The following is a 115,343-nucleotide window of genomic DNA, read 5'->3' as shown; positions in this document are numbered from 1 at the left end:
TGCTGTACTTTGAGAATGGTGGCAAGCCGCACCCAGTGTTGGCCCAAATCGCAGAAGAAGCTGAAAGCATTACCCGCAAATACACCGGCAACACTTTACAGGAGCCGCAGCGCATCAGCTATAGCCAGCTAAAGAACCTGGTTGATGCGGTGTTCATTGCGTTACATGGTCGTCCTGGCGAAGATGGTGCTTTGCAGGCGGAACTGGAAAAACTATACATTCCGTATAATGGTTCTGGTATCCGCTCGTCGCAAATAACAATCAACAAGTACGAAACCAACGAAATACTTGGCAAACATGGGGTGCCGGTAGCCAAGCACCGCATGGCCTGGAAAGAAGACTGGCAGAAAGACAAAGAAGCATTCTTCCAAACTATAGAAGCTGAATTTCCTTACCCTTTCATTGCTAAGCCAGCCGATGATGGTTGCAGCTCTGCTGTGAAAAAGATAAAGAACCGCGCCGAACTGGAAGCCTTTACCACCCTGATCTTCCGCGAAATGGAAGAACTGGACACGGATTGTGCGCGTACGCTTTCGCTCGGTTTTAAAGAAGAATTCCCAAACAAGCATGGCTTTTTAGTTGAAACGCTGATCTCCAGAAATGGCGCGAAGCACTTCCTGGAAATAACCGGCGGCTTACTGACTACCCATGCACCGGATGGCAGCGTGAACTACGAAGTGTTTGAAGCATCAGAAGCACTGGCGGAAGGTGAGGTACTATCTCTGGAAGAAAAATTCCTGGCTGGTGAAGGACAGAACATCACACCTGCGCGTTATGCCACTGACCCGGAGCGCCGTCAGAAAATATCAGACCAGGTAAAAGAAGACCTGAAGCGTGTGGCCCAGATTTTGAACATTGAAGGCTATGCCCGTATCGATGCTTTTGTGCGTGTGCTGGAAAACGATGAAGTAGAAACGATCATTATAGAAGTAAACTCGCTGCCAGGCATGACACCGGCAACCTGTATCTTCCACCAGACCGCCATTAACGGCTACAAACCATACGACTTCATCGACCGCATCCTGACCTACGGTGTGGAGCGCACCAAAATGAAAGCGACAGTATAGTTTGGGAGTTTAAGAGTTAGAAAGTTTAGGAGTCCTTGTAGTTAGAAAGTTAGAAAAGTATAAGTTAGAAAGTTGATTTATAGTTGATTATTGTAGAGATGCAATATTTTCGTCTTTGACTATAGTAGACCCAACAATTTAACAATCAACAATACAGCAATTAAAAAATGTTAAAAGCGAATTCGTTTGCCGATGTACTAAAGCATCTGGCTGTTATGGCGGTTATAGTTGGGGTGCTGGTGATCGGCTTCTTCTATGTTTACCTGCCTTCGTCTACCAACCATGGCGAGAGCGTGCCGGTGCCTAAAGTTACAGGTATGCTGCTGCCCGATGCCGAAGCTTTTCTGGAAGAGCAGAACCTGCGATTTTTCATCAACGACTCGAGCTACAACTCAGATCGCAAGCCCTTCGAGATCCTGACCCAGGATCCGGCTCCGGGTGCGCATGTAAAGGAAGGTCGCAAGATCTACATCTCGGTGAACATGAAAAATCCGCCGATGATCAAAATGCCGAAGCTGATTGACGGCTCTGTGAAGAATGCTGAGCTGATCCTGAAAAGCTACGACCTGAAAGTAGGTAAGATCACACCAGTGCCGGACCTGCAGAAAAATGCCGTGCTAAAGCAGTTTGTAAATGGCAAAGAAGTAGCTCCCGGCGAAAGTATAGCGAAAGGCTCTGTAGTAGACCTGCACGTTGGAGATGGTCTGGGTAACACCGAGTTTGAAGTACCGGATGTAGTGGGAATGCCTGTAGATGAAGCCTCGGTGCTGCTGGCAGGGCAGGGGCTGCAGATCGGTAACATTCTATATATGCAGGGTAGTGGCGAGCCAAATGGTACGGTACTAAAGCAGCGTCCGTTTGCCGAAGTTGGTGCCAAAATCCGTGTCGGAGAACTGGTAGACCTGTGGGTGGCTGGTTCAGAGCCCATCGAAACGATAGAATAAAGTAAGAGCACATATAGCAACGCCCGCCAGAAATGACGGGCGTTGCTGTTTTAAGCCGATTTATAGTTACCTGTTTTCTAATTTTGCGTACACCAAGTGCTGTGCAGCAAACCGTCAGCAGCCCATGCCAGATTCAGCAAAACCGCGTATAAATAAACAGGTAAAATTACACTCGTTTGGAAGCCGGAATTCGCCGCTCGTTATTGATGCTGAGACCATCAGCTTTAAAGGCAAACAATTAAGAATAAAGGAGATAAATGGCATTTTGTATTGGGTTAGTCCGGTGGTGTTTTACCATTACATGATCGGAAGGCGCTACCATATCGGTTTCAGAACACCCGACGATCAGCTAGACATTGTTTTCAGGAGCTTTTTTGGCTTTTCGAAAAAGTACTTTAAAAAGCTTTGCAACAAGATACTAGATGCTGTCTGGGAGCCGGTAACCGACAACATTCTGCAACAGGGTATAGATGCATTACGTGCCGGCAAAGCAGCAGATTTTGAACAGTGTCAGGTAAGTGCCGAAGGCGTATACCTCTGCAGAAAGCAACTCCTGATTACTTGGGAGGACCTAGTATACGAGAAAATGTACAACCGCCTGGTGCTCAACAGTAAATCCGATCATGCAGTTTTTACGAACCTCGAGTTAAGCAAATGCTGGAATGTGGATGTACTAATTACGCTACTAGACTGGCTAACCGAGCAGGGCGGCCTGAAAGAAATACAGCAAACAGGTGCTAAACCTGGTACCGCAACGTTGTAAACTTGGCATTTAACCGATAAATTTCTAACTTCTTAGCTTTACACACTGCCCATTCCTATGAAGAAAATTCTGCTGCTCGTTTTTATACTTTGCAACTATAGCTTTGCGGCATTGTCGCAGGCTGTTTTAGTGCCATTAACAACAGAACAGCGGCAGCAGAAAACTATAGTTACGCAGCGCAGCGCAGCCTCTGAAGCAGCAGTTAGCTTACCCTTCTTCGATGATTTTGCAACTGTTACCGGTACTCCCGACCCAGGCCGCTGGATTAATGGTGGCGTATTTGTGAACAACCGTTATGCGGTAGCACCGGTTACTAAAAATGTAGCAACCTTCGACGGGCTGAATGCGGCTGGTCAGCCTTACATGGCTGGCGCAACCACACCCGGCCCTTCTGATACGCTTACTTCACAGCCCATCCGCCTGGGAGCACTGGCACCCTCAGATTCGGTTTACCTGAGTTTTTACTGGCAGGCCGGTGGAGCAGGCGATGTGCCCGATCGAACTGCAGAAAATTCTTTTAACATGGTGCTGGAGTTTAAAGACAACAGCGGTAACTGGCAGCAGGTGTGGCGGCAAAACGCAACTGGCCAGGCCACTGATTTTGCGCAGGTGTTTATAGGAGTTAAAGAGACAAGGTATTTTCACGATGGATTTCAGTTCCGCTTCCGGAATAACGGCTTGCGCAGCGGCCTGCTTGATATCTGGAACCTGGATTATGTAGAGCTGAACAGAAACCGACGCAAAGGCCAGAACACGACCGGAGATATCGGCATAAGCAGAACTGTTTCGCCATTGTTACGCAACTATACCGCCATGCCGGTGCACCAGTTTCTGGAGAACCCGGAAGCTGCCCTGGCCGATACGGTTTCGGCAACGCTGAACAACCTGGGCAATGTACCGGCCGCCATTAGCTGGAGTGGTTTTGTGAAACGCGATGGAACGGCTACAGTAGACACTTTTTTGATCGGGCAGGCTCTTGTTCCGCCTAATGCCAGGCAATACGAAATCGTAGGTACGCCTCGCGTCAGTAACCTGTCACTACCCTCAACCGGTTTTACTTTACTGCACGGCATCCGGCTGAATACCGAAGAACAAAACCCCTTACAGGCAGCCAACGATACCACTTTCCGACGCACTACCTTCGCCGATTATTATGCTTATGACGACGGTACCGCCGAAGCAGGTTTTGCTTTTCTGGCCAATGGAAATGTGACACAGGTAGCCATGCGTTTCGAACTGAATCGTGCCGATCAGGTTCGTGGTTTTAAGATTTACTTCCCAAGAATTCTGCCACTACACGAAGGCAGAACAATTTCTGTGCGTATCTGGGAAGATAATGCAGGGCTGCCAGGGCGCGTGCTGCACCAGCAGACCTTTGAGGTTCAGTATACTGCCAATGAGAATGAATTTTACGAAGTAGCCCTAAACCAGCCGGTACCGGTTGATGGCATCTTTTACCTGGGCTGGAGTCAGCCTGCGAACCAGTTCATTAACTTCGGTTTTGACCGGAACAGTAATGCACCCGGTACCCGCTTTTTGTGGACCAGCCAGACCAACTGGCAAGCCGATACCTATCTGGAAGGCGCAGTTATGATGCGTCCGCTAATGACCGGCCAGGCACTTGGAATAGAAGACGAAGACCCGGCCGCTGCAACTATAATCCTTTACCCGAATCCAGCCAATGGTAGGGTGCAGGTAGATGGTCTATACAAAACTATAACTGTATTTGATGTAACTGGCAGGCAGGTGCATACACAACAGCGAAATGCTCAGCTAAATAGTGTAGATTTGCGTCATCTGCCATCTGGTATGTATACCTTCCGGATCGACACAGGCAAAACTATCATTACCCGAAAAATAATACTAACACTATGATCACCACAGACATCACCGCTGAAGAATTAAAAACACGCCTTAACAATGGCGAAACTCCTATAATTATTGATGTGCGCGAAGACTGGGAATACCAGGAGAGCAATATTGCCGGCGCACAGAACATTCCGCTTGGTACGTTGCCACAGCGCATCGAAGACCTGGAAGACCTGAAAGAGCAGGAAGTAATTGTGCATTGCAAATCTGGTGCACGCTCTACGTCGGCGAAGGCTTTTTTACAGCAGCAGGGCTTTACCAATGTGCGTAACCTGCTGGGCGGTATACAGGGGTACCAGGCTTAAGTTCAGGGGTACCAGGCTTAAGTTAGCGATACCCAAACTATAGAAAGCCGGTGCTACTCTTGGTAAGTAGCACCGGCTTTTGTTTTTTATTCTATAACGAATGGTGTAGGCGTAAAGCAGAGAATGAAGATGATGAATGCGATAATGCCCAACACCTTCCGCAAAGGCGTGAGCGGTCTCTCGTTAGGGCAGGACGGGTGAAAAATCCCCATGATCCTGGAGAGCACCAGTCCAAACAGTAACCAGCCACTATAGCCATCTGCTTCCGGAAACAGGAACGAGATCAGGAACTGAACTATAAGGAGTACAGCGGCCGCATACAACGCAAATCGGAGCTTCGGAACTGCAGGCTGCAACACAAATACCAGGTACAGGGCGTAAGTCGGCCAGATCCAGAAATAGCCGGCCCAGTCGGGTAAAACAGTGGCAAGGGTGTACTGCAGCATCAGCATGAGCAATGCGCCAAACAGGCTTTTTCGTCTGTCAGCAATCAGCTTTCGGAAGGCCCAGTAGGTGAACGGCACAAAGAAAATCATCAGCTCATCGGACCACAGCGGCGTGCTGTGCGGCGATACGACTCCCAGGCCGGCGTATAGTATAAACAGGGCAAAAAATATAGGGGAGAGCCTGTTAAAGCGTTTATAACCCAGCAAACCATACAGTATATGTCCGCCATCCAGCTGCCCGATCGGGAGCAGGTTTAGCGCCGTGAAAAACAGTGCCAGGTAGCCAGCAAACAGCAGCGGGTAATGAATGATCTCGTAAGCATTTGGCACCAGGGCTGGGTCTGTTGCTACGTATTGCTCAAAGAATACGAACAGCAGGTTTTTACCCAGCGAGAAATTGCCCAGGTTCTGATCATACACATACCTGGCATAATCGAGACCGTATTGCTGGAACTCCGGATGGATGGTAAAGATATGCTCGGGGGCAGGCAAATGCGTAAACCCATACCATAAAAGCGGAATCGCAACTATAAACCCAGCTAACGGGCCGGCAATCCCAATATCAAAAAACTCCTGGCGCGAGTAAATGCGGCTCTTGATGCGGATAAATGCCCCCATGGTGCCAATGGCAGCCGTTATGCCAAACCAGAGCGGTATGTAGTAGGGCAGCGTGACACGCGTTTTATAGTACCTGGCCGTAAAATAATGCCCAAACTCATGCACGGTAAGCACACCCAGGAAAGGCACCGAAAAGTAGAGCCCGGCCAGCAGTTCAGCCCAAGTAAGGCTACCGGTCCAGGTAAAGCTCTCCGGCCCCAGGAAAAACAGCTTGCCCGTCATCCATTCTGCGCCGGCTATAGTTGTGGTAATTAAGGTAACTATAAACAGGAGCAAATGCAGGCCATACTGCCGCTGCTGTTTAGTTAACCTCATCCTTGAAGAACTGGTTTATAGTTAGCGGTGGCTGCAGATGCAGTGTATGCAGGCCTACTTTACGCGCGCTTTCAATATGCTGTATGCTGTCGTCAATAAACAAGGTTTCAGCTTTGTTCAGGCCGTTCTGTTCCAGTATCAGCTCAAAAATAGCGGCATCGGGTTTGCGCTTCCCTACCAGATGCGAGTAGTAGCTTTGCTCAAACAGCGAGTCCAGGTTCGGGATGGTGAAGCTTTCTGCTACTATCTCGTTAAACTTTTTGAGGTGAATGGCATTGGTGTTGCTCAGCAGGAAAAGCCGGTACTTTTTGCCCAGTTCCTGCAGCAGCTCAATGCGCTCCTTTGGGATGTCGAGCAGCATGGCGTTCCAGGCGGCATCAATTTCTTCGTCGGTAGCTGTCAGGTTGTATTCCTGGCGCAAGCTGTCGCGGAACTGCTGGCAAGTGCTCTCGCCGGTCTCATACAAATCAAACAGGCGAGACTGTGCTTTCTGGGTAAACTCCATGGCTGTACCGGTCTTGCTATAGTTCAGCAGCTCATGTAAACTCTTTTGGTAATCTATGTTAATGATCACTCCGCCCAGATCGAAGATGATGTTTTTGATATTTTGTAATTCCACAGAAAAATTTTTGGGTTGCATTTGAAAATCTCGATACAAATATGTAGAATTGCACTCCCAAATCAAAGGAAGCGCTTTTAAAGGGTTTCTGATAACAGGGAACGGGCCTATAGCTCATTCGGTTAGAGCAACTGACTCATAATCAGTAGGTGGCTGGTTCGATTCCAGCTGGGCCCACTTAAGATCAAGCACTTACATCGTTTATTCGTAGTAAGTGCTTTTTTATTTGCCTGCAATTTGCATACAAACCGCATAGCAGCAGCCCCATAGGCCTAACCTTAGCTTTGTTCGGTTACGATGTTTTGGGTATTGAATGTGATATAACTCCAGATTTCCCGCATGCTACTTCAGCCGCTCCCTGTACTCAAGATGACGAAGGGGGGATACAGATGCTTTTACTTTACACATTGCTATTTTTCGGTTTATCTTGATAAGCCCGGGCCATAATGCGTTTGCAGCGAGCTGCCAATCTGTTATAGGCGTTCATACCCAATTGCTCGTTCAGCACTTTTAAAACAGTTGTTATTTCGCGCGTGCCTGAGTGCCATAAGCTTTCCAGCGGAAGAAGAAGTTAACTGTCGTTTGGGCAGGGGTAGAGGCATGTCTTGCTTTCATGTTTGGCTATCGTGTTCAGTTGTAGTGTATTAAAATTTAGCGATATTTATACACCCTTTCTAAGGTATGCTCTAACCACAACAGGTTTTGCTTTAGGGAGATATGGCACTTTTGCAGTCTTATTAACTATAGCAATCAAACTATAACCCCTCATGAAAACAAAACTACTCTTGCTGCTTGCCTTGCTGTTCGTGTTTGGCGGCTGTTCTAAAGATGAACCGGCTCCGGAGAGAACCTACCTACTGCGTTACAAAAAATCTCAGACCACCTTACCCGATGGCGGCTACCTGAACATAGATTTAACCTATATATACAATGAAAAGGATCAGATTGTGTCGATTGATGGTGCTACCGTTAGAAAAGGGACAGATGAAATAGGAACTACAACTATAGACTATGACTCGCAGGGTAGGTTAACGTATGCTGCGAATAGCTCAGGCACAACCTGGACCATTACCTACAATGCCAAAGGCCAAATAGATAAAATTGTAAAAAGGAATTTATGGTCAGATACTTCAATTCAGGAGTTTTTTTACGATAATACTGGCCAGTTGATACAACTAAGCACATACCGGCAAAGAGGAAGAATCATATCACAGATAAGCACACATGTGTATACCTTATGCAGCTAATAACACGGTGAAAATAAAGAAGGTAGATTCTTCAGGAACTGAAAACAAGGAGTATTCTATCACTACCGATACTTTTAAAGGAAGCTTGCCTTTTCTGCAACACCAGATCTCAATGGAATTTTACGCATACGAAGTAGTGCCCGAACCTCTCCTGACCCCGCATAATATTCTGAGCAACGAAGTAAAAGATGTTATCCTCAACCAGAAAATGGGTGAAAGCTATACGTCTACCTTTATTTACAATGAAGGTGGGTACCCAATAACAGCAGTCAGAACTTTTGAAGATAGCTCAGTAGAAAATATCCAGTATATCTATACCAGCAGGTAGCAGTTCATTACTTGAAACAAAAAAAGCCGCTCCATTTTAGGTGGAGCGGCTTTTTTAAATGGCTGTTGTCGTTTCAGAACCTGACGCCACTGCTATAGTGCGGTTTTACTTCAGCAACTTATGTGCAGAGACTAACCTGTGTGTAGGAGAGCTTTCAACAGCCTGCTGAATAGTAGCTAAATGCCCAGCCCCATAAATGACCAGAATGCGGTCGTCAGGGCTTTCGGTGATGCGCTGGATGTTGCGGAAAATGCGCAGGTTGCGGCTGAACCAGCTGGCATTGTACCAATCTACACCTGTATAGTCGTATGGTTGCTCTTCATACTGAAAGGCGTCCCGGAAATAGTTCTCGTGCTTGCGACGGATGTTTTCGGGATTGTTGTACTTCAGAAGTACTTCGTAGAGGGTGCCTTTCTGGTTATAAATGGCATCGTCAATTTTGCCACGCTCTTTCGTTTTGGCCTGCATGTAGGTCCAGAACTTTTCTAAGCGCTCTTTCTTATCGTCACGCACATCAAAATTTTTGGCTCCGGGCTTCACAAAGGTATCCAGGTCGCCCCAGGCGTTGATGCAGTACACGCGTTTATGCCCCAGTTGCTTTGCCAGCCGGAACGCCAGTTGATCGATCTCATCTGCCTTCAGCTCGTAGCGGCCCTCCAGGTAAGCCTGGTACAGCGAGTCTACTTTTGCCTGCTCTTCCGGGAAGGTTTCGATAGCAATTTTGGTAGGCTTGAACTTTGCCAGTTTGCCCGTAATTTTCTGTATATCCTGCTGACTTTCGGGTGTCATCACGTCCATCTGATCCTCCTTTTCAGTTTTGATGACATCGAGGTTGCGGTGCGAGAAGTGGAAGGTGCCCAGCAGCATAACCTGTGCCTGTTTTTCTTTCTGAGCTTGTTTTTGAGCTTCGGCAGGTGTAACGTAACTTCCTGCCAGCAGTAAAGCGGCGAGTACTAATTTTTTCATAGTGGTTAGATTCGTTTTGATAATAGATGAAAACAGGTGGACGTTGGTTGCCTCAGTCAGCAAAGCGAACTATAGTTTTTCTGCTGTTGTCCGATTTGCAGCCTGTGCAATGCAGCGCGTGCGTGTTTTATTGCGGTACAAAGTTGTGGCGCTGGTGACTACCGTGAAATAGACAAACCGGCGCTTCTCCTGCACAATTGTGCATGCTGGCCCGAAAGGCTTTTACCGGAGAGAAAATCTGTAAATCTTTGGTAAAACAATGTAAAAGCCTGGCGAGTGGGAAGCGCTACTTTTGCCGTACAAACTAAAACTATGGAGACGACAAAGATCTACATCAAAAACATGGTATGCGACCGCTGCCGGCGTGTGGTAGAAGAAGAACTGTCAAAGCTGGGCTATACGGTGCAGCAGGTGGAGTTAGGCGAAGCAGAAATTACCGGCGAAATCACCGACCTGGAAACTATAAGAAAAGTGCTGGCAGAAAATGGGTTTGAGTTGCTGGACGACCGCAAGGCGCGCCTGATAGAGCAAATAAAACTGGCCGTGATTGAGCTTATACATAAGCAGGGCGAAGCAGGCATGCACCTGAACATGTCGGAGTACCTGGCCCGGAAGTTGGGGGTGGATTACAGCACACTAAGCACCCTGTTTTCGGCTACGGAAGGCGTTACGATAGAGAAGTACGTGATCCTGCAGCGCATTGAGAAGGTAAAAGAACTGCTGGTTTACAACGAGCTAAGCCTTAAAGAGATTGCCTATGAGCTGGGCTATAGTAGTGTGGCGCATTTGTCGAACCAGTTTAAAAAGGTAATAGGTCTTACCGCCAGCCATTTTAAAGAGATAAAAACCAGTAAACGCAAGACCATAGATAAGGTGATATAACACAAAAAGCCAGGCGATTACCTGGCTTTTTTTCATGTATAAACTATAGCTTAAGCCGGCACAGCAGTGGTAGCTTCCGCCTGCTTTGCTTTCTGGTTAATGGCTTTGTTGATGTAATACATAGTGCCCATGGTGATGAGCGTCGAAAGTACGACCAGGTAACCGATCAGGTCGTAGTGTTGCAGGGTGCCATCTGATGTTTGTACCACAATCAGGCCGGCTAACACGGATGCTACCCCTCCTGACACCTGCTGCACCGACGACTGCACACTCATGTAAGCGCCACGGTCGGCTGGCTCTGGAATGGCACTCATCAAAGCAGAAGCAGACACCATGCGCGACGTTGCCCCGATAAAGATAAGCACGTTCATGAGCAGCACCAGCCAAAGCGGCGAAACACCCATAGTGCAGTAAATTCCGGTTACTATCATGGTAATAACAGAGCCCCAGGCAAAGATCTTGTACTTGCCCAACTGGTCGCTGAGTTTACCGGCGAGCGGTCCGGCGATCATAGCGCACACACCGGTCACCATATAGATCATCGGCAGGTCTTCTAACGAGATGCCCAGGTTATACACGGTAAAGGCACTGGCAAACGGCATCAGCATAAAACCACCTGTAGCCAATAACACAATAGCAGCAAACCCTTTTAAATAATGCCTGTCGGATAACACATGCACCAGGTGCCCAAAGGCTTTGCGCTCGGTTTGTAGTTGCAGGTGGGCCGTGATCGGTTTCATGTAAACAACTATAGCTACAGCTGTTACAATACTGATACCTACCAGCGCCAGGAACGGCGCATGCCAGCCCCAGGCATTGGCAATGTATAAGCTCAGCGGAATACCCATTACCTGGCTCACGGCAAATGCCATCTGTACAAAGCCCATCACACGGCCGCGCAGCTGCATCGGGAACAGGTCGGTGATGATGGCAAAAGAGATGGAACCGATAACGCCGCCAAACAAACCGGTCACAATTCGGGCAACCAGCAGCGACACGTAATCGGGAGACAGGCCGCACATAAGCGTGCCGACGATAAAGCCTGCATAAAATATGAGGAGCAGCTTTTTGCGGTCGAACTTATCGGCGAAGCCTGCCGCCAGTAAACCCGATGCACCGGCACTGAAAGCATAGGCCGATACCACCCAGCCAAACTGTTTGGGCGTGATGGAAAGCTCTTTGATAAGTTGTGCCCCCAGCGGCGAGAGCACCATAAAATCTAAAATGATAGTGAACTGCAGGATGGCAAGGATCGCCACAACAAATACCTGGTATTTGGTAAATGCCTGCGGAGTACTGGTAGCCGGATCAGCGGCTTCGGCCGGAGCCTGGTTGGAATCTTTCATAGTTTTTTGAGAAAATGCGTGCTGGCTGGCAACATAAAGCAGCTGCCAACTATAGTTTAAACCTGATTTTTTCAGGGGAAGGTGCAAAAGTACCAATCTTCCGAAAAATTTCCAGTGTTCTGAGAAACTCTGTAACAGATAGCCTGAATTGTATAAGTGAGCCGGCGAGCAGATCAGCTTCCTTTGCAACTATAAACTATAGCACAGATAAAACTATGAAGATCATTTTAGTAGGTGCCACCGGCACCATTGGCCGCCACCTGCAGCAAACACTCGCCCCAAGTCACGAGCTATTAACTGCCAGCAGAAGCAGCTCTGTTAAAGTAGACATCACGCAGCCCGACAGCATCTGGGAAATGTTTGAAACGGTAGGCAAGTTTGATGCACTGGTTTCGGCCACGGGGCATGGGGTTTTTGCCAGCTTACCAGACCTGCGCACCGACGACTTTTACGAAGGCATTCGCAGCAAACTGATGGGGCAGATAAACCTGGTACTAATAGGCCAGCACTACATAAATCCCGGCGGCTCCTTTACCTTAACTTCCGGTATACTAGCCGAGGAACCCATACGTGGCGGCACTTCGCTGAGCATGATCAACAGCGCCCTGCACGGCTTTACTATGGCCGCCGCCACCGAACTGGAAAACGGCGTGCGCCTAAACACCGTCAGCCCCGGCCTGGTAGAAGACTCTGTGGCAACTATAGGTGCCAGTTTCCCGGGGCACAACCCTGTACCCATGCATCGGGTGGTGAATGCTTATGTAAAAAGCTTAGAAAGTGCGCTGACGGGGCAGGTGCTAAAGGTGTATGGGTAAACTATAGTTTTCTTTTCACCACTTAAAAACTAACCAATTGCTACAATCAGACTTGTGACCAATTGTAAGAAGGCAACAGGCGCCCAGATGCGCTCGATCTTACTTGGGGTGATGGTATTCATAACCGTACCCAACACAAAAAAAGCAACAACAACCCAGATACCTATCGTTGCAACTGTTTTTAATTGTGGTAGCAATACATCTGCTTTAGATAAAACGATAGCAGCAATAAAACCCAGAACCAGCATGTTGATCATAGCAACCACCCGCATTTTTGATGGGTACTTTCCGGGATATTTTCCGCCCATAGAAGCCGCTCCCCATGGTGCTCCCGCTGCCAGACACGCCTGAAAAATGATGACAATTCCGGTTAGCACCGCGAAGACTATAGCTGATACAGATTCGATCATAGTTGGAGGGTTGATAGTTGAAGTTTTATAAGTTCACTTTCATTAAAGTAGGCACATTTGAATGTCTCTTCAAAGTTGAGGTTTCTAAAAGTTAAAATTTTAGAAAGTGCGTTGAATGGAAGGTAATCAAGGTATATGGATATGGGCTATAGTTGTTGAAAATGAAACCCGCCACGCAGGGTTTGGACTTCGTGGCGGGTTTGTATAGTTCAAATATGAAATTATTAGAGCAGAGACTGACTCTATCAAGTAGCTATTCGTTATTCTTTACCTTATTACTTAAGGTCTTGATGACTTCAAGTAAACTTTCAGAGAATTTTGGATCATAGGATTGACTCTCTATACCAGAGAAGGATGAAGGCTTATCAATATTCCAATGTTGGAACACCTCCTTGACATCATTATGAGAATCTACTTTGTCTCCGTAAGCCTTAAGATAAAATTCGCCAAAGGATATAGCATGTATTCTGTCTGCATTTCTAAGTGCTTCATGCATAAATGATTTTCCAAGTGTAAAAGTGTATTTAGAACCTGCTATTAATAAACCAATTATTATTGTACTTTTTAAAATTGAAAGAATATATATGCCCCAAACTTGATTAGGGTACTCTTCCAGCAAACTTTGTATGTCAGTAATTGCTTTGAATCCTTGGATCCCGACTTGAATTCCCCATATTAATGTTATAAATCCAATGATGTAACATAAATAAGCTATCCACCGGTTGTGAAGTTCTCGTTTATTCAAGGCGTTCGTTGCATCTTTTATATAATCACCTGCCTTTATTTCAATTTGTTGTCTCTCTTGATTCTCATTTTCCTTTTCTGCTTCTTTCTTTCCTAAGAAGCTCGATATCGAATTATCAATTTTGTCAATAGCTTGGGAAAAGTTGATAGGATCTAATCTAATACAGTATAAGTCTTCAATAAAGCTAGGTATTGGAATAGCTCCGTATATAACAGGTATTATGAATTTCTTATTTGAGCTTTCTGCTACATAAGCTCTTGCCGTTCCAATCTCACTCACTACATATTTAGATTCTAAGCTTTTTTCTGTAATAAGCACCAACACTCCATCTGCTTCTTTCAAAGATTGTAGTAGAGCTTTTCGCCAATCTTGTCCAACTTTTAATACACTATCATCCATAAGAATCTCATGACCTCTTTGCCTCAATTCTTCGGTTATACTTCTAACTATTTGGACGTCTGTATGCTGATAGGATATATAAAGTTTTGCCATCGGTAGCAGTTACAAATAAGTTTTATCTATTTAAATTTAATTAGTTATATGTAAGCAAATATAGGTATATCTATATATATAATATAGGAGAATGAAAATGAATATTATTCTGGTAAATTTTCTGTCGGTTTTGCGGTAAAAATCATCACGCTAAATCCTGCAACTCTCCCCCAAAATTCTGTAACATCCCTGGCCTGCACACCCGCTACCTTTGACATGTTCAACAAAATAAAACTACAAGAACATGAAAGAGCTACAATTCAAAACCAACATCAACTGCGGCGGCTGTGTGTCTAAGGTAACGCCGGTGCTGAATGCCACCGAAGGCGTTTGCGAGTGGAACGTGGACACCGCTAACCCAGGCAAAGTACTCACCATCAAAACCGATTCGCTTTCAGAGCAGGAAGTGATTGCAACTATAGCAAAGGCCGGCTTCAAGGCAGAAGCGCTCGGCGAATAAGTGTCCGGTTAAACTATAGTTACAACCCGCCCCAGCCTGCAGAATTGTGCAGTAAAACAGTCACTTTGTGCATTGAGCCACGGGTCACAACTATAGACCTTTGCACCGCTGAAACAAAGACCGGTCTCTTCGCACAGCGCACCTGGTAGGTCCCGAAACAAAGGGCCACTGCCGTCAAAATAAAGTCAACCAGAACGATAAACCTTAAACTATAGCTGCCCCTGAGAAGGCGGCCAGCTGCCTTATTCCCAATGTTTTACAGACAGAACTATGAGAAAAGTACTACAAACCACCCTTGCAGCAGCAGCTTTTAGCACGCTGCTTCTCCAACAGGCCCATGCCCAGATTGACCTGAGCTTTCCGGCCACGCCAAAACCGGATACCACGCAGGCGGGTAAGCCCTATTTCCGGTCGAGTATAAACGGCATTATCACGGCATCTGGCTTTGTGCAGGATGGCACCTTTGGTATGGGCGATGGCGCTATTACCATGTGGGCCAACCCGAAACAACCTGCCCAGGACGAGCACCAGTTTGGCGGCGATCTGCGCAAGACCTGGCTCATTTTTAAAGGCACAGCCTACAACCTGCCGCACGGCATTACCGCCACTGGTCGCGCCGAAATAGACTTTTTAGGTGGCACCGCAGGCGCAGGTGGTTTTGCCGACGAGAACCTGTTGCCGCGCGTGCGCCTGGCCTACGTGGAAGTTCAGAAAGGGCAGACCAGGTTAAGGTTAGGCCAGAACTGGACCCCGATGGTAGCGCACTTCCCGAACTCGATTACACACTTTGCCATGGGCTACGGCTCGGCAGGTGGCATTGGCTTCCGTAACCCCGGTCTTTTCCTGTACCAGGGCCTGAGCAGTCCAACCTCTGCCACCAAAATACGATTGGACCTGGCCGTGTTCCGTGGCTCCTGGACCGGCCCGAAAGCCGAAGCCGATGGACGCGATGAAGGAGAGATAGGTGTGCCGCAAACCGAGGTGGGCCTGAACATCAGTAACCAGACCCAAATCCTGAAATGGGAAGTAAACCTGGCCACACACTACGACCGCAAACGCCTAGTGCTGGGCGACGAACGCCAGAACTTAGCAGGAAAAGCCGTGCAGGCAGGCACAAAGCTCGTGTACGGCGGCGCAACCTTACAGGGCAATGCGTACTGGGGCCGCGCCATCGGCCAGAGCTGGGGCCAGCTGCTGCAGTTCGGTGACATAGAAGGCTATGGCGCCTGGGGACAGGCAGGGTATAAATTCGGCAAACATTTCAGTGCCTGGCTGATGTATGGACAGGACAACCCGAATAACACTGACGTGTTAGCCGAAGTGCCCGGCAACGCCCGCCTGAAAAATGAGATCATTGTGCCAATGCTTCGCTATGATGTTGGTCCGCTGGGCATTGCCCTGGAGTGGTACCGCGCCAACACCGACTGGCGCCTGCTGGAGAACGGGCAGGAAGTGTACAAAACCACTTCTGCTAACCAACTGGCACTGGGCGCACAGTTTGTATTCTAACCGTGAAAATTTTTATAGTGGATTCAGCTTAAAACTATTCAAAATTCATTCAATCACTCATTCAAAACTAAATCTATAAAACCATGAAAAATTCAACTGTAAACACCTTTGTACTTGTCTCCCGCATCCTGATCGGGATTACATTTCTGATAGCCGGACTGCATAAAGCGCTGTTCTGGGATGGCCCGGCCATGTGGATGGCATCAAAAGGGCTGCCCTTTGTGCCCCTGTTGTTAGGTACAGCTATGGTTACAGAACTAGTAGGTGCCTTGCTGCTGTTTGCCGGCATCAAAGTAAAACAAACCGCTATAGTGCTTATTCTGCTGATCCTGCCTATGACGCTGCTGATGCACACCTTTTGGAACATGGAAGGCATGATGCAGCAAACGGCCATCATGGACTTTATTCAGAACATCGCCATTGTGGGTGGGCTGGTAGCGCTGGCTGCAGTAGCACATCTTTCATCCAAACAATCCATTTAAATAGAACACCTCAAAAGCAAAGGCCGCTACTGTTTGGTAGCGGCCTTTGCTTTTGAATATACCGGAGATTTAGCTTTAGCGTAACTTGTGTGATAGCATGGCACCTTTTTAGCTTTTGTTCTGTGCGAGCAGAAAACTATGGTTTTGCTGAAGTCTATGGCTGGGAAAATCTACAGTTGTGTTTTTAACTATGGCGCGAGCGTCCTCGCTCGTGTCGAACTATAGTTAGGCCTCTGGCCCAGTTGGATCACAGATCCAACTTTATAAGTAAGTCACGGATCAGAGATCCGCGCCAGCTTGGAACTATAGCTTAGGTACTTTTCTATAGTTGTGGCTATAGTTTTCTTTGCTTTTCCAAAGCAAAGCCAGCTACAAAATGGCTGCCATGCAAAACCACAAGTTATGCTATCACTAAACTTGCGGTATTAAAACTTATCCCTCAAAAATTCTCAGGTAGCGCTCCACCGATCTTCTGAATGCCTCTTTTGCCCCAGTCTGTATCAGTTGCCCGTCGAAAGCGCCGTGGATGGTATCGAACGTCAGTGGTTCTATACGGCTGCTAATCTGTTTGATAGCTTTTTGGGGTAGCGGCACCAGGTTGGGGTAACTATACATCATCGATACATGCCGGCGGTCGCGGGCAACGTACAGGGTATCGCCGGTGAGCAGGGTGCCTTCGCCGTGGTGGGGCAGGTACATAACGGTACTTCCATCAAAATGTCCGCCTGTGTGCACCACTTTCATTCCATCCCATAGTTGTAGTTCGTTGCCTTCCCATAGTTGTAGGTGCTTGCTTTTGTCCTGTATCCATTGTTTGTCAAGTTGGTGCAGGTAAAGGGGGCAGTTAAAGGCGGCGGCCCATTCGGCCATTAAACTATAGTAGTGAGGATGCGAAATGGCAATGGCTTTTATGCCACCCAGCGCCTTGATGTAGGTTATAGTTTGCTCATCGAGGTAAGGAATGCAGTCCCACAACACGTTGCCGCTTTTGGATACTACCAGGTGGGCTTTCTGTCCGATGGCAAAATCGGGTGTGATCTTCAGCTCATACAGGTTCTCCTGTAACTTTGCAATTTTTATGCTGTGGCCTTTTGCTAAGTTATTGTAGCTGGTCCAGGTCTGGCCGCCGTCGCCTACATACTGGCGCTCGTCGGTGCAGATAGGGCAGGTGTCGGTAGCTGTTTTGGAAGTGGCGTAGCGGGTGCCGCAGGTGGCACAGATGTTCTTCTGTTGCGGATCTCGGACAGTGAGTTTTACAGGCTTAGCACTACTACCTGAAAAGAAGTGGTGTGCAGGGCCGGGCAGGAGTAAAAGCGAAGAGCCCAGCAGCGAGTTTTTCAGAAATGATTTACGATTCATCATATGCTGTTTTACGAGATAACACATTGTTTAACAGCACAAATGTCTATAGTTAAGCGGCCGCCTTCAATGGACAAAGCCCCGCTTGTTCTGCACAATCAGGAACTTAGCTAACAGGTTCCAGCTCTTTGCTCCGGAAGGCCAGGGGAGAAGCGCCGCTGTTTTTCGTGAAGAAGCGGGTGAAGTAGGCGGCATCTTCAAAACCCAGCTGTGCCGCTATTTCTTTTACCGATAACTGGCCGTGGTGCAGCAGGCGCTTTGCCTCCAGCATCAGTCGTTCCTTTATCAGTTGGCTTACGTTTTTGCCGGCATATTTATGGGTGATCTCGTTCAGGGTGCGGGGTGACAGCGAAAGGGCATCGGCATAGTCCTGTACGGCGTGTTGTTGCTGGTAGCGTTCTTCTAACAGCTGCTTAAAAGTTCGGTAGGTTAGGTAGCGCGGCTCGGGGGCAGGTTGTGCTATCGTTTGCGTGTGTACGTCCTTCAGCTTATACACCTGCAGCAAAAAAATCTTCAGGTAAGAGGCAATGATCACTTCTGACAGGTCGGTTGGCTGTTTGTACTCCTGAAGCATTTTCTTCATCAGGTCGTCGAGCAGGGCTACCGCGGTAGCATCCAGGTGCAGTACGGGTTGCACGTTTATGTTATCGAAAATGCCATACTTCAACAGCAGGTTCTCGGCACCCGCTTCCACGGCAAACACCGACTCATTGAACTTGAGCACAAAGCCTTTAGTAGGACCATCTTTCCGGATCTGGTGAATGTGGCTGGGCTGCAGCAAAAACAGGCAAGGCCCTTTAAATTCATATGGCTGAAAATCGATGGTATGCAAGCCGCTTCCTTCGGTTATCCAGATGATCTCATAATAGGTATGGCGGTGGGGCGCTACACGTCGAAGTCCTGCATCGGGCGCATCCTGGTACGACGCAATGTAAAAATCGCGGAACTTGCTTTTGGTAAAGCTCTCTGCTTCGGTGAAAACAGGAATGGGAATGCTTGCCTTTGCCATAGTTTTATGTGTTGTCGCGGAAGTGATAAAGATAAAGAAGCTATCGTTAAATCTATAGTTTGTTGGCGTTGCTGAGCACAGGCTATAGTTTGGTTTTAACCCTCCAGCACTTCGGAGTTGGCAATGTTTGTGGGTGTGCCGTTGGCAAAAGCCACCACATTCTCAAACGCTTTCCGGAAGTATAGTTCGTAACTGTTCTGCTCCACGTAGCCCAGGTGCGGCGTACAGATCACATTGGGCAGTTGTAGCAGCGGGTAATTTTTGTCGAAGATCGGTTCAGTTTCATACACATCCAGTGCCGCAAAGCCGGGTCTGCCTTGCTTCAGGGCGTGCAGCAGCGCACCTTCTTCAATCAACTCGGCTCGGCTTGTGTTGACCAGCACTGCATCTGGTTTCATTAAACTTAGATCTGCAGCCGTAACTATAGCTTTGGTGCTTTCCGTCAGACGCAGATGCAGGGTTACCATATCCGCCTGCGCAAAAAAGGCTGCTTTGCTTTCAGCTGCCAGATACCCGTCCTGCACGGCCTGTGCTCTGGAGTTTTCGCTGCCCCACACGATAACTTTTGCCCCGAAGGCTTTCGCATAACCAGCTATCAGTTTCCCGATTTTTCCATAGCCCCAGATCCCGATCAGTTTTCCGTTTACTGTACTGCCAATGTTGGTTTGCCATCTGCCTTCTTTCATGGCTGCTATCGCCTGCGGTACTTGCCGGAGTGCGTTCATGATCAGCAGCCAGGTTAGTTCGGCAGGCGCAACCGGCGAGCCAATGCCTTCGGCTACGGCAATGCTATAGTTGGTGCAGGCCTGCAAGTCCAGGTGGTTGGATATTTTACCAGTCTGGCTAACGAGCTTTAGGTTGGGCAGTTGTGAGACCAGTTCTTCAATTATGGCAGTGCGCTCGCGCGTAAGTACCAGCACATCGGCCTCTTTAAAGCGCGAAACCAGGGTTGGTATATCCTTAACGGTATCGTTATAAACTGTAACCTGGTGGCCTTCCAGCAACTGAAAACAGGACAGCGAACGGACAACGTTCTGGTAATCGTCGGGGATAATGATGTGCATGGCGGTTGTGCATTTGTGCAAACAAAAATCAGCTTTATAAGCTTAAAGCACAACGGACAAAACAGTGCTTTACCTGGACAAAACTGCAGATCGTAAGTCAGCGATCAGAGCAAACTATAAACAGTTTAAACCCCTAACGATAGTATAGGAGCGAAACTTCAGCATCGATAACTTCTGAATTCCATTTATAGCTTTTCAGTAGAAAAGCGGGCTGCAGCTATAGTTGGGATGACTAACCTTTTCTATACTTTTTCAGCCATTCCACCGCGGGTTGTTCTTCAGTGAACATGCGGGTAGGGGTTAGCGGCTTGTTTACGTTTATGTAAAAATTAGCCATCATTTTAAGCACTGCCGAATGCACAATAATGGCATTTGCAGTAATTCCTTCACTACCATACACAGCTAAAAAGTCGCGGGCTTCTTTTGTGAGGTGTTTGATCTGCACAACATCAACCAGGCAAGGGTAAGACTGATGGTTGGTGAATTCCTTTCGGTCATTCACACAAATTTCAGCTACTTCCTGGTCAAAGTTTTCAAGCGTTTTATAATAAACATGAAGAATGCCATCTTGGATGAACATCTTCATATAAGGCGTTTCCTTTATGTTCTGATTAGAGTTCAAAACAGTATGATTAATAAATGAATCTGATGCCAGCATTAGGCTGGCATAAACAAGTATACTAAAATTAAATGATTCACATCAAAATCTGCATGTGCCTGAAATGATATTATACGCTCAAGGTGCTATAGTTTGTTAACAATACTCTGATATATAGAGAATTAAGAAAAGCCCCATCCGATTTTTTTAAAATTAAATTATTCAGGGAATTTCCGGGTTTGCCTATTAGTAGCGTTATTTGTATACCGTTCTCAAACCAACACCACGTGGAAGCACTTAATAAAAGATTAGACGACATCATGACCCTGATTGCCGAAATGGCAAACGGGAACTATGATTACACCCTTGACGTGTCGGAAAATGAGAATGAACTGGATGCGCTGATACAGGGGATTACCATGTTGGGGCAGGAGCTTAAAAACTCAACCGTTTCCCGCGACTTTATGCAGAGCATATACCAGGGTGTGGTAGATATGCTGCTTGTACTGAATACTGATTACACCATCCGGAATGTGAATGCGGCGCTTGAAGAAGCCATAGGAATGCCGGAAACCGAACTGGTTGGGCAACACATTTCTGTGCTTTTCAGCGACACTGAGAATCTGAAGCTACTGGAAGTTTTCTTCGAACTCGAAAACCAGGGCAAATGCACTAACCGGGAGTTTATATTACAGGCAACCGACAGGCAGATTCCTGCCTCATGTTCCTTTTCTTATTTAGTCGATAAGCATCATCAGACCGATGGCATCCTGATTATTGCCAAAGACATTACTGAACTGAAATTAAAAGAGCGCGAATTGCAGGAGGCCAAAGAGAAAGCAGAAGCTGCCAGCCAGTCTAAAAGTTTCTTTCTGTCCAGCATGAGCCACGAGATACGCACGCCACTAAATGGCATCGTAGGCTTTGCTGATCTGCTGGCCGATACCCCGCTAAATCAGACCCAACAGCAATACGTTAGCCTGATTCGCACCTCAGGTTCCACCCTTACCCGCCTCCTGAACGACATCCTGAACCTGCACCGTATTGAGCAGGATAAAGTAGAGCTGGAAGCCATTCCGTTCGACATACGTGCCACGACGGCATCGCACCTGGAGCCTTACCGGTACCTGGCCAACGAGAAGGGCCTAACCATGGACTATAGTTTTGCAGCAGATGTGCCGCAGGTAGTAGTCGGAGACCCTACCCGAACAATACAGATACTGGTAAACCTGGTAAGTAACGCCCTTAAGTTTACTGAAACAGGTAGCATACAGGTACGATGCAGTGCTGATAACCAAAATGAAAGTACAAGGCAAGTTACACTGCGGTTTACCGTTACAGATACAGGCATAGGCATACCGCCCGAAAAACAGGCCTATATTTTTGACGCCTTCACACAATCTGATCAGTCTACTACACGCCGTTATGGCGGATTTGGACTGGGGCTTACAATCTGTAAAAGGCTGGTAACCCTGATGCATGGCGAAATGGGCGTAATCAGCATGCAGGAAGGGCAGGAGGGCACTACTTTCTGGTTTACACTGCCCCTAACATTCGTACCGGATGCAGATATACCGGCTCCGGATTCTGCAGAAGATACAACCTTTGAAATGCCTTACAAAGCTGATATACTGGTAGTAGATGATAACCCGATAAATGTGCTGCTGATACAGGACGTGCTGGAACAGATGGGAGCTATAGTTACAACTGCTGTGGGCGGTGAAGAAGCCCTGCAAGTGGCAATAGGTAAACCGTTCGACCTGATATTTATGGATATTCAGATGCCAGGTATGGATGGCCTGGAAGCAACTGTAAAACTACGCCGTTTGGGTTACGAGAAACCTATAGTTGCCTTTTCGGCAAATGCCTATAAAGATGACATTGCTAAAAGCCTGAGTTCCGGCATGAACGATCACCTCTGCAAACCATTTACCCGCAAAGAACTGACCGAAGTACTTCGCAAGTGGCTATAGTCTGGAGGAGCTATAGTTTATAGTTGCTTTTTCAATCAGCAAGCCAAACAAAAATCCCCGCCTGAACCAGGCGGGGATTTTTGTTTTATACCGAGAGTGGTAATGTTCTGTTATTGCATTCCGTTTCCGTCGCCTTGCTTGGCATCGTCGTTACGGATAGACTTTTTACGCTTAGGCGGACGCTGCTGCTCCATTTTACCAAAGCTATAGTTGAAAGCGACACGCACACCGCGGTTATAGTTGTTGATGCGCACATGTTGCTCGTAGCTTGCAGGATTTACAGGTGTCGGCGTTGCAATTACATCATTCTTCATCTTCATGCTTTTGCGGAACGGATTGTCTAATCCAACGCTTATGCCGCCCTTCTTGTCAAAAAGATCCTTCTTGATAGCTAAGCTGTGATAAGAGAAAGCTGCAAATCTGCCCAGTAACTGTATACGCTCAGAGTTAAAACCACCATTAAATTGTGCACTTATGCCTTTACCGAAGGTGTAAGACGAGTTAGCATTGACATTATACATCCAGCCACTATTGCTGTTGTACTTACTATTCAGGTCTACGAAGTAAATATTTGAGCTACCGCCTATCATCCAGTTATTGGTTGGCTTGGTATTACCAAATAAACTAACGCCGTATGTCTTGTTTTTAGCAATGTTCTGGAACGTAAGCAGAGTTGCCGGCTCACCATCTTCATTCTGATAAGGAGATGCAACCGTCTCAATCGCATTATCGGTCTGGCGCATATACGCCGTCACGTTTATAGATGTAGTTTTAAAGTAAGTGCTATAGCCTAATTCAAACAAGTCGGTAAGTTCTGCATCGATCTTCGGGTTACCCTGTACATAAGTATTGGATGTTTGTTTCTGCAGGTACGGGTTCAAGTAGAACATAGACGGACGCTGAATACGCTGAGTAAAGTTAGCCTTCAGGGTATGTGTCTTCTTGAAGGTATAAGACAATGCTACACTTGGGATAAAGTTGTCATAATCTGTAGTATAGTCATTATCAATTCCGGCAAGGTCTGCTGCTACATCTGTAAATTCGTAACGGCCTCCCAGTTTTACATTCAATGCTTTTTTGAGGGTAAAGCCATACGTCAGGTAAGTTGCATAAACATCCTGCTCATAGAAGAAATCGTCGTTTGGTCTTGGCAGAACAGGTGCAGGCGTTTCGTTATATGTTGCCTTACTTTCCACATCACGGAGAATATTCTTAGCCCCAATTTCAAGTACTGTTTTATTAGCAAACGGGTGCGTATAGTCTACCTGTAAGGTAAGCTCTTTATTAAGGTTATTATTGTTGTTGCGAATCAGTTTGTAAGGTGCTTCCCCCTGGTTAAAATAGTCCTGATTCACATCATTTTCAGCATCCGTAATAGAGTACAGCGAAAGAATAGCTAATTCCTGTTGCGGTTTCTTGAAATAATGTGTGAAGTCAAGGTTGTAGTCGGTGCCTATACGTTGATTCTCATTTCGGATTTTGTTGTTAAATTCGTCTTCTTTGATGCTGGTTCTAGAGTAAACAGACTGATCGTTACTCATTTTGAATAAACCGCCATTGGATCGGAAACCACCAGAAATATTGTTACGCTGGTTGATGTCATAATCAAATCCAAGCTGGCCGTTCATGAATGCACCATTTACTTTGGTATTTCCACTCTGGAAACTATAGGACCCTTCATCAAATGGTGTGGTCTTATCATCATAAAAGATCATAGTGTTTGACATGTCCCCTTTGTTGTAGAACATGTTACCACCAAACGTACCATTGATACCCAACTTACCACGGCGCACATTCAGACTTGCGTTTGCATTGCTGCCACGCGTACCCACACCCATGGCCACAGTACCTGTTACACCCTGTAAGCCACCATCTTTCTTTGTGATAATGTTTATGATACCGGCAGTACCTTCGGCATCGTACTTAGCTGATGGCGAAGTGATCACCTCCACAGACTTGATCTGATCGGCCGGAATCTGTTTAAGTGCATCAGCAATATTACCTGCCATAATAGCAGAAGGTTTGTTGTTGATCAGAACACGTACGTTAGAGCTACCACGCAGCTGCACGTTCCCATCATTATCCAGCGATAGTGATGGCACTTTCTGTAACACATCGGCAGCGTTGCCACCAGTGTTTGTGATATCTTTTTCAGCGTTATAAACGGTGCGGTCTATTTTCTCTTCTACCAGCGGTTTCTCTCCGGTAATTACCACTTCGTTCAGGCGGTGCGCATTAGATTCCAGGGTAACTGTACCCAGGTTTATGTCCTCGTTATCAGCTTTAACTGTAAACTCATTCAGGGTTTTCTGCTGATACCCAATAAATGAAACCAGCAATTTATACTTGCCTACGCCAACCTTCTGTATTGTGAAGCGGCCTTTGTCGTCGGCCATCGTTCCATCAATTGGCTTGCCGGTAGCTACATTGATAAGCGCCACAGTAGCATACTCTACCGGGTTTTTAGTTTCGGAATCAACTACCACACCACTAATGCGTGCATTGCCTTTCGCCACTGTAGCACTTGGTACGCCTGCTGACTGTTGCTGCGCCGGACGGGCCTGAGGCGTAGCCTGCTGACCTTGCGCAAATGCGCCCATCGACGTAAGGCCGAGGGCTAATAGAAATACATGTTTCTTCATAGTTCTTTTAAAGAAGACTTCTTTTCATTCCTTCCACACGAGTTACCATAATCTCGCAATACAAAGAAACAACGCAATTTCGGACTGCTAAAACAGAATATACCAATACACCGCATTTCTATATAAATAGGCATAAGAAACCGATAAGATTTTGGTCGATGTTTTTGGTGTCGTTTATAGTTGTCCAGTGCTTGTTGATCGCTATTAAACTGAAGCGACAAAAGATATGGCCATTCCGCTATAAAACTATTGTTAAACAGGACAGCGTATCCTGTTATTTAATACATAAAGTTGAGTTTGCGAACAGCGATTAACGAACAACGGACAACGAATTTTGACCGGAAGGGCAGAGTTTATACTTTCGTGTAAAATTATACTACATGGAAATTAACCTAACTCGCCTGGATCAGGATTATCATTTTGCAGCAACCGGAGCTTCGGGAGTGGCTGTGCACATGGATGCAAACCCTGAAATTGGCGGACACAACATGGGCGCCCGCCCCATGGAGATGCTGCTGATGGGCTTAGGTGGTTGCAGCGCCATCGATGTGATCATGATCCTGAAAAAGCAGCGCCTGGAAGCTACCACCTTTGATATTAAAGTTACAGCCGACCGCGAACCGGTTAACGAACATACAGAGTTCCGTAACATTAACCTGCATTTTGTGCTTGGCGGCAACCTGCCCGAAGACAAAGTACGCCGTGCCATTGAACTGTCGCTGGAAAAATACTGCTCTGTAGCCATGGTGTTGTACAAAACATCCACCATAAACTATACACTGGAGCTGCTATAGTCAAGCGCTCAGTTTTGCTACATATTTTACCAGCGACCGCTTGGCAATAGGCAGTAAACTATGCTCCAGCGGCACCGGTACTTTAGAGACCACTACAAATGTAGCAGGATTGGGCAGCTCTTTATGCTCTTTCAGTAGCTGCACTTTCAGGTTTTCGTGGGTAAGGGCCAGGCCGCGGCGCACGGTTTGCACATGCTGGGTATTAATGCCCCGGTACTTTTCGTAAGTGTTCTGGAAAACCGTGATGCGGTATAGGTACACCTGCGTCTCTTTGCCCGGAAAAGCATCTAAAAACAGGTAGCCTTCGTCGTGGTACATGGGCGTAATGCCTACCGGACTTATCTCGAGATTACTCTCCACAAACTCGTATAGTTCCTTGCCTTCTTCCAGGGTTTGGGTAAACAGCGGCGTGGCATACTGAATGATCTCCTCGATCTGCTGCATGGTTTCATCGTCTTCCACGATTTTCTGGTACACCAGCTCCAGCTTTTCAAAGTCGGCCCGGCTGATGCGCTGCGGAAACTGCTCGTAAACCAGCTGTTTGTGCTCTTTAACCTGCTTCAGGTTGCGGTAATGCATAATCAGGTCGGAGAATACCGGGTAAAGGCGTTGTTGGCCAAACTCGGTTTTTGCTGCCTGCAGGTAAGCCAGTAGCAGGTACTTTTTATATTCAAAGTCGATGAGTCCTTCGGTAAGCCAGTTGATGGGTAGGGTGTTCATAGCCTTCAACTTTAATGGTTAATACTTGCCTATTAAACGAAAGTAGGGGCAAGGAAGGTTGAATATAATAATGTTATGGTTTCAAAAGAATATAGTATATTCGTAATGAGTTATTCGTTGACATGCTAAAACTAACCATTCTCTTTCAGAGATTTAAAGTATAAAAGCCTTTTTCTTGACAAGGGTGCACTGTTCTAGTTGTGATTTGATTTCAGAGATTTAAAGTATAAAAGTCGCTGTTGCAGATATCCTGCAGCGTGGCAGTTGTGACTTGATTTCAGAGATTTAAAGTATAAAAGGCCGGGACAGTGAGAAAAGCTTCTTTTATGTGTTGTGACTTGATTTCAGAGATTTAAAGTATAAAAGGTTTGAGAATCTAAAGGACTCCGGTTCAAGTTGTGACTTGATTTCAGAGATTTAAAGTATAAAAGTGACAGCGTAGGTTCGCCAGATACCCGCCTGTTGTGACTTGATTTCAGAGATTTAAAGTATAAAAGTTATTGCCGCTCAGGATCTCCTTCTCCCAGGTTGTGACTTGATTTCAGAGATTTAAAGTATAAAAGTAGTCAAGTTTAACTAAGGAATTCTGAAAAGTTGTGACTTGATTTCAGAGATTTAAAGTATAAAAGGCAGGTGTGGGTCAGCGCTGTGGCTTCCTAGTTGTGACTTGATTTCAGAGATTTAAAGTATAAAAGAGTTAATGCTTTAAAATGTTGTATGCTAATGCCTTACAAGGTGTTTTGCTTGCTAGAAAAGCTTCTCACGCTTGTTTGCGATTACATGTTTTATGTTTTTTAATACAGAAGCCCCGCCAGAACTGACACTTTGGCGGGGCTTTTTGTTTTAGAACATTTCGAGTTGTTTTGGGGCAGGAGTTACTGCCTTCCGACCATTGCCCCAGAAGTTGATGATACGACTATATTGCTTGTCAGTGAATTGGGCTATAGTTACCAAGCCCTTTGGAGGCAGCATTTGCTTTACACGACTAACATGCACATCGGCACTTTCGCGGCTGGCGCAGTGGCGAGTGTATACAGAGTACTGCATCATGCTAAACCCGTCTTTCTGCAGCCGCTTCCGGAAGGTGGTATATTCCTTTTTATCTTGTTTGGTTTCAGTAGGTAGATCGAAAAATACGAATAGCCACATGCTGCGATAGGCGTTTAGTCTGTTTTGCATAGTTCAGGGTAACTTATTTCGTCTCGCTCCCCGGCAAAGCAGCCTACCAGCGAAGTAGTAGTTTTGTTCAGTGCCACTAATAGCGGACTTACTTCGCCATTCACCCGCACATCATGCGTCAGTACCTGCAGCAATGTCGCTTTCATTGGTTTGGTAAGTATGCTGCAGTCAGCATGGTCACTGATAAGTTGCTTCACGGCGCTATCTACCACTGGGCGGTAAGGCTCCATAATATCATCAGCAAGGCAGTAGGCGTTGTAACGATTATGGTGATGTATGCCTATAGTTGGCAATAGACCAGAACTAACAAGCGCCCGCGCTACCGCAGCCCGAAGTATGGCATAACCATAGTTGAGCAGATTGTTAGGTGCATCGCCGAAGCGGTCGCGACGGAAGGGTAGGGGCGAGAACAGGTACTGCCAGTAGTGCCGGGCTGCCCGTGCTTCCAGATTCGTACTGTCTCCGCTGCGCACATCTTTCCAGAAGCGTAGCAGCGGCTCGTGGGGCAAGTCGTGGTAACGAAGCAGCAATGCCTGGTTTCGTATTTTGGCTTGTACCGTTTGCTGCCAGAGCTGTTTCTGCAAAGGCTTTTTGGCTGACAGCTGCTGCCGGAACCGTTCGTTCTGCACCGAGTGGCCACATAATGGCAGGAGCAATCCGGTAGGGTGGTGTTTCTCGTCGCAGTAAATAACGGCTGTGTTATTATCCAGTAGCTTCTGCATCACGGCTTGTGAGTAGATTAATTCCGGATGATCCAGCACCAATACGCCTACATCTTCAACTGGCACCTTATTCAATTCTCCGGTTTCGCGGTTCACGAGCACCAGCTGCTCCAGTCGGATGTTCATATCCAGCGGAGAGCCTAAGTATATCGTCCGTTTCAGCATAGATTATAGCTTCTTTAGCTGACCGGTTGGTGTGATTTGCACCTTGATGGGATTCTGCTGTTCCCAAGCTTTCATACTACGAATTCTTATTTCCTCAGCCGAATGTTCAATTGTGGATGCTATATGTAATCTAAAAGAATAATCACCAGAAGATAGCTTTTGCACTCGATATAAGTAGGGGTTCAGCAGCCTGTGCAGGTTAGGGCCATGCCAATTGATGTCTTCTTCCGTAAGCCCGAGCAGGAACATGTCATTTATCTGAAGTGTCTGCGCCAATGTATAACCCTCAACAGTGGTAGGTTGTACTACTGGAATGCCCTGTTTTTTTCGTTCAACTGCCTCATAGAAAGTAACAACCCGCTCATGCAGTTTCCCCTGTTCATCCTGGTAAATTGCTACGTGGTGGTTGCTGCCCGGCTCTACCCACTGGTTAATATCCTGTTTTAGCTTCACCATTCCGGAAGAATTCTCCCGAATGCGCACCTTTTTAATTTGGTTTTGCCTGCCGCTTTTGCCTTTAATGTTTGGCATATACAGCGGCTCATTAAAGGCTGTTTTCGGTATTTCAAACTTCTTTGAATCTGGGTCCACTCCGAAGGCACGCAGCCTGTCTTTTACAATCTCGCGTACAACTGGGTCCACTATTTTGCCGATCATGGCAGGCGTAAGTGTTTCCAGACTCTTACGAACTGCATAAAATTCTTTGCCTTGCAGGTCTTGCCGTTTGCCGTACACAGTTTCCTTATGCAACTGCCCCCTTGCTGCTACCTGCCGTTGCGTGGTTGTTTTACCATCTTTGTCCTTCACTTTCCTGTTCCAGGATGTAACAGTCTTGCCGTTCTTTTTCTGCGATACTAATATGTTTTCTATAGCTGTTCTGGCGTCACGGTAAAAGGTATCCCATGGCATTTCGAAGTTATGCATCTGTGGAGAGCGGTCCAGTTTGTTCCAGTTGCTCAATTCGCGGAGTATACCAGGGGTAGTTAGGGCAACTACAAGGGCATCTACAGCATGGTGGCGATGATCGTCGCGGGTTTTCTTGTTTCTCCCTTCGTTCAAGATAGAGTTCAGGCCCCAGAAGTGGCGCAATGGTGCTGTTGCTGTACCGGTAGTCACATCTACACGGTCACAAATACTTTTCAGGTAGGCTCGTGCTTCTTTACTGATGTAGCGTGTGTCGTTTAGCTGCTTCTGCGCAAAATCTTCATCAAGTTTCTCCTGTTTAAACCTAGCAAGTTTGCGCGGCATGTGTTTCTGTACGCGCTCCAGTACCAGCATATAGTTGGCTTGGTCGCCGCTCAAGCACTCGTGCGGCGTCTGGTTTCCTTTTTTGATGTTAAAGCCTTTCTCGCAAAGTGTCTTATTGGCTATGCTGTCATCAAGTGTTCGGCTATAGGGCAGGATGTGTTCAATGTCGAAGCGACCGTGCAAGAACAAGTCGTTAAAGCTGATCGCTTGCCCAGTATAAGGACAGGTCTTCTTGCATTCTTCCCAAAGCAGGTATTTGTCTATATCGTTCTTGCTTGGCCGCTGAACACCCTGCTGCACCAATTCCTGGTAATACCGGTCGTTACGAGCTCTGTTCTTGAACTGTTCTATGCGAATGTCAGCACGTTTGGTAGCCGAAACTTTCAGATCACGGGCCAGCTCAACACGGATAATATCAAATTTGCCGTACTGCTGTATAAGTTGGTTTACAAGTGTTCGCAGCTCATAGAGCGCCTGCTGTACAATCGGGTTGCGCAGGTTTTTGGGTGTTTCCAGCTTTTCCAGGCCAGTTTTATACTCACTAATCTGGCTGTGATGATAGCCTGCCTGTAGCGCGGCTTTATCATATTTAATTCCCTGGCGCAGTAAAGGGAGCATTTTGCGAATAGCATTGAGACTTAGGCTGCCATAGCCTTCTTTCAAGTGCGTTTTCGACAGTTTAGATAGTTGCTCATCTGTAAAGCCCCACTTCTCTGCTGCATATTTTTGCAGCCAGTCCTGGTCCTGGGCAAAGTAAAGCGTATGCCATACATCTAACTTGCTTATACTTTTCTCTTCCGTCTTGGAAGTACGCAGGGTTTTGTCTTCGTCGGGCAGGGCATCCCAGGCAGCTTTTCCGAACAATTTGGAAAGCTTTATACTTGTCTCGTTGCCGGTAAATTGTTCTTTCTCTTCGTAGTTAAAAGTATAATCTTCCGTCAGTTTCAGCTTTTTGCGTATGTCGCTGATCTTGATCTTGTCTCTTGTATAAAACAGCTCTACCAGCTTCGTCTTTTCTTCATCGTCGAGCAGTTCGTTAAACCTGCCCGGTCCGGCTACCTGCAGGTTATTGATGATCTGCCACATCCTGAACTCTTCAAAATCAGGGTGGCATACCGGCACACGCGGTTTCTGGGGCTCCAGGGTACATTTGCCTACCAGGTGCTTCTGCGACTTGAGCGGGCGCTGGTAAAACACGATTCCAAAATCAGGGCAAGCAAGTTGCTTCTTCAGCTCTGGGGTGAGTTTATCCGGATGATACCGTTGTTGTACCTGCCAGATCTCTTCCAACTCCCGCTCATACCAGCTACGCAAAGTATAGCGGTTACGCAGGCGTTGCAGGTGCGGATCCAGTGAAGCCAGGTATTCCCCAAATGTTCTAAAATCACCATTTTGCCAATCGGCCAATGTGTCGTCTATGCCTGTTTTACCGTTTCCACCTTTGTACAGAGCGCCTTCTTCGTTACTACCAGATTTACGATTACTTTTAAAGCCACGGCGCTGATTTAGATGAAAGATAACACGACCTATTTCATGTGCTGTGAGTGGCTCAGATAATGCTTTCTTTCGAAGTTGATATGGACAGCCTTGCCAGTAGGCATCATTCTCTTCAAGGGAAGCGGGCATTAATGAAGCTTGTTTCAGTGCTTTTTGTAGCAGGTTGTTTCTAAACTTCCTGCGAAACAGCTGTCGACGTTTTTGACGGTACTCGCGTCGTTTAGCATTCTTGGGTGTTTCCGCTTTGCTTTTGGCATCAATGTTTACACCTTCCTGAAATATATGGGAGCCAGCGCCGAGTATTACTTTTTGTGAGGCATCCACAACTGACCAGCCAATAGAATTGGTGCCCAGATCAAGTCCTAAAGTTTTCATAGCAAATAATTTGTTATTGTAATATCAATATATATATTTGTATTAACAATGACAAAATAATCTCTGAAATCTTGTCACAATAAGGGTGAAACACACCCGTAGACGAAAGTCTTGGGCGTTGCTTAGGTAGCGCCCATTTTTGTTTATAACACCGGATAATCAAAAAAGCCTTCCTGCTATAGTTGCAGAAAGGCTTTTTCTATAATTGGTAAGGTATTTTACCCGAATATCTCGTTTAGCAAACCTGCCAGACGGATACCACCTTTCAACAGCTGTGTGTTCAAGGTTTCCAGGTTATCGTAGTTGTAGCGGTAGCTAAGTTTTTGCTCCGGTTCTATTTCGCTGTAAATCTTATTGCTGATCAGGTAAGAGTCGTACAGCCACTGGCTTATTGGTTGCTTCATCCACTGTTTGCGCTGGGCTTTGGTAGTGTGGTTCAGGTGTGTGCTGTACTCGGTGTAGCTTAGCGCTTGTGATTCGATCAGGTCGCTGTCCCAGAGGCGGTGCAGGTTGGTTGGCTCTCCGAACCAGAACAGTTTTACACGGTTGCCACCTAAATCCTCCGGCCTGCCCGTGTGCATTGGCTGATGTAGATCGCCTACCATGTGGATCACCAGGCGCAGGTACATCTTCTTTTTCTCCATCGGCAGGTCTTTCTTTTTCAGCTCTGCAACCAGCATATTCAGCTTGGTGTTGATGTTTACTGAAGTGTCCTGGGCAAGGGCAGTCATAAACTCGTCCTTGTTCAGGCCAGACTTAAAGTTGATGTAATGCCAGGTATCCAGGTACTTGTAGCTCGGTTCCGATTTTACAAAGTCGGCCCAGTTGCTGGCCATCGCGATCGACTCCGATCCCAGGATTTTCTTTACCTGTTTTTTTGCTTTGCAGCTCAGGTTACGTTCTGCAATTTCGCCTACTACGCGGTGCCCCAGCATGCCCCAGGCCATCGACTGAAGCGGCATATACAGGAACAAACCTGCCAATATTAATTTTTTAAGCGCCTTAAATGCCATTGATGTAAGAAACTATAGGTTAAATGAATTCGGCTGCAAAGGTCCGAAAATTCTGCAGAAACCCGATGCCTATAGTTGAGATTTGTTTGCAGCATCAGCCAATGTAATAGTTGTGTGACTATAGTTGTTCTGGCTTTCGATGAGCGTAACTATAGCTTCGGCAAGTTTCTGCTTTTGCGCAACAGTAACATTCACCAGCCTGAACTTCGCTTCGCCTTTCAGCATGCGTGTGCGCCAGTCCCATTGGTCTATAGTTTGATGTTGCCCGTTATCCATCCACCAGGCCGTGTAGAGAGTATCTTTCCCTTTTTGCAGTTCGCCCACATACACGTTATAGTTGCTCACCTGTCGCTGCTGCACATGCCGGAACTTATAGCCGCTTCCTTCCCAGCAGATTAACGGGTGATGTTCCGTAGAGTAAAATGCTTGCACCGGTTTCAGGTAAATCAATACTTCTTCATTACTATACTTTGTTACGCCGTTTTCCATAGTTGCTGCTTCGAAACCGGTTAGCTCCGGCGTTGTAAAGTCAGAAACTATAGTTGGTTTCTCACCTCTGATCTTAAAGCCTGTTCCTGTCAGCATCAGCAGTAAAATATAGTTCAGAAGCAAAGCGCCCCTTAAACTGATGCGTGACCTGCGTGATGGTTTTTTTGAACCGACAACCACGAATTGCTGCAGCCACCTGGAGACAAAATAAAAGGGAATGAGGGCGTAAACTAGCAAGCAGAGCAAGCCAATCACATCATGGAGCGGGTTTCCGGGCAGTATCTCAAACCAGACCAGCAACAGGATGCGTAGTAGGTTCGATACCAGGTTAAGCAGCAGCATAAGGCCTAACATCAACCCAATAAACCATAGCGGCAGCATTTTCTGGTTGGTCCGTTGCAGGTGGGCAAGTATAAAAACAGCCAGAATCAGGGCCAGCGACAGCATCGATAACCCGGCACACGCCGGGTCTACGGCGAACTCCTTCCCTTCAACAAGAATAATATTGCCAGCTGCTTCGGCCTGCTTTTCTATCGTATTCAGTATGGTAACAGCCCAGTTGGTAAGCTGCATCCGGAGCGGGAAACTTATAATGTTGGCGATGTACTTAAATATTGGCGAAGCTACTACCAGCAGCAACAGCGGGTAGATGGAGATTTTGCCAACTATAAGCTGCGCACCACACCACAGCGCTACCACAAAAGCGAAGAAGTATAAAGTGCTGTTTTGCAGGGTAGCAGCAAGTATGGCCAGCACTATAGTTGTGATCAGTAAAACAGAAGAGAGCGATTTACGAGGCTGCACCTGTGCAACAAAAGGTACAAGAACTATAGCCAGTAACCATTGGCTGTCCCAAAGCAGGTATTTGCTTAGAAAAAAGGCTCCCAATACCAGGTACAAGCCAAGAACCAGCAAAGGAATCAGCAGTTGCTCGGTAGGGCGCAGTGTGTTTAGCTTCATCTCAGAAAGTAAGGTTTTAAGGTGATAAATCCGATGATCAGCACTGCCAGGATGATAAGTGCCCACTCTTCCGGCTCCGGTACAGCACCTGAACCGTTCATACTGGCATTTCCCAGGCTGTCTTTGCTTTTCTGGATGTCGAACCGCTCGTAATCTGCCTGCGTTTCCAGCACGATCAGGCTGGATACCGGGCTTACAATATTGGCCTGCGTGGCTTCTGCAATCAGTTCGTCTTCTATAAATTCCTTACTGAAATACCGTGCCCCGATCTGCATCAACACATGGTTATAGGTGAATAAACGCAGTACATGATCTGGCGCTGTGCCTCCCGCTATAGTTGCATTTGTCTTAGCTATAGCCAGCCCTGATTCTCCCAGGCGAACGGTGTTATGATCTATAGTTGTGTTAATGAATTGCTTATTCTGCAGTAGTGTAGCCAGTTGTTTGGTGTCGCCGTGCATAGGAGCAATTACCCGTAACTCTTTCAGACTCTTAAAGTAGGGAGATAACTTTTCGCCAAGCGAGAACACGCTTATAGTTGCATGTTGCGGCAGCACTTCCGCCATCTGTTCTGCAAATGGGGTATCTTTCAGGTCGCTGAGGTTAGGAGATACGCCGTTACTTTTACTGATAACCAGTGCCTGTTCCGGGTTTTTGATCTTATGAAGCGGGAACAATGAGTAGCGTTGCTGTTGCAGCAGGCCAAATAGTTCTGCCCTGTTCTGTTCGTTCAGTTGCACCATTTTCCCATCCCATACATACACCGGCTTTTGTTTTGCCGTTTCCCACACCTGCTCAAATTCATTCTCCGACCAACTGGCGTTTATATCGAGGTAAAGTTGCTGTGGCTCAAATGGTACAAACTGTTGCGGCAGTTCAGTTAAACTATAGTTGTTGCCGGCAAAACTGAAACTGCTGTTCGCTAAAACAGGTGTGTTAAACCGCAGGCTCCAGTCCTGGCTATAGTTTCCCTGGCGTTTATATGTATTGCTGCGCGTAAGTTTATAGTTTGCTGGTAACTCGAGGCCGCTTACCTGTTCATCCAAATAAACCATAGATGTCTCGGTAGCGCCTTGTGTGCTTGGACCGGTAAAGTAAATGTTCTGGTAAACAAGCGCTTCGCCCTGCTGCTGAAGGGGAGAGGTAACCCCGATCTTAAACTGGCGGTCTTCTTCCGGCGTGCACGGAAAAACTCTTACCGATACCCTGTTGCCTTCCTGCCAGTGCACTACCGATGGGTCGCGGGCTTCGACGCCAACTATAGTTTTGTAAGCTGTCTGGGCTTTGCTTTTGGTAGTGAGGTAACCTTTCTCTTCGCGACCGTTTATCCAGAGCGAAAGTGATGTAACTACGCTGCCTTCGGGCAGGAAAAAGGTGTAGATTGCTTCCTGTTGATTATTGCTGTGTGCCATGTTGTTGTGCACGCGTAGCACCTTCTCGGTGTAGGCAAGTCTATAGTTCGGGTAAATGCGCACCTGCGACACTACATTGGCTGTTTTCAGGTTATTGCCCGACCAAAGCCGCTCCTCGGCCTGATGCCGTGCGTCGTACATGCTTTCCAGTATCTTGATCTTTTCTTTCCGGTCCAGATTCGGCTCACCCAGCAACAGTACCGATAAGATCACAAGTGGGTCGTGGCGTTTCACTTCCTCAAAATTCTCCCTGGGCATATCCCACATGCTAAACTCCCCGATAGGCACCTGGTAAACAAGGTCGGTCTTTAGTATGCGTTCGGTCAGGTAGTCGGCAGGTAATTGCTGGCTTAATTTTACCCAGCGTGGCAGCGTTTCATCTTCCTGAATTACGTATTCGTTACCGCTGAAGGCAAGCTGCTCATTACGGTCTTGCCATTGCCAGATATAGAAAACGCTAAACAGGATAGGGAATGCGGCTCCGGCTATAAAACTGCGCAGGTACTGCCTGTCCTCAGCCGCGGCTTTATACACCCCAACCCCCAAACAAATTACTACCCAGAGCGGAACATAAGTATGTAGTGACATGCCCAGTGCCAGTATCCCAAAAAGACTGATGATATAAAGTGGCAACAGGTAAATAGCATAGTATAGCCACAGCACAGATCCGGCACCAAGTACAAAGAGCAGCACCTGGTTCAATTTTTTCGGTAACAGCTCCCGGAAACTATAGCCCATCAGGGTTATGCAGAAAAGCGTGATGAAAGCTTCGAGCCAGGGAACAGAATCCTGGAAAATGCTCATCTGGCGGTTAAGCGCGTAGCAACTGATGATAAAAAGTACGAGGTAGAGGTAAAGGTATTCTAAGTGTCGTAAAGGCCGCTTAAAGGAAAATACTCCCTTGGATAGCATTACGACAAAGTAAACGGCAGTCAGACTATAGTTCATCCAGAAGAGACCGAACGAAGCCTCATCAGTTGCCCCGACGCCCCACTCCGGAAGCATAAACAACAGGAAGGAAACTACAATCAGCCCTACACCAGTAAGCTTCAGGTTGAGCTCGGTTTTAACAGGCGTTTTTATCAGTGTTTTCATTTTTTTCAGACATAGTTCCGGCACCCCACCACGTGAGTGCCGGGTAGATTGATACCTTATTTAGGAAGTTGAGATAAGAGGTATTGGGTACCGATGCCTACTTAAACCCGAACAGCACCGGGAACAGGAACACCACGATCACCACCCAGATAAAATAAACCGGCAGGTAAGCGGCAATGGCTCTTCCCAGACTGGCAACATCAGCCTTTTTGGTAATTGCCCTGAAAAGCGAGCCGGTAACCAGGAGCAGGTTGAACAAAATGAGAATGTTGCTGCCTAAAACGGCCAGCCTGTTTGGTGTAATGCCCCATTCGGCTATCCGGAACATTATGGCTGATAAGGCAATGCTGTTTACCACAATGGTAACTATAGCCAGCAGCAACAGGATCCAGGTACTGGTGGCGTCCTGCTCTTTCCGGGAGTTATCAGCGATAGAGAAAAAGATAAGCGCCATTACCCCGACCAGCAGGATGTTAAATAGGATCAGGAAATCGCGGTCGTTGTAAGGGTCTTTGCCGGAAAAGGGGATTGCGATCAGGTAAATGGTAAGCATGATGAGCACCAGCGGGCTGAATATTTTAGCGATAACCGGAGACACCTTGTTTACCAGTTGCGGGTTAGTTTGGGTAAGGTGAGTGGCAACTATAGGAATGGCCGCCGCCCCGAAAATACCAATGTACTCCGCATAAAACTGTTCTATCTGCAGCCCGATAATAGCGAACAAACCGATCGTAATACCTGTCATGATCACGCCGGCAATTACCAGCAGGGCAGTCATCACGAGCAGGTCACCGTTAAAGCGGAGGTACCCGAGCCGCCTGCTATAGTTGTTGAAATTGTTGCCGGTGTAAGCCGCGCCCAGTACAGCCCAGAGCAGCAAAGGCAGGTGCAGGCAGGCCAGTACCAGGGTGTCGGTTGTGGTAGTGCCGGGCAATAGGTTGATGTACACCAGCGAAACAAGCATGATGGCACCGAGCAGCGCGGTTTTATAGGCCTGCAACTTGTTCTTCCAGGCAAAATAGGCTGTTAGCAATGGGAAAACGATGAAGCCAATGTTGCGTGGATAGAAGAACTCTTCCGCTACGGGCAGATAAGCCGGTATTTTAGCAATAAACCCTGCCACCAGCGATGCCAATACTACCAGCAGCAGATCCCGGCTGGTTCCCCACGAAATGTCGTCGCTTTCGTAGCGCAGGCGTTCGTTCCAGAACTCTGCCAACGGGTTACCTTTCAGGTCGGGATAAATGGCTCGGAACTCCTGCGTAAAAGGTGCCCGGTTATGTCGGTATAGCTTTTCGAGCTGGCCCGGGTTGTTGAGGTGCGTTAGTATTTCTTCTTTCATGGCTGCTGTTTTTTTGCCGGATTAAGCTATAGTTGCTACGTCAGAATTACAGCTTGTCAATCATGTCGCCGAGGTCGCTTACACCTAACGTGAACATGATCAGCACCACGCCCAGCACAATCTTGACAAGTAACGGAAAGGAGAAGCCAAATTTCCTCCTGAACCAGGCGTTGGAAGGCGGAAGAAATACCAGCGAAATAAGCAGGTATGCAACACCCGGAACCGGGTGCACCAGGAATAGATTCAGTACCCCGATCAGTATTACCAGAATACCGAATACCCATGCACCTATAGTCCAGATGGTTGGCTTGTTTGGCATTGTTGTTTTGTTTTCCATCACTGATTCGCTTAAGTTTCAATTATCCTCTCTTGCTATAGTTCAGCTGCTTAACTACCGGCAAACGGCGACCCGAAAATGCCAACTGCCAGCTCAGCCCAGATCAGGAAAAGTATCAAAAGTGCTAAAGCAATTAAGCCAATACGATAATCCATATTCCTTACTTTTCTTATCACCAGTTCAATCACTAGCCCCGTGCCAAGGAGCAGCACGCCCATGATCACAAAATCGAACAGCTTCCAGTCTACTTCATTTGTAAACTGCATGGCGATTAAGGGAATAGAAAGGATAAGCGCTACTCCGAGCACAATACCGATAAGTCTTTTGTTTTGCGTTATCATAATATTTAGTTTTTGAGTTAATTGTTTTTATTATGTTATAGTTATAGTTTGCTAAAAGCTTTTTGTCATCATTTCGATCTTGTCGAACAATTCGCCTACGCCCATGGCTGCCCAGATAATGAAGATGCCCAGTATGATCTTTAATAGTCTGAATTGAGGAAGCCGGTAGCCCGTTATTTTATGGAAGATCTCGTTTGCAGGAAGAAAATAGACCAGTGAGAGTAGCACTATAAAAATTCCGAAGCCAGTATCGCCTCCCCAGAACGTGTTCACGATGCCAATTGCAAAGAAGGCCAGCCCGAAAATCCAGCTGATGATGGTGAGGGCCATAGAACCGTCGTTTTTGGCCACTTCGCCCTGGTAGTTGTTTCTTTCAGTCATGTTGCTATAGTTTATAGTTTCAGATTTTATTCTCAATTGGCTGTTCAGGTATCTTAATCCCACATAGTACCGGCCAGGCCTAAAACAGTACCCAGCCACAGCACAACTATGAACACCAGCAGGCTCAGCACATTTGCAAGTCCGGTTCTCCAGCCGCCCTGGCTGCGCAGGTGATCCATATTATAAAAGAACAGCCCCCCCAGTGCACCAGCTGCCGGTACCACCAGCAATGGCCTGATCCACCAGTAAGTGGGCCATTCAGGCGCCTTTGTTGCCCCGATCAGGAAGAAGGAGATAAGCAGCAAACCTATTCCTGCCCCCAGCAGCATCCGTTTCCCTACCGGAGCCGGATGAACAGGCTGATTGTGTATTTCGCTTTGATGTGTCATCGTTTATAGATTTATAGTTTTTTTTGCTTTAAAGTACTTTGAGTTTCAAAGTTGATGAATAAAAAAATTTAAATGCCGTTCCGGTTATTCAAAATTAACTGCTCCAGTGCGTCCAGGTGGCTCTTAAAAGCTTCGCGGCCTGCATCGGTAGCCTGGTAAGTAGTGTTTGGTTTACGGCCTACAAACTGCTTTTCTACGTGCAGGTAGTTCGCCTCTTCGAGTGCACGCAGGTGACTGGCCAGGTTACCGTCTGTTAGCTGCAGCGTCTCTTTCAGGGTGTTAAAATCTGTTTTCTCTTCCACCATCAGTACCGACATAATGCCTAACCGCGCCCTGCTTTCGAAGGCTTTATTTATATTTTCAAGGTAATCTTTCACGTGCCTGCTAGCGTTCGTATTTAAAATACACCAGTGTACCGTACACAATGTGCAGCACTCCAAACCCCAACGTCCAGGCTAATAAACCATACCCCACAAAAAAGCTGGCGACCAGCCCCAGTGCAATCTCAATAATGCCCAGGTACCGGATATCGCTCAGGGTATACTTGCTGGCATTTAGTAAGGCACAGCCATAAAAAATAAGCATGACTGGTGCTACTAAATAAAACAGGCTATGATACATCAGTATAGCGCAAAAGATACCGCCAGCTGCCAACGGTATAAACAGGTTGATCAGCATACGTTCTGTTTTGCTGTCCCAGACACGATGGCTTTTTTTCTTGGCATTGCGTGCCGTAAAATAGGTAGCCGAAGACAGGGCGAGTATAAATACCAATGCTGCAACCGATAGTATAAAGATGATGGCCTCTCTGGTTAGCGTAAGGCCATAAATCTCATTGTAAACGATATTGTTTGATACCAGGTACCATTTTACGACCGCTGCACCTATAAGCGCCGATACGCCTGCCGCCACTCCCGAAAGTCCGCTAAGCGAAATAAACCGGGAAGAACGATCCATGATATTCCGGATCTCGTGCAGGGTAGCTAACTGGTCTTGCTGTTGGTTCATAATAAAGTACTTTGAGTTTCAAAGTTAATAACGGTTTACGTAAAGTCAAGTAGTTAGTCTGAAAAATGAGTAAAATATTTTGAGTAGTGAATATAACCTGCCCGGACAGCACAAAACTATAGCCATATCGCAAGAACCTAAGCCGGGTCTGTACGTTTAATTTTACTCAATTAAAGCCGGTAAAATTGCCGGCATCACCTACGAAAACAGATATATTATGAATTACACAGAGAACTTTGAAGGCATTAAACTAGACATACAGGCAGTTGATATTGAAATTCCCGATACCATTCAGCAGAACATCCGGGAGATAATTACAAAGTTGAAGCGCCATGGTACCAAAATAGATTCAGTGGATGTTTATTTTAAAGAAGAAGCGAAGCAGGCTACGAATCAGAAAAGTGTGCGCATGCGTGTAGGTGTGCCTGGCAACGATGTGTTTGCCCATGATGAAGGCGATAACTGGTACCAGCTGCTGGATAATGTTTCAGAAAAGTTGAAACGCCAATTAGATAAACGATAACTATAGTTTGATCAAATATAAACCCGCTGCCGGACTGTAAACAGCATCTGGCAGCGGGTTTTGTTTTTCCTTTCTATCTTAGTTGAATTATGAATTCGTTTTATTAAGCAGCTGTAGATTTATAACCTGAATTGCCCGACCGCTGTAAACTATAGCTAAACCCACGCCGCTACAAATGGTACAGTCTCCGAATACGCCTACTATCCTCTATATTACAAACCCGATGTGTGCCTGGTGCTACGGCTTTACCTATGTGGTGCGCCGGCTGGCCGCCTTATGGCAGGGGCGCTTACAGGTACAGGTGCAGCTAGGCAACCTGCAGGCTTACAACACTCAACCGCTCAAGCGTCAGGAACGCGAACGACTGGCCACTAACTGGCATTGGGTGCAGCAGCGCACGCATCTGCCTTTCGATTTCAGATATTTCCTGAAAATAGAACAGGTGTTTGCCACAGAGCCTGCCTGCCGTGCCTTGCTGTGTATGCGCCTGCTCCGGCCTGTGCTTACCCTGGAAGTTCTCAGAGCCATGCATTCCGCGTTTTTTGCAGAAGGCCAGGACCTGAATGATACTAAAGTACTGGTAAACATTGCCGCATTATTCGGTGTCTCCGAAAATCTGTTCCTGGCTCTTTTCGAGTCTGAAGAGATTATGCAGCAGCTCGATGATGAGTTTGAGTCTGTTGCTGCACTCGGCGCTACCAATTTCCCAAGTATTTACCTCCGTACCCGGCAAGGCACAGAGCTTATCTCAAAAGGGTTTTGCCAGTTAGTAGAATTGGAAAACAGGTTGTTGGAGCGGTTAAAGTAGTGTTAACTGAAATGTTTCTTTTTGTCTTGCGGATCTTAGCCGAGGGAGCTGAAAATCCATAGTTTACTTTATTGTCATTTCGAACAAGTGAGAAATCTATCACAGCCTAAATCTATCACAGACTATAGTTTCTTTTGTCATGTCGAGCGTTAGTCGAGACATCTTATAAGGCCTATATTTACTACAGACCTCGTAGCGTGCGCAGCTCCTACGAGCGTCTATTGCTATAGTTGAAGCTCATTACAACCTGAACCAAGCTATAGTTTCATAGCCACTTCCAATCCTGGGAGCTTCACCTACCTATCGTTTCAATTCAGCTTTGGTGCGCTCACGGCCGCGAGGCCTCGTCTTCGGGCATCGCGCGGTGTACATTTCTTTTGCTCGTTCCTCACAATGCCTGCGGCACCAGAAATCTACAAGGCGCTCAACCCAAAGACTGAAATCCTTCGATAGCTATAGTTCTTATAGATAGAGATGTTATAGTTGCATCGCCTTTTCGTGGTAGTAATTCCTTAGGGCAGGCTGCGCCTGCCTGCTCATGGTCTGGAACTATAGAACTATAACTGTTGAAATGTAAAAGCAGAATTCCCCTCTTGGGAGGGGTAGGGGTGGTTTGAAAAAAATAACTATAAAACTATAGGTCAAACTATAGCAAAGGCAGAAAGTCCCCCTTCGAAGGGGGTAGGGGGATGACCAACCGTAACTATAGAACTATAGCCAACACCATTGTCATTCCTGTCCTTTCAGGCCAGTTGAGTTACAAACTCAACCCTATAAGTAGATACGGGTTGCAAACCCGCGCCAGCGAATGCCCTACTATGCCAACTATAAAACTATGGCCAACCACAGCTAACAGCATCAATCCATCAAATCCCATTAATACCGGTTCTGCCACAACAATTTAATCTGTTGATTTGGCTTGAGTATTAAATTAAATGTATATTTATCCATCAACATGCCAAAAGCGAACTATACACTATGAGAACTAAAGCTACAACGAACCAGGTAGACGAATACATCGAGAAACTGAGTCCGGAAAAGGTAGCCCTGGCACAGGAAGTAAGACGCATTATCTTGGGCTCCGTGTCGCACCTGGAAGAATGCGTGCGTTGGGATAACCCTTGCTATTTCTTCTACGGGCCAGTGTGTTATTTCGCATCTTCGCGCAGCGGCATTCATTTCGGTTTTTTCAGGGGCAAAGAGCTCACTGATCCTGCCCGCAAACTGGTGAGCCGAAACGGCCAGCCGTACCACATTAAAATCCGTACTACCACTGATATCGACGAGAACTATTTTTCAGAACTGATTCGCGAAGCAGTACTGCTTAACCAGAACTAGGATCGCCGCAATCTACGTGCCCGCAGTCAAAACCAGGTCTTTCCAGTTCAATGGTAATGTGCTGCACGCCTATGTCTGTTAGCAGGTCCCGGATCTGCTGTTTTATCGTTTCCGCTTCATGCATCTGCAGGTTTTCGGCTACAACTGCGTGTAAAGTCAGTACATTGTAAGATCCATCCAGTGTCCAGATGTGCAGGTCGTGAATAGACTCAACTGCCGGCAGGCTTGTAATGCGTTGCTGAATAGCTTCTGTATCCAGTTCGGGCGGGGTACCTTGCAGCAGAATGGTAAGACTCTGGCGCAGATTTTTTACAACATTATAAAGTACGAACAGTGTTATCCCGATTGAAAGTAAGGGGTCTATAATTGGCCAGTCGAAGAAATAGAGGATAATACCGCCCACCAGTACTGCAATCCAGCCTAACACATCTTCCAGCAAATGCAGGCGCACCACCCGTTCATTTATAGAGTTGTCGCTCTTTAAACGGAGCATTGCCGCACCATTTACTACCACGCCCAGTAGCGCAAACCCGATCATACCGGCGGCATTCACCGATTCGGGATTCCATAGCCGGGGCAGTGCTTCCGAAAGAATGATAAAAGAACCTACTAGCAACACCACCGAGTTCGTAACAGCACCAAGCAGCGAAAAGCGTTTATAGCCATAAGAAAACGTGCGGTCGCTTCCTTTTTTAGATAGCTTTTCGAAATACCAGGCCATTCCCAGCGAGAGCGAGTCACCCAGGTCGTGCAATGCGTCTGACATAATAGCCACGCTGTTTATCCAGAAACCCCCGATAAACTCAAGTATGGTAAAACCGAGATTCAGGAAAAAAGCTACCTTTATATTGCTTTCGCTATGATGATGGTGGTGATGGCCGTGGTGATGTGAATGTGACATGAGATTAAACCTGCTGCGCGCAAACTTTTTTAGAGATTGCAATTACCTTTGCAAATACTGCCTAATCCTATAACAGGCATCCGACTGCTAAAGTTGAAGTAAAAGACCATAAGATGCAACGCCCGCATGAAAGTACTGCTGATTGAAGACGACCCTAAAGTAGCTGCCTTTATCAAAAGAGGCCTCGAAGAGCAGACCTATGATGTGGAACAGGCCTACGACGGCACTTTTGGAGTAAAACTGGCATTGCAGCAGGAACACGACCTGATTATACTGGATGTGATTCTGCCGAACAGCAACGGGCTGGATGTGTGCCGCGAAATACGCAGGCATAACCAGCAGGTGCCTATACTGATGCTAACAGCCTTAGGCGCTACCGACGACAAAATTACCGGCCTCGACGCCGGCGCCGACGATTACCTGACCAAACCTTTTGAGTTCAAAGAACTGCTGGCCCGCATACGTGCCCTTACCAGGCGCGGCACTGATAATTCTACAGGAGAAAAGCTGGGCTTAGCCGATCTGGAAATGGACGTAGCCAAAAAAACAGTGGTACGTGCAGGCAAGTCTGTTAATCTTACTGCCCGTGAGTTTGCCTTGCTGCATTACCTGTTGCGCAACAAAGAAAGAGTGATTTCCAGGGTAGATATTCTGGAGCAGGTTTGGGAAACGTCATTTGACACGGGCAGTAATGTAGTGGATGTTTACATCAACTTTCTCCGCAAAAAGATTGATAAGGACCAGCCAAACAAACTGATACATACGCTCGTGGGTATGGGGTATGTGCTAAAGGAGCAGCAGGACGTATGAAGATCCGGACCCGCCTCACGTTAAAGTTTGCCGGTATTTTCGCCCTGATTTTGGCGCTCTTCTCGCTGGTTATCTACTACTTTACATCCATTTACCGTCAGGAAGATTTTTACGCCCGTATTCTGCAGCGGGCGAAAGTGGTAGCTACCTATGCGTTAGAAAATGAGCAGGCTAATCCGCAAACCCGGAAACTGAATGAGCGTCGCTTTTACCAGGTGCTACCACAGGAGATCGTGAGGATATATGATGCCGGCGGAAAGCTGGTATTTGCTCGCGGTAATGGTGATCTGCTGATCACACCCGAAGTACTTACAACCATCCGGAACAAAAAAGAAGAGCATTACGAGCAGGGGGTAAGGCAGGTAGTGGGTATTTTGTACAATACTCCTAAAGGCGAGTTTGTGGTACTGGCTTCGTCTGTAGATGCCTATAGTTTAAAAAAACTACAGCATCTGAAAGTAATTCTGATCGTGGGGTTTCTGGGGTCTTTACTGGTTGTGCTGGTGGCAGGCTGGGCATTTGCCAAAGACGCTTTGCGGCCTATTACCAAAGTAGTGAGCGAGGTAGAGAAAATTACAGCCTCGGACCTGCACATGCGCCTTACAAACGCCGAAGGTACCGATGAGCTTTCGCATCTGGCTCAGACCTTTAATAAGCTGCTGGAGCGCCTGGAGCTTGCTTTCGAAATGCAAAGCACCTTTGTGTCGAGTGCTTCGCATGAATTGCGTACACCTTTAACAACCATGATGGGCGAGCTGGAAGTGGCTCTGATGAAGCCCCGAACACCTGAAGAATACCAGCGTGTACTTAGCTCTACCCTGGACGATGCCCGCCTGCTGACCGAGCTCTCCAACGGTTTACTTCAGATCGCCCAGGCAAGTATCGACCCATCTAAAATAACGAAAGACTTACTGCGCATTGATGAATTGGTCTGGATGGCCCGCGACCAGGTACGGAAGCGCCAACCCGAAGCGCAGATAAACATTGACTTTGCCGACCTGCCTGAAGATGAGAACCGCCTGGTAGTAAAAGGCAACGAAGCCTTGCTGCTGATTGCAATTGTGAATGTGATCGAGAATGCCATTAAATTCTCGCCGTCTGGCAGAAGTGCTTCGGTGCGCATGGTGCTTACCAAAACGGACGTGGAGCTGCAGGTACAGGACCGCGGCTTGGGTATTGCCGAAGATGACCTGAGGCATGTATTTGTGCCTTTTTTCAGGGCAGAAAATGTACGAAGCATAACAGGGCACGGAATCGGACTGCCGCTGACAGAGCGCATTTTAAAGCTGCACCAGGGCGGTATTATAGTTAAATCCCGCATCAACCAGGGCACAGAGGTTATACTTACACTGCCTCAGGCCTACGGTTTCATTCCCTCTTAATCTCAATTTTAATCTCCTTTTAATCTGGTTTTAATATCGCCTTAATCCCGCAAATCTACTTTTGTGGCCATAGGTGAGAAAATCAGTGATTGTTCCCGCCCGCTGATACTGGTTGGTGGTATGCGGGTGGGGCAATTGCTGAACTAAAAGCAGAACAGATTAAAATATGAGTACAGGAGTTAGAAAAAACACAGGGTTTGCCAGCATCACAAAGGATTTACCGGCTGGCCTTGTCGTATTCTTGGTTGCCCTGCCGCTTTGCCTCGGTATTTCGCTGGCATCGGGTGCACCGTTGTTTGCAGGATTAATAACTGGTATAGTTGGCGGATTGGTGGTATCGTGGCTGAGCGGGTCGCAGCTGAGTGTAAGCGGGCCGGCAGCAGGGCTTACGGTTATCGTGCTGAATGGTATCGAAACACTGCAGACTTACGAGGCCTTTTTGCTGGCTGTAGTGCTTGCAGGCGCTTTGCAGTTAGTGCTCGGTTTCCTGAAAGCGGGTGTAATAGGCTTATACTTTCCTTCTTCGGTCATACGCGGTATGCTGGCTGCCATCGGCCTTATCCTTATCCTGAAGCAGATCCCACATTTTTTAGGTGCCGACGATGATTTTTTTGGTAGTCTTTACTTCCTGCAGGCTGATGGGAACAATACGTTCTCAGGCATCACAAAAGCACTTTCAGGCATAAATACCGGAGCCTTTATAGTAGGGCTTGTATCGCTGGCCATACTTCTGCTATGGGATACCAAACCATTTAAAAAAGTAAAGCTGTTTAAGTTTGTGCCGGGTGCTCTTGTAGTGGTACTAGCATCGGTTGGTATAAACGCTATATTCTTAGCGTATTACCCCGAGCTCGCCATTACTTCGAGCCATCTGGTTAACCTGCCCATTATTTCCAGTGCACAGGATCTGGGCAACGAGCTGCGCCTTCCCGACTTTAGCTCATTTACTAACCCGGCCGTGTATGTGGTAGCTTTTACCATAGCTATAGTTGCCAGCCTTGAAACGCTGCTGAGTGTAGAGGCAGTTGATAAACTGGACCCGCACAAACGACGCACGCCCACCAACCGTGAACTAAAGGCACAGGGCGTAGGCAACATGCTGAGCGGTATCCTGGGTGGTTTGCCGATGACGGCAGTTATAGTTCGCAGCTCAGCCAACATTGTAGCGGGCGGCGAAACCAAGCTTTCCAGTTTTATACATGGTGTTTTCCTGCTGCTCTCGGTGCTGTTTATGGCTGGCTTCCTGAACCAGGTCCCACTTTCGGCACTAGCGGCGGTATTGCTGGTAGTAGGCTTTAAGCTTACCAAACCTACACTTTTCAAATCCCAGTTTAAGCTCGGTTCAGAGCAATTCATTCCATTCTTGGTTACCATCCTCGCCATTCTGTTCACCGACCTGCTGGTAGGTATCTGTATCGGCCTGGCTGTAGGTATCTTCTACATCCTCAAAGCCAACTATAAATCCCCTTATTTCTATCATAAAGAAGAGCAGAAAGACAAGGATATCATCCGGATTAAGCTCAGCGAGCACGTGTCTTTCCTGAACAAGGCCAGTATTGTGCTGACGCTGGAGCACCTTCCTGACAATCATCATGTAATTATTGACGGCGAAAACTCTGCCTACATAGATTATGACGTGCTGGAAGCTATTCAGGAATTTAAACAGACAGCGCACGAACGCAACATAACAGTTGAGATACTCGATGTTCCGGAAGTGCAGGCGCTGAACGTGCACTAAAAAGTAATAACAGGAAAATTCAAACCATAAATCAGAACTATAAACATGAAACGGATACTAGATAACAACAGAAAGTGGGTTGCCGATAAGCTGACCGAAGATCCGGAATATTTCAACAAACTGTCGCTGGGGCAGGAGCCGCGCTACCTCTTTATTGGTTGCTCCGACAGCCGCGTGCCTTCTTCAGCCATAACCGGTACAGGCCCGGGCGAAATGTTTGTGCACCGCAACATTGCCAATCTGGTGGTGCACAGCGACATGAACCTGCTTTCGGTGCTCCAATACGCCGTAGAGGTGCTGAAGGTAAAGGTGATTATGGTAGTTGGCCACTATGGCTGCGGGGGCGTGGCTGCGGCTGCCAGCAACAAACAGTTTGGTTTAATTGATAACTGGCTACGCAATATTAAAGATGTGATGCGCCTGCATGAGCGTGAGATGCTCAGCATTTACAACGAAGAAGAGCGTCTGCGTCGCCTGGTAGAGCTAAACGTGATAGAGCAGGTACATAACCTGTCTAAAACATCTATCATACAGAATGCGATGCGCTCAGCAAACCCACCTAAACTATACGGTTTGGTATACGATCTGAAAGAAGGCCTGCTCCGTGATCTGAAAGTGGATGTGAACTCATTTAAGCGTTACGAACATATTTACAGCGTTACCAACGAGATGGTAAAGTCAGCTTAAGTTAGCGTAAAGTATACTATAGAGCATAAAAAAGCCCCGGTTTATGGCCAGGGCTTTTTTGTTTTGCCAACTATAGCATAAAGCTCAGCATTACAAAAAAAGTTGAATTTCGGCGCTGCTGCCCAACAAACGGGCCTTCATCATCAATGTCTTTCAGGCCACCAGTGTAACGCAGCTCCAGGCCTATGTTGCTGGCACCACGGTAACCAATGCCGGCTGCATAACCGAAGTCAATAGGGTAAGGATGATCCGTTACGTCTGTTTTTTTGCTTGTAACAGTATTGCCTGATTCCGGAGTAGTTTCGCGTATCTGATGTGCTTTAACTAAAAAAGAAGCCTGAGGGCCCAGATCGAAAAATAAACCACCAGCTGAAACGTGCAGCATTACCGGAACATCGATGTAGTTATAACGGAACCTGTCTTCGATCGTATTGCTGCCGCTTCGGAACTCGTTTTTAGCACCGCGGGATGTATACAATATCTCTACCTGGGTGCCGATAATGTCGTTGATGTACTTCTGAAAGAAAAGACCGCCAGCATAACCTAAACGGTAATCGTAGTCTTTGGCACCATCGCCAGAAAAGGTACCATAGGTAGCTCCCCCTTTGATACCTACCTGTTGGGCTACAGCAGCAAAAGCCAGCGAGCAAAAGCAAAATAATAGTAGAACTCTCTTCATTTTTTATAAACAGTAAACTTTAATGTGGTTATAGTCAAGTAGTTGTGGTTTGTTGCCAATAGCGTATTGCAGCTGGCTAAAAAGTCAGCAAATGTGCAAATAAAAATGCCCCGCTGCAACCAGCGAGGCATTTTTTGTGGAGTTTCATCCACTGTCCAATGTAGAATCTACTAATGGCAGCCGTTATAAAACAACTACGCTAAAGTAGGTCTACCATTCGTAGTCTCTTCTTGATGACGAACCGTAAGAATATGGAGGTCCGCTGTATGTGCCGCTATAATTAGAAGACGATCTGCTGCTGTAGTTACCGTAGTCGTTGTCACGGTCGCGCATTTCGTCCATTCTTCTGCGGCGCTCTGCTTCTTCGTCGCCAAACCACGATTTTATCTCATCGCCGGCTCTGTCAAAAAAGCCACGGTCTTCATCTCTGTAGCGGTCTCGGTCGTAATCACTGGTATAGCGGTCGCGGTCGTAGCTTCCGGAACTATAGCCTGATGATCCCATGCCGCTGCTGCCATAAGTGCCACGGCCATAGTTTGATGAACCCATACCGCTGCTGCCGTAGTTAGACGAGCCATAGCCAGATCCATAGTTTGATGAGCCGCCATAGTTAGAAGACCCATAGTTTCCGGTTGAGCCGTAGCGGCCACTGTAGCTTGAGGAAGAGCCGTAGGTACCTCTGTTGCGGTTTTCATCGTCGTCTGTCATGCGATCCCAGGCGTTAGACACCCGGTTTTTTGTACGATCCCAGGCGTTTTCTATTCTGTCGCCTGCACGGTCCCAGCTATCGCGGTCGCTGCTGTAGCGGGAGCCAGTGTTTCTGTTATAGTTAGACGAGCCGTAGCCCGAAGTAGAACCGTAACCGGATGAGCCATAACCTGACGATGAGCCATAGTTGCCACCCATGCCTGCTGAACGACCATAGGTTGAACCGCTGCCGTAGCCTGAGCCTGAACTATAATCTCTTCCAGAGCCAAAATCAGAGCTTGATCTGCTACTGCCATAGTTGCTGCCTCTGTTCGAAAAGTTATCGGAGTTATAATTTCTTCCAGAGCCTCTGCTCTCGGTTCTGTAATTGTCATTGTACGGGTTGTAACCCGAGTTTTCATAGCTTCTCATAGGTTTTGGGGTTAACAGTTAATTAATGTTATACTAAATTGATTCACATCGCTTTGCTATACTTCGCGACGTTTTTTTCTACGGTTCAACAGGTATTAAGTTATCTGAAATAGCTCCTCTTATTGTATATAATTGTACTATATATAGTGTTTATATAAATATAGTTCGCCTTTTCGGAGCGTTAATTTAGTGGGTCTCAATTGTATTAATTGTATATATAGTTTGTGATTATGTGGTGGCCTGCTAATAGAACAGTATTTTCTAGTGTATTGCTTCTCAGGGTGTTGTGATGTTTTAAATTTTGCTCATAATTAGCTGTGTTATGCCGTGATTTTATCTCAAAAATTAGTTAACGCACTTGTACTTAATAAAATGCTTTGTACCTTGTGCCGCTTTAATAATTGAGGTTCTGCTAAAAACCAGAAAATTATATTTTTTAGTTGTAACCAGTTTTAGAGCTAACTTTTAGCCATAGTACCATGAAATTGAAAACAACATTGGCGGCATTTCTTGCTGCCCTTACCCTGACAAGCTGCGAAGATATTTTTGAGGATGGAAGTATGCAGCCAGATGGTTCCAAACCAAGCCTGACCATTATTAACCCAACTGCCAACCAGGCGGTGCAGCAAGCAAAAGGGCTGCGTATTTACCTTTCGGCTTTCGACAAGGACGAAGTAAAGAACATGGAGTTTACGGTGCGTGGTTCTGAAACAGATCTCCTCTCTTTTAATAAAGTAATGAACAAAACCGCTTTTGAGTTTGATACAACAGTTGCTGTAAGTGATATCAGGCCTGGAAGCTATCAGCTTATAGTGCGTGCAACTGACGGAAGAACCAATGTAGCGCAGCAGATAGTAAGCTTCACTGTTAAATAAAACGATAACAAATAGCCCTTTACCTTATAAAAGCAGAAGCGCCACTATAATAGTGGCGCTTCTGCTTTTATTAAATGTTATAGTTTAGAACTGGTACACTACCTGCCAGTTTTCATTAATGGCAAGTGCAGCCTCAAAAGCATTTCCGGTTTTAGGAGAGATAAAGCCTTTAATTTTGCCTGTTTTACCTTTTGTTAGCAACGTTGCAATTTGCTTGTCGGTAAGTGTTTTGCCGCCCAGCTCAAAAGGTACTTTAAACTGGCAACCTTCCCGGAAACGGCTGCAACCATAAGCTGTGTTGCCTTTCAGCAGGCGGCCCTGTTTGCAGCGCGGGCAGGTCGCAAACGGATCTGCTTCCGGTTTTTTAGCGGCTACCTCTACCTGTAACTGCTGTCCGTTCAGTTTCAGTATGCCGTCAAAGGTATTGCCATCGGCGCCGGTCAGGCCTTTTATAGTTGGTGTCTTGCCCTTAGTAAGCAGTGTAGTTACCTGTTTCTCGGTCAGCGATTTACCGTATTGCTCTATCGGAATCAGGAACCTGCAACCCTCTTTGTACCGGATGCAGCCGTAAGCAGAAGAACCTTTAACAATGTAGCCTTGCTGGCAGGCAGGGCAGGAGCCAAGGCCTTGCGTTGGGGCAGCAGACTTATCTGCAGCAGCCTTCGCTGGTTTAACTGTTTTGCTGCTCTTTGTAGCAGTAGAACCCTTCTCTATAGTTGGTTCTATCGTTACCGTAGCGGTATCGTATTTCACTTCCTGCACCAGGCTAACCACAAAGTCCTGTAGTTCCTGCAGAAAAGCTTCCGCTTTAAATTCACCGGCTTCTATCTGGCGTAGTTTCTTCTCCCACTGCCCCGTCATCTCCGCCGACTTCAAAGTCTGGTTTTTGATAACGCCTATCAGGTCGATGCCCATTTGCGTCGGCACGATCTTCTTTTTCTCTTTGCGGATGTACTGGCGTTTGTAGAGCGTTTCGATGATGGCAGCACGGGTAGATGGCCGGCCAATGCCGTTTTCCTTCAGTGCATCTTTCAGCTCTTCGTTTTCCACCTGTTTACCGGCTGTTTCCATCGCACGCAGCAGCGTCGCTTCGGTATACTCCTTAGGCGGATTGGTCATTTTGGTTTCCAGCAGCGGCTCGTGCGGGCCATGTTCGCCTTTCTCGAAGTGGGGCAGCACACCAGCGGTTGCTTCTTCTTCCTTGCCCTCGCCATCTTTACCTGAGGTTTCCGGTTTTATGTCTTCAGCACCATACAACACACGCCAGCCGGGCTCCAGTATCTGCTTGCCCCGCACCCTGAAACTATAGCCTGCTGATTCTGCATTAACGGTGGTATTGCTCACGATACAATCCGGATAAAAAGCAGCTATAAAACGGCGCGTGATGATGTCATATACATCAGCTTCGCGGCCATAAATGCTGCCTGCATTGGCACCGGTCGGGATAATGGCGTGGTGATCGGTAACTTTATTGTTGTTGAATACTTTTTTTGTCTTGCGTATTTTCTCTTGCAGCAGCGGCGCTACTTCCTGGCTATAGTTGCTCAGGCCCTGCAAAATGCCCGGTATTTTCGGATAGATATCATCAGGCAGGTACGTGGTATCAACTCTCGGATAGGAAACAACTTTTTTCTCGTAAAGGCTTTGCACGGTCTTCAGTGTCTCATCAGCCGACATGCCCAGTTTGTTGTTGCACTCAATTTGCAGTGAGGTCAGGTCGAACAGGTTGCGCGGCGCTTCAGTTCCCTTTTTGGTCTCAACATCGGTTATCGTCAGCTCAGCCTGCTTAATAGCTTCCAGTATTTTCTGCGCGTCTTCTTCCTTCTGGAAACGGCCGTTGGTGCTGGCAAAAGTTACTTCGCGGTACACGGTTTTCAGTTCCCAGTATGGTTGCGGCACAAAGTTGGCAATCTCGTGGTAGCGGTTCACAATCATGGCCAGCGTTGGTGTCTGCACACGGCCTATAGATAAGGTCTGGCGGCTACCGTTGGCGTATTTTAAGGTAAAAAGTCGGGTAGCGTTCATGCCCAGCAACCAGTCACCGATGGCACGGCTTTTACCGGCCTGGTATAGCGAGTCGAACTCGGCGCCCTCGCGTAGTCTGGCAAAGCCCTGACGTATTGCCTCTTCTGTGAGCGACGAGATCCAGAGGCGTTTGAAAGGTTTTCTATATTTGGCTTCGGTTAATACCCAGCGTTGGATTACTTCCCCTTCCTGGCCTGCATCCCCGCAGTTAATCACTTCCTCAGCCTTATCGAGCAGCTGCTTAATGATCTTGAACTGTTTTTGCACGCCACTGTCCTGCATCAGCTTTATGCCGTACTGCTCGGGGAGCATAGGCAGATCATATAAACTCCAGCGCTTCCATTCAGGGCGATAGTCGTCGGGCTCACGCAGGGTACAAAAGTGCCCGAAGGTCCAGGTTACCTGATAGCCGTTGCCTTCAAAATAACCGTCTTTTTTGGTTTTGGCACCAATTACCATGGCTATTTCGCGGGCTACACTCGGTTTTTCAGCAATACAAACTTTCAAGCTCTTGTAGGGTTTAGTGAATCAACAGAACTCAAATTTAAGGCTTTTGGAGCTTAGTTCGTAGCTTTTCTGTAACTTTGCGCCCCGTTTTAAAACAAGCCTGGGTTCAGGAGGCCTGTGTTATGTATCGTTATAGCTGGTTCAACTATAGCTTTTGGCGCAACATAAAAATTTCGACTCTTTTTAATTGTAACATATGCGGCAGTGGCTGCTCTAACTTATTGACAGCTAACTATAGTTTACAAGTCATAAATATAGCACACGAATTTGAACTTTATGAAGACAGCTTCAGGGTAAACTATAGTTTCGGTTTTGCTGCTTAACCGGATGGTGCAGATAAGCTAAACTATAGTTTTAAATAACTGAATAGCAATGCAGGCGCTGCAAACAAACTATAAACCAGATTGCCTATGGGGAAATAAGGAACACGAATTGTACAATATTGTACTTGCTCTGAGCAGTTATTTGCTCAAAAATATTACTACGCGCTAAACAATTAATTGCACTGTTGGTATACTAATATAGATGTACTTACATATGCAATGCACTACTACAAAATATAACTACTTGAAAAAGATTACGCTTGCAGCACTGGCCTTGTCGGTTTGGGCATTGTCGGCCTGCGATAAATTTGAATACAGCCCTTACGAAATAAGGCTTAAAGACGATGAACGTCAGCTAAACCAGAAAAATATAGAACGCATTCAGCAGCTGAACATACCGCGCAATTCGCAGATTACCTTTGCCCTGATCTCGGATACACAGGGATTTTATAAAGATACCGAAGCGATGGTGGCGCACCTGAATAAACAGAACGATGTACAGTTTGTGCTGCATAACGGCGATATAACTGATTTTGGCCTGTTAAAAGAGTTCAGGCTGATAAACGAGCGATTAGGCAAACTGAAGGTTCCGCAGGTAACGGTTATCGGCAACCACGACGCGGTGAACAACGGCAAACAGCTCTACAAAGAGATGTATGGCCCTTACGACTTCAGTTTCACAGCAGGGCATTCCAAGTTTATCTTCATTAACACGAACGGCTGGGAATTTAAAGGGGAAGCCCCTGACCTGGACTGGCTGGACCGAGAGCTACAGGACCGCGATGAGTACGACCAGGTTTTTGTGCTGTCGCATATTCCGGCTTCGGATGCCTCGTTTGGCAGCCCTGAAAAGCTGCAGCGTTACCACGACCTGATGGAAAAATATAAAGTGAGCATGAGCATACACGGCCACGGACACAGTTTTGATGCTTACCAGTTACGGGAGGGCGGTACCCGCTACCTGAACATTGGTGATGCTGCCGATAAGGAATACGTGATAATGCGCGCCACCAACACTGGTGTGACGTTTGATCGGGTGAAAATAGAAGGAGAGCTGGGGTTTAAATGAGAAATTACATACTGAAAAGTATAGCGCTAACTATAGCTATACTTTTTTCGGAAAATCTGAACGCTCAAACTCAACCGGCTGATACCACTAAGCAAAAACGCTGGTATATACCTGATGCTGCCACGCTGCAGTTTGCCGGTAATATGGGGATGTTTGCCATTGGCCCCGGTTATGATTTTGCCAAAGAACGCCTTTCTGCTGACCTGCTGTATGGTTTTGTGCCGAAGTTTGATTCTGATGAAGCAGAGCACCTGCTTACGTTGAAGGGCACTTACAAACCCTGGAAAATACAGCGCCGCCGCGACATAACAGTAATTCCGTTTCAGGTTGGATTAGGGTTGAGCTATTATTTTGACGACAAGTATCCGCTGAAGTGGGGCGATGAATACCCGAAAAACTATTACTGGTGGTCGCCTAAGGTCAGGGTGCTGGGTTTTGCAGGAGCCTCAGTTACCAAAGGCGTGCAGAGCAGTTTGATAGATAAGATCGGTCTTTACGGAGAATTGGGTACCTACGACCTGGTAGCCACAGCCTGGTTTAATGATGAATCCATCAAATTCGGGGATATTGTAAACATTTCGTTGGGCGCAAGAGTAAGCTTTTAAAGATGCAGCCGATCGGGAAATATATAGTTATAGTTGGGGTGATACTGGTGGTGGTAGGCCTGCTGGTATGGTTTGCCGGAGATAAGCTGAACTGGTTTGGTAACCTGCCCGGCGATGTGCGGGTGGAGAAAAAGAACGTGAAGATCTTCGCGCCTTTCACAACCATGTTGCTGCTCAGTATTCTGTTATCGCTGCTGATGTGGCTGTTCCGGAAGTTCTTCTAAACTATAGCTGTTTTCTGGTTTTGCTATAGTTTCCTATCTTGCCATCAAAACTATAGTTCCGAAGCCACAGCAGGCCTTACTTTTAGCTACGTATGTTTTTTATCCTCTCCAAAACGCTGCACTTGCTGCTGATGCCTTTTTTGTGGGTGCTGCTGTTTATTGCACTAGCGCTCTTTCTTAAAAAAGCGAAGCTTAAAAAATTGTTTCTGTGGCTGGCGTTGGGCATTTTGCTGGTGTTTTCGAACCCTTTTTTAGAGAACGAAGCCTGGCGGGCCTGGGAAATTGCTGCTACTCCGGTAAGCAAAGTAGATGACTATGATGTAGCCATTATTTTAACGGGTGTTACCGGCTACCGCGAAGATATTGACGACCGCATTCATACCAATAAAGGCTCTGACCGCTTTCTGCACCCGCTGCAACTATACCGCATGGGCAAGGTTAAGCAATTCCTGATTTCTGGGGGTAACGGGCGCGTGATCGGGACAGCTGTTCCGGAAGCAGAGCAAATAGAAAAGCTGCTGTTGATGGCAGCCGTAGCCGAAGAAGATATTATAACCGAAAGCAACAGCCGTAACACCCACGAGAATGCTGTGAACTCTGCACAAGTGTTAAAGCAGCATCCGGAATGGAAGAAGAAATTACTGGTGACTTCGGCTTTTCATATGCGGCGCTCATTGGGTTGCTTTGCCAAACAAGGCATTTCCGTAGACCCTTACAGCACAGATTTCTACTCCGGTCCCCGCTACCTGACTCCTGACGAAACCATTATCCCAAGCGCTGCCGCCTTCAACAACTGGCACCTGCTCATCCACGAAATAGCGGGTTACATGATTTATAAGCTGATGGGATACCTTTAAGGTATAAGTTAGAAAGTTTGTAAGTTAAAAAGTGGTTATACAACAAATATAGTACTGATGTAAATTAACATAGAATCAAATAAGATATTTAATTCCCTACCTTCTAAACTTTCTAACTTACAAACTTTCTAACTTCCTAGTCTCCCTGCTTGTTGCTAGGGCTAGGGCCGATCCAGATGCTTTTCTGGTTTACAAATTCGCGGATTCCGATGTAGGAAAGCTCGCGGCCATAGCCCGATTTTTTGATGCCGCCGAAAGGCATTTCCGGGGTGGAAGCTACCATGGCATTTACAAACACTGCGCCGGATTCAACCTGCCGGGCTACTTTTAGGCCACGTTCCTGGTCTTGCGTCCAGACGGAGCCGGCCAGGCCGAAGCGGGAATCGTTGGCGATGCGGATAGCGTCCTGTTCGTCTTTGGCAACTATAAAAGCGGCTACCGGGCCAAACATTTCTTCCTCGTAAGCAGGCATGCCGGGTTTTACATTTTTCAGGATCATCGGCTTAAAATAAGCACTTCCTTTTTTCTCCTGGCCACCATCCAGCACTATTACAGCACCTTTCTCAACTGATTTTTTCACCTGCTCTTCCAGCTCTTCTGCCAGGTCAGGGCGAGCCATCGGGCCGTAGTCGCAGTCGTCTTTCAGTGGGTCTCCGGTTTTTAGGGCTGCCATTTTCTTTTTCATCTTTTCCAGGAAAGCATCGGCTATAGTTGCCACAACTATAAAGCGCTTGGCAGCAATACAGCTTTGGCCTGTATTCACCATCCTCGATTTCATCGCATTCTCAGAAGCCAGCTCCAGGTCGGCATCATCCAGCACTATAAACGGGTCAGAGCCACCCAACTCCAGCACTGTTTTCTTGATCTCTTTGCCAGCTGTGGCTGCTACGTGTGCACCGGCGCCTTCGCTTCCGGTTAAGGTTACGGCTTTCACGGCCGGGTGCTGAATGACTGCATCCACTTCTTTTGAACCGATGAGCAAAGTATAAAACACATCTTCGGGGAAGCCAGCTTTGCGCACAATCTCTTCTATAGCCAGCGCACACTGTGGTACATTAGATGCATGTTTGAGCAAACCGGTATTGCCCGCCATCAGCGCAGGAGCCAGGAACCGGAAAACCTGCCAGAATGGGAAATTCCAGGGCATTACAGCCAGGATGACACCCAGCGGCTGATAAGCAATTAAACTCTTATCCGCTTTAGTTTCTACAAGCTCATCTTTCAAGAAATCCTCAGCATTTTCGGCATAATAGCGGCAGGCAGTAGCACATTTTCTTACCTCAGCTATTCCATCCTTCAATGGTTTTCCCATTTCCAGGCTGATAATGCGGCCATACTTTTCGGCATCGTTGTCCAGAATATCGGCGCATTTCTGCATCAGTTTAGAACGCTCTTCAAACGACGTCTGCCGCCATTTCTGGAAGCCTTTATCAGCGGCTTCTATTTTCTGGTTAACTTCTTCGGTAGTATGCGGTTTAAATGTTTTAACCACCTCGTTGGTGGCCGGATTCATAGTTTGGATGGCCATAGGATCAGGTATTTTATCTTGAATATATGGCGCGCGGCCATACTGCTTTTCGTATTTATAGTTTACATTCCGGGCTTACGGGTGTAGCTTTACTGTTGCTATAACAAAAGGCACCGTTTCAGCATTTACTAATCATACGCAATTATACTCATGGAAAAGACATATTATAACCCCGCCGACCTGAAAAAGTTTGGCAACATAACCGAGCTGCAGCCGGAACTGGGCAACAAGTTTTTCGATTATTACGGCGAAGTGTTTAAGGAAGGCGCCCTGACTGCCCGCGAAAAAGCCCTGATAGCGCTGGCGGTGTCGCACGCGGTGCAGTGCCCGTATTGCATTGATGCCTATACTTCGGATTGCCTGGAGAAAGGGGCTGACGAGAACCAGATGATGGAAGCCGTGCATGTGGCGGCAGCTATAAAAGGGGGCGCAGCGCTGGTACATGGCGTACAAATGATGAACAAAATCAAAGAACTTACCATGTAAGCATGGCGGTAACTTCGCTTAAAAAACAATACCACGAGCTGGCAGACGCCGGTTTTCAGCTGACAGTGCTGCAGCAGGGGGCACAGTTTCCGGCATTTGCTGAGAAACTAGCGCAGCACAACCTATTGCCGCTCAAACCTACCGGTGCAACTATACTGCAGGTAAATGTGGGTAAAATGTGCAACCAGACCTGCCGCCACTGCCATGTTGATGCCGGCCCGGACCGCCGAGAGATTATGACCCGAGAAACCATGCAGCTGTGCCTGGATGCGCTGGCTCGGAACCCTGAGCTAACTATAGTTGACATTACCGGTGGCGCACCAGAAATGAACCCGGATTTCCGATGGTTTGTGGAAGAGCTCTCGAAGCTGGGCAAGCAAACTATAGTTCGCTGCAACCTGACCATTATTTTGGCGAACCCGAAATATCACGATTTGCCGGAGTTCTACAAGCAGCTCAAGGTACAGGTGGTATCGTCGTTGCCTTATTTTGCTGCCAGCCGTACCGATGCGCAGCGTGGCGAAGGTGTGTTTGAGAAATCTGTAAAAGCGCTGCAAATGCTGAATGAAGTAGGTTATGGACGTGAAGGATCAGGTTTAACGCTGGATCTGGTCTATAATCCATCCGGAGCTTTTTTGCCGGCAGCGCAGCAAACTCTGGAAGCCGAATTTAAACGCCGCTTGAAAGCCGGATTTGGGATTGATTTTAATAACCTGTTCTGCATTACCAATCTGCCCATAAGTCGTTACCTGGAATATTTGCTGCAAAGTGGTAACTATGAGAGCTATATGCAGAAGCTGGTGGATGCCTTTAACCCGTCTGCAGCTGCCAACGTGATGTGCCGCAACACCATTTCGGTGGGGTGGGATGGCTTTTTGTACGACTGCGACTTTAACCAGATGCTTGAACTTCGCGTAGCACCAACTGCGCCGCAACACATCCGCGATTTTGACCTACAGGTCCTGAATAACCGCAGTATTGTGCTGAACCAGCATTGCTATGGTTGCACGGCAGGAGCCGGTTCGAGTTGCGGCGGCCAGACAGTGTCTTAACGCGAATTTACCATATGACAAAACGCATACTCATTTTAGTAGCCCTTATAGCTGCTGCCATATTTTTTACTGATACCGGAAAACATTTCACCTATAGTTTGCTCACCGGCATGGTCTCGAACCAGGCAGTGCCAACTATAGCGCCAGAAGAATTGCAAGACCTGGAGCAGCCCTATGTGTTGCTGGATATTCGTACCCCGGAAGAGTACCAGATAAGCCATTTGCAGGGAGCCCAGTTTGTGAACTATAACACCGCCAAAATGGGAGACCTAGCTGATATCCCCAAATATGCAAGGGTGGTGCTTTACTGCGCGGTTGGAGCCAGAAGCGGAAATGTGGGCGTGAAGCTGCAGGAACTAGGCTATACGGATGTACAACACCTGCAGGGCGGTTTGTTTAACTGGATGAACAAGGGCTTACCTGTGTATGATGCCAAAGGCCAGACAGACCACGTACATCCATACTCCAGCTTCTGGGGATTCTGGCTAACGGAAGGAGAGAAAGTGTATGAACCATAAAAACCTGTTGTTGCTGTTTGTGCGAGCGCCGGAGCTGGGCAAAGTTAAAACCCGCCTCGCCGAAGCGGTTGGCCCTGAAGTAGCGCTTGAAATTTACATCCACCTGCTGCAGCATACCCGCCAGATAACCGAAAAGTTAACTGCAGATAAAGCCGTATACTTTGCTGATAACATTGTGGATGACGGTATGTGGCCGAAACAGCTCTACCAACACCACTTGCAATCGGAAGGTGACCTGGGCCAGAAGATGCAGGCTGCTTTTGAGGCTGCTTTTGCCGCTGGCTATAGTTCGGTAGTGATCATCGGCAGCGATTGCAAACAGCTTACCCAGGAAATTATAGAACAGGCTTTTGATGCCCTGCGAACCCACGAAGTAGTGTTAGGCCCGGCGCTGGATGGCGGCTATTACCTGCTGGGCATGAACAAACTTTACCCAGAGCTTTTCCGGGACAAACAGTGGAGCACATCGGAAGTATTACCCGCCACTATTTACGATGTAGAACGCCTTCATCTATCCCACAAACTACTGCCAGAGCTGTCAGACGTGGATCACCTGGAAGACGTGGATTTTGACTGGAAAGCAGATGAAGAGTAACTATAGATTCAGCTTTTCATAACCATATACATCTTCACGGAACTGCACCAGCCCATATTGGTCAACCCAAGCGGTTTGGTAAATAATGTACAAAGGCATGGTCTTTTTTACGAGCAAGTAGTTGTTGGGCTTCCAGGTGCTAAGCAATTCTTTTGCTTTCGCTTCTGAATTTTTATTATGATGCTGCAACAGGTACATGGCCAGTTCATAAGGCTTCTCCAGCCGGATACACCCATGACTGAAATCGCGTGGAAAGTAGTTAAATAGCTCTTTCTTAGGTGTATCGTGCATATACTGGTCGGCCTTGCTGTCGTACAGAAATTTCAGTCCGCCCAGCTCATTTTGCCGGCCGGGTAGCTGGGTTATCTGGTAACTATAGTTGCTGCTGTTCACTTCTTTCCAGTTCACGCGCCAGGGGTTAATCTGCCTGCCATCGAGGTATACACGCATGTTGCGTTTGTACAGGTAATTCGGGTTACGGCGCAGAATGGGTACGATCTCGTTCACAGCTATAGAGCGGGGCAGGTTCCAGGTCGGGTTCACGACTATGGATTGGAGTACTGTCTTATTCTGGTAAGTTGGTGTTTTCCGTTTGCCTGTGATCACTTTCATTTGCAGCAATACTTCGCTGCTATCTGCCACATATAGTTCAAAAGCCGGAATATTGATAACTATAGCTGGTTTTGGCGTACAGGACATCGTAGTTATCCAGCGTTGCAGGTTATCCCGGAGTAACTGCAGGCGTCGGGCAGGTGGTACGTTAAGCTCAGCTATCGTTTTAGGTCCGATTAATCCGCTGGGCTTCAGGCCATGGCGCTGCTGAAACTTCATAGTTGCACTAACTATAAGCGTATCGTAAATGGTGGTAGGTAGCGCGTGATCTGGTTGCAGGTCTTTGGTTAGCAGTAGGTTGTGTTGCAGTTTAGGTACATGTTGGTTGGTGTCGCCGGGGCTTAATTGCAGGTCGGTTGGCAGGGTGTACCACTGATTTACATCGGCAATGCAACTGTATAGTTCAATAGCCTGCTGCATGAGCTGTGCCTGCCGCTCGTTTTGTAGCCAACCCGGCTCGGGCAACTGTGCCAATAGCTTTGCCGGAAGCAACAACAGGAGCACAACCAGCCAACGGTAAATCATGACAAAAGTGTAAAAGTATCCGTATTTTTCTGTACGTAGTAAACCTGCTGTTGTATGGTTTTAACCTAAAAGCTTTAATTTGGTGTAACTATAGCGCATAGCAACTTATTTTACTTTCATAACATGCACCTTCGCAAACTTTATTTTCTATCCCTCCTTTTATGTTTTACAGCCTGTTCTGAATCCGCACAGGAGCAGAGCGCAGCTGAGTCTGAAGGTTATGAAGCCATAAAAGAACATTTTAACCCGGATTGGGCGATGGATAAACTATGGGACGATGGGTTAGCAGAAGTAGCGCTTTACGACGCAGAGCGGGTTGTATATGGTAAAAAGCGTTCGTTTGAGTTTACGATGATCACAGTGAAAGAGGACTTTAACCGCGAATACAACGTTAAAACCGACGACTATAGCCGGGATAATCTTTTTCCGGTGATGAAAGTGAACGAGTTTTGCCGTATCCCTACTGATAATTATCCCTATCATTACCTTACTTCTTTGTTCATGCACCGGGGAAAGCCCTGGCAGTTGCACAAACTCACCACCTCGTCGCAGGAGTGGTGCGGCAATACCTTTAAGTCTGTAACAGATAAGGGCGATAACTATAGCTTGTACTATAATTCGTATTTCGACGGAGAAGGTGAAGGCAAACGCGATCTATCAAAGAATCTGCTTTTTGAAGACCAACTGCCTTATAGTTTGCGGGCGCTGCAGTTCCAGGATGGGCTAATATTTAATGCTGACATAGCCGAAACGCAGCAGACAAACAAAGCAAAGGAACCAACTATATATAAGGCCACTATTCAAGTAAACATTACAACTACTGGGAATATAACAGACGAGGAAGAAAAAGCCTGGCAGGTAAATGTGCAGCTGGCACCCAACAAATTTAATTCCTATTGGTTTTCTACAGCGTATCCGAATAAACTGATTCGCCTGCAAACCTGGGATGGCCGTAAACTCGAACTAAAAAAGATAAGCCGCTACGCCTATTGGCAGGGTGATTAACAATTAAATGATGGCAACAACTATAGATAAGACTACTTTACAATTTCTGAATGAGCTGAGCAAGAATAATAACCGCGAGTGGTTTGCACAGAATAAACCGCGCTACGAAGCTGCCCGCAAAAACTACCTTGCTTTCCTGGACGAAATGCTGGAGCACATGGTCACTTTTGAGCCAGCTGCTATCGGACAGAAGGGTAAGGACCTGGTGTTCCGAATCTACCGCGATGTACGCTTCTCTAACGACAAACGGCCTTACAAAGACCACTTCGGTGCCTACGTAGCCGAAGGCGGACGCAAATCGATACTACCGGGGTATTACCTGCATCTGGCCGGCAATAACAACTCGTTTCTGGCAGGCGGGCTCTGGATGCCGCCTGCAGGTTACCTGAAAGCCGTTCGACAGGAGATTGACTATAGTTTAGATGAATTCAAGCGGATTGTAGAAGCGCCTGATTTTAAAAAGAAATACGGCAACATAGAAGGAGAGCAGCTTAAAACCACACCGAAAGGCTACGACAAGGATAACCCGGCCATAGAGTACCTACGCTTTAAAAGCTGGAATGCTACCATGCCGCTACCAGATAAAATAGTGCTCAGCAATAATTTTATGGATGTGTTACTGCAGGGCTTTAAAGACCTGAAACCGTTTAATGATTTCCTATCTGCACCACTGAAAGAGATCGGGGAGGAGTAGGCTACTTTAAATTGGCATGCTGTCGGCGCCGGCGATATAGGTATAGTTCTACCAGCAGCCACAGCAGCACCAGCGTATATTCCAGTATCAGAAGCGCTGTGTCTTCTGAGTAGGTAGCGGTGCGGTAAGCTGCATAACTGAGAATGGCCATACCAGACCACAGCATAGCAAAGCGGGCATGGCTCATGGCAGTAAGCGCCACCAGCGTTGTGATGTACCAAGGATGCACAGTTGTAGCCAGCAGCAGGTAAATAGAGAGGCACACGGCCATGTAACCGATCAGGCGTTTGACGGAGCCCAGACTTTTAACTAGAGCAAGCCAGCAAACGGCCACAAAGGTTACTGCCGAAAGCATGGGCCCGATCACGGCGATCTGGTTGTAACCTGTCAATTCAATGCCAAGCCAGCGCAGTAAATAGTAGATGCTGGCATTAAACTCAAATTTCCGGAAATACAGGTCCAGGCTACTCCAGAAATGGCTGATCACTTCGGAGTTAATGAGTGGTAATGCACAAATTAGGAGGGTAAGGCCGAGCGCCGCCACAAAGTAAAAGAAACGCATATGGCCCAGCTTTCGCCATACCAGCGGCAGAAACAGCAAAGGCAACAACTTAACCCCAATGGCCATCCCAAAAGCACCGCCCGCCCAGAACCAACGGTGGTAAAACAATTGGTAAAGCCCGAGCAGTATAAACGTAAGCATCAGCGCCTCAAAATGCAGGTTGCCGGTCAGTTCCAGTATCACGAGCGGGTTTAAGGCGTAAAGCAGAACATGGTTATCAGGCAGGCCCATTTTGCGAAGCATGCGTAGCAGCAGAAGTATGTTCACTATTTCGGCCAATAACAGAACAACGCGCATCACCACCACACTGCCAAGCATACTGTCGGACGCAACTATAGCAGCCAGCCAGTAAACTGCCTGCGAAACAGGCGGATACACACTATAGTAATTGGGGGAGTTGAGCTGCAGGTAAAGCGATTCGGTTATGCCTGTAACTATAGTTGCGCCCTGTTGCACAAAATAGCCCGGTAAATGTAGATAAGGGTTAATGCCGGCAGCAAGCAAGCGCCCGTCCCAGATAAACCGGAAATAGTCGTCGGACAATTTGGGAATGGATACCAACAGCAAAAGCCTGAAAACGATTGCCGCGGCAATGCCATGCCACACATTGAACCGGACATTCACGACGTATACATACCCGGCAAAGCAACTGGTAAACAATAAAAGCAATTGCGTAAAATTCTCGCGTGGTGTTGCATACGCCAGGGCTGCGTAAAGCAATCCCGAAACAGCCAGCACTGCGTAACCTGCAGATGTTTTTCTGTTACCGCTCATGCTTTCCGGTTGTGTATGATGGAGTAACAAAATACCAGTCCAAAGCCCAGTGCAAGCATACTATGGAACGGCAGCAACCCGTAATCCTGGAAGTGCCAGCCTAGCCAGATGCCCCACAAAAAGTAAAGTACCAGCAGCCCCTCAACCCAACTGAGTAAACCAATGCCCGGCAGCGTGTAACGGTTTTTGCGCCAGCTGTCCTGCGCCTGCACAATATTATATTTTGGTGTGCGGACGAATGGTGTTTTACGGCCCAGATACCCTTCCAGCACCGCCACACTGGTATGCAGCGCCATCCCCATCGACATGCTCAGGAACAGCAGAAAATCAGGGATAAAATGTTTGATGGATCGTTTGCCGCTTACACCGGAAGCAATCCAGTAGAACCCTGTTAAAGACAGCATGCTGCCAATTAAAAGTACTCCAAGATTATATAGCCAGCTTAATTGAGGAATAGCCTGCTTAATATACAGGATCGGTACGGAAAGCAACGCAGTCAGGAGGACACACACAAATACACCGCTATTCAGCAGATGGAAAGTGGCATGCAGCTTCGGAACTATAGTTTTGGAAGAAGTGAGCACGTTTTTCAGGTGCTTACGGGCGGTTTCGGCGGCACCTTTGGTCCAGCGGTATTGCTGCGACTTTAGGGCACTCATGGCAGCTGGCAACTCTGCTGGTGTCTCTGTGTGCTGCTGGTAAACAAACTGCCAGCCCCTGAGCTGGGCACGGTAACTCAAGTCCAGGTCTTCGGTTAAGGTATCGGCGTGCCAGCCACCTGCATCTACAATACAGGTCTTGCGCCACACGCCTGCCGTGCCGTTAAAGTTGATGAAGTAGTTTCCGTTGTTCCGCCCTTGTTGTTCTATCGTAAAATGGGCATCCAGGCCAAAGGCCTGCAAGCGGGTTAGTAGCGAATAATTTCTGTTCAGATGTCCCCAACGCGTTTGCACCACCCCAATCTCAGGCTGTGTAAAGGCAACTATAGTTTGTTTCAGGAAGTCAGGAAAGGGGGTAAAGTCAGCATCAAAAATGGCGATATACTCTCCGGTGGCTGTCTGCAAACCATGCTGCAGGGCACCAGCCTTAAACCCGGTCCGGTCACTTCTACGAATATGGTCAATATTGATCCCTGTGTAAGCTAACGCTTTAAGCTTCTCAACTATAAGGTTGGACGTATCGTCAGTGGAATCGTCCAGAATCTGGATCTGAAGTTTTTCAGCAGGATATTCGAGTGCTGTTACGGCATCAAGCAGGCGCTCAATTACATAGCGCTCGTTGTAAACCGGTAACTGCACTGTTACGGTAGGCCACTCCTGCAATGCTATAGTTGGTTTGAGGGGCTGTTTGGTTCGGGTTAAGTATAGCCAGGTAAGATGTAGCTGCACCAGGCTGTAGCAGAAAATAAAGGCCAGGCAGAAACTATAGATTACGATTACCAGGGTTGCTACCAGTGTCATGGCGTGTGCGGCTACAAGTATCTAAATATCGTGAAAATAATTTTATAGCCAGCCATTACAGAGCCCTTTATAGTGCCTGATACTTTTGATTTGCCAATGCGTTTACGATAAGATACGGGTACTTCGGCATAAGGAGTTTTCTTTTTGGCTGCTTTGGCCTGCATCTCCACGGTCCAGCCATACGTTCTGTCCTGCATGCCCAGGTTAAGGAGTGTGTCCAGTTTTATTGCCCGGAAAGGTCCCAGGTCGGTATAGTTTACCTTGTAGAGCAGGCGCAGCAATTGTGTAGCCAGCCAGTTGCCAAACAGCTGCTGCGGTAGCAACGATCCGCTTTCGCGTTTGCCCAATACCCTGGAGCCAATCACCATTTCTGCTGTGCCGTCAACTATAGGCTGCACCACCAGCGGCAATTCTTCCGGAAAATCAGAATAGTCCCCATCCAGAAACACGATGATATCCGGGCGGCTCTCAACAGGTTTGGCGGCGGCATGAGCAATGCCTTTTAAGCAGGCATGTCCGTAACCGGGGCGTGGCTCGTGCAAAACAGTGGCGCCAGCAGCAAGGGCTTTTGCAGGAGTTGCGTCGGTAGAATTATTATTTACTACAATCACATCATCCACCAGTTCGGCAGGTATTGCTGCTACTACTTTGCCTATAGAGTGTTCTTCGTTGTAAGCCGGGATAATGACGTTGATGCGTGCCATAGTATACATAAGCTGCAAATATGACCATTATTCCTGTACCTTTACAAAGCAATCCAAAATAAGCGACACTGTAACATTTGACAGTTCAACGTTGTTTACTTTACTCCACTAACATAGAAGCAGATGAGTCAGGAAATAAAAGCAGGAGATAAGGCTCCCGATTTCGAGCTGTTCAGAGCCGATGGCAGCACCTTCAGTCTATACGAGCAGCTAAAACAGACAAATGTAGTGCTGTATTTTTACCCAAAGGACAATACCCCAGGCTGTACCAAGCAGGCCTGTGAGTTCCGCGACCAGTACGAGGTATTTAAAGAGCAGAATGCCGAAGTAGTAGGTATCAGCAGCGACAGCGACGAATCGCATCAGGACTTTGAGCATACCTATCAGTTACCTTTTGTGCTACTAAGCGACAAAGGGAACCAGGTGCGTAAACTATACGGCGTACCCAAAAAGTTTGGGATCATACCGGGTAGGGTAACCTATGTAATAGACCAGAGCGGAACAGTACAGTATGTCTTTAACTCGCTTACCAAGCCGCTGGAGCACATTAAGGTAGCTCTGGACACTCTGAAGAAGCTGAATTCTACAGTAAGGACATAAAAAAAGGCCTGCACTACTGCAGGCCTTTTTTGCTATCGGGTCAGTTCTAAAAATTTGCCGTTGTAAAAACCAACGTACAGAATGCCGTGCGTTGGGTTATAGAGCACACGTTTTACATCGCTTGGCTTAGTGCTGTCCTGTAATACCTCGTACACTTCGTTGTACAGGTACCCGCCCACCTCATGGTTAGCGAAGGTTGGGTTTCCAACATTAATTGGCCAGTCGCCACGGTTTTCAACACCAACACGAACTTCCAGTTGCGTTGGTCTTTTCAGGATATAGGTAACCAGGCCAAGATTTTTCTTGGTAGTATCCTGCAGCATGGCAAATGCCTGAGCATCCAGCTTATCGATACATTCATCGTTTATAGAATAGCCTTCGCCCGGAACGTTCTGGATAGCCCCACCAGAAAACTTATAAAGAACATTCTCTTGCTTTTCATTCACAAACGTAGCCCTGGTTGTGGTGTTGTAAACCAGCCACGCCATATCTTCCTTGGTCACATCCGTTACCTGCGGATCGTCACAATCTTTGCAGGAAAACAGGAATATGCTGCCCGCTAAAAGCGTTAAAACAGTATTAAATGCTCTTCTCATGTTGTAAATAGTATATCAGTTGCAAATTAGCTGTTTATCTGCTAATATAAAATAACATCAGCATGCTGCAAATATATAAGTCAATCTCGATGTTGTAACATTAAACTGCTATAATATTTTTATTTACTTATGAGAGGAGTGGTAGGAAGCAAAAAAACAGCCGGCGACAACAAGATATACAAGTAAAGTTCGCACTTCAAACACTACCCAACTTTGCTTTACTCGTATGTAGTTGCCAACCGGCTGTTTAATAATATTAAAAACTATTTACCTATAGTTTCTGACAAGCTGTGGCCTGAGTTTCGGTCTCAGGACCAGCCACAAAAATGTACCAGCTATAGTACCGGTAAAAAAAGTAAGCACTGTAATCAGCCAACCGTTTATGCCACGTAATTCAGCATCGTGGTATATCCATGTCAGGATAAAGGCCAGCAATGCCATGTATAGTATAAAGGTGCCCAGAACTACTGTTGTTGTGATATAAGGCATCCAGATTTCCATAATAAAGTACTCTAACATAAAACATTACAAGCACCAGAAATAGTACTTGTTACTGTTTTATAAACCCGGATGAAAGCGTAATGTTTTGGATAATTTATAGAATGTACTTGGATTGATGTTAAGATACAACAAGATTCATTGTATTATTCAAAAAAGCGACCAACTATAGAATTGAACTTGTTGCGGGCAGGTTTCTAAATTTAACCGAATTAACGTGCAGGAGCCTGAGGCGCAGCGTGTTTCTGCATCACTTGCCTGAAAATAGCTGTGAGGTAATCGCCGCCCCATTTGCCGTAAAAATTCATGTCGCGGGCTTCGTAAGCATCTAACCCATGATGCCGCGAAGGCAGAAGATAACCCATATAACCGCCGTTAAAACCTGTAACTATAAGCTGCTGATGCTGTTGGGTGGCCTGTTGCTCCAGTTCTTTCATAAACTCACCGGAATAGTCGGCAGGTGCGCCCAGCAGAACAATGTTGTCTACCTGTAGTGAGCTTACAAATGCCGGGTAGTTGCCAAACAAACTATGGAACAGCCATGGAGCCAGGTGGTAGTTGTCACCGATTCTGAACTCTGCATCCGGCAGCTGGAGCGGCAAGCGACTGTAACCCAACCGTGTTGTGTAGCTCATCTGCACAGCATCTAGTTCCGGAACTATCGTTCGGGCCAGTTGTATGCCCAGCGAGTCTACACTCATAAAGGTATCGCCGTGGTGGTACAAGGGCCTGTGGCTGGCAACGGCACCCGCAGAAAAGGCGGCAAAATCAACTTCTTTCTCCAGCGCATCGATCAGCGCACCCGGGTAATCACGCGAGAGAATGGCTTGTTTGGATGGCAGTACCGTAACATGCGCCGAGAAAGTAGCCAGTACGCCCACATCGCCATCTGCTTGCTCAAATTTTATAAAACGAACCGTAGTATCGCGCACACTTTCCTGGCCGTTAAGCCGGTTACCAACCAGGTGGCCTGCAAAAGCTTTCCCATAGCCAACTTTAGCTTTTTCAGCATTGGCCTTTGCCAATTGTATGCTCTCTATAATTTTAGCGGCTGTAAGGTTTACCTGCTCCTGGCTGTATTTGCCGGCCATTACCCAGCCCATCAGGTTTTCGCCCCACCCGCCAAAACTGGTGTGCGTGTGCGTAGCCGACAGGTATAGTTGTTCTGGCTTCAGACCGGCTTTTGCACTTGCATCGTTCAGGGCAGCAGTTAAGGTCATCGGCGTAATCAGCATGTCCAGCGCAATAAAATAGGCGTCCTGTTTGCCGTTACTCAAAGCAAAAGTGCGCACATAGGCTGGGTCGTGTATTTCAGTATAATCCATGCCCAGTCGCTTGCCATAACCTGCAAAAGGGAAAGGAGCGGGTGGTGTTATGTCGATTTTAGCCCAGCCAACCTGTAATGTATCGCCATCGGTTATAAGGGGAGCCTGCTGTTGCAGCGTATTTATCGTTTCTTTGTAGTAAGCAGTTTCGGTGTAGGGCGTATAGTTGTTGCGGCGGATGGTGCAGGCCAGCAACACAAGCAGGGGCAGCAGAACAAACAGGGTTCTGCGCAGCAATCTGTTCTTTTTTATCTTCATGGAGCGCTGCAAGTTACTACATTTCTGGTAGGTAGTTCACAATTTTCCGGCCACAACAGGGTTAGGAATTAACCGAGAAACTATAAATTTGAGATTCTGATGATCCGGTAAGGGATTTGAGCGCACGAAACTGCGGGTATGCTTACCGGAAACTATAAGACAATTTAGTTAATCTTATTTTAGACCTACTGGCACTGTCAGTTTATTACCTCTTATGGATTTTAACATCACACATTTGCTGAAGATCGCTTCGGAGCTGAACATTACGATAAAGCAGATCGAAGCTACAGCAACGTTGCTGGACGAAGGTGCTACGGTTCCTTTTATCTCCCGCTACCGAAAAGAAGTTACCGGCTCGCTCGACGAGGTGCAGATCGCCGCGATACGCGACCGACTGGAGCAGCTGCGTGAGCTAGATAAACGCCGCGAAAGCATTCTGAAGTCGATCAAGGACCAGGAGAAGTTGACACCGGAACTGGAAGAGCAGATCATGGCTGCTGAAACGATGGCCGTGTTGGAAGATATCTATCTGCCTTATAAACCAAAACGCCGAACCAAGGCAACTATAGCCCGCGAGAAAGGCCTGGAGCCACTGGCCGAGCGCATCTTTGCGCAGGAAAATATAGATGTGGAAGCCGAAGCAGCCAACTTTATCTCAGAAGAGAAAGAAGTAAAAGATACTGCCGAAGCCCTTGCCGGTGCCCGCGATATTATGGCGGAGTGGATGAACGAAAATGCCGAAGCACGTGCTACCATGCGCCAGCTGTTCGAGAAACAGGGTGTGTTCAAGAGCCGTGTGATCATGGGTAAGGAAGAAGAAGGGCAGAAGTTTAAAGACTACTTTGAGTGGGAAGAGCCGATTGAAAAAGCGCCATCGCACCGTGTGCTGGCCATGCGCCGCGGCGAAAGCGAGATGGTGTTGATGCTGAGCGCCCAACCCGACGAAGAAGCTGCACTGGCAAAACTGGAAGCCATGTTTGTACAGGGCAATAACGCGGCATCGGAACAAGTGAAACTGGCTGCCAAAGATTGCTACAAGCGCCTGCTGAAAATGAGCATGGAAACCGAAGTGCGCCTGAGCTCTAAGAAACGCGCCGACGAAGAAGCTATTCGTGTTTTTGCCGATAACCTGCGCCAGTTGCTGCTTTCCTCACCGCTTGGCCAGAAAACAGTATTGGCTCTGGACCCGGGTTTCAGAACAGGGGTGAAATCGGTAGTGCTGGATAAGCAAGGCAAGCTGCTGCACAACGAAACCCTTTACGCCCACTCGGGCCAGCGCCAGCAGGAAGAAGCAGCGCAGGCGATACGCTACATGGTTACCCGCTTTGAGGTAGAAGCCATTGCCATAGGTAACGGAACAGCCAGCCGCGAAACCGAAGCTTTTGTAAAGAGCCTGAAACTGCCGTCAACTGTAATGGTGGTAATGGTGAACGAGAGTGGTGCATCTATCTATAGTGCATCAGAGGTAGCACGCGAAGAGTTTCCGGATCAGGATGTAACCGTACGTGGAGCCGTTTCGATTGGCCGCCGTTTGATGGACCCGTTAGCAGAGTTGGTGAAGATCGACCCGAAAAGCATTGGTGTAGGGCAGTACCAGCACGATGTGGACCAGTCAGCGCTGAAACATTCGCTGGATGATGTGGTAATGAGCTGCGTGAACGCCGTAGGTGTGGAAGTGAACACGGCCAGTAAGCAACTCCTGACCTATGTTTCAGGTCTTGGCCCTGCCTTAGCACAGAATATAGTAGATTACCGTAACCAGAATGGCCCGTTCCGTACGCGTACCGAGCTGAAGAAAGTGCCCCGCCTAGGCGACAAAGCGTTTGAGCAGGCAGCAGGTTTCTTAAGAATCCGTGATGCAAAGAACCCGTTGGATGCATCAGCTGTGCACCCGGAAAGCTACCCGATTGTGGAGCAGATGGCAAAAGACCTGGGCGTAACTGTGCAGGATCTGATGAAGAGCGAAGAACTGCGCAAAAAGATAGAGCTGAAGAAATATGTAACCGATACGGTAGGGTTGCCAACCCTGCAGGATATCCTGAGCGAGCTTGCCAAGCCAGGCCGCGACCCGCGTCAGACCTTTGAAGCCTTTAGCTTTACCGAAGGCGTGAACGAGATAAAAGACCTGCGCGAAGGCATGAAACTGCCGGGCATCGTGACCAACGTGGCTGCTTTTGGAGCTTTCGTAGATGTTGGGGTTCACCAGGATGGACTCGTACACGTGAGTCACCTATCGGACCGCTTTATAAACAACCCGCATGATGTGGTGAAAGTAGGGCAGAAAGTAGAAGTAACTGTGTTGGAAGTGGACGTGAACCGCAAACGTATCTCCCTGAGTATGAAAGGCGACCCTGCTGCCCCGAAACCAGTTGGTGGCAACAGAGACCGCAACAACAGCAAAGGCGGCAAACGCGAAGAAGAGCCAATGGACGACTTCCAGACTAAACTTGCCAAGCTGAAAGGCATGTTTAAATAAGCCTATAGTTAGCACAACTATAGCTCATAAAGAAGCCTTCCTGTTTAATTACAGGAAGGCTTCTTTATTGGTAAACTATAAACTATAGTTTAAAAAACGTAACCAACACGGATACCGCCATTCACAAACTGACCGAAGCGAATGCTGTGGAAACCTTCTGTTTTATTATCAAAACCAGGGCTTTCTACTTCAATATCTGCATTTTTAAAATAAGCCAGACCTGTGCCTAATTCCACGCCAGCGTAGAAATTTTTTGCAAAATAGAAATCAACACCGGCTACTGCATTCAGGCCAACACTGAAATAACCTCTGTTAGCGCCATTGGTTGAAGTTGCTCCGGTGATAGTTGAATTTTCAGTTTCTGTTTTTGCGCTTTGCATGCGGATAGGAAGTTCAGCGCCAATATAAGGTGACAGTCTGTTGGTCCCAGCAAAGTGCTTTTCGATACCAGGTGCAAGCGAAATACCGAAAACGCGTGAGTGGGCGTCGTCAGCAATTTTATCATAGTTGTAGTTTACACCCAGGCTTAGTCTGTAAGCAAACTGGTCGCTTGTAAAATAACGTGCACGCAACAAACCATTGTTCAGGCTGATGTTGCCTAAGTCGTTAAATAAAACTTCGGTTGTAACGTTTCCGGCAGTTGGTTTAACATTGGAAGCGGTAACAGTTGTTGTCGTTTCCTGCGCCTGTGCATTAAAGGCAGTTGCAACAAATAAGGCAACAGCAATAAGTTTACTTTTCATAAAAAGGTTAATTAACTATTGAATGATTTGAGATGCAAAGATAGGAAAAATACTATATTTATTCAGAGTGACTTTTTTTGCCTGAACCGTTAGATCAAAAGTTAAGAAATGGGCAAGTCTTATAATACAAGGTGCGTTCATATAGATTTGAGGTTTAAGATCAATAATTCTAAGAAGCAATGTCATAAGTGGTTGTGCTTTTTTATTGCCCGAAAGCCGAAAAAGTAAAATAAACGTAAAGCATTTCGAGTTTATAGAGAAATATATAATAATCAGAATTATGAATATCAGAATTGTTTTTGCTTTACTTTTTATTGTTGGATTGAGCTTTACCGCGTCAGCGCAAACTATAAGCATAGGCCCAAGGGTAGGCGTTAATTTTGCTAACCAGATAGTTAGCGGCGACGACAGCCGTTATGCCGATAACTGGAATGATGAAGTAAAATCTATAGTTGGATTGCAGGTGGGAGCTGTAGCCAATATCAAATTCAGCGAAATGTTCTCTGTGCAGCCTGAACTTATGTTTGTGCAGAAAGGCTATGAATTTACGTTTGACGACAGAAAAGCTACCGGCAAGTACGATTACCTGGAACTGCCTGTACTGGCTAAGATCTCGATCGGCAACGGGCCGCTGCAAGGTTTTGTAACGGCAGGACCAACCTTAGGCTACTGGGCAAGCGGTAAAGACACCTACAAAACTGACCGTTTCGAAATCAGTGAAGATGTTGATTTTGATGATGATGAATTACTGGAAAAACGTTTTGAGTTTGGCGGCAGTATTGGCCTGGGTTTAGCATATAACACTGGCTTGGGCACATTCAACTTCGATGCGCGCTACCATACAGGTTTCACCTCAGCGTATGAGTCTGATAACAATGAAAAACTGAGAAACAGCGGCATCAGCCTGAGTGTTGCATACCTGTTTGGATTATAGAAACTATAGTTTCAAAAGTGAAGGCCCTGCTTTGGCGGGGCCTTTTTTGTTTCGTATAGCTTATAAGCAAACTATAAACTATAGATGGCCTATTGTTTGTTCAGTAAGATAAAATGAGATATCAGATGAAATTCAAGCAACTATATTTTTGGGCTATAGTTGTCAGCTTAATGGCAGGCACTATATCATGTAAACAGGCAGCCGACCTGAAAGCTTTTACTGAGGCAAACTATAAACTACAGGGCATAGAAGACCTGCGCCTGAACGGGGTGGATGTTACAGATAAACGCAGCCCGTTCGACTTCAGAAGCACGCAGGGCGACAGCTTATTAAATGCCTTTACCACTAACAAGCTAAAAGCCACCACCATTTTGTACCTGGATGTGCAGATGCCGGAGCCGGAAGTAACCCGCTCGATGCAGGTAACCAGCCTCACCTGGCAATTGCTGGTAGATGGCCGAGAAACTTTGACCGGAACTGTTACGCAGCCACTTCACTTGACCAATGGGTTAAACAAATTGCCAGTAACTTCCAGCGTCGCACTGGCCGAGGTAGAGGGTTTGCAGAACTATGAAGGATTCTCGCTACTAACCACGCTGATTTCTTCCGGACAGGACGTGCGCGACAGGATGGAATTCCGGATAAAACCAACTATAGAAACACCTGTCGGCCCGATTACCCTACCCGATTACATCACAGTTACGAAGCCGTCGGATACCGCTGCACTATAGTTCAGAGCAGAAAATATCTGGCAGAGGCGCCACGTTTTATGAGTAGTCAAACATAGCCTGAAAGTACCAGGGTAATCAATTTTTGGCAAACATCTTGCTCTGTAACACACTGATTAGATACTGACTATGATAAACTTAAAGAATTGGGTTTGGGCAATTGCGCTGCTGTTTTTACCACTGGCTAAGGTTAATGCAGCGGCTGCGACCGTTGCGCCTGCGCAAACAACTACCACAGCTGGAGCCCGCGATATAGTGAAAGAAATTATTGATGTGATCGGGCTGAAGCCACGTTTTGAGTTAAGGGCTGCTAATATAGAGAACGCTGCTGCTGTAGTTTACAATGGCAATCGCTATATTTTGTACAACGAAGATTTCCTGGATGCCATTAACAACGCCGTACATACCGACTGGGCAGGCGTAAGCATTCTGGCACATGAGATCGGACATCACCTGAACGGGCACACGCTTACCCGGAAAGGCAGCAACCCGGCCGATGAGTTGGAAGCAGATGAGTTCTCCGGCTTTGTACTGCGGAAGATGGGTGCAAGCCTTGCAGAAGCACAGGCTGCTATTAACCTGCTCTCAGACGAGCGAACTTCGTCTACGCATCCGGGTCGCAACTATAGATTAGCTGCAATAAGTAAAGGCTGGCGCAATGCTGATGCTCAGTTGTTTGCCAGTACACAGAGCAAACCGGCTGCAAACGAGATTATGGAAAGGCCAGCTCCTGCCAGACCGCAACAGGCTCAAGTAGTGTCAGCAGATAGCAGGTATATGCTGAGCAGGGTACACTTCGCCGGAGCCCCGGAAGAACAGTTTTACCTGACTAACCGCCTGCAACTGGTGCATGTAACCCGCAGTGGCCCGAAAGTGATTGGCAGGTTGGTGAAAACAAATAATGCCAATTACCCTTATTATTTTGAGAGTCAACATATGGAGCCGTTGTTTATAACCCATAAAGGGGCGGTAGTCAACCAGCGGGGGCAACGGGTCGGTTACCTGACCTAAGCAACTATAGCGGCCACTCCAAAGGTGGCCGCTATAGTTTTATCCTATCCATATAGTAACTATATGCCTTGCCTAAATAACAGGGGCAAGGCTGAATTCAGGCTTTTACGTATCTTTATTGCATGATGAGAACCAATAGATTATTTATACTTAAGATGGCCGTCTGGCTGCTGTTGCCGCTTTTTATAGTTAGCTGCAGCACTAAAAGCGATGTAGATGCTTTTAAAGCAGCTGATTATGACCTGGCCGGAATTGATGAACTGCAACTGAACGGGATCAACCTGTTGAATAAAACCGATATCAGTGACTTTTCCTTTTCAGATGCGACCAGACTATACAGCGCTATCACTCAGAATAAACTTGCCGCTACTTCAACACTTGGGCTGCGGGTATCGCTACCCGAAGGCAGTAAGGACAGAACCATGACCGTGCAACAGCTTAAATGGCAATTGCTGGTAGATGGTAAGCAGGCGGTATCAGGGCTGGTTAGCGAGCCTGTGGAGCTGAAAGACGGGCTGAACACGATCACATTAAGCTCTCCGGTAAAATTAAGTGAAACAAACGGGCAGGTTGATATGAACCAACTGCTTGGGTTTGCCATGTTGCTGAATCAGAAAGGTACAAATAAGCCGGACGTGTCGTTGCAGATAAAGCCAACTATCCAGACCTCCATTGGCCCGTTTGAACTGCCAGCTTTTATCACAGTGACTAAATAATGTAATATTTTTAGATAATATTTTAAATAATTATAACTTTTTAAAAAACTTGCCGTAGCATGGCACAATCCTGGTAATAGTTGTGTTGGGACATTAGAAACGCATTACTAACCAACTAATAGCCAAAGAATGAACACTGATGTAAATGTAAGCCGCGACCAGCTAAACACGAACAGAACTGTTAAAAATACAATGTTAGACGGCTGGGTAAAAATGGGTAACATTATTGCCAAAACAGACAGGGTAACGCTGGCGATCTCTAGCGATCCATTTCTAAAATACAATACGCAGCAAGCTATCCGCGATCAGCGCAGCTGGGTTCGCTGGTAAACCAGGTAAGCAGGCTGTTGTTTTTTGCTACGGCTTGTCGTACTTTGGTACATGCTAAAGAAACTTATAATCGGGGCGCTTCTGGCCCTGCCATTGACCGGACTCGCACAGCAAACCATGCTGGAGTCCGGTCAGTTGCTTAAAGACGTTCGTGTACTTGCCGCCGACTCTATGGCTGGCCGTCGTGTGGGCACTGAAGGCAGCCAGATGGCGCAGCATTACATCATCGGCCGCTTTCAGCAGATAGGGCTTAAAACCTATGGCAATACCTACAAACATCCCTTTACTTTTAAAGGCAGAAGTAGTAACGAGCAGCAACAGGGCGTAAACTTGCTGGGCTACATACCGGGCAAGTCCGATAAGGTGATCGTAATTACAGCGCACTATGACCATGAAGGAATCCGGAGAGGCGAAATCCTTAACGGTGCCGACGACAATGCTTCCGGTGTTGGCGCTCTGCTGGCTATAGCTACCTATTTTAAGCAAAACCCACCAAAGCACACACTGCTTTTTCTTGCCCCGGATGCTGAAGAACAGGGCCTGCAGGGAGCAAACGCTTTTCTCAACAACCCGCCCATACCACTCGACAAGATCATTTTAAACGTGAACATGGATATGCTTGGCGTAAATGATAAAGGCGAGCTATATGCCAGTGGCATTTACCATAATCCGCAGCTCAAAACCCTTGCAGACCAGGTTAAACCGCGCCCGAACGCCCGTCTGCTGTTAGGTCATGATAAACCTCAAGAAGGCCCTAATGACTGGACCAGGCAATCCGACCATTACCAGTTTCATAAACGGGGCATTCCCTTTCTGTATTTCGGAGTAGAAGATCATCCGCATTACCACAAACCAACCGACGATTTTGAGCGCATCAACCAGCAGTTTTACCCGGATGCCGCCGCGCTAGTGCTGGATTTTATATTGCTGGCAGATAAGCATGCAGGTAAACTTCCGTCTCGCGCTTCAAAAAAATAGCAGCATCTATAGTTATTGCCAAGTATTACATTATTTTGATATAATGATGTAATTATTATTTTTTGTTCATCCTTTTAAAAGCTGCCGCGTAGAGGGTAGGAGAGCAGTTACATCTTTAATGCCTGACTGTTTTTACCCTGAGTAGCTTGCATTATTCCGAACTCTTTACTTACACCTTTTCCTGATAACAAACCCTTACCTGTGTATCATATGAACAGGAAAATTACGGTCTTAACCTTTATACTTTGCATCCTGCTTTTCCTGCCGGATGCAGCTGGCCAATCGTTGTGGCGAAAGCGCATGTTGGAGAGTAAAATGCCTGAGCGTGGGTTGGTTGTGCTGGCCGGAGGCGGTATAGCTGCCATACGATCCGATATCTGCGGCACACCGGGCTGTAATGAGTTTCAACCTGTATTTGGCATTGGCGCACTTTATAAATTTGACCCACTCTGGTCGGCGAGCATAAACCTGGATTACGTTAAGCTGGGTGCTACCGAAAAAAGCCCCGCCCGCCCGCTTGACCTTTCATTTCGCACAGAACTATACGAAGTAACCGGCAACATCCATTTTAACCTGCTCGATGCTTACAGTGGCTCTGGTGGATACCGTTCGTCCCGAAAGCGCTTTGTGGTGCCTTACGCCAAGTTTGGCGCAGGTTTTATCTACTATACTGCCACATCATACCCCGGTACGGGCAACCTGGATGAGTCTCAGACAAAGTATGACCCGGAACGGGAATATCCCGCATTTGGTATTGTAATACCTTTTGGCGGCGGTCTGCGATTCCGTTTTTCTGACCAGGTGAGTGTAGCACCAGAACTTATCTATCACCTTACCTCCACTGATTATCTTGATAACGTAGGGCCTCGCCTTGCGCCCGGAACCAGCCGCGACCATTATGGGGTGGCCTCGATCCGGTTGATGTATACCCCATCCATAAAAGAAAATATCTTTAGCCGCAAAGCCCAGCACGGAAAATAGGCTATTGTAACTATAGTTAACAAGTGCTGGTTGTCGCCGTAGTGTTAGTATGTTTTACCAACTATAGGTGCACTTACTCAACACAGGATAACGATGAAGACAGAACAGAAAAACAACAAACTATGGTGGCTGGCAGCAGGTGCCGGATTAGTACTGGCAGCGCGTGCCATTTACCGCAACCTGACTGCTTACGATTTTGAGGGAAAGGTTGTATTGATAACAGGTGGCTCCCGCGGGTTAGGGCTGGTTATGGCCCGCAAACTGGCCAAAGAAGGTGCCCGGTTGGTACTTTGCTCCCGCGATGAAACCGAACTGGAAAACGCACGCATGGAGCTGGCAGGAAACGGTGCCGATGTGCTGGTACTGAAATGCGATGTAACAGTGCAGGACCAGGTAAACAGCATGATCGAGAATGTGCAGAATGAGTTCGGGCCGATTGATGTACTGATCAACAATGCCGGTGTTATCCATGCCGGACCTGTAACTGAAATGACAGTTCAGGATTTTGAAGAAGCCATTAACACGCACTACTGGGGACCTATATATACCACACTTGCAGTTCTGCCTGCCATGAAAGCCCGGAAGCAAGGACGTATTCTGAATATTTCATCTATAGGCGGAAAGATAAGCGTGCCGCACCTGGTGCCCTATAGTGCCAGCAAATTTGCCTTGGTTGGCTTATCAGAGGGGCTGCGTGCTGAACTAGCGCAGTATAACATTGTGGTAACTACAGCCACACCCGGTTTAATGCGAACCGGCAGCCCACGCCATGCCATTCTGAAGGGGCAGCACAAAAAAGAATACACCCTTTTCAAGATAATGGACTCGAGCCCGCTGACCTCGAACAGTGCTGAAGCAACCGCTGCAGAAATTTTAGATGCCCTACGCTATGGCGATGCCGAAGTAACCACTACCTTGCCAGCTATAGTTGCCGAGTACCTGCACAACCTGTCGCCGGGGCTGATGACATCCGTTTTCTCGGTAGTGAACAGCATGCTGCCTGGGGAAGGCGGTATTGGCAAAAACAGGGCAAAAGGCTATGAAAGCGAAACGCCGTTATCCATGTCTGGCTTAACAGAGCGAACGCAAAAGGCTGCCGCACGCAACAACGAACTATAGTTTAACCCAAATCACCCTTAATGCTGCAAAGCAGCCAATACAACATGGAAGTAAAATCCAGAAGAAAAGTATATGACGGTTATTTTAAGATGTATGAATTAACCGTAGAGCAGGATGGACACACCTTAACACGCGAACAGTTTGACAGAGGCACTGCCGTAGCCGCCCTTGTGCACGACACGCAAAAAGACAGCTACATCCTGACCAAACAATTCCGGATAGGTTCTGAATCGGAACTGGTGGAAGTGGTGGCCGGGATAGTGGATGCAGGCGAAGACCCGGAAGTGAGCATAAAACGTGAAATTGAAGAAGAAATAGGTTACCACGTAGATCAGTTGGAGCACCTGTATACTTTTTATTCGTCGCCGGGAGGTACTACAGAGAGGGTACTGCTGTATTTTGCCGAAGTAAGTAAACAACATAGCAACGGGGGTGGCAAAGCCGATGAGCATGAAAAGATTGAGGTAGTTGAACTGAGCGAGGCCGATCTGCTGAAACTGGTAACACCTGATGCCAAAACAATTATAGCCCAGCAATGGCTGCAACTCCGCAAGAAATAGCAACTATAAAACAAAGGCCGGTATTCACACCGGCCTTTGTTTTATAGTTAGTTTCCATCTACGCCTTTCACCAGGCTGCGTGTGTCTGCAGCGCCTTCCAGCGCCAGGTATTCGGCTTGCAGGGTGCGAATCTTTAGTTTATCCGCTGTGCCTAGCTGTGTTTCTACCTGACCCCGTCTGTCATTCAGGGTACTGTAAACATAATCTACATAATCCCAGTCGTTCTGGGTCCAGTTGCGGTGCTTGGTGCGTACGGTTCCCATAAAGGTGAGGTATGCCTCGCGCATATTTGCAGGTTTTATGTTGCTGATGTCTTTGTACTCGCGCAAAAGCTGGTCTTCCCAGGTGCGTAGTTTTGCAGGGTCCAAAGGCTGGTTCTGACGTCGTTCCTGCCGCTCTTCCCATTGCTGGTAGCGTGCTCTCAGCTGCCTGTATTCTTCTTTCGAATCTGCTGAAAGGCTGTCGATATTACGCTCCAGATCAGAGTTGATGCGGCGCAGTTCTTCGCGTGTTTTAGGCCATTCTTTGCGGATGGAGGTATCGGCGCGGTCTGCCTTTTCATTCATCCAGGAGCGGAGTCTTTCCAGTTTCTGCTCGGCAGTTTCGCCAGTACGGGCAACTATAGTTGTGTCTCTATCCCGGTCCCGTGTACTATCCTCCGTTACTGTTACTGTATCAGTTTCCTCTACGTTGCGTGTGCGTTCGCAGGCCGGCAGGGTTGTGCAAACTATAGCAGCTGCCAGCAGGGGTATCATTCTAGATGTTCGTTTCATTGTGTTGTTGCTCGGGGAGCAGTTTTGTTACAGCCTTACCTACGCAAATAAATGCGTGCAAGATATTTTACCGTGTTGCGATCATGGGTTTATCTTTCCGGATACCATCTCCGTAGCCAAAATGCTCGTTTACAGTAACTGGCAGCCGCCCGCGTGGCTGTAACTTACCCAGCACAACGTGAGCTGTAGCAATTTGGGCATGGAATAAAGGTTGATACCCAACCAGTAGTGCCCGACTGTGCTCAATTCCGGGAAACTGGTTCAGGGCATAGGCGTTATCGAACAGTACAGTAACTGTTTTCTTGCTCCGGATAATGTCCTGCACCAGTGCGGTAGAAGCATCGGAGTAACCCAGTTTATTGCTGGGACTCATGCTTGGGCCATAGAGGCTGAGCAATACTACATCATACTTTCGAAGTTGCTTTTTCAGCTTCTCTACGTCCTTTTTATTGGCTTTGCGCGATATCACGTAGGCTGTGGTTTTTGCATGTTTTGCAATCTCCCGCTGAAATGCGGTTGGTCTTACTGCGCCCACAGATACGGTAGCAATACGCTCTTTTCGCTTTGGTTTAAGGGGTAACAGGCGTTTTTTGTTCTGCAGCATTGTTATGGCAGCCTCGGCTAGCACTCTGTTGGTACTATCGGAGATGGGCGGATTCAGGTCTTCATACAGGTTATGCAGGTCGATGGGTTTATAGTTATCAAGCCCCAGCCATTGCTTTGCCGCCAATACCCGCTTGCATTTCAGGTCAATTTCTTCCTGGGTAAGGTAACCCTGCTGTATGGCTGCTTTAATTGCGTCAATTGCTTTTGGCACACTGTTCAACCGTTCCAAAATATCGTTTCCGGCCATCAGGGCGCGTACTTCTGCCTCGCCGGGTTTAAAATATTTGGTCACACCTTTCATTACCATGGCATCGGTAAAAATCAGTCCTTTAAACTGCAGTTTCTCTTTCAGCAAGCCGGTAACTATAGGTCTGGAAAGCGTAGAAGGCAGGTATCTGGACGAGTCGAGTTTCGGGATATGCATGTGCGCTACCATAATACTGCCCACGCCATATTTTATCAGCTCCTTAAAAGGGTAAAGCTCCAGCGAATCCAGACGATGGCGGGAGTAGGGGATGATCGGCAGGTCGTAGTGCGAGTCGATGTCGGTATCGCCGTGGCCCGGGAAGTGTTTTGCCGTAGCTAGTATGCCGTTTTCCTGCATGCCCTGCATGTAAGCCAGGCTCTTGGCTGTCACATCCAGGCGATCTTCGCCAAACGCTCTGTACCCGATAATAGGGTTAGCTGCATTGTTATTTATATCGGCAACCGGCGCAAAGTTTACGTGCATGCCCAGCCGTTTAAATTCATCAGCCACTTCGGCTCCCATTTTGTAAATTAGCCCGTTATCTTCTATCGCGCCCAGCATCTGCTGATAAGGATATTGCACCGTACTGTCGAGACGCATACCTACGCCAGTTTCGGCGTCCATGGCAATCAACAACGGAACATTGGCTGCGGCCTGGTATTTATTGGTAAGTTTAGCCTGGCGTACCGGCCCACCCTGGAAAAAGATGATGCCACCTACCTGGTACTTTTTGATCAGGCGCATTACATCGGCTTCGTATTTGGGGCCTTTGTCGGAAAATGCTTCCACTACCATTAACTGGGCTATGCGCTGCTCCGGTGTCAGGGTATTAAATACGGAATCCACCCATTGCGAAGTCGGGTTTTCCAATGCTTCGATCAGGCTTGATGGGCGCACATATGGCTCATGCTCCTGCGGATGAAAATCATCGTGCGTATTGTGGCGGCGCGTATCGGTACCTTCGCAACCAGAGAGCAAGCAGAGCAGTATGGCTGACAGGCAAACTATAAGCAGCGGGTGATAGTATATGCGACGCATAATTTCGTAGAACACACCTGTACTTACTTTTTATAAGCAATTAAGTTATAAGTGATATGGCGTTTTAATTGAACAAATCTTATAAAGTGGCATCTTTACCACGCATCCTATAGTTTAGGATAGCATTTTTCAGCTACTTTATTACGAATAAACTATAGCAATGAGCACTGGCCAGCAAAACCTATCTCATCTGAACCAATCCGATAGTAATCGGTTTGCCTATAGTTTTTTGCCGGGTTTGCTGTTTATTGCGCTCATTTGGCTTATACACGCGCTCGCCTATTTAACTGGAGCCGACCTGGCATGGCTGGGTATTATGCCTCGCAGCTTTCTGGGTCTGGTTGGCGTTTTTCTAAGCCCGCTGATCCATGCCGACTTAAAGCACTTGCTTTCAAACACGTTTCCGTTGCTGATGCTTTCAGGCCTGATCCTGTTTCTGCACCAATGGAGAGGCGTACGTGTGCTGGTACTGGTATATATCCTGAGTGGCCTGCTTACCTGGTTTATTGGGCGGCACGCTTACCACATCGGAGCAAGCGGCGTGGTGTATGGTATGGCAGGCTTCCTGTTGTTCAGAGGTGTTTTTGACAGAGACCGTGGCTCACTGGCGATAGCTTTTGCCGTGCTGTTTCTGTACAGTGGCTTGTTTTACGGCTTGTTTCCTGAAGAGGAGCGGGTATCGTGGGAAGGGCACCTGGCGGGGCTGGTTGCTGGCTTGGTTGCAGCGCTGATCTATGGCAAAACTGCTAAGCCGGCTTCTGATGGAGTTGATAAAACACTGGTACAGGCATCGGTAACGCAGCGCCACATGAGCAGTACCTTTATTCCTTATTACTTACACTATACAGTAAACTATACCGTTCAGCAGGATAAGCATTCTCCAGGCGAAATTAATTATACCATTACACAGGACAGTTTTCCGGGTTCAGCGCCAACCAAGTCCGGGTATACTGCGTCTTTAAACTCTAAAAAAACACCCCCACAGCCGTATGATAGCAGACGAGCAAAATAAAACACATCAACATACAGATTCAGAAAAGCAAAGCAAATGGCCATTGATCCTGACCGGGATCATTATAGGTGGCCTTATCTTGTCCTATTTCATTTTTCCGGGGTTCAAGCAATTCATGCAGGAGGGCTGGGATGTGCTCCTGAGTGGTGATAAGGACAGAATATCAGAATGGGTGAACCAGTTCGGCTTCTGGGGGCCATTTTTTATAATACTGGCGATGGTTGCCCAGATGTTTTTGCTGGTAATTAATGTGGTATTGCTGATGCTGGTAGCCATTCTCGCCTATGGGCCTGTTTGGGGATCTGTGATTGCGGTGGTAGCAGTGCTGGTTGCCTCAACAGTCGGGTACATGATAGGTAAGTCGGTAGGAGAGGCTGGCGTCAGTAAACTTATCGGCAATAAAACCCAGCGAAAGGTTACTGATTTTATGGACAGGTATGGTTTGTGGGCTATTATCATTGCTCGCATATCGCCCTTCCTGTCGAACGACGCGGTAAGCTTTGTGGCTGGTTTTGCTACCATGCGTTACTGGCCGTTTATATTTGCAACGTTTGCAGGTATAGCGCCGCTTACCGTGCTGCTGGCTTGGTTGGGCGAGAACAACGACCGCCTGAAAAGTGGCCTGATCTGGGTTTCGGTTGTCAGCCTGGCGTTGTTTATCGGCTATGTGGTTTATGATAAATATGTCAGAAAGAAAAGGTAACTATAGTTGATCAACTATAGCTACCAAACTATAGCTCCCAAGCTAAAGCTCTAGCTCACCTTTTCGGAAGCTTATCCGATTGTTTTTAACCGCACAAATAAAGGGCATAAAATGCTGTAAAATCGGCTTATTAATTGTGTTTATACTATATATAGTAGTATAAGTTTAGTGTGTCTATATCTGAAAATTTGCATGTAAAAAATTATATAAAAAATCTTTATTTTTATAGTATTCAAGCTAATATTGTATAACCTAAGCGTAAAACCATCGTTTAAGCGGTTTATTGTTGCCAAATCGATGTTTCACTTAAAGGATTACGCATGATTAGGTACAAAATACTTGCGGCTGTCATCTCTATCTTTGTAGCTGTTGCCGAAGAGTTCTCGTTACTAAACAACGAACCGTCCGTCCCTGAAGCTGAAATCGACTATAGCGAATGGAAACCTCTGTCGCTTGAAGAAGAAGCAGAAGCCGTCTATACAGAAGATCTCACCATCCAGGTTTCAGCATCTGTATACTTTCCCGAGCCCGGGCAAACTGATAACACCCCTTTTATAACTGCCGATGGCTCCAGAATTAACCGTAAAGATCCTGGAAAACACCGCTGGATAGCTGTATCGCGGGACCTACACACCCGTTGGGGAGGCGACCTGGCTTATGGCGACTCTTTATGGATAACCGGTATTTCGGAAGATTTAGATGGCCTTTATATTGTTCGGGATGTCATGAACCGGCGTTTCCGGAAACAGGTAGACATCCTGGTTGGCCGTAAAGACAACATTATGGGCTTCTGGGATAATGTGCAGATAGCGAAACTGGAATAACCAATTTGCTGCTACATCAGGGCCAAAATCCAGTTTGACGGGATGAATAAAAAAGCTAATTTGGTTGAGAAACCAACTATAGCTATGACTAGAGAAGAAGCCCGCCATTTATTACACCAGTTAACCACCAGTGAGAGTTTACTGCGCCACGCCCGTACCGTAGAGCTTGTAATGGAAGCTTACGCCGGCAAGCTTAACCAGGACACAGAAAAATGGGCTATAACAGGCCTGCTGCACGACGCCGACTACCAACTCTACCCCGAACATCACCCTAATATTATAGTTGAAAAATTGCGCGAGCTGGGCGAAGAAGAGATAGCCCATGCTATTTCGGCGCACTACACACATTGGGGAGTACCTTACAACACTATGCTGGACAAAGCCCTGCTTGCATGCGATGAGCTGACCGGATTTATAGTTGCCTGCGCGCAGGTAAGGCCGCAGCGCCTGGAGGGGCTGGAACCAAAATCTGTGACTAAAAAGCTGGGAAATAAAAACTTTGCCGCATCTGTAGACCGTGAACAGGTACGCATTGGCTGCGAACTACTTGGTGTTGACCTGAACGAGCATATTGCGTTTATCATACAGGTGCTGCAGCAACACCAGCATGAACTAAAGCTGCAACCACAGGCCGGGGCGCAGGTGTAAGAATGTAACAGAAGCGGGTAGAACCCGCTTTTTTATTGCATGTAATCGCCTAAAATCTCGAAACCTTCTTTTTCGTCCTGGGCTTCTACCACTTCATTAATTACAAACTGAATTTCCTCTTCGGTCCAGTTCTCCTTTTCGGCGGCTTTTACAAAAACATCCAGGGCTGCATAGCGTGTGCCGCTGTTTGGCAGGGCAGCTTTTACTTTTTTACGAATTCTCATAGCATCTTATTTACAGCTGTAAGGTACATAAATCTACCTTTTTTAGAAAACAGGTGTCTGCAGAACACCTTTTTTTAACTCTGAGGCAGTATTACCGTTTTTATAGAATTAAAGTTTTAACATATGCAGAAGGAGCTTTACACGCTGGATGACCTGGAGCAGCTGCACGACCTTACAATAATGCCCTACCTGGCACCAATTATAGTTGGTCTGGTACTGGCAGAGTGGCTGATTAGTTATTTTAAGAACAAAGCGTATTACGACGGGAAAGATACTATGGCGGCGCTGGCAATAGGCGCCGGAAATGCAGTTATTGGAGTGGCCCTTAAAGTTGCTTTATTCGCTATTGCCATGGTAGTCTATAACCATGTGCCGTGGGCTATTCCGCGTTCGTGGTGGGGGTTTGTGATCTGTTTTGTTGCTGTGGATTTTTGCCGTTATTGGGCACACCGGATTGCACATGAACAGCGATTCTGGTGGGCTACCCACGTTACACATCACTCCTCTGAGAAAATGAATTTCCTGATCTCGCTACGCACCGGCTGGACCAACCCGATCAAATTTGTCTTCTTTATACCAGTTCCTCTTCTCGGCATCGATCCGTTCACGTTTTTTGTCTGTCACCAGGTAGCGGTGTTGTACCAGTTTTTTGTGCACACAGAACTGGTTCGTAAAATGCCCGCCCCAATTGAGTACATTTTTGTTACACCATCGCATCACAGGGTGCACCACGGCTCCAACGCAGCTTACATAGACCGTAACTATGGCTCCACGTTCATTATCTGGGATCGCATGTTAGGCACCTTTCAGGCAGAAACCGAAAAGCCCGTTTATGGGCTTACAACGCCTGTTAAATCCTACAACCCGGTGTACCTCGTTTTTCATGAGTGGGTGGCCATCTGGAAAGACCTACGCCATTGCCGCTCGTTGAAAGAAGCCTGGCTCATGCTATTCAGTGCGCCGGGGGCAGTTGTAATGGCCAATCAGAAAATAGCAGAAGATCTGAATGAGCAATGTAAGCCAACGCTAGAAACTAGTACGCTGCCTAAAACGCCGGTAGAAGTGCTGGAAAGTGGGGTTTAATGAACTGTTATCTGAATCAGGATTTACGGGATTAATAGATTAGCAGGATTTGGGCTTCTGCTATTGTTGGAGCTATCGTTCTATAATTGAGGTGAGTTCACGCCCCTTTATTCCTCAGAGCTACGCTCGCTACTTTCGAAATGGCTTCTCGTTAGTCTAGGGCAGGGAATTTTTACTCACCCCAGCCCTCTCCTAAAAACAGGAGAGGTAGTTTTGCTATTTCTATAGTTAAGCTATCGTTCTTAGTTTAGTAAAAACATCCCCCTTCGCCCCCTTCAAAGGGGGACTTTCTGCCTTTGCTATAGTTTGAGCTATAGTTCTATATTTCCAAGCTACGAGCAGGCAGGCGCAGCCTGACATAAGAAACTATCACCATAAAAAGGCTACAGCACTATAGCTATTGAAATAACTATAGCTTATCTATCGAAAGATCTCAGTCTTTGGGTTGAGCGCCTCGAGAGTTTCCGGTGCCGTCAGGCATGGCGAGGAACGAGCCAAGGAAGCGAAAGCAGCGCGATGCCCGAAGACGAGGCCCCGCGGCCGTGAGCGCACCAAAGCTGGATTGAAACGATAGGTAAGTAGAGCTCCCAGGATATAAACCAACTATAGCACGAACTGCTTGTGTCGAATAGCAACTATAGGTAACTATAAATCGAGGACTCAACTATAGTCTGGGATAGATTCCTCGCTTTGCTCGAAATGACAAAAGAGTAACTATAGGACTTATAAGATTCCTCGGCTAGGGCTCGGAATGACAAAGAAGAGAAACTATAGTCAAACGAATCCTACCAAAACAGGAGATGTCAAAACAAAAAAGACAGGTTGAAGTCCTGTCTTTTTGCTTTATACTCTATTAATTACTGTATTGCTCATTATAACTCGAGCCCTGCTGGCGGGAAGCAGGATTACTCTGCATCTCTTTCGGTACTCCCATTTTCTCTTCGCGGCGCTGCTGATACTGTGAGAACTGGAATGGAGTCAGGATGTCTTTGATCAGCGACAATCTGGTTTCGCTGATAATGTCCATCTGTGCGGCAAGTTTCTTTGGGTTTTTCTTATACTTTACTTTTGCTTCTTCGGCCATCTGCATGCTGCTGAGGTTAACCTGAGCAACTTTCTGAGCCTGATCCGGAGTAAGGCGCAGGTGTTTTACCATGCTGTTGGTAATGGCTGCAGCGCGTTGTTCCAGGTTAGGCGCAGCAGATTGTGCAGGACTTTTTGCCCCTTGTGCAAACGCTGTTGCAGAAGCAAAAATCAAGAGGGCTGCAAATAATATCTTTTTCATATCACTTAAGAATTGGCATTTAGCTGAGCAACTGCAAGAACTGTTCCGGTTCCATGGGTTGCAGCTCAGATAACATGCCCTTTTAAACTATAGTTTCTGGTTCGGGTTACGATTCGTTGTAGAAGTATACTTTATAGTAGTGCATGCCGCGTTCTTCATCATAGCCACGCTCCATGTACTGCTCGCTCTGCTCCGGGTTATAACCGCTGAACTTTATCTCGATCTGCGTGTCCAGTTTAATGAAGTTGCGGAACTTGCGCTTCATATTACGAACGGTGCTCTTGTTTATTGTGAAGCCCTGGATATCTTCCAGGTTCCGCTCTTCGGCAAAGTTCTGGGTATAGTTTTTAAAACGTTCGGCTGCTTCCGGCTCCTCAATTACACTGCTGGTAAATTCTTCCAGGTCAAATGTCTCGTTTTTCGAAAAATAATCAACAGAGCGGCTGATGAACTCTACCTGTGCCTTTTTACTCTCGCTCACTGCAAATACTTCTTCCGAGAAATCCTTGCACATATTCAGCATGGTGCGGGTCGAGAAGTTGGTGTCTTTTAGCTCATCCACGTGCAGAAAATCATCTTTCCAGAACTGGGCATCGGTGCTGTTGGCATCTACCATTTTAACGCGGTATCCGTCTTCAGCCTCAATGTTATAGATCATACAGCCCTTGTCAACTCCTTTCAAGTTTACGCCGGCATGGTAATCAATACTCAGGTCATCGCTGCTATCCTGGAAAGTCAGGAACGTGTCTTTATTCTCAGACTTGAAAATTCCGATGGCGTCTACTTCCTGGTCATTCATAATGCAGCCGGTAAAATAGGCCACATATAATTCACCGCTTTTCACTTTCGGGTGGTCCGACTGCTCATACAGGTGGTTCAGGATGTGGATGGTGTATCCCTGAAACTTAGCTGCATCGTTAAAGATAAGCGTGGCATAGGCAAACATCTCGTTCAGGGCCAGGTCTGATGAGTGCGTGAAACGGAAAAATTCTTCCTGCTTAAAAGGCGTAATAAAGTAGCGCAGCAGTAAGTCATTCAACTGCTCATCGCCCAGGTCCACTTCCTGCTGCGATGCTACCACACCTTCTTCCTTTGCTTTATTACCCACGCGGTGCACGGCCAGTCGCCTTAACTGCACCTGTATCTTCTTTTCACTCATCTGTACTTTGGCTTTCTGAATATGGAGTGCAAAGGTATTATTTATTGCGGATTGTTTGGTTGCCGGATTATAGTTGTTGGTCGGTTCCGGATTTTAAGTTTATCGTTTCGGGGTGGGGGTGAGGTAGTTTATAGTTTGAGCAATAGCTATAGTTGACTGAAGTCTATAGTTATAGTTTACAGACAGTAATATTCTCAGGGCGTGCCAGCAAGCCGTCGGGCTCTCGCGGCTCGCTCTATAGTTGGTGCCCAACTATAGGAGCTCAAACAACCGCTTCATCCCTCACGCATACTATAGTTCTCAAATCAGTTTACAACTATAGTTCACCTATTCACTCTTCTTAAGATGTTGTCCACCAGATTTTTGCAATTAATATTCATTCAGTATTCATCATTAGTTTAGTTTTTGGCATGGTTTTTACATAATGACAAAAAGAGCAGCGCAGCTTAAAAAATCATACTGAAGAACTATAAAAGAGAAGGGGACATGAAAAAGATATTTTTACTTATGGCCGTGGCGTTTGGCTTTGCGGCTACCGAAGCTAGCGCTCAACAATATCAACAACAGCAACCTAAGAGCCCGGTTAAATTCGGGGTTCGTGTAGGTGCAAACTTATCTAACTGGCAGGGCGAAACCGTGAACAGCGCCCAAAACCTGATCGACCTGTCTGACGGGAATGTGAGCCGCAAAATGCGTGAAGGCGTGCATGCCGGACTTTACATGAGCATTCCGGTTGGCCCAGGCTTCGAGATCGAGCCGGGTTTACAATACTCTCAGAAGGGTACACGTTTAACAGGTAAACTGCCTTGGGTAGAAACCGAATTCCTGAATGCGAACCTGACTGTTACCAATAAAGCAGAATACATTGAGCTGCCGGTAATGGCGAAACTATACGTTGGCGAAGGCTTCCATATTTTTGCTGGTCCGCAGGTAGCTTACCTGTTGTCTAATAAAGTACAGGCTCAGGCCAGTGTACTTGGTTTTAATGCCCTTAACCGCGAGTGGGACATGAAAAACGGTTTCCGCGAGGTGGATTTTAGTGTAGTTGGCGGTATCGGTTACCAGTTTACAAACGGACTTAACCTGAGCGCTGGTTACGATCATGGTCTGAATACAATTGATCAGAACGGCAACTTCGAAACCTACAACAGAACATTTAAGGCTTCTGTGGGTTATACATTTTAAGTGTGAGCTAATTGTTTAGTGTTTTGGTGATGTGGAACAGGCTGCCCGTTTGGGCAGCCTGTTCTACTTTAAATAAAAAGAGCAGCTACCTGTAAAAAGTAGCTGCTCTTTCTGCTTACAATTATCTTGTGTTACCCGATGCTGTTCTTAAGACCGCTTGTAAGGGAATTTTTTAGATGAATTTCTCATCAGCGCATTTGTAAGCGACTGTCTGCTGCTGCCTACGCTGCCTGAGGCCTGGTAGTCGTATTTCCACATTAGGTCGCCGGCTTTGCCTTCGTGCAATGTAATAGTAGTGTTTACCGAGTTTGTAGCGCCCCATGCACCAACCAATATGCCAACTGCAATAGCAGCACCATCCGACATTGGCTTAGACATCATCGCCTTACCCGACACAACTGCATCCACACCTAATAACTGGCAGATCTCGTCTTTAGATTTCAGTCTTAGTTCTTCATAGCTGATACCGGCCTCGTTCAGGATTGCGTTGGTTTTGCTTACATCCTGGAAGTTAACAGTGTACTTGTTTTTGCTCATCTCTCTTAAGAAGTAGCCATAAACATCGCTCTGTATTCCAAAACCATAGTCGCGCTGCTGGTCCAGCACCATGTCTGCAGTAACACCTTTCGGCAGTCTTCTCGACTCTATTGTTACTTCGAATGGAAGTACGGCCACAACTTTGTGGGAATCTTTTACCTGGCTGAAAGATGGAGCTTGGTAGATCTGAGGGCCACAGCTGCCCAATGTAAAGCAGATCAGGGCGAAGAGTAATAATTTTCTCATTAGCTAAAAGTGAGTTTTCTATAAATTACCGGATAACGTTTGGTGTGGCAAAAGCTTTAAATAAAGCCTTAGTCTGTTTAGTAAACTATAATGCGACCGTAAATATAATAGTATTACCAATATATTGTATTTGTGTATGGTTTAGAATACAATATATTTTAATGTTACAACTTTAAGCAGTAAACAAAGTACCACTATAGTTTAAACAGGTGGTATTACAGCCTACAACCTTATAGCATGACCCCTTGCTGCACGCACAGCCTGTAACCCTGGCCATGCAGGTTCACGATCTCTACTGTCGCGTCGTCTTTCAGGTATTTGCGCAGTTTGGCTATATAAACGTCCATGCTGCGGGCTGTAAAGTAACTGTCTTCGTGCCAGATGTTTTGCAGGGCCAGTTCGCGTGGCATTACATCATTCAGGTGCTGGCATAGCAGGTGCAGCAACTCAGCTTCTTTGGGCGATAGTTTCTGGATGTTGCCATTTAGCGTAAGCTGGCGCAGCTTGTGCAGGAACCGGTATTTGCCGATGGCATATTCATCAGGCTCCGGTTTTTCTATAGTAGACGGGTGGTGGCGGTTCAGTATTGCTTTTATCTTATAGAGCAGTACTTCCGAATCAAAAGGTTTTGTAATGTAGTCGTCGGCACCAATCTTAAAACCTTCCAGCATGTCTTCTTTCATGGCTTTGGCCGTCAGGAAGATGAGAGGAATATCCGGGTTCAGTTTCTTTATTTCGCGGGCCAGTGTAAAACCATCTTTCTCCGGCATCATCACATCCAGAATGCAGATATCGAAAGTACCTTTTCTGAAAGCCGAAATAGCCAGGCAACCGTTCACGCAAAGGGTAACGTCGTAATCGTGCAGCTCCAGGTAATCGCGGAGCACAATGCCAAAATTCGGATCATCTTCTGCCAGTAATATCTTCATAGTTACTTTAATTGCTGGTTGATTGTTGAATGGTTAAATGGCTGTATGGTTAAATTGTTGGCTCTCCTAAAGTATCAGAGGGATCATTTTACGTCTCTACTAACTTTTACCTTCCCAACTTCCCAACTTCCCAACTTTTTAACTTTCTAACTTTCTTTCCTGAATGGTAAAAAAATCTCGAAGCGGCTTCCTTTGCCGGGTTCGCTCCACAGGTTGATATTGCCATGATGCGCCTGAACGATAGCTTTTACATAGCTCAGGCCAAGCCCGAAGCCTTTTACATTGTGCAGGTTACCGGTAGGCACACGGTAAAACTTCTCGAACACACGCTGCTGCGTATCTTTGCTCATGCCCATGCCTTTGTCATCCACGGCTATCACAATGCCGCCATCTACGTTACGGGTGCTCAGGCTAATTTCAGGGGCGGCAGGGGAGTACTTGTTGGCATTATCGAGCAGGTTGCAGATCACATTGTAAAGGTGTATTTCATCTGATTTCAGTTCGTGTGCAAGGGCGTCCAGCTGTACATTTATGCTACCCAGGCGCTGTTCTACCTGCAGGCGTATGCTTTCGATGGCTTTAACTATAAGCAGGTGCACATCCACCGGCGCCAGGCGCATTTTAAATTCGTTTTTCTCGAGCAGGGCAATTTGCAGCACGTTCTCTACCTGCGTGTTCATGCGTTTGTTTTCCTGCCGGATGATGTTGGTATAGTATTTTATTTTGTCCGGGTTCTCGTAGATCTTAGGATTGGCTATTGAGTCAGTAGCCAGCGAAATGGTAGCGATCGGCGTTTTAAACTCATGCGTCATGTTGTTGATGAAGTCGTTCTTCATCTCCGACAGCTTCTTCTGCTTATAGATTATATGGATGGTGGTGCCGAATGTAGCAATAATGATCAGTGTAAAGAATCCGGATAAAGCCATCATGCCCCACAACGATTGTATAGCATAGATGCTACTGTCAGGGAAATAAACGGCCAGGTAGTCTTTTTTCTGGATGAGGTCGTTAGGGAAAAGGGCGGCTGCATAATAGTGCACATTGTCTTGTTTGGCGGCATGTTTAACAAGCAGCGTATCATTTTGCCCGCTTACTACGTGGTAGCCAAAAGGCAGGTCAATACCCTGTTGTTTCAACTCATCTTTCAGGAGCAGCGGCAGACTTTCCAGGTTCAGGCGTTTTTGTAGGGGTTCGTCTTTGGCCACATACTCTACCACCATTTTCTGCACCACGTTATTGAGCTTTTCTTTTTTATGCTCCAGTTTTTCGATGGTGGTTTTAGTTGGCTGTAAAGGCTGTGTTATAGTTGCTTTGGCTGCTTTATTCGCATTTCTGCTGGCTTGAGCAGCTACCAGCGTTTGCGCTTCCTTTTTTTGGGCTTCTGCTATAGCTCTGCTATGTTTATGCCCTTCAACTATAGCCTGAGCATCCTGCCCGTAAATTCTGAATGCTTCTGGCTGCCTGAAAAGGAAAGGAACAGCCGGAATGTTGGCTCTGCGCTGCTGATTGACGTGAACAGGCCTCTTTTGTCCCTTTCGCGTAATGAAAACGCTATCGTTGCGCACCTGTACCGCTTCCAGGTCTGCCGGATTAATAGTCGTTGCAAAATGCGTAAATTGGTGCAGGCTGTCCAGCATAGATGCCAGCATTTGCAGGGTATCTACCGAAAAGTTAAAAGAACGCCTGTAAGTTTTCGCCAGTTTAAGCACCGAATCGGTTTGTACATTAATACGCTGTACTGTATGCGGCTGCCTGATTTCATCTGTCACATAGGTATAAACCTGCACCTGCATGTCGCTGGCAGGTTTTACTTTGCCATTCAGCTCAACATACTTTACTGGCTTTTTACCTTGAGCTTTGAACTCAGTAAGCGGAATACTGTCTCCGCTGAGAAAACGTACACGGGCACTGCCTTTCGGGTGGTAAACTATAGAACCGGGACCCACTTTCCTGACTTCAGGCCGCTCAGTGTTATCTGCAAGGGTTGGCTTGCTTTTGGCCTTTGGTTTGGGCTCTTTCTGTAGTTCAGGTGCTTTAGAAGGCGCTTGTTTCGGTGTATGTTTTAATGGTTCGGCTTGAATGACCTCTTTTATAAGTGTATCAGGAGCGGGGAGGTGCTGCAGCGTGGCCATTTTGCCGGTAACTACAGCTAGGGCTTCTTCAGTTTCAAGTTTATCAACTGTGCTGGTCAGGGCGCTGTTTACAGCCTGCTCAAACTGGGCCTGCTTTACTTCGATCGCATCATTGATCCAGTATAGTTGCAGTCCCACCACACCAAGCAGTGAAACGCTCATCAGCGCAATAACCCCTATGATTGTGTACTTGTTCACGTATCAAATTTACTCCTTAAACTTCAACGCCGCCTGATTTTAACTTTTATTTAACACATCACACAGTTAAAACTATAGTTACCAGATAGTGGGCAGCACTTGTGTATAAGTTACAATTTTATCTATAGATACACCAATAATACAGTAGTTGCAGAATGATTGGTGCCGTGGAGGCAAACTTTAACTTTTCTTTAACATTCTTTAACGAAGCCTTAACTAAAGCCGGTCGCAAAGGCGCGTACATTTGTATAAACCTTAACGCCAAAACTATGAACCTATCTATTTTACAGCATTTGTTAAAACTGGCCATCAACTTACTGTTAGCATTACTGCCAGTCTACTCGCTTTTAGCGCAGGATGCAAAGAAGCAGGATAAGCCGGAAAAGATGAGAGTAAAAGTCTTAAAGTACGAAAACGGGGACCTGGTCTATAGTTCAGACACGCTTATAAATGCTGAAGACCATGAAAAGCACATGAAAGCCCTGAGAAAGCTCGACTCGATTGATTGGAAAAAACTGGATGGATTTAAAGTTAGGGTAGACTCACTGTACCCTAGTAAGAAGCTGCGTGAGCTTGAAACTATAGGCTACAGAATTGCTGCCGATACAACCCTGATGGGTAAAGTAAAAGAAGTTCGAATGCTGCATGGCAAGGCTATGAGCGAGAAAGAACGCAAAATGCTATTTGAGAGAATTGAAACTATAAAAGGTGATTCTTTTATAGTTAGAGCGCTGAACGGTGCAAAAGTAATGACACTACGCGGAGACAGCCTGAACAAGAATGTGCGGGAGTTAATTGTGAATGGAAAACCTGGCCGTGCATTCAGCATTATTAGTTCGGGAGATGGCTCAGACTCTGCGCATACCATCGTTCGGATTGCGGGGCCGGAGGGAGTTAGAGTTCACGGGAAACATGCTATAGGTTATTCTGGCGATGTAAAAGCCCGCTACAGCACTTCTGATAAGATCAAGATCGAAACAGACGAGACCGGCAAAACCACAGTTTACGAAATAGACGGGAAAGGCAACAAAAAAGAAATTGATGCCTACCACTTCGGCAGATCAGGCGAAAAATCGACTGTGATACTGTTAGACAAGACCAGAATTGAGCGCATTACAGAAGACGATAAGAAAACGCTGAAAGAGGCAGGTGTAAAAGTAGAAAAGTCTGAAAAGAAGGAGCTGAAGATTGATAACCTAAGCTATTACCCAAACCCGAGCAGCGGCAGGGTAAACCTCAGTTTTTCTTTACCAGAAAAGGGGCAGGCAACTATAAAAGTGTTGAACAGCGCTGGCAAACAGGTGTACCAGGAGAAACTGGACAAGAACACACGGCAATATGATAAGCAGCTGGACCTGACAGGGAAGGGGACCGGTATTTTCTACCTGCAAGTAGAGCAGAACGGTAGAACCCTGACCAAAAGGCTGCTGATTAAATAATAAAGTATAGCTTAGTTTGTGAAAAAAGAAAGCCGGCTACTGATGTGGCCGGCTTTTATATTAATGATGGTGGTGATGATCGTGGTCGTCGGGTTTGCTGTTGAAGTTGGCAATAGTGCCCAGCGTAAAAAATACGGCCCAGCACAGGTAAAGCGCCGCAAAATTATTGATCGATTTGCCGATCAGCAGCAGGATAAGGTGCGCCAGTAAAGTCATGACAAGGCCAGTAGCTGCCACAAACTGGTACGAATTCATTTCGCGCGGGTCGTATATCTTCGATAATTTCATGCAATGTTATGTTTCTCTTCTCCTAACGCAACTATAAGGCTATAGGTGCCCGCCGCATCAGAATTCGGCAAAGATACTTATTTATAGTTGCGCTGCTGTTCTAAACTATAGTTTTGTGTGTCTGTAGTTGTTATCTTATGTTAACTATAGTTGGTGGTTTACGAACAAGCCTCCTGGCAGCGCGTATATAATGCTACAACTATTGAAATACAGTTATGGCAATTGAAGAAGAAAACAGACAAAATACACCCTCCCGGGAAAAGAACATAAACAGCGATTATAATAAACGCATGACCATGAATAACAAGCCTGACCCATCTGCCAAGCGCAGCATTGGATTAGGCGGACAGATGGAACGCTCCGGGCAGAAAGATAAACTGGAGAACATGCACATACGCGGAGATGAAACAACCGGCTACGGTGCCAACGATCCTAAAAGTGTAGATTACTTAGCTCAGGGACCAGGGTTCGAGTTTGAAGGCAGCGACACCGCTATGGATGATGATCTGAATGGGATTCGGAGCAAAGAACAGCCTTTAGGCGACAAAAACACAAAGCCTAATGACACTGACCACAGCAGGACCTGACAGAAGGCAATAAACAGCGGGAGAACAATATAGTTCTCCCGCTGTTTTGTTTGTACATATAGCAGAGATATTTAGTAAGTTTACCTCTCTATACTGTATCCCTATGTCAGCACAGGAAACTAACATATCGCCCGCCTATACACTCCACATCCGCAACATGGTGTGCCCGCGTTGCATAAAAGTAGTAACTGAAGCATTGCAACAGCTCGAGTTGCCCGTGCAGGAAGTAAAATTAGGCGAAGCTATCCTGACGCATGAGCCTACAGCGGCCCAGGTGAGCATACTTGAAAAGATACTTTCAACCGAAGGCTTCGACCTGATAAATGACCCCAGGACCGAAATAGCCGAGAAAATTAAGATAGCGATAATTGAGCTGCTGCGGTCGGGTAGGGTAGAGGAGCTGCATGTTAACCTCTCCGATTACCTTGCGGAGCTGCTGGGCAAAGACTATAATACATTGAGCACTGCATTTTCGGCTTCGGAAGGTATTACTATTGCGCGGTTTATGGTGCTGCAGAAAGTAGAGATGGCAAAAGAACTGCTGGACTATAATGAATTAAGTCTTAGCCAGATAGCAGACAGGCTAGGCTATAGTAGTGTGGCGCACCTCTCGGGACAATTTAAGCAGATAACCGGTGTTACGCCGTCGGCTTATAAAAATAATAGCCAGGTTAGCCGCAAGCCCCTCGATCAGGTTTCTTAACTATAAATAACTATACAGGTATCAATCAAAGAGGCCGCCGGTTTTATCCTGCGGCCTCTTTGTTTAGATAGCTATAAACTCGTCTTTTATAAAGCTTAAAATCTCCGGGGAAAGCGGCTTAGAGAAAAAGTCCTTTACTTCGGCCATGCTCTTTGCACATATAATGTCTTTTCGGTCGACTGCCGACGAGAGCATGAACAAACTGCACTGCTTAGTTATTTCTTCAGGAAGTTTACGGTACTCATCTATAAAGCTCCAGCCGTCCATGCCCGGCATGTTAATATCCAGAAATATGAGGTCAGGAAATGCTCCGGGGTTATTTGCGGCTGCACCTTTCAGGTATTCGAGGGCATCTTCTGCCATTTCATAACTTACTACTTCCTCAGCAAAATGCTCGCTTTTGATGATGCTCTCACAAACAAAGTTATTTACCTGATCATCATCAATCAACATTACTTTCTTTAAAACGCTCATGTAAATTTTTACTCCTATCAAAGTATACACGAAAAGTTGTACCAGCCCCTAGTGTGCTCTCAACATCAACTTTACCGCCCAATAGTTCTGCCTGGGTTTTAACCAAATGCAAGCCAAGTCCCCTGCCTGCAATATTCGGGTGGAAACGCTTGTATAGCCCAAAGAGCTTGTCTTTCACTTTGGCTACATCAATTCCCAGGCCATTATCACTGATTTGTAGGCAAATATAATCATCCACAACTAAAGTTTTAACTATAACATTTAATTTTCTGCTGTTATCGCGGTACTTTAATGCGTTAGATAAAAGGTTATGCATAATGCTGTGCAGGTAGCTTTTGATGGTAACCACTTCTGGCGCAGCCAAAAAATCAGTGGAGATGGCGGCTTCTGCACGCCTTATTTCATCGTCGAGGGCTTCTGTTACCTGCTGCATCGTGGTTTCAAAACTGACTTTTTCTAACATCTCTCCCTGCTGATGGCTGCGGAATGCGAGCAGATCATTCAGGTCACGGATGGTACCATCAAGCAGCCTGGCAGACTTTGCCATATTTTCGATGACACGCTGGTTGATAGGGTTTTCAGCGTTGTTGCGGTCGTAGATAGATGCAAGCCCCAAGATGTTGGCAATAGGCGCCCTTAGGTTATGCGATACAATGTAGGCAAACTGCTGCAGGTTCCGGTTTTGGGTAATAAGCTGGGCATTCAGCTCTTCGCGCTTTGCTTCTGTTAGCTTTTGCTGTGTAATGTCAGCAGCAGAACCGTCAATGCGTATAAGCTCTCCATCCCTTTCGATCATAGGCGACATTCTGAGCAGTAACCACCGGAGTTCCTTGTCCCGCCTGGTGACACGTACTTCGTGCTGTATGTTTTCGCCCTGTAAGATGCGCTCCATTATGTGCTGCATTTCCGGTAAATCATCAGGGTATATGTTCTTATGCCAGATGTCCTTGTTGCCAAGTAGCTCTTCCGGCTGATAACCTAAAATATCGTAAGAGTGCGGGCTGACATAAGTTGTATTGAATTCGGCATCGGCAGAGAATATCAGCTCCGGAATGTTGGCCAGTGTTGATTGCAGTAGATTTTTGGTTTTGGTAATTTCCTGTTCAGCCTCTTTACGAGCCGTTATGTCCTGTATAGTCCCAGCCATGCGTACAGGCTGGTTGTGATCGTCATAAAATATTTCCCCAATCTGTACCATATTGCGTACCCGGCCATCAGGAGTTACTGCACGATGCTCTATAGTTACTGTCTCATGATTTTGGAGGGCGTGCTTATACTGCGCCTGTACCATTTCCCGGTCTTCAGGGTGTACTAACTGCTTTACTGTAGCTACCTGTGGTGTAAAGGTCTCTTTTGAAAGGTTGTATAGTTTATAGAGGTTATCAGACCAGACTATAGTCCCCATAATGATGTCGTACTCCCAACTGCCCATGTTGCTGAGTTCCTGCGCGCGCGATAGCTGTTTCTCGCTCTGCTGCAACGATTCTACAATACGTTTCCGCTCGGTTATGTCTTCTATGCTCAGGGCTACAGCCAATACCTGCAGTTCAGGCCCTAATACTGGTCTGAAAGCAATTTCGTGCCAGTAAGTCCCTGTATTTGTTTCATAAACAGTGGTTTCGCCTTGCAGCGCGCGGTTATGACTTTCTCTTGTTCTGTCCTCCTGTGTGGCATCTATATAAGTAAAGACGCTCTGGCCTGTGCGTAGTGTGCGTAGAAATGATACCCTTACCTCTTCCTCGGCTTTGGTATTGAACGCTACAATGCGCAGGTTTTCATCAAGCAGGTAAATTGATTGTGGTGAGCTATTGAGCAGGTAGCGTAGGTTGGCCTCGCTTGTTACCAGTTTTTCCTGGACTTCCTTTTCGTTGGTAATGTCTATCAGTGTGCCATTCCAGATAACCACTCCACTATCTTTCCGGGTAGGCAGGCTGCTTCCTTTAAGCCAGATATACTTGCTGCTGGACTGTTGCCATACTCTGAATTCAAGCTCCCAGGGTGTCAGGTTTTCATAAGAATCAAGAATAGAATTCCATAGTTTTTTGAGATCATCGGGGTGCACATGCTGGAAAAGTATCTGCGAATCAGCTTTCACTTCTTCAGGGGCATAGCCAAACATGCGCAAAACACCTTCGCTTACAAAAGGAAAGGTAACCTGCTTTGCCTCATCTAACTGAAACTGGTAAACTATACCCGGTATGCTGGAGCTGATCTCATGAAATTGTTTTTCACGCCGTTCCAGCTCTTGTAGCGCCCGCACCTGGTCGTCAATGTTGATGGCAACCACAATGTAGGGTTTCATATCGTTCAGGGCAGGCAGCGCGTGTATTTTAAGATCTACATAAAATGCACTGCCATTATTGCGTTTATGCTGCCGGTTTAGGTAGGACTTGAAAGGGGGCTCCTGCTGTTCAATAAGTTTCAGAATCTCTGCTCTCTGGTGTTCGGGTTGCAGATCAAGAATAGTAAGTGCCAGGAACTCTTCGTGACTGTAACCATATTCCAGTAAGGCAGCTCTGTTTACTTCCAGGATCTGAAGCGAATTGGCATCAAACACCCACATAGGCAAGGCTATGTTCTGAAACAGTGAACGGTAAATACTTTTGCTCTTGCTGAGGGCTGTGCGCAGTTGTTCTCCTTCATGTATCTCATAATCCAGGATGCGGTGCTGTTGCTTTAGTTGCTGTATAACTCTGCGTATGAGGAAGGTAGCTATAGCGGTTACCAGCAAAGCAGCCAGTAGGAGCAGGTTATAGTTGCGTACAGTATTATCTATTTCCTTCAGGGACTCGTAGCCGCGTGTGCGGGTAGAAGCACTGATACTGTCGCTTAAGCGGTTCAGGTATTTCTGATGTTCGCGGTAAGCAGGTAACAATGCTATCTGGCTTTGAATAGAGTTAGGTGGGGCCTGCCTGCTCTTATGCAGCAGCTCCTGTAGATAAGCAGTGTAGGTCTGGCGACTCTTTCTATAGTTTTGCAACATCTGCTTACGCCCTTTGCGTATCAGCAGCTCATTCAGGCGATCCATATCTGCTTTTACATCCGCATCTGCTGCTTCAATTTCTTGTTCCAGCCTTTGTAAAGAATCCTTGTCAGATGTTTTCAGGTGCTGTACAATCTTATCATAGATCAGGTCTTCGTTGTTGTGCAGGTTTCCGATCAGCTCCAGCTTTCTGAGCGTATCTTCCACCATGGTGTTATAGTTCTCCTGTACCGTACGAGCTGCTAAAAAAGAGTAAGCACTTACCACCAGTAGCGCCAGTGCCAACACTATAAAGGCAATAGCCAGGTAACGCATGGCCCCAATACCGGGTGTGAATTTGTTTTTATAGGAGGTACTGGTTTTCATGTGGTGTGTAAAGTGTTGTCAAACAGTATGTTAACTTATTTGTAAAGTGGATAATATCTGTTTAAGAACATCTAAGTTAAGACTTTTGACTTCGATACCTAGTTCTGTGTATAGAAAATGAAGCGTATAGTTGCGTTAAGGTGTTGCCCAAAGCCTGTAGCTTAGGGCAGCTAAATGTGTAAATCTTATAGATAAATCTGTAACGCTAACCGGTATGTGTGGTTGTATCTTTGTAGTGTTATAAAAGGAAGGAGTTGAAATGGCAACACTAACACAAACCAACTATAAAAAAGATACCTACCCGGTAGAGGGCATGACCTGTGCCTCCTGCGCATCGAGTATAGAAAGCATGCTGCGTCACCGTGAAGGCGTATCCGAAGCAAACGTGAACTTTGCAGGTAAAAGCGTGCAGGTAACCTATGAACCAACTATAGTTAACCCGGCTCAATTGCGCGAAACTGTGCAGGAAATCGGTTTTGATATACTGATAGAAAAACAGACGCAGGAAGAGTTGGAGGCCCGCGAAGCCAAGGCCCTGCAAACACTGAAGACCAAAACTATAGTTGCCTGTTTGCTGGCATTGCCGGTATTTGTATTGGGCATGTTCTTCCACGGGCACTTTGCGTGGGGCAACTGGGCCATGTTGGTATTTACCACCCCAATTTTACTATGGGCTGGGCAGCGCTTCTTTACCGGAGCCTGGGCACAGGCAAAACATGGGCGCGCCAACATGGATACACTGGTAGCCCTGAGTACAAGTATTGCTTACATTTTTAGTGTGTTCAATACTGTTTACCCTGAGTTTTTTCTGAGTCGGAGCCTGGAACCGCATGTGTATTTCGAGGCTGTAGCGGTAATTATTGCCTTTATACTGATAGGTAAATACCTGGAAGAGGGCGCCAAAAACCGCAGCTCCGAAGCCATCAAAAAACTAATGGGCCTACAACCAAAAACTGTGCGTATTCTGCGTGACGAATCAGAATTAGAAATCAAGATTGAAGAAGTGCGGGTAGGAGACAGGGTATTGCTTTTGCCTGGCGACCGCGTGCCTGTAGATGGTGAAGTAGCAACCGGAACCACTTACCTGGACGAAAGTATGCTGAGCGGCGAACCATTACCCGTTCAAAAGCAACCCGGCGATATGGTGTATGCCGGAACTATAAACCAGAAAGGCAGCGTGCAGCTGATTGCCAAAAAAACCGGTGGCGAAACCATGCTGGCACATATCATTAAAATGGTACAGGAAGCCCAAGGTAGCAAAGCCCCGGTTCAGAAACTGGTGGATAAAATTGCCGGAATATTTGTGCCGATCGTGTTGGGTATTGCGCTGCTCACCTTAGTGTCCTGGATAATACTGGGCGGCGAAGCGTATTTAACAGAAGGCTTCCTGTCGATGATTTCGGTACTTGTAATTGCCTGCCCTTGTGCGCTTGGCCTGGCAACCCCAACCGCTATTATGGTGGGCGTAGGCCGCGGTGCTGAAACCGGTATCCTGATTAAAGATGCCGAAAGCCTGGAGCGCGCCCACGAAGTAAATGCTGTAATTCTGGATAAAACCGGAACAATAACCTTGGGTAAACCAACGGTAACCGACGTAATCTGGGCTAACAACGCGCAGCAGCACGAGCAACTGGAAACGTACTTTTACTCGATGGAGGCTCAGTCGGAGCACCCGATTGCTCAAGCGGTATATGCTTACTATAAAGAAGCAGGTGCACAGGTACAGCAACCCGACTACTTCAGCAGCCTGACTGGTATGGGTATCGAGGCAGACTTTAACGGAAAACGTTACTATGCCGGTAACTATAAATTACTGCAGGAGCACGGCATCACTATACCGGAAGAACTGGCTGAGCAGATCGTGAAACTACAGAACGAGGCCAAAACAGCGATCTATTTTGCAGGTGCCACACAAGCACTTGGCGTATTTGCGGTAGCCGACCCGATTAAGCAAAGCGCTGCGGATGGTATAAAAGCCATGCAAGATGCCGGAATTGAGGTATACATGCTAACCGGCGACAACAGCCAGACAGCAGCAGCGGTATCTCGTCAGGTAGGCATCACTCACTTTAAAGCTGAAATGATGCCGCAGGATAAAGCGGACTTTGTGAAGCAGCTGCAGGCAGATGGCAAGCACGTAGCTATGGTGGGCGATGGTATAAACGATGCGCAGGCACTGGCTACCGCCAACATCAGCATTGCCATGGGGCAGGGCACCGATATTGCGATGGACGTAGCCGGAATTACCCTGATGCGTTCTGACCTGACACAGGTAGCAGCAGCCATTAAATTATCCAGAGCTACTGTAAAAACCATCCGCCAGAACCTGTTCTGGGCCTTTTTCTACAACGTGATCTGTATTCCTGTAGCAGCCGGCTTGTTGTTCCCATTCACAGGTTTCCTGCTGAGTCCGATGCTGGCAGGAGCGGCCATGGCCTTTAGCTCCGTATCAGTGGTAGGGAATAGTTTACGCTTGCGTACTATAAAGTTAAAATAAGTGTTTAGTTAATAAATTATGTTAAATATGAAGACCTATAAATTCAAAACCAATATAAACTGTGGTGGATGTGTAAAAGCTGTAACGCCACACATGAACAAACTGGAAGGCGTAACCTGGCAGGTTGATACCGATAACCCGGACAAAATTCTGGAAGTGCAGACGGATACGCTGAATGCAGATCAAATCAGAAACACTGTGGAAAAGGCCGGGTTTAAAGCCGAGGAAGTTTAAACTATAGTTAGAATCAAAAACAAAGGCTGGTCATTGAAGACCAGCCTTTTGTGTGTTACAAGGATCTTATTGTCAATAATTTGCGAACCGTTGGGTTATAGTTTAAATGGAAGGAACGCAGAGGTAGGCACTTAAAACACAATGAACTCTATTGCACAGCCCGCATAGTTGGTGTTTCATTTCTGATTCGCCCTGGCAGGATAGCATATAAAAACATCACCAACCCAATTAAAAGTAAACCAAGCGACTCTCTTGCTTCTTCGATGTTCTTGATGTCGCCGCCACCAACCTCCAGGCCTTCGTATTTTTCCGGCCAAACTATAAAAGCACCTACTACACACGCAGCACAGGCTACAGCCATCACCACCAAAGGCAGTTTTCCAAAAGCAGCTAATACACAGATAATACCCGCCACCACGTAAATAGCGATCCACAAGGCAGGATCCGGATCATTGTATTGCATGGCTGCAAAGCTGATGAACAGCAGGCAAAGTATAATTCCAATTGTCTTCCGAAGCATAGTACAGCAGTTTTATAACGGTATAACTATACTTGAATCTTTACGAAAAGTTATAGTTTCCTGTAAAGCAAAAAGGACAGCCTGCGCTGTCCTTTTCTACACTTGTAAACCTTTTAATCTATAGTTACCAAGCCCATTCCGGGCAGAGGATACGACGCGTGTTACGCAATTTAAAACCAACTACTACTTCATGGCTTCCGGCATTGGCCTGCCCCAGCGGCGAGGTGCTGGCATCATAAGAATAAGAAACATCGAACAAATGGCTGACGTTGATGCCTGCCATGGCCGCAACCGACTCGTTGTGGCGGTAGGTTACACTAGCCCAGATGCGGTTGGCATACATTACTTTGGCGGTGGCATCTACCGAAACAGGGCTTGGTTGCGCCATTTTCACCATTACAGATGGAATTACTGACAAATAAGGCGAAACATCCACTCTGTAACCTGCTGTGGCAAAATAATGTTGCTGCAGCCGGCCTTCGTTGTCGGTGATCACGGAGTTATCGTTGATGTACTTCCGTTTGCTTGGCACCAGCTGTGAGCCGGCTAAACCTACATAAAAATCATAGGAGTAAAGCCAGATACCCATGTTCAGGTCGAACTTCATTTCGTTTACGCGGCCATCGTAAATAGCCGGATCATTGCCTTGTGCTGTAGTTACCGTTCCCGGGTCCAGGCTGTACTGTATAAAGCCCGGCGCCACACCCGCCGACACGCGCAGCGACTTGGTAAGCGGCTGGTGATAGGCATAGCTGAGGCTCATACTACCACGCTTTAAAGGACCTGTTCTGGTGCTGGCCGCCTGTACACCTAAGCCGTGGTGAGGACGTATCTTTTTATACTTGCTCGGCTTTTTAGTGGTAGCTTCTTTAGCTGCTGAGCCAATGCGACCGCCCCTGTACGACGAAGACATATCCTTGTTGATCGGCATATGAAAGCTGGCGTAATAAGACTGTGGTGCACCTTCCAGTCCGGACCACTGCTGCCTTGTACCCAATTTCAGGTCGCCATAATCTTCTATACCTGTAATAGCAGGGTTAAGCAGATAGTTGTTGGTAGAATACTGTGTGTACTGTGGTCTTTGCTGCGCCATGGTCTGGCCGGCAAGCAATAACACAAAAACTAAGGCTAAAAGTTTGTTCATAGATTACCGTTATTTAACGATTGTTATACTTCCTGATAATGGTTTCTCACCTGGCTCTAACTGGATGATGTAGTAGTAAGTAGCAAGTGGTAATTCCTGGCCGTTGTGGCGGCCATCCCACGGCGTCTGGTACCCGTTCGACTGGAAAACTATGGCTCCCCACTGGTTAAACACCTGCACCTTACAGTTCGGATATTTCTTCAGGTTGGCAATTTCCCAGGTATCGTTTATGCCGTCGCGGTTAGGGGTAAAGGTGTTCGGTATCTCTACAAAAGGAAGCACCGTTACTGTAACTTCATCTGTGAAAGTACAGCCACTTGCCGTAGTTATAGTTACCTTGTAAGTGGTGGTTGATTCTGGTGTTGCCACCGGGTTTGCCACATTCGGGTTGCTCAGGCCAACAGCCGGAGACCAACTATAGCTATCGCCGCCAGATGCTTCCAGTGTAGTGCTTCTGCCTTTGATGATAGTCACATCCGGGCCTGCATCTGCCGATGGCTCCGTAACTGTCACTGTTACCGCTGTGCGTTCGCTGGCACATGATAGTGTTACTTCCTGCACGTAGTAGGTTGTTGTATGCGTTAGCGCAGGCGTAGTAAAGGTATTACCCACACCCAGCAGCGCTCCCGAACTTGCCGAAGCATACCATTCCAGTCTGCCTTCTTTGCCTTTAGCCGATAACGTCACATTGTTGCCAGAGCAAACTATAGCACCTTTCGCCACCGGTGCATCCGGCTGTGCATTAATGTTCACAACGATCGCATTACTCACCAGGCCTTCACACGACTCCGATGTAACCACCCTTCTGAACCAGGTTTTCTGCGTTAACGGCATTGGGTTATAGTTCTGGCCATTGTTGGCGCCTGGTGCTGTTGTAAAGCCTTTGTCCGGACCAGTGGTGCTGTATTCCCATAGGTAGCTATAGTTGCCGCTGCCACCTGTTGGCGTAGTACCCTTTAAAGTAGATGGTGCTGTAGCATAACATATCGTCTGGTTGGTGCTGATCTTGTTGTTGCTCATGGCAGGCTTCACCGTGATCATCACTTCCTGGCTCTCATGCGAGCGCGGGCCTGAGATCACAATTCTGTGGAACCAAGTATCTTGGGTAAGTGCTGGCGGAGCATAATCGATGCTGTTGCTTACACCTTTGGCAGACACCCATACCGCACCAGGCTCCGATGTTTTGTACTGCCACTGGTAGATATAGTCGCCTTCGCCACCTACCGGCATAGAGCCTTTCAGCACCTGTGGTGTATTACCGAAGCAGATCACCTGATCGGCCTGTATGTTGTTGTTAGAGATAGACGGCGTAATCGTAACCTTGACAGCGTTGGAGATGCTTTCGCAACCACCCGAGAACACGCGTCTGCGGTACCATGTATTTTCATCCAGCACGCCCGGGCTATAGTTTCTGCCGTCGTTCAGGCCGGTTGCTGTTTTATAGTTCACACCATCCGTGCTCACTTCCCACAGGTACCTGTAAGTATTGTCGCCGCCGGCTGGCAATGAGCCTGTTAACGGAGCCGGACGCTGACCCGAGTAGATCGTTTGATCAGTTGTGATCGTGTTTCTGGTAATCTGCGGAGATACTGTTACTTTTACCACATTCGAAACATGCGAACACGCACCTGATGTAACTACTCGTCTGAAGTAAGTTGTTACCGACAAAGCACTTGGCTGGTAGTTAACACCTGTACCCACTGTACTGAATGCCGCAGGTGAATTAGTTGTGGCCGACTGCCACTCGTAACTATAGGTACCATTACCACCAATTGGGGTAGAACCTTTCAGTAGGGCAGGGGTACCACCCACACACACCATTTGTTCTTCGGTTATGGTATTGCTCGCGATCACTGGATTCACATCGATCTTAACAGCCGCCGAGTAATCAAAGCATTTGCCTGATGTAACCTTGCGGCGGAACCAGGTCGGCACTGTTAAAGCAGCTGGTTGGTACGACTGGTTGCTGTTCACGCCCGGCGCCGAACTAAAGTTTACACCATCAGTACTCATTTCCCACAGGTAAGTAAAGGCACTTATGCCGCCTGCATGTTTAGAGCCGTTGATGATGCCCGGTTTATCATTCTCGCAAACTATAGTTTCGGTTGGGGTAATGGTGTTGGCAACTATAGCCGGATGCACTACCACCTGCACTACATTGCTCTCTAATCTGGCGCACGGTCCTGAAACTATAGTTCTCTTGAACCAGGTAGTTTTAGTTAATTTGCTCGGCTGATAATCTTTCACGTTGCTGTTCGCGATATCGGTAAAGGATGTACCGTTTTCACTGAAAGACCAATTATAAGTATAGCTGCCATTGCCGCCGGTTGGCGCAGAACCAGTTAATAAAGCTGGCGTTTCGCCTTCGCAGATTGCTGTTGCGGCAGCAAGTGTGTTATTCTCCAGGGCTGGCAATACATCTACTTTCACCGCTTCGCTTACATGTTCAGCACATGGTCCTGAAATTACTACACGGCGGAACCAGGTTGTTTTAGTAAGCGCTGTGGGCTGGTAAGTTGCCGAAGTTGCGCCTGCAATCGTTTTGAAGTCAGCATCTACGCCTTCAGTTTTCTTTTCCCAGCGGTACGTATAGGTGCCATTTCCGCCTTCCGGGCCTGTGCCTGCTCCGCTAATTAATGCTGGCATTTGTCCGGCGCAGATGACTGCAGTTGGCGCTATAAGGCTGTTGTTGCTGATGTTTTTGTTTACCGTAACAGTAACGGCAGTGCGCTCGGAGCTTCCGCAACCATTGGCATTTACCGTTTCTACATAATAAGTTGTAGTGGCGCTCAGTGCAGGCGTTTCGAAGCTACGGCCGCTGAATACAGGTGTCGTGGCATTGGCAGCAGTGTACCAGTTATAGTTACCTGATGCCGAAACAGTGAGTGTCGCTTTGGTGCCTTCGCAGATGGTAATACCCGTCACGGCAGGAGCCACCGGAAGCGGCACTACCGTTACTTCTATCGCCGGCGACACATCCACACACGTACCTGAAAGCACTTCGCGCTTATACCAGGTGGTGGTAGCCACAGCGCCCGGTGTATAGTTTGGCAGGTTGTTAGTACCCGCAGCCGGTGCGTAAGTACCGTTTGCACCAGTTGTGCTCACCATCCAGCGGAAACTATAGTTACCATCTCCGCCGGTTGGCGTTGTACCGGTAAGCACTGCAGCTTCAGTACCGAAACAGATCACCTGGTCTTTGGAGATGATGTTGCTGGCTATGACCGGATTCACATGAATTTTGATGGTGTTACTAATTCTCGCATCGCATGGTCCACCGGTTACTTCGCGCTTAAACCAGGTGGTGCGGGTAAGGGCGCCTACCTTATAGTTGATGCCGTTGTTCTGGCCGGTTGCCAGAGTAAAGTTTTCGCCGTCGGTGCTCATGTACCAGCGGTAGCTATAGTTGCCATCGCCATTTTCCGGCTGGCTGCCTTCCAGCACCTGCGGTATGGCATTGGCGCAAACGGTCTGTTCGCCTACTATCGTATTATTTGTGATCGGTTTATAGATCGTGATCTTTACCGGCTGACTGATGCTCACCTGGCAAGTACCTGATGTTACTTTTCTTCTGAACCAGGTGGTTACATCTACCGTGCCCGGCTTATAGTGCTGTTCTGTGTTGATACCGGTAGCCGCTGTATAGTTTCCGTTCTCGCCGGTAGTGCTCATTTCCCAGGTATAACTATAGTTATTGTTACCGCCAGTCGGCTGACTGCCGTTCAGTTGGGCGATAGTTGCGCCAAGGCAATACGTAGCATCTTCCGATACCGTGTTGCTGCTGATAACAGGTGTTACACTCACTTTTACCGACTCCGATACGTGCGCGCAAACCGATGAAGCTGCAACTCTGCGGAACCAGGTTGGTACTGTAAGCGCACCCGGCTGGTAGTCTTTGCCAGTAGCGCCTTCCACTTTACTAAAGCCTTCCGTGGCAGATTTCGTGCTGATTTCCCAGTAATAGCTATAGTTGCTGTCACCGCCGATAGGAGTGGAGCCCACTAACGGATCTGGTGTTTGTCCCGCACAGATCTCAGCTACAGCCTCAATAATGTTGTTGCTGATCACATCCAGTACGGTTATCGTTGCCGGAGTTCTCGGGCTGATACATCCATCAATAACAGCCTGCACATAATAAGTTTTGCTCTCGTTTACAGATGCAATCCCAAACGAACGACCCTGGAATAGCATGGTACCACCTTCGGCCACATCGAACCATTGGTAAACAGTGGCATTGCCTTGCGCTACCAATGTGGCGCCGCTGCCTGGTCCGCAAAGGGTAACAGGAGCTACCGTTGGCGCCGGAGTTGCCGGACGAACCGTAACTTTAACCGGAGTACGCACGCTGGTACAGCCGCCTTCAATCGTAGTTTCTACGTAGTAAGTGGTGGTTTTGTCAAGTGCCGGAGTTGTAAAAGTAGCGCCTTCGCCTAAAAGTTTACCGCCAGTGGCAGCATCGTACCAGGCCAGCTTACCTACCGGGTTTTGTACCTGCAAAGTAGTGCCGAAGCCAGGGCAAAGAATCTCCGCCGCAGCAACATTGGGGGCTTTAGGTAGTTCATTTACAGTAACTATAACCTGGTCTTTTGTCTCGCAGCTACCTTCCCCGAAAGTATAGGTTAAGGTATAAACACCTGCTTTTGATGGCGTAAATTTACCATTAGCTGTTACTAGTGTTGATCCTGACCATTTTCCGCCGGCTAGTGTTGCCTTTAGGTTAAAGCTGCCACTGTTCAAACATACGGTTATACCCTGACCGGCATCCGCTACCGGAGCTTCATTAACCGTAACCTGCATGGTGCTATAGTTGCTGCAGCCTTTCGGGTCGGTGTAAGTATAAGTTAAGGTAAAAGTGCCGGTTTCGGCTGGAGGCGTAAAGGTACCATCTGCCGATACATGCGCGCCGCTCCAAACACCACCTGCAGGGCTACCTACTAGTTTGGTCGGAACCGGGTTGTTACAAACAGTAATGTCCGGTCCTGCGCTAACAACTGGCAATGGGTTTACTTTTATAGTTACCTGTGCCGTGCTGCTGCAGCCGGTTTCATCATCAAATCCAGTAACCGTATAAGTTGTGGTTTGCGCTGGTGTAGCGGTAACACTGGCCCCGGTAGTAGCTGATAAACCTGTAGCCGGAGACCACTCGTAGCGGTCTGCGCCGGATGCAGTAAGCACTGCCTGTGCCTGGCCTACGCAGATCTCATATACATCAGCAACCAGCTCTACTTTCGGGGGCTCGTTTACAACTATAGTTATAGTAGTGGTGCTGATACAGCCCGTAGCGTTGTTTTTACCGGTAATAGTATAAGTTGTAGTTTTGGTTGGTTTTACAGTTACTGTGCTGCCAGTGGTTACGCTTAAACCATCAGCTGGTGCCCAGGTATAGGTATCGGCACCTGTTACAGCTATAGTTGTACTGCTGCCTTTGCAAAGTACAGGCATTTCGGCAGTGGCTTTCAATTCCGGTAAGGCGTCGATGCGAATCTGCTGCGTTGCCGGTTCTGATTCGCCGCACTCATTTATAGCTACAACACTAACGGTATATAAACCAGCTTCCGGGAAGGCTATAGTTGGGTTAGCTGAAGTGCTGCTGCCTTCTGCAAACGTTGCATTTCCGCCGGTTACTGTCCAGCGGTAGCCAGTTATAGTTCCGGATTGAGCATCGTAAGTTGGTTTATGCGCTGCATTAGCTGACGTAAAACTTATAGTTTGCGGACCGCAATACACGGCATTGGCAGGCAGCGTAACAACAGGCTTATTGCGTATGGTTATTTTCTGCTCTTTTATGCTTGCTGGGGCACACAGGTTGGTTGCAACAAGTTTTATAGTGTAATCTCCTGCCTTCGCGAAATTGAATTCCGGATTTTCAGATGTAGCCGTAGTGCCATTGGCAAAGCTCCAGCCTTCCGCCGGCATTACCTGCCAGGTGTAGGTTACACCATCGCCAGTTGAGGTATTTAGGGCTTTGAATGTGTTTGGGGTACAGTTAATGGATGGGGTAGGATCTAAGGTGAAATCTGCTACCGGAGGAGCAGCAACTATAATTTCGCGCTCTTTGCTGCTCGAACCACACGATAGGTTGGTATCCAGAGATTTAGCAGTTAAGGTAAGCTTGTATTTACCAGGCTCGGTGAATACAATTCTAGGGCTTTTAGAAGTAGCTGAACCTGATACGAAACGCCAGCCGGTTGCCGGTACAATAGACCACTCGCTCTGGTAAGTTTCCGTATTGTTTGTGGCGTCATAGCCACTTTTTGTCAGGTTCTGCAGGTTAACAGGCTGGTTGATACACAACGATGTTCCATTACCAACTGCAAAATCAGCTTCCGGGCCTTTCGAGATTCTAATACCAGAAAAGGTAGCGCGTGACGAGCTACATGGGTTCTTGGCATAACCGGTTAAGGTAAATCCAAATTCTGTGTTTTTTGAGGTCTCTGTAAACGTATGATAAATGTAACGGTCTGCCGGTAGCTCATCATGCTTGTAAGTAATAGCCGGTGTGCCATCATCAAATTGGAACGTGTAAACTGTTTCAGGTGAGTTGCCATCAACACCAGTAATTTTAAAGCGGTAAGTAGCAGGAGCACACTGTGTGTTGTTACCATCGCTAGAGATGCCTAGTCCCGGGTTGCTGCCCACAAACATACGCTTGGAAGTGGTAGTACTACAGCCGTTTTCGCCAATTACGGTCAGTACGATATCATAGCCGCCGCCGGCAGTATAGGTATGTGTTACTCTGTCGAAGTTTTTGCCATACGTGCTGGTTTTGCCATCACCCCAGCTAATGTGGTATTCTTTGTTTGTTTCCTTGGTTTTGGAAGTGTTCTCTATGTTCAGCGTGAACTTAAACCCGGATGAACTGCTGGAGTAGCTGCAATAGGTAAAGTTGAGTTCCGGGTATTCAGGATCTGTGATGCTGGCATCGGGTGCACCGGCTATAGTTATACTTTCTGAGGTGCCTTCGCAGCCCTCGGCAGTTGTGGTTTTAACCCAGTAAGTACCGGGTTTGGTTACTTTTATAGCTGAAGTGGTTTCGCCGGTAGACCAGGCATAAGAGGTGGCTGCAGATGCCTGCAAAAGCACTTCGCCGTTACAGAGCGATATTCCCTGAGGCGTACTGATTTCAGGCGTACAATCCTGTGCGACAGCGCTGTTTGCCCATAGTCCCAGAAATAGGACAAGGACAGGCAGCATTCTGCCTAATTGAAATGGCTGCATGGCTAAAAGCGGTAAATTTTATTACAGAAGCAGTTTATTTAAATTGGATAAAACCCGAACAGAAAGAACAGATCAGTGCTGCTCAATTTGTACATAGTTAAAACAGATACAACCATGCAAAATGCATATATGTGAATCGTTTCAATGTTTTTCTATAGTTCAAATCCCTTTAGTAAGGGTAAAAGACAAAGTGAAGAAAAGTAAAAAAAGCCAATGCTTGTTTTTGGGTTTTGCTTAATTGTAATAAACAAAGTGGTTCTATTCTGCTGCTTTATCTGTCACACCAACCAAAATACAAAAAGATAAGTTTAATTGATGAACTATTTTTTTAAAGTAAACCAGGTTAATTCTGCATAAGTAGATTTTTGACAAACATGCTTGATCATTATCTGCAGCTTTATTTCAAATTTAACAGGGCAGCTATAGTAGTGCTAATAAAATTATGGTGTTGTATTATATAGATAAAGGCGATGCTGTTATTTT

107 protein-coding genes, 1 tRNA gene and 1 CRISPR repeat array (1 of these 109 running past the window's edge) are annotated in these 115,343 nt (G+C 46.9%); of the genes, 56 read left to right on the top strand and 52 right to left on the bottom strand.

Translation table 11 applies throughout. The features are described 5' to 3' along the window. From GXP69_RS16505 to GXP69_RS16485, 5 genes are all read left to right on the top strand, one after another. Positions 1-1,067, top strand: the final stretch of a protein-coding gene (locus GXP69_RS16505) for a D-alanine--D-alanine ligase family protein (protein ID WP_163916344.1). 1,636 nt of this gene lie to the left of the window's left edge; only the last 1,067 of its 2,703 coding nucleotides appear in the window; its start codon lies beyond the left edge, outside the window; the stop codon is at positions 1,065-1,067. A 167-nt stretch (positions 1,068-1,234) separates the two neighbouring features. Continuing rightward, positions 1,235-2,011 carry a PASTA domain-containing protein gene (locus tag GXP69_RS16500; protein WP_163916342.1) on the top strand — a complete coding sequence of 259 codons (777 nt, stop codon included), beginning with the start codon at positions 1,235-1,237 and terminating at the stop codon, positions 2,009-2,011. 124 nt (positions 2,012-2,135) lie between these two features. Then, positions 2,136-2,774, top strand: coding sequence for a hypothetical protein (locus tag GXP69_RS16495; protein WP_163916340.1), 639 nt, complete (start codon positions 2,136-2,138; stop codon positions 2,772-2,774). A 57-nt stretch (positions 2,775-2,831) separates the two neighbouring features. After that, positions 2,832-4,649, top strand: coding sequence for a T9SS type A sorting domain-containing protein (locus GXP69_RS16490; RefSeq protein ID WP_163916338.1), 1,818 nt, complete (start codon positions 2,832-2,834; stop codon positions 4,647-4,649). Further along, positions 4,646-4,948 carry a rhodanese-like domain-containing protein gene (locus GXP69_RS16485; protein ID WP_163916336.1) on the top strand — a complete coding sequence of 101 codons (303 nt, stop codon included), beginning with the start codon at positions 4,646-4,648 and terminating at the stop codon, positions 4,946-4,948. The genes GXP69_RS16490 and GXP69_RS16485 overlap by 4 nt, the downstream gene beginning before the upstream one ends. 86 nt (positions 4,949-5,034) lie before the next feature. On the opposite strand, the gene GXP69_RS16480 is transcribed toward GXP69_RS16485, so the two are convergent. Together GXP69_RS16480 and GXP69_RS16475 are read right to left on the bottom strand one after the other, a co-directional pair. Further along, a complete protein-coding gene (locus GXP69_RS16480) occupies positions 5,035-6,327 on the bottom strand; it encodes a site-2 protease family protein (RefSeq protein ID WP_163916334.1) in 1,293 nt (430 codons plus the stop codon). Continuing rightward, on the bottom strand, positions 6,314-6,946 hold the full coding sequence (locus GXP69_RS16475) for an HAD family hydrolase (RefSeq protein WP_163916333.1): 633 nt from the start codon (positions 6,944-6,946) through the stop codon (positions 6,314-6,316). Before GXP69_RS16475 ends, GXP69_RS16480 begins: the two co-directional genes overlap by 14 nt. Positions 6,947-7,049: 103 nt before the next feature. Here GXP69_RS16475 and GXP69_RS16470 point away from each other — a divergent pair. The 3 genes from GXP69_RS16470 (at position 7,050) to GXP69_RS16460 (ending at position 8,521) form a co-directional block, all read left to right on the top strand. Further along, a tRNA-Ile gene (locus GXP69_RS16470) sits at positions 7,050-7,123 on the top strand. A gap of 590 nt (positions 7,124-7,713) precedes the next feature. After that, positions 7,714-8,193, top strand: a complete 480-nt coding sequence (locus GXP69_RS16465) for a hypothetical protein (protein ID WP_163916331.1) — start codon at positions 7,714-7,716, stop codon at positions 8,191-8,193. Positions 8,194-8,200: 7 nt separating this feature from the next. Then, positions 8,201-8,521, top strand: a complete 321-nt coding sequence (locus GXP69_RS16460) for a hypothetical protein (protein ID WP_163916329.1) — start codon at positions 8,201-8,203, stop codon at positions 8,519-8,521. A gap of 105 nt (positions 8,522-8,626) precedes the next feature. Here GXP69_RS16460 and GXP69_RS16455 read toward each other — a convergent pair whose 3' ends face one another. Further along, complete coding sequence (locus GXP69_RS16455) at positions 8,627-9,487, bottom strand: DUF5694 domain-containing protein (RefSeq protein WP_163916328.1); 861 nt, start codon at positions 9,485-9,487, stop codon at positions 8,627-8,629. Between the two features lie 312 nt (positions 9,488-9,799). On the opposite strand from GXP69_RS16455, the gene GXP69_RS16450 reads away from it, so the two are divergent. Further along, positions 9,800-10,369, top strand: coding sequence for an AraC family transcriptional regulator (locus GXP69_RS16450; protein WP_163916326.1), 570 nt, complete (start codon positions 9,800-9,802; stop codon positions 10,367-10,369). A gap of 50 nt (positions 10,370-10,419) precedes the next feature. Here GXP69_RS16450 and GXP69_RS16445 read toward each other — a convergent pair whose 3' ends face one another. After that, a complete protein-coding gene (locus GXP69_RS16445) occupies positions 10,420-11,715 on the bottom strand; it encodes an MFS transporter (protein ID WP_163916324.1) in 1,296 nt (431 codons plus the stop codon). A 215-nt stretch (positions 11,716-11,930) separates the two neighbouring features. Between GXP69_RS16445 and GXP69_RS16440 the strand changes: the two genes are divergently transcribed. After that, positions 11,931-12,530 (top strand): short chain dehydrogenase, encoded by a 600-nt coding sequence (locus GXP69_RS16440; protein WP_163916323.1) that lies wholly within the window; start codon positions 11,931-11,933, stop codon positions 12,528-12,530. Between the two features lie 29 nt (positions 12,531-12,559). On the opposite strand, the gene GXP69_RS16435 is transcribed toward GXP69_RS16440, so the two are convergent. Continuing rightward, a complete protein-coding gene (locus tag GXP69_RS16435; protein WP_163916321.1) occupies positions 12,560-12,940 on the bottom strand; it encodes a hypothetical protein in 381 nt (126 codons plus the stop codon). 253 nt (positions 12,941-13,193) lie between these two features. Further along, on the bottom strand, positions 13,194-14,177 hold the full coding sequence (locus tag GXP69_RS16430) for a toll/interleukin-1 receptor domain-containing protein (protein ID WP_163916319.1): 984 nt from the start codon (positions 14,175-14,177) through the stop codon (positions 13,194-13,196). Between the two features lie 244 nt (positions 14,178-14,421). On the opposite strand from GXP69_RS16430, the gene GXP69_RS16425 reads away from it, so the two are divergent. From GXP69_RS16425 to GXP69_RS16415, 3 genes are all read left to right on the top strand, one after another. Next, positions 14,422-14,637 (top strand): heavy-metal-associated domain-containing protein, encoded by a 216-nt coding sequence (locus tag GXP69_RS16425; protein ID WP_163916318.1) that lies wholly within the window; start codon positions 14,422-14,424, stop codon positions 14,635-14,637. 270 nt (positions 14,638-14,907) lie between these two features. Next, positions 14,908-16,146 (top strand): hypothetical protein, encoded by a 1,239-nt coding sequence (locus GXP69_RS16420; protein WP_163916316.1) that lies wholly within the window; start codon positions 14,908-14,910, stop codon positions 16,144-16,146. Positions 16,147-16,229: 83 nt separating this feature from the next. Then, positions 16,230-16,628 carry a DoxX family protein gene (locus GXP69_RS16415; protein WP_163916314.1) on the top strand — a complete coding sequence of 133 codons (399 nt, stop codon included), beginning with the start codon at positions 16,230-16,232 and terminating at the stop codon, positions 16,626-16,628. 432 nt (positions 16,629-17,060) lie between these two features. Here the strand turns inward: GXP69_RS16415 and GXP69_RS16410 are convergent, their stop codons facing one another. The 4 genes from GXP69_RS16410 to GXP69_RS16395 form a co-directional block, all read right to left on the bottom strand. After that, entirely contained in the window at positions 17,061-17,990 is a 930-nt protein-coding gene (locus tag GXP69_RS16410) for an MBL fold metallo-hydrolase (protein WP_235925788.1), read from the bottom strand. A gap of 103 nt (positions 17,991-18,093) precedes the next feature. After that, positions 18,094-18,996, bottom strand: a complete 903-nt coding sequence (locus GXP69_RS16405; protein WP_163916312.1) for a helix-turn-helix domain-containing protein — start codon at positions 18,994-18,996, stop codon at positions 18,094-18,096. 95 nt (positions 18,997-19,091) lie between these two features. Then, positions 19,092-20,060, bottom strand: a complete 969-nt coding sequence (locus tag GXP69_RS16400; RefSeq protein WP_163916310.1) for a D-2-hydroxyacid dehydrogenase family protein — start codon at positions 20,058-20,060, stop codon at positions 19,092-19,094. Between the two features lie 232 nt (positions 20,061-20,292). Next, a complete protein-coding gene (locus GXP69_RS16395; RefSeq protein ID WP_163916309.1) occupies positions 20,293-20,646 on the bottom strand; it encodes a DUF7793 family protein in 354 nt (117 codons plus the stop codon). Between the two features lie 299 nt (positions 20,647-20,945). Here GXP69_RS16395 and GXP69_RS16390 point away from each other — a divergent pair, with 299 nt between their 5' ends. Then, positions 20,946-22,631, top strand: a complete 1,686-nt coding sequence (locus GXP69_RS16390; protein WP_163916307.1) for a PAS domain-containing hybrid sensor histidine kinase/response regulator — start codon at positions 20,946-20,948, stop codon at positions 22,629-22,631. A gap of 110 nt (positions 22,632-22,741) precedes the next feature. Here the strand turns inward: GXP69_RS16390 and GXP69_RS16385 are convergent, their stop codons facing one another. Beyond that, on the bottom strand, positions 22,742-25,273 hold the full coding sequence (locus GXP69_RS16385; RefSeq protein ID WP_163916305.1) for a TonB-dependent receptor domain-containing protein: 2,532 nt from the start codon (positions 25,271-25,273) through the stop codon (positions 22,742-22,744). 380 nt (positions 25,274-25,653) lie between these two features. On the opposite strand from GXP69_RS16385, the gene GXP69_RS16380 reads away from it, so the two are divergent. After that, positions 25,654-26,067, top strand: a complete 414-nt coding sequence (locus GXP69_RS16380) for an OsmC family protein (protein WP_163916303.1) — start codon at positions 25,654-25,656, stop codon at positions 26,065-26,067. On the opposite strand, the gene GXP69_RS16375 is transcribed toward GXP69_RS16380, so the two are convergent. The 14 genes from GXP69_RS16375 to GXP69_RS16310 all read right to left on the bottom strand — a co-directional run bounded on the left by GXP69_RS16375 (position 26,068) and on the right by GXP69_RS16310 (position 40,740). After that, entirely contained in the window at positions 26,068-26,787 is a 720-nt protein-coding gene (locus GXP69_RS16375; RefSeq protein WP_163916301.1) for a hypothetical protein, read from the bottom strand. A 197-nt stretch (positions 26,788-26,984) separates the two neighbouring features. After that, positions 26,985-27,482: direct repeats of the CRISPR family, unit length 36 nt; unit sequence GTTGTGACTTGATTTCAGAGATTTAAAGTATAAAAG. A gap of 148 nt (positions 27,483-27,630) precedes the next feature. After that, a complete protein-coding gene (gene cas2 / locus GXP69_RS16370; protein WP_235925786.1) occupies positions 27,631-27,966 on the bottom strand; it encodes a CRISPR-associated endonuclease Cas2 in 336 nt (111 codons plus the stop codon). Next, positions 27,951-28,853 (bottom strand): type II CRISPR-associated endonuclease Cas1, encoded by a 903-nt coding sequence (gene cas1 / locus GXP69_RS16365; protein ID WP_163916299.1) that lies wholly within the window; start codon positions 28,851-28,853, stop codon positions 27,951-27,953. Before cas1 ends, cas2 begins: the two co-directional genes overlap by 16 nt. A 3-nt stretch (positions 28,854-28,856) precedes the next feature. Beyond that, positions 28,857-31,973, bottom strand: coding sequence for a type II CRISPR RNA-guided endonuclease Cas9 (gene cas9, locus GXP69_RS16360; RefSeq protein ID WP_163916297.1), 3,117 nt, complete (start codon positions 31,971-31,973; stop codon positions 28,857-28,859). A 218-nt stretch (positions 31,974-32,191) separates the two neighbouring features. Next, complete coding sequence (locus GXP69_RS16355; RefSeq protein WP_163916295.1) at positions 32,192-32,986, bottom strand: S1/P1 nuclease; 795 nt, start codon at positions 32,984-32,986, stop codon at positions 32,192-32,194. Between the two features lie 69 nt (positions 32,987-33,055). Then, entirely contained in the window at positions 33,056-34,435 is a 1,380-nt protein-coding gene (xrtN, locus tag GXP69_RS16350; RefSeq protein WP_163916293.1) for an exosortase N, read from the bottom strand. Then, positions 34,432-36,942 (bottom strand): XrtN system VIT domain-containing protein, encoded by a 2,511-nt coding sequence (locus GXP69_RS16345; RefSeq protein ID WP_163916291.1) that lies wholly within the window; start codon positions 36,940-36,942, stop codon positions 34,432-34,434. The genes xrtN and GXP69_RS16345 overlap by 4 nt, the downstream gene beginning before the upstream one ends. A 97-nt stretch (positions 36,943-37,039) precedes the next feature. Then, positions 37,040-38,284, bottom strand: a complete 1,245-nt coding sequence (locus tag GXP69_RS16340; protein WP_163916289.1) for a DUF4153 domain-containing protein — start codon at positions 38,282-38,284, stop codon at positions 37,040-37,042. A 46-nt stretch (positions 38,285-38,330) separates the two neighbouring features. Then, a complete protein-coding gene (locus GXP69_RS16335; protein ID WP_235925784.1) occupies positions 38,331-38,621 on the bottom strand; it encodes a hypothetical protein in 291 nt (96 codons plus the stop codon). Between the two features lie 50 nt (positions 38,622-38,671). Continuing rightward, positions 38,672-38,962, bottom strand: a complete 291-nt coding sequence (locus GXP69_RS16330; protein ID WP_163916287.1) for a hypothetical protein — start codon at positions 38,960-38,962, stop codon at positions 38,672-38,674. 51 nt (positions 38,963-39,013) lie between these two features. Beyond that, entirely contained in the window at positions 39,014-39,343 is a 330-nt protein-coding gene (locus tag GXP69_RS16325) for a hypothetical protein (protein WP_235925782.1), read from the bottom strand. Positions 39,344-39,396: 53 nt separating this feature from the next. Next, positions 39,397-39,732: a potassium transporter KefB gene (locus GXP69_RS16320; RefSeq protein WP_163916286.1), complete on the bottom strand. Its 336-nt coding sequence runs from the start codon at positions 39,730-39,732 to the stop codon at positions 39,397-39,399. A gap of 68 nt (positions 39,733-39,800) precedes the next feature. Continuing rightward, a complete protein-coding gene (locus tag GXP69_RS16315) occupies positions 39,801-40,109 on the bottom strand; it encodes a winged helix-turn-helix domain-containing protein (RefSeq protein ID WP_163916284.1) in 309 nt (102 codons plus the stop codon). Positions 40,110-40,116: 7 nt separating this feature from the next. Further along, positions 40,117-40,740: a hypothetical protein gene (locus GXP69_RS16310; RefSeq protein ID WP_163916282.1), complete on the bottom strand. Its 624-nt coding sequence runs from the start codon at positions 40,738-40,740 to the stop codon at positions 40,117-40,119. Between the two features lie 217 nt (positions 40,741-40,957). On the opposite strand from GXP69_RS16310, the gene hpf reads away from it, so the two are divergent. The 4 genes from hpf (at position 40,958) to GXP69_RS16290 (ending at position 43,409) form a co-directional block, all read left to right on the top strand. Next, entirely contained in the window at positions 40,958-41,263 is a 306-nt protein-coding gene (gene hpf / locus GXP69_RS16305) for a ribosome hibernation-promoting factor, HPF/YfiA family (protein ID WP_163916281.1), read from the top strand. Between the two features lie 175 nt (positions 41,264-41,438). Next, on the top strand, positions 41,439-42,071 hold the full coding sequence (locus GXP69_RS16300; RefSeq protein ID WP_163916279.1) for a DsbA family protein: 633 nt from the start codon (positions 41,439-41,441) through the stop codon (positions 42,069-42,071). 689 nt (positions 42,072-42,760) lie between these two features. Then, positions 42,761-42,976, top strand: a complete 216-nt coding sequence (locus GXP69_RS16295; RefSeq protein WP_163916277.1) for a hypothetical protein — start codon at positions 42,761-42,763, stop codon at positions 42,974-42,976. A 73-nt stretch (positions 42,977-43,049) separates the two neighbouring features. Next, entirely contained in the window at positions 43,050-43,409 is a 360-nt protein-coding gene (locus GXP69_RS16290) for a DUF1801 domain-containing protein (protein ID WP_163916275.1), read from the top strand. Here GXP69_RS16290 and GXP69_RS16285 read toward each other — a convergent pair. Next, a complete protein-coding gene (locus GXP69_RS16285) occupies positions 43,396-44,310 on the bottom strand; it encodes a cation diffusion facilitator family transporter (RefSeq protein ID WP_163916274.1) in 915 nt (304 codons plus the stop codon). The genes GXP69_RS16290 and GXP69_RS16285 overlap by 14 nt on opposite strands. Positions 44,311-44,436: 126 nt before the next feature. Here GXP69_RS16285 and GXP69_RS16280 point away from each other — a divergent pair, with 126 nt between their 5' ends. The 4 genes from GXP69_RS16280 (at position 44,437) to GXP69_RS16265 (ending at position 48,927) form a co-directional block, all read left to right on the top strand. After that, a complete protein-coding gene (locus tag GXP69_RS16280; protein WP_163916272.1) occupies positions 44,437-45,120 on the top strand; it encodes a response regulator transcription factor in 684 nt (227 codons plus the stop codon). Beyond that, entirely contained in the window at positions 45,117-46,502 is a 1,386-nt protein-coding gene (locus GXP69_RS16275; RefSeq protein WP_163916270.1) for a HAMP domain-containing sensor histidine kinase, read from the top strand. Before GXP69_RS16280 ends, GXP69_RS16275 begins: the two co-directional genes overlap by 4 nt. 166 nt (positions 46,503-46,668) lie before the next feature. Further along, positions 46,669-48,240: a SulP family inorganic anion transporter gene (locus GXP69_RS16270; protein WP_163916268.1), complete on the top strand. Its 1,572-nt coding sequence runs from the start codon at positions 46,669-46,671 to the stop codon at positions 48,238-48,240. Positions 48,241-48,285: 45 nt separating this feature from the next. Further along, on the top strand, positions 48,286-48,927 hold the full coding sequence (locus GXP69_RS16265) for a carbonic anhydrase (protein ID WP_163916266.1): 642 nt from the start codon (positions 48,286-48,288) through the stop codon (positions 48,925-48,927). Positions 48,928-48,997: 70 nt separating this feature from the next. Here GXP69_RS16265 and GXP69_RS16260 read toward each other — a convergent pair whose 3' ends face one another. Beyond that, entirely contained in the window at positions 48,998-49,606 is a 609-nt protein-coding gene (locus tag GXP69_RS16260; protein ID WP_163916264.1) for a porin family protein, read from the bottom strand. Between the two features lie 210 nt (positions 49,607-49,816). Then, positions 49,817-50,725 (bottom strand): SWFGD domain-containing protein, encoded by a 909-nt coding sequence (locus GXP69_RS16255; RefSeq protein ID WP_163916263.1) that lies wholly within the window; start codon positions 50,723-50,725, stop codon positions 49,817-49,819. A gap of 479 nt (positions 50,726-51,204) precedes the next feature. Here GXP69_RS16255 and GXP69_RS16250 point away from each other — a divergent pair, with 479 nt between their 5' ends. After that, on the top strand, positions 51,205-51,600 hold the full coding sequence (locus GXP69_RS16250; RefSeq protein WP_163916261.1) for an Ig-like domain-containing protein: 396 nt from the start codon (positions 51,205-51,207) through the stop codon (positions 51,598-51,600). 84 nt (positions 51,601-51,684) lie between these two features. On the opposite strand, the gene GXP69_RS16245 is transcribed toward GXP69_RS16250, so the two are convergent. Further along, entirely contained in the window at positions 51,685-54,132 is a 2,448-nt protein-coding gene (locus GXP69_RS16245) for a type IA DNA topoisomerase (protein ID WP_163916259.1), read from the bottom strand. A 567-nt stretch (positions 54,133-54,699) separates the two neighbouring features. Here GXP69_RS16245 and GXP69_RS16240 point away from each other — a divergent pair. The 4 genes from GXP69_RS16240 (at position 54,700) to GXP69_RS16225 (ending at position 57,210) form a co-directional block, all read left to right on the top strand. Then, positions 54,700-55,524 (top strand): metallophosphoesterase family protein, encoded by an 825-nt coding sequence (locus GXP69_RS16240; RefSeq protein ID WP_163916257.1) that lies wholly within the window; start codon positions 54,700-54,702, stop codon positions 55,522-55,524. Further along, positions 55,521-56,129: a hypothetical protein gene (locus tag GXP69_RS16235; RefSeq protein WP_163916255.1), complete on the top strand. Its 609-nt coding sequence runs from the start codon at positions 55,521-55,523 to the stop codon at positions 56,127-56,129. The genes GXP69_RS16240 and GXP69_RS16235 overlap by 4 nt, the downstream gene beginning before the upstream one ends. A gap of 2 nt (positions 56,130-56,131) precedes the next feature. Beyond that, positions 56,132-56,353 (top strand): DUF2905 domain-containing protein, encoded by a 222-nt coding sequence (locus GXP69_RS16230; RefSeq protein ID WP_163916253.1) that lies wholly within the window; start codon positions 56,132-56,134, stop codon positions 56,351-56,353. 92 nt (positions 56,354-56,445) lie between these two features. After that, positions 56,446-57,210, top strand: a complete 765-nt coding sequence (locus GXP69_RS16225; protein WP_163916252.1) for a YdcF family protein — start codon at positions 56,446-56,448, stop codon at positions 57,208-57,210. A 136-nt stretch (positions 57,211-57,346) separates the two neighbouring features. Here the strand turns inward: GXP69_RS16225 and GXP69_RS16220 are convergent, their stop codons facing one another. Then, entirely contained in the window at positions 57,347-58,738 is a 1,392-nt protein-coding gene (locus tag GXP69_RS16220; protein WP_163916251.1) for an NAD-dependent succinate-semialdehyde dehydrogenase, read from the bottom strand. 150 nt (positions 58,739-58,888) lie between these two features. On the opposite strand from GXP69_RS16220, the gene GXP69_RS16215 reads away from it, so the two are divergent. The 4 genes from GXP69_RS16215 to GXP69_RS16200 are packed head-to-tail and all read left to right on the top strand — an operon-like array spanning position 58,889 to position 61,389. Further along, a complete protein-coding gene (locus GXP69_RS16215) occupies positions 58,889-59,224 on the top strand; it encodes an arsenosugar biosynthesis-associated peroxidase-like protein (protein WP_163916249.1) in 336 nt (111 codons plus the stop codon). Between the two features lie 2 nt (positions 59,225-59,226). Continuing rightward, positions 59,227-60,276, top strand: a complete 1,050-nt coding sequence (arsS, locus tag GXP69_RS16210) for an arsenosugar biosynthesis radical SAM (seleno)protein ArsS (protein ID WP_163916247.1) — start codon at positions 59,227-59,229, stop codon at positions 60,274-60,276. Positions 60,277-60,290: 14 nt separating this feature from the next. Next, positions 60,291-60,794, top strand: a complete 504-nt coding sequence (locus GXP69_RS16205; protein WP_163916246.1) for a rhodanese-like domain-containing protein — start codon at positions 60,291-60,293, stop codon at positions 60,792-60,794. Beyond that, positions 60,784-61,389, top strand: coding sequence for a TIGR04282 family arsenosugar biosynthesis glycosyltransferase (locus GXP69_RS16200; protein WP_163916244.1), 606 nt, complete (start codon positions 60,784-60,786; stop codon positions 61,387-61,389). The genes GXP69_RS16205 and GXP69_RS16200 overlap by 11 nt, the downstream gene beginning before the upstream one ends. Here the strand turns inward: GXP69_RS16200 and GXP69_RS16195 are convergent, their stop codons facing one another. Further along, positions 61,390-62,526 carry a L,D-transpeptidase family protein gene (locus tag GXP69_RS16195; RefSeq protein ID WP_163916242.1) on the bottom strand — a complete coding sequence of 379 codons (1,137 nt, stop codon included), beginning with the start codon at positions 62,524-62,526 and terminating at the stop codon, positions 61,390-61,392. Between the two features lie 123 nt (positions 62,527-62,649). On the opposite strand from GXP69_RS16195, the gene GXP69_RS16190 reads away from it, so the two are divergent. After that, complete coding sequence (locus tag GXP69_RS16190) at positions 62,650-63,531, top strand: hypothetical protein (RefSeq protein WP_163916240.1); 882 nt, start codon at positions 62,650-62,652, stop codon at positions 63,529-63,531. 7 nt (positions 63,532-63,538) lie between these two features. Then, complete coding sequence (locus tag GXP69_RS16185) at positions 63,539-64,225, top strand: DUF2461 domain-containing protein (RefSeq protein WP_235925780.1); 687 nt, start codon at positions 63,539-63,541, stop codon at positions 64,223-64,225. A gap of 1 nt (position 64,226) precedes the next feature. Here GXP69_RS16185 and GXP69_RS16180 read toward each other — a convergent pair whose 3' ends face one another. The 3 genes from GXP69_RS16180 to GXP69_RS16170 are packed head-to-tail and all read right to left on the bottom strand — an operon-like array spanning position 64,227 to position 67,725. Beyond that, on the bottom strand, positions 64,227-65,561 hold the full coding sequence (locus GXP69_RS16180; RefSeq protein WP_163916239.1) for a glycosyltransferase 87 family protein: 1,335 nt from the start codon (positions 65,559-65,561) through the stop codon (positions 64,227-64,229). Further along, positions 65,558-67,021: a cellulose synthase family protein gene (locus GXP69_RS16175; RefSeq protein ID WP_163916237.1), complete on the bottom strand. Its 1,464-nt coding sequence runs from the start codon at positions 67,019-67,021 to the stop codon at positions 65,558-65,560. The genes GXP69_RS16180 and GXP69_RS16175 overlap by 4 nt, the downstream gene beginning before the upstream one ends. Positions 67,022-67,032: 11 nt before the next feature. Further along, positions 67,033-67,725: a glycosyltransferase family 2 protein gene (locus tag GXP69_RS16170; protein WP_163916235.1), complete on the bottom strand. Its 693-nt coding sequence runs from the start codon at positions 67,723-67,725 to the stop codon at positions 67,033-67,035. A gap of 123 nt (positions 67,726-67,848) precedes the next feature. On the opposite strand from GXP69_RS16170, the gene GXP69_RS16165 reads away from it, so the two are divergent. Beyond that, positions 67,849-68,325: a peroxiredoxin gene (locus tag GXP69_RS16165; protein ID WP_163916234.1), complete on the top strand. Its 477-nt coding sequence runs from the start codon at positions 67,849-67,851 to the stop codon at positions 68,323-68,325. A 32-nt stretch (positions 68,326-68,357) separates the two neighbouring features. Here GXP69_RS16165 and GXP69_RS16160 read toward each other — a convergent pair whose 3' ends face one another. The 3 genes from GXP69_RS16160 to GXP69_RS16150 all read right to left on the bottom strand — a co-directional run bounded on the left by GXP69_RS16160 (position 68,358) and on the right by GXP69_RS16150 (position 71,002). Then, on the bottom strand, positions 68,358-68,921 hold the full coding sequence (locus GXP69_RS16160; RefSeq protein ID WP_163916232.1) for a hypothetical protein: 564 nt from the start codon (positions 68,919-68,921) through the stop codon (positions 68,358-68,360). Between the two features lie 267 nt (positions 68,922-69,188). Continuing rightward, positions 69,189-69,422: a hypothetical protein gene (locus GXP69_RS16155; RefSeq protein WP_163916407.1), complete on the bottom strand. Its 234-nt coding sequence runs from the start codon at positions 69,420-69,422 to the stop codon at positions 69,189-69,191. A 209-nt stretch (positions 69,423-69,631) separates the two neighbouring features. Continuing rightward, positions 69,632-71,002 carry a neutral/alkaline non-lysosomal ceramidase N-terminal domain-containing protein gene (locus GXP69_RS16150; RefSeq protein ID WP_163916230.1) on the bottom strand — a complete coding sequence of 457 codons (1,371 nt, stop codon included), beginning with the start codon at positions 71,000-71,002 and terminating at the stop codon, positions 69,632-69,634. A 214-nt stretch (positions 71,003-71,216) separates the two neighbouring features. Here GXP69_RS16150 and GXP69_RS16145 point away from each other — a divergent pair, with 214 nt between their 5' ends. Next, on the top strand, positions 71,217-73,478 hold the full coding sequence (locus GXP69_RS16145) for a Tex family protein (RefSeq protein ID WP_163916228.1): 2,262 nt from the start codon (positions 71,217-71,219) through the stop codon (positions 73,476-73,478). An 89-nt stretch (positions 73,479-73,567) separates the two neighbouring features. Here the strand turns inward: GXP69_RS16145 and GXP69_RS16140 are convergent, their stop codons facing one another. Further along, a complete protein-coding gene (locus GXP69_RS16140) occupies positions 73,568-74,221 on the bottom strand; it encodes a hypothetical protein (RefSeq protein ID WP_163916226.1) in 654 nt (217 codons plus the stop codon). 280 nt (positions 74,222-74,501) lie between these two features. Between GXP69_RS16140 and GXP69_RS16135 the strand changes: the two genes are divergently transcribed. The 9 genes from GXP69_RS16135 (at position 74,502) to GXP69_RS16095 (ending at position 81,578) form a co-directional block, all read left to right on the top strand. Next, the gene (locus tag GXP69_RS16135; protein ID WP_163916224.1) at positions 74,502-75,155 is read left to right on the top strand and encodes a porin family protein; all 654 of its coding nucleotides are present in this window, start codon (positions 74,502-74,504) and stop codon (positions 75,153-75,155) included. 125 nt (positions 75,156-75,280) lie between these two features. Further along, positions 75,281-75,886 carry a hypothetical protein gene (locus GXP69_RS16130; protein ID WP_163916222.1) on the top strand — a complete coding sequence of 202 codons (606 nt, stop codon included), beginning with the start codon at positions 75,281-75,283 and terminating at the stop codon, positions 75,884-75,886. Between the two features lie 126 nt (positions 75,887-76,012). Further along, a complete protein-coding gene (locus GXP69_RS16125) occupies positions 76,013-76,894 on the top strand; it encodes a M48 family metalloprotease (protein WP_163916220.1) in 882 nt (293 codons plus the stop codon). Positions 76,895-77,016: 122 nt separating this feature from the next. Continuing rightward, the gene (locus tag GXP69_RS16120) at positions 77,017-77,610 is read left to right on the top strand and encodes a hypothetical protein (RefSeq protein ID WP_163916218.1); all 594 of its coding nucleotides are present in this window, start codon (positions 77,017-77,019) and stop codon (positions 77,608-77,610) included. A 129-nt stretch (positions 77,611-77,739) separates the two neighbouring features. Beyond that, the gene (locus GXP69_RS16115; RefSeq protein WP_163916216.1) at positions 77,740-77,940 is read left to right on the top strand and encodes a hypothetical protein; all 201 of its coding nucleotides are present in this window, start codon (positions 77,740-77,742) and stop codon (positions 77,938-77,940) included. A gap of 51 nt (positions 77,941-77,991) precedes the next feature. After that, entirely contained in the window at positions 77,992-78,918 is a 927-nt protein-coding gene (locus GXP69_RS16110; RefSeq protein ID WP_163916214.1) for a M28 family peptidase, read from the top strand. 210 nt (positions 78,919-79,128) lie between these two features. Next, the gene (locus tag GXP69_RS16105; RefSeq protein WP_235925778.1) at positions 79,129-79,899 is read left to right on the top strand and encodes a porin family protein; all 771 of its coding nucleotides are present in this window, start codon (positions 79,129-79,131) and stop codon (positions 79,897-79,899) included. Positions 79,900-79,992: 93 nt separating this feature from the next. Further along, positions 79,993-81,018 (top strand): SDR family NAD(P)-dependent oxidoreductase, encoded by a 1,026-nt coding sequence (locus GXP69_RS16100; protein WP_163916212.1) that lies wholly within the window; start codon positions 79,993-79,995, stop codon positions 81,016-81,018. A gap of 20 nt (positions 81,019-81,038) precedes the next feature. Further along, positions 81,039-81,578 (top strand): NUDIX domain-containing protein, encoded by a 540-nt coding sequence (locus GXP69_RS16095; RefSeq protein WP_235925777.1) that lies wholly within the window; start codon positions 81,039-81,041, stop codon positions 81,576-81,578. A 47-nt stretch (positions 81,579-81,625) separates the two neighbouring features. Here GXP69_RS16095 and GXP69_RS16090 read toward each other — a convergent pair whose 3' ends face one another. Beyond that, on the bottom strand, positions 81,626-82,351 hold the full coding sequence (locus GXP69_RS16090) for a hypothetical protein (protein ID WP_163916210.1): 726 nt from the start codon (positions 82,349-82,351) through the stop codon (positions 81,626-81,628). A gap of 67 nt (positions 82,352-82,418) precedes the next feature. Beyond that, positions 82,419-84,242, bottom strand: coding sequence for a glycoside hydrolase family 3 protein (locus GXP69_RS16085; RefSeq protein WP_163916208.1), 1,824 nt, complete (start codon positions 84,240-84,242; stop codon positions 82,419-82,421). Positions 84,243-84,402: 160 nt separating this feature from the next. Here GXP69_RS16085 and GXP69_RS16080 point away from each other — a divergent pair, with 160 nt between their 5' ends. The 4 genes from GXP69_RS16080 to GXP69_RS16065 all read left to right on the top strand — a co-directional run bounded on the left by GXP69_RS16080 (position 84,403) and on the right by GXP69_RS16065 (position 87,429). Beyond that, positions 84,403-85,254, top strand: coding sequence for a rhomboid family intramembrane serine protease (locus GXP69_RS16080; RefSeq protein ID WP_163916206.1), 852 nt, complete (start codon positions 84,403-84,405; stop codon positions 85,252-85,254). Beyond that, positions 85,232-85,957: a TVP38/TMEM64 family protein gene (locus GXP69_RS16075; RefSeq protein WP_163916204.1), complete on the top strand. Its 726-nt coding sequence runs from the start codon at positions 85,232-85,234 to the stop codon at positions 85,955-85,957. Before GXP69_RS16080 ends, GXP69_RS16075 begins: the two co-directional genes overlap by 23 nt. 320 nt (positions 85,958-86,277) lie before the next feature. Next, positions 86,278-86,781 (top strand): hypothetical protein, encoded by a 504-nt coding sequence (locus tag GXP69_RS16070; protein WP_163916203.1) that lies wholly within the window; start codon positions 86,278-86,280, stop codon positions 86,779-86,781. 84 nt (positions 86,782-86,865) lie between these two features. Next, entirely contained in the window at positions 86,866-87,429 is a 564-nt protein-coding gene (locus GXP69_RS16065; protein WP_163916201.1) for an HD domain-containing protein, read from the top strand. A 32-nt stretch (positions 87,430-87,461) separates the two neighbouring features. Here GXP69_RS16065 and GXP69_RS16060 read toward each other — a convergent pair whose 3' ends face one another. Beyond that, complete coding sequence (locus GXP69_RS16060) at positions 87,462-87,653, bottom strand: hypothetical protein (RefSeq protein WP_163916199.1); 192 nt, start codon at positions 87,651-87,653, stop codon at positions 87,462-87,464. A 123-nt stretch (positions 87,654-87,776) separates the two neighbouring features. Here GXP69_RS16060 and GXP69_RS16055 point away from each other — a divergent pair, with 123 nt between their 5' ends. Next, on the top strand, positions 87,777-88,736 hold the full coding sequence (locus tag GXP69_RS16055; protein ID WP_163916197.1) for a sterol desaturase family protein: 960 nt from the start codon (positions 87,777-87,779) through the stop codon (positions 88,734-88,736). Positions 88,737-89,589: 853 nt separating this feature from the next. Here the strand turns inward: GXP69_RS16055 and GXP69_RS16050 are convergent. Further along, a complete protein-coding gene (locus GXP69_RS16050) occupies positions 89,590-90,021 on the bottom strand; it encodes a hypothetical protein (protein ID WP_163916195.1) in 432 nt (143 codons plus the stop codon). Between the two features lie 106 nt (positions 90,022-90,127). Then, positions 90,128-91,180: a nucleoid-associated protein gene (locus tag GXP69_RS16045; RefSeq protein ID WP_163916193.1), complete on the bottom strand. Its 1,053-nt coding sequence runs from the start codon at positions 91,178-91,180 to the stop codon at positions 90,128-90,130. A gap of 486 nt (positions 91,181-91,666) precedes the next feature. Here GXP69_RS16045 and GXP69_RS16040 point away from each other — a divergent pair, with 486 nt between their 5' ends. Further along, a complete protein-coding gene (locus GXP69_RS16040; RefSeq protein WP_235925775.1) occupies positions 91,667-92,365 on the top strand; it encodes a porin family protein in 699 nt (232 codons plus the stop codon). A 147-nt stretch (positions 92,366-92,512) separates the two neighbouring features. Here GXP69_RS16040 and GXP69_RS16035 read toward each other — a convergent pair whose 3' ends face one another. The 3 genes from GXP69_RS16035 to GXP69_RS16025 form a co-directional block, all read right to left on the bottom strand. After that, positions 92,513-93,148 (bottom strand): hypothetical protein, encoded by a 636-nt coding sequence (locus tag GXP69_RS16035; RefSeq protein WP_163916191.1) that lies wholly within the window; start codon positions 93,146-93,148, stop codon positions 92,513-92,515. Between the two features lie 230 nt (positions 93,149-93,378). Then, positions 93,379-94,077 (bottom strand): response regulator transcription factor, encoded by a 699-nt coding sequence (locus tag GXP69_RS16030; RefSeq protein ID WP_163916189.1) that lies wholly within the window; start codon positions 94,075-94,077, stop codon positions 93,379-93,381. 146 nt (positions 94,078-94,223) lie between these two features. Next, a complete protein-coding gene (locus tag GXP69_RS16025; RefSeq protein ID WP_163916187.1) occupies positions 94,224-96,407 on the bottom strand; it encodes a sensor histidine kinase in 2,184 nt (727 codons plus the stop codon). 269 nt (positions 96,408-96,676) lie between these two features. Here GXP69_RS16025 and GXP69_RS16020 point away from each other — a divergent pair, with 269 nt between their 5' ends. Next, positions 96,677-97,846, top strand: a complete 1,170-nt coding sequence (locus GXP69_RS16020; protein ID WP_163916186.1) for a T9SS type A sorting domain-containing protein — start codon at positions 96,677-96,679, stop codon at positions 97,844-97,846. A 60-nt stretch (positions 97,847-97,906) separates the two neighbouring features. On the opposite strand, the gene GXP69_RS16015 is transcribed toward GXP69_RS16020, so the two are convergent. After that, the gene (locus GXP69_RS16015; RefSeq protein WP_163916184.1) at positions 97,907-98,134 is read right to left on the bottom strand and encodes a hypothetical protein; all 228 of its coding nucleotides are present in this window, start codon (positions 98,132-98,134) and stop codon (positions 97,907-97,909) included. Between the two features lie 215 nt (positions 98,135-98,349). On the opposite strand from GXP69_RS16015, the gene GXP69_RS16010 reads away from it, so the two are divergent. Together GXP69_RS16010 and GXP69_RS16005 are read left to right on the top strand one after the other, a co-directional pair. Continuing rightward, entirely contained in the window at positions 98,350-98,721 is a 372-nt protein-coding gene (locus GXP69_RS16010; protein WP_163916182.1) for a hypothetical protein, read from the top strand. Between the two features lie 103 nt (positions 98,722-98,824). Then, the gene (locus GXP69_RS16005) at positions 98,825-99,424 is read left to right on the top strand and encodes an AraC family transcriptional regulator (protein ID WP_163916179.1); all 600 of its coding nucleotides are present in this window, start codon (positions 98,825-98,827) and stop codon (positions 99,422-99,424) included. 63 nt (positions 99,425-99,487) lie between these two features. On the opposite strand, the gene GXP69_RS16000 is transcribed toward GXP69_RS16005, so the two are convergent. Further along, positions 99,488-99,898 carry a response regulator gene (locus tag GXP69_RS16000; protein WP_163916177.1) on the bottom strand — a complete coding sequence of 137 codons (411 nt, stop codon included), beginning with the start codon at positions 99,896-99,898 and terminating at the stop codon, positions 99,488-99,490. After that, positions 99,867-103,247 carry a PAS domain S-box protein gene (locus GXP69_RS15995; protein WP_163916175.1) on the bottom strand — a complete coding sequence of 1,127 codons (3,381 nt, stop codon included), beginning with the start codon at positions 103,245-103,247 and terminating at the stop codon, positions 99,867-99,869. The genes GXP69_RS16000 and GXP69_RS15995 overlap by 32 nt, the downstream gene beginning before the upstream one ends. Positions 103,248-103,506: 259 nt before the next feature. Here GXP69_RS15995 and GXP69_RS15990 point away from each other — a divergent pair, with 259 nt between their 5' ends. Both GXP69_RS15990 and GXP69_RS15985 read left to right on the top strand, forming a co-directional pair. After that, positions 103,507-105,744 carry a heavy metal translocating P-type ATPase gene (locus GXP69_RS15990; RefSeq protein ID WP_163916173.1) on the top strand — a complete coding sequence of 746 codons (2,238 nt, stop codon included), beginning with the start codon at positions 103,507-103,509 and terminating at the stop codon, positions 105,742-105,744. Between the two features lie 27 nt (positions 105,745-105,771). After that, a complete protein-coding gene (locus GXP69_RS15985) occupies positions 105,772-105,978 on the top strand; it encodes a heavy-metal-associated domain-containing protein (RefSeq protein WP_163916171.1) in 207 nt (68 codons plus the stop codon). Between the two features lie 148 nt (positions 105,979-106,126). On the opposite strand, the gene GXP69_RS15980 is transcribed toward GXP69_RS15985, so the two are convergent. From GXP69_RS15980 to GXP69_RS15970, 3 genes are all read right to left on the bottom strand, one after another. Then, positions 106,127-106,498, bottom strand: a complete 372-nt coding sequence (locus GXP69_RS15980; protein WP_163916169.1) for a transmembrane 220 family protein — start codon at positions 106,496-106,498, stop codon at positions 106,127-106,129. A gap of 124 nt (positions 106,499-106,622) precedes the next feature. Further along, positions 106,623-107,642 carry a PorP/SprF family type IX secretion system membrane protein gene (locus GXP69_RS15975; RefSeq protein WP_163916167.1) on the bottom strand — a complete coding sequence of 340 codons (1,020 nt, stop codon included), beginning with the start codon at positions 107,640-107,642 and terminating at the stop codon, positions 106,623-106,625. A gap of 9 nt (positions 107,643-107,651) precedes the next feature. After that, a complete protein-coding gene (locus tag GXP69_RS15970; RefSeq protein WP_163916165.1) occupies positions 107,652-114,860 on the bottom strand; it encodes an Ig-like domain-containing protein in 7,209 nt (2,402 codons plus the stop codon). Positions 114,861-115,343 lie beyond the last annotated feature (483 nt).

Source organism: Pontibacter burrus, assembly GCF_010686685.1.
Classification (GTDB): domain Bacteria; phylum Bacteroidota; class Bacteroidia; order Cytophagales; family Hymenobacteraceae; genus Pontibacter; species Pontibacter burrus.
This window is presented reverse-complemented; position numbering and strand designations above follow the sequence as displayed.

Excerpts from the sequence above, each read along its gene's own strand:
- GXP69_RS16500 (WP_163916342.1), top strand. The coding sequence starts at position 1,235 with ATGTTAAAAGCGAATTCGTTTGCCGATGTACTAAAGCATCTGGCTGTT.
- GXP69_RS16495 (WP_163916340.1), top strand. The coding sequence starts at position 2,136 with ATGCCAGATTCAGCAAAACCGCGTATAAATAAACAGGTAAAATTACAC.
- GXP69_RS16490 (WP_163916338.1), top strand. The coding sequence starts at position 2,832 with ATGAAGAAAATTCTGCTGCTCGTTTTTATACTTTGCAACTATAGCTTT.
- GXP69_RS16485 (WP_163916336.1), top strand. The coding sequence starts at position 4,646 with ATGATCACCACAGACATCACCGCTGAAGAATTAAAAACACGCCTTAAC.
- GXP69_RS16480 (WP_163916334.1), bottom strand. The coding sequence starts at position 6,327 with ATGAGGTTAACTAAACAGCAGCGGCAGTATGGCCTGCATTTGCTCCTG.
- GXP69_RS16465 (WP_163916331.1), top strand. The coding sequence starts at position 7,714 with ATGAAAACAAAACTACTCTTGCTGCTTGCCTTGCTGTTCGTGTTTGGC.
- GXP69_RS16455 (WP_163916328.1), bottom strand. The coding sequence starts at position 9,487 with ATGAAAAAATTAGTACTCGCCGCTTTACTGCTGGCAGGAAGTTACGTT.
- GXP69_RS16450 (WP_163916326.1), top strand. The coding sequence starts at position 9,800 with ATGGAGACGACAAAGATCTACATCAAAAACATGGTATGCGACCGCTGC.
- GXP69_RS16445 (WP_163916324.1), bottom strand. The coding sequence starts at position 11,715 with ATGAAAGATTCCAACCAGGCTCCGGCCGAAGCCGCTGATCCGGCTACC.
- GXP69_RS16440 (WP_163916323.1), top strand. The coding sequence starts at position 11,931 with ATGAAGATCATTTTAGTAGGTGCCACCGGCACCATTGGCCGCCACCTG.
- GXP69_RS16435 (WP_163916321.1), bottom strand. The coding sequence starts at position 12,940 with ATGATCGAATCTGTATCAGCTATAGTCTTCGCGGTGCTAACCGGAATT.
- GXP69_RS16430 (WP_163916319.1), bottom strand. The coding sequence starts at position 14,177 with ATGGCAAAACTTTATATATCCTATCAGCATACAGACGTCCAAATAGTT.
- GXP69_RS16425 (WP_163916318.1), top strand. The coding sequence starts at position 14,422 with ATGAAAGAGCTACAATTCAAAACCAACATCAACTGCGGCGGCTGTGTG.
- GXP69_RS16420 (WP_163916316.1), top strand. The coding sequence starts at position 14,908 with ATGAGAAAAGTACTACAAACCACCCTTGCAGCAGCAGCTTTTAGCACG.
- GXP69_RS16415 (WP_163916314.1), top strand. The coding sequence starts at position 16,230 with ATGAAAAATTCAACTGTAAACACCTTTGTACTTGTCTCCCGCATCCTG.
- GXP69_RS16410 (WP_235925788.1), bottom strand. The coding sequence starts at position 17,990 with ATGATGAATCGTAAATCATTTCTGAAAAACTCGCTGCTGGGCTCTTCG.
- GXP69_RS16405 (WP_163916312.1), bottom strand. The coding sequence starts at position 18,996 with ATGGCAAAGGCAAGCATTCCCATTCCTGTTTTCACCGAAGCAGAGAGC.
- GXP69_RS16400 (WP_163916310.1), bottom strand. The coding sequence starts at position 20,060 with ATGCACATCATTATCCCCGACGATTACCAGAACGTTGTCCGTTCGCTG.
- GXP69_RS16395 (WP_163916309.1), bottom strand. The coding sequence starts at position 20,646 with ATGAAGATGTTCATCCAAGATGGCATTCTTCATGTTTATTATAAAACG.
- GXP69_RS16385 (WP_163916305.1), bottom strand. The coding sequence starts at position 25,273 with ATGAAGAAACATGTATTTCTATTAGCCCTCGGCCTTACGTCGATGGGC.
- GXP69_RS16380 (WP_163916303.1), top strand. The coding sequence starts at position 25,654 with ATGGAAATTAACCTAACTCGCCTGGATCAGGATTATCATTTTGCAGCA.
- GXP69_RS16375 (WP_163916301.1), bottom strand. The coding sequence starts at position 26,787 with ATGAACACCCTACCCATCAACTGGCTTACCGAAGGACTCATCGACTTT.
- cas2 (WP_235925786.1), bottom strand. The coding sequence starts at position 27,966 with ATGCAAAACAGACTAAACGCCTATCGCAGCATGTGGCTATTCGTATTT.
- cas1 (WP_163916299.1), bottom strand. The coding sequence starts at position 28,853 with ATGCTGAAACGGACGATATACTTAGGCTCTCCGCTGGATATGAACATC.
- cas9 (WP_163916297.1), bottom strand. The coding sequence starts at position 31,973 with ATGAAAACTTTAGGACTTGATCTGGGCACCAATTCTATTGGCTGGTCA.
- GXP69_RS16355 (WP_163916295.1), bottom strand. The coding sequence starts at position 32,986 with ATGGCATTTAAGGCGCTTAAAAAATTAATATTGGCAGGTTTGTTCCTG.
- xrtN (WP_163916293.1), bottom strand. The coding sequence starts at position 34,435 with ATGAAGCTAAACACACTGCGCCCTACCGAGCAACTGCTGATTCCTTTG.
- GXP69_RS16345 (WP_163916291.1), bottom strand. The coding sequence starts at position 36,942 with ATGAAAACACTGATAAAAACGCCTGTTAAAACCGAGCTCAACCTGAAG.
- GXP69_RS16340 (WP_163916289.1), bottom strand. The coding sequence starts at position 38,284 with ATGAAAGAAGAAATACTAACGCACCTCAACAACCCGGGCCAGCTCGAA.
- GXP69_RS16335 (WP_235925784.1), bottom strand. The coding sequence starts at position 38,621 with ATGGAAAACAAAACAACAATGCCAAACAAGCCAACCATCTGGACTATA.
- GXP69_RS16330 (WP_163916287.1), bottom strand. The coding sequence starts at position 38,962 with ATGATAACGCAAAACAAAAGACTTATCGGTATTGTGCTCGGAGTAGCG.
- GXP69_RS16325 (WP_235925782.1), bottom strand. The coding sequence starts at position 39,343 with ATGACTGAAAGAAACAACTACCAGGGCGAAGTGGCCAAAAACGACGGT.
- GXP69_RS16320 (WP_163916286.1), bottom strand. The coding sequence starts at position 39,732 with ATGACACATCAAAGCGAAATACACAATCAGCCTGTTCATCCGGCTCCG.
- GXP69_RS16310 (WP_163916282.1), bottom strand. The coding sequence starts at position 40,740 with ATGAACCAACAGCAAGACCAGTTAGCTACCCTGCACGAGATCCGGAAT.
- hpf (WP_163916281.1), top strand. The coding sequence starts at position 40,958 with ATGAATTACACAGAGAACTTTGAAGGCATTAAACTAGACATACAGGCA.
- GXP69_RS16300 (WP_163916279.1), top strand. The coding sequence starts at position 41,439 with ATGGTACAGTCTCCGAATACGCCTACTATCCTCTATATTACAAACCCG.
- GXP69_RS16295 (WP_163916277.1), top strand. The coding sequence starts at position 42,761 with ATGACCAACCGTAACTATAGAACTATAGCCAACACCATTGTCATTCCT.
- GXP69_RS16290 (WP_163916275.1), top strand. The coding sequence starts at position 43,050 with ATGAGAACTAAAGCTACAACGAACCAGGTAGACGAATACATCGAGAAA.
- GXP69_RS16285 (WP_163916274.1), bottom strand. The coding sequence starts at position 44,310 with ATGTCACATTCACATCACCACGGCCATCACCACCATCATCATAGCGAA.
- GXP69_RS16280 (WP_163916272.1), top strand. The coding sequence starts at position 44,437 with ATGAAAGTACTGCTGATTGAAGACGACCCTAAAGTAGCTGCCTTTATC.
- GXP69_RS16275 (WP_163916270.1), top strand. The coding sequence starts at position 45,117 with ATGAAGATCCGGACCCGCCTCACGTTAAAGTTTGCCGGTATTTTCGCC.
- GXP69_RS16270 (WP_163916268.1), top strand. The coding sequence starts at position 46,669 with ATGAGTACAGGAGTTAGAAAAAACACAGGGTTTGCCAGCATCACAAAG.
- GXP69_RS16265 (WP_163916266.1), top strand. The coding sequence starts at position 48,286 with ATGAAACGGATACTAGATAACAACAGAAAGTGGGTTGCCGATAAGCTG.
- GXP69_RS16260 (WP_163916264.1), bottom strand. The coding sequence starts at position 49,606 with ATGAAGAGAGTTCTACTATTATTTTGCTTTTGCTCGCTGGCTTTTGCT.
- GXP69_RS16255 (WP_163916263.1), bottom strand. The coding sequence starts at position 50,725 with ATGAGAAGCTATGAAAACTCGGGTTACAACCCGTACAATGACAATTAC.
- GXP69_RS16250 (WP_163916261.1), top strand. The coding sequence starts at position 51,205 with ATGAAATTGAAAACAACATTGGCGGCATTTCTTGCTGCCCTTACCCTG.
- GXP69_RS16235 (WP_163916255.1), top strand. The coding sequence starts at position 55,521 with ATGAGAAATTACATACTGAAAAGTATAGCGCTAACTATAGCTATACTT.
- GXP69_RS16230 (WP_163916253.1), top strand. The coding sequence starts at position 56,132 with ATGCAGCCGATCGGGAAATATATAGTTATAGTTGGGGTGATACTGGTG.
- GXP69_RS16225 (WP_163916252.1), top strand. The coding sequence starts at position 56,446 with ATGTTTTTTATCCTCTCCAAAACGCTGCACTTGCTGCTGATGCCTTTT.
- GXP69_RS16220 (WP_163916251.1), bottom strand. The coding sequence starts at position 58,738 with ATGGCCATCCAAACTATGAATCCGGCCACCAACGAGGTGGTTAAAACA.
- GXP69_RS16215 (WP_163916249.1), top strand. The coding sequence starts at position 58,889 with ATGGAAAAGACATATTATAACCCCGCCGACCTGAAAAAGTTTGGCAAC.
- arsS (WP_163916247.1), top strand. The coding sequence starts at position 59,227 with ATGGCGGTAACTTCGCTTAAAAAACAATACCACGAGCTGGCAGACGCC.
- GXP69_RS16205 (WP_163916246.1), top strand. The coding sequence starts at position 60,291 with ATGACAAAACGCATACTCATTTTAGTAGCCCTTATAGCTGCTGCCATA.
- GXP69_RS16200 (WP_163916244.1), top strand. The coding sequence starts at position 60,784 with ATGAACCATAAAAACCTGTTGTTGCTGTTTGTGCGAGCGCCGGAGCTG.
- GXP69_RS16195 (WP_163916242.1), bottom strand. The coding sequence starts at position 62,526 with ATGATTTACCGTTGGCTGGTTGTGCTCCTGTTGTTGCTTCCGGCAAAG.
- GXP69_RS16190 (WP_163916240.1), top strand. The coding sequence starts at position 62,650 with ATGCACCTTCGCAAACTTTATTTTCTATCCCTCCTTTTATGTTTTACA.
- GXP69_RS16185 (WP_235925780.1), top strand. The coding sequence starts at position 63,539 with ATGATGGCAACAACTATAGATAAGACTACTTTACAATTTCTGAATGAG.
- GXP69_RS16180 (WP_163916239.1), bottom strand. The coding sequence starts at position 65,561 with ATGAGCGGTAACAGAAAAACATCTGCAGGTTACGCAGTGCTGGCTGTT.
- GXP69_RS16175 (WP_163916237.1), bottom strand. The coding sequence starts at position 67,021 with ATGACACTGGTAGCAACCCTGGTAATCGTAATCTATAGTTTCTGCCTG.
- GXP69_RS16170 (WP_163916235.1), bottom strand. The coding sequence starts at position 67,725 with ATGGCACGCATCAACGTCATTATCCCGGCTTACAACGAAGAACACTCT.
- GXP69_RS16165 (WP_163916234.1), top strand. The coding sequence starts at position 67,849 with ATGAGTCAGGAAATAAAAGCAGGAGATAAGGCTCCCGATTTCGAGCTG.
- GXP69_RS16160 (WP_163916232.1), bottom strand. The coding sequence starts at position 68,921 with ATGAGAAGAGCATTTAATACTGTTTTAACGCTTTTAGCGGGCAGCATA.
- GXP69_RS16155 (WP_163916407.1), bottom strand. The coding sequence starts at position 69,422 with ATGGAAATCTGGATGCCTTATATCACAACAACAGTAGTTCTGGGCACC.
- GXP69_RS16150 (WP_163916230.1), bottom strand. The coding sequence starts at position 71,002 with ATGAAGATAAAAAAGAACAGATTGCTGCGCAGAACCCTGTTTGTTCTG.
- GXP69_RS16145 (WP_163916228.1), top strand. The coding sequence starts at position 71,217 with ATGGATTTTAACATCACACATTTGCTGAAGATCGCTTCGGAGCTGAAC.
- GXP69_RS16140 (WP_163916226.1), bottom strand. The coding sequence starts at position 74,221 with ATGAAAAGTAAACTTATTGCTGTTGCCTTATTTGTTGCAACTGCCTTT.
- GXP69_RS16135 (WP_163916224.1), top strand. The coding sequence starts at position 74,502 with ATGAATATCAGAATTGTTTTTGCTTTACTTTTTATTGTTGGATTGAGC.
- GXP69_RS16130 (WP_163916222.1), top strand. The coding sequence starts at position 75,281 with ATGAAATTCAAGCAACTATATTTTTGGGCTATAGTTGTCAGCTTAATG.
- GXP69_RS16125 (WP_163916220.1), top strand. The coding sequence starts at position 76,013 with ATGATAAACTTAAAGAATTGGGTTTGGGCAATTGCGCTGCTGTTTTTA.
- GXP69_RS16120 (WP_163916218.1), top strand. The coding sequence starts at position 77,017 with ATGATGAGAACCAATAGATTATTTATACTTAAGATGGCCGTCTGGCTG.
- GXP69_RS16115 (WP_163916216.1), top strand. The coding sequence starts at position 77,740 with ATGAACACTGATGTAAATGTAAGCCGCGACCAGCTAAACACGAACAGA.
- GXP69_RS16110 (WP_163916214.1), top strand. The coding sequence starts at position 77,992 with ATGCTAAAGAAACTTATAATCGGGGCGCTTCTGGCCCTGCCATTGACC.
- GXP69_RS16105 (WP_235925778.1), top strand. The coding sequence starts at position 79,129 with ATGAACAGGAAAATTACGGTCTTAACCTTTATACTTTGCATCCTGCTT.
- GXP69_RS16100 (WP_163916212.1), top strand. The coding sequence starts at position 79,993 with ATGAAGACAGAACAGAAAAACAACAAACTATGGTGGCTGGCAGCAGGT.
- GXP69_RS16095 (WP_235925777.1), top strand. The coding sequence starts at position 81,039 with ATGCTGCAAAGCAGCCAATACAACATGGAAGTAAAATCCAGAAGAAAA.
- GXP69_RS16090 (WP_163916210.1), bottom strand. The coding sequence starts at position 82,351 with ATGAAACGAACATCTAGAATGATACCCCTGCTGGCAGCTGCTATAGTT.
- GXP69_RS16085 (WP_163916208.1), bottom strand. The coding sequence starts at position 84,242 with ATGCGTCGCATATACTATCACCCGCTGCTTATAGTTTGCCTGTCAGCC.
- GXP69_RS16080 (WP_163916206.1), top strand. The coding sequence starts at position 84,403 with ATGAGCACTGGCCAGCAAAACCTATCTCATCTGAACCAATCCGATAGT.
- GXP69_RS16075 (WP_163916204.1), top strand. The coding sequence starts at position 85,232 with ATGATAGCAGACGAGCAAAATAAAACACATCAACATACAGATTCAGAA.
- GXP69_RS16070 (WP_163916203.1), top strand. The coding sequence starts at position 86,278 with ATGATTAGGTACAAAATACTTGCGGCTGTCATCTCTATCTTTGTAGCT.
- GXP69_RS16065 (WP_163916201.1), top strand. The coding sequence starts at position 86,866 with ATGACTAGAGAAGAAGCCCGCCATTTATTACACCAGTTAACCACCAGT.
- GXP69_RS16060 (WP_163916199.1), bottom strand. The coding sequence starts at position 87,653 with ATGAGAATTCGTAAAAAAGTAAAAGCTGCCCTGCCAAACAGCGGCACA.
- GXP69_RS16055 (WP_163916197.1), top strand. The coding sequence starts at position 87,777 with ATGCAGAAGGAGCTTTACACGCTGGATGACCTGGAGCAGCTGCACGAC.
- GXP69_RS16050 (WP_163916195.1), bottom strand. The coding sequence starts at position 90,021 with ATGAAAAAGATATTATTTGCAGCCCTCTTGATTTTTGCTTCTGCAACA.
- GXP69_RS16045 (WP_163916193.1), bottom strand. The coding sequence starts at position 91,180 with ATGAGTGAAAAGAAGATACAGGTGCAGTTAAGGCGACTGGCCGTGCAC.
- GXP69_RS16040 (WP_235925775.1), top strand. The coding sequence starts at position 91,667 with ATGAAAAAGATATTTTTACTTATGGCCGTGGCGTTTGGCTTTGCGGCT.
- GXP69_RS16035 (WP_163916191.1), bottom strand. The coding sequence starts at position 93,148 with ATGAGAAAATTATTACTCTTCGCCCTGATCTGCTTTACATTGGGCAGC.
- GXP69_RS16030 (WP_163916189.1), bottom strand. The coding sequence starts at position 94,077 with ATGAAGATATTACTGGCAGAAGATGATCCGAATTTTGGCATTGTGCTC.
- GXP69_RS16020 (WP_163916186.1), top strand. The coding sequence starts at position 96,677 with ATGAACCTATCTATTTTACAGCATTTGTTAAAACTGGCCATCAACTTA.
- GXP69_RS16015 (WP_163916184.1), bottom strand. The coding sequence starts at position 98,134 with ATGAAATTATCGAAGATATACGACCCGCGCGAAATGAATTCGTACCAG.
- GXP69_RS16010 (WP_163916182.1), top strand. The coding sequence starts at position 98,350 with ATGGCAATTGAAGAAGAAAACAGACAAAATACACCCTCCCGGGAAAAG.
- GXP69_RS16005 (WP_163916179.1), top strand. The coding sequence starts at position 98,825 with ATGTCAGCACAGGAAACTAACATATCGCCCGCCTATACACTCCACATC.
- GXP69_RS16000 (WP_163916177.1), bottom strand. The coding sequence starts at position 99,898 with ATGAGCGTTTTAAAGAAAGTAATGTTGATTGATGATGATCAGGTAAAT.
- GXP69_RS15995 (WP_163916175.1), bottom strand. The coding sequence starts at position 103,247 with ATGAAAACCAGTACCTCCTATAAAAACAAATTCACACCCGGTATTGGG.
- GXP69_RS15990 (WP_163916173.1), top strand. The coding sequence starts at position 103,507 with ATGGCAACACTAACACAAACCAACTATAAAAAAGATACCTACCCGGTA.
- GXP69_RS15985 (WP_163916171.1), top strand. The coding sequence starts at position 105,772 with ATGAAGACCTATAAATTCAAAACCAATATAAACTGTGGTGGATGTGTA.
- GXP69_RS15980 (WP_163916169.1), bottom strand. The coding sequence starts at position 106,498 with ATGCTTCGGAAGACAATTGGAATTATACTTTGCCTGCTGTTCATCAGC.
- GXP69_RS15975 (WP_163916167.1), bottom strand. The coding sequence starts at position 107,642 with ATGAACAAACTTTTAGCCTTAGTTTTTGTGTTATTGCTTGCCGGCCAG.
- GXP69_RS15970 (WP_163916165.1), bottom strand. The coding sequence starts at position 114,860 with ATGCAGCCATTTCAATTAGGCAGAATGCTGCCTGTCCTTGTCCTATTT.